Origin of the sequence: endosymbiont of unidentified scaly snail isolate Monju (assembly GCF_000801295.1) — a bacterium.
GTDB lineage: Bacteria > Pseudomonadota > Gammaproteobacteria > Chromatiales > Chromatiaceae > MONJU.
Genome location: NZ_AP012978.1, coordinates 2,101,441 through 2,210,000 on the forward strand (window position 1 = coordinate 2,101,441; position 108,560 = coordinate 2,210,000).

The window sequence follows — 108,560 nt, forward strand, 5'->3', positions numbered from 1 at the left end:
GAGCGCACCAACGTACAAACACACGATCTGGAGGTAGCAAGCACGGGCGCCACCATTCGCCAGTGGCTGCGCGCCGAGTTGCCCGCCGGGGACCGACTGCCGCCGCCCGACCTGATCCTGGCCGCCGGCCACCGCACCCACCTGCCGGCGCTGGCCGCGCGGCGCGCCCACGGCGGACGCATCGTGGTGCTGATGAAACCCTCACTGCCGCTGCGCTGGTTCGACCTGTGCCTGATCCCGCAACACGACGAGCCGCCACGGCGCGATAATGTAATCGCCACCCGCGGCGTACTGCATGGGGTGCGCCCGAGCGAGCGCCACGATCCCGCCACCGGGCTGATCCTGCTCGGTGGCCCCTCGCGCCACCACGACTGGGATGCAGATGCTATCGCCATGCAGGTGCGGCAGGTGGTGACGGCCCGGCCCGAGGTGCGTTTCATCATCGGCGACTCGCCACGCACCCCGCCGGACACCCTGCAGCAACTGGACGGGCTGGAGAATTCCAGCCTGCTGCACTGGGCCGGCTGTACACCCGGCGAGATCCAGCAGCGCATGCGCGAGGCCGGGCAGATCTGGGTCAGCGAGGACAGCGTCTCCATGCTCTACGAGGCGCTGGGCAGCGGCGCGCCGGTGGGCCTGCTGGCGGTACCCCGGCGCCGCGACACCCGGGTCAGTCGGGGCGTGGATCACCTGATTGCCGACGGACTGATCACTCCCTTCGAGCACTGGGCGCGCGACCGCCAGCTAACCAAACATCCGCCCCTGGACGAAGCGGCGCGCTGCGCCGAAGCGATACTGCAACGATGGCCGATCGCCTGACCGTACTACAACTGCTGCCCGCGCTCGAGGGCGGTGGCGTGGAACGCGGCACCCTGGAGGTAGCACGCGCCCTGGTCGCCGCCGACCACCGCTCGCTGGTGATCTCCGCCGGTGGGTGCCTGGTGGCACAGCTCGAAACGGAGGGCAGCGAGCACATCCCCCTGCCGGTCGGACGCAAGCACCCGGCCAGCCTGTTGCAGGTGCGCCCGCTGCGGCGCCTGCTGATCGACGAGGGCGTGGACATCGTGCATGTACGCTCACGGGTGCCGGCCTGGCTGCTGGAACTGGCCCTGCGCGGCCTGCCATCGCACCGGCGGCCGATCCGCGTGAGCACAGTACACGGCCTGTACTCTGTCTCGCGCTACAGCGCCATCATGACCCGAGGCGAGGCGGTGATCGCGGTCTCCGAGACCATTCATGACTACATTCGACGCCACTACCCCGATTGCCCGCCCGAACGCATCCACCTGATCCCGCGCGGGGTGGACCCCGCCGAGTTCCCGCGTGGATACCAGCCACCGGAGGCCTGGCGGCAGGACTTCTTCGCGCAATTCCCGGCGGCGCGCGACTGCCGCCTGCTCGTGCTGCCCGGGCGGCTCACCCGGCTGAAGGGGCATCACGACTTCATCGGTCTGATCGGCGCCCTGATCGCCGAAGGCCGCCCGGTGCACGGCCTGATCGTCGGCGGCGAAGACCCGCGCCGCCGCGCCTACGCCGAGGAATTGCGCCAAGCCGTCCGCGAACGGGGACTAGGACAACACATCAGTTTCACCGGAGCACGCAGCGACATCCGCGAGATCTACGCCATCAGCGACCTGGTGCTGTCGCTCTCCACCAAACCGGAATCCTTCGGCCGCACCGTGGTCGAGGCGCTGAGCCTGGGCATCCCGGTGGTCGGCTACGACCATGGCGGCGTCGGCGAGATCCTGGCCCACCTGTTCCCCGCCGGGCGCACCCCGCTCGGCGATCCAGACGCCCTGCGCTACACCGTCGGCGCCATCCTGGACGATCCACCCGAGATCCCCGAGAACCAGCACTACACCCTGGAGGCCATGACCGGGCGGACCCTGGCGCTCTACCGTACGCTTGCCAACAGGAGGCTCGTCCTCGGGACGAACCGTTCGCGGCGAGGACGCCGCTCCCACCCGTAGGAGATCCGTCCTCGGGCCGAACATGCACAGCGAGGACACCGCCCACGGGTGGGACGCCCCACAGGCTATAATCCCGCCATGCGACTCACCCCTGACCAGATCGCGCAGATCCGCCGCATCGTCGCTGAACAGGCCGGCAACGACGCCTGCGTGCGCCTGTTCGGTTCCCGGGTGGACGACCACGCCCGGGGCGGCGACGTAGACCTGCTGGTGGAATTGTCCGGGCCGGTTAGCGACCCGGCTCCCCTGGCGGCCCGCATCGCCGGCCGGGTCAGCCGCCTGATGGCCGGTCGCAAGGTCGATGTGGTACTCGCCGCACCGAACCTCGAACACCTGCCTATCCATGATGTAGCACGACGCGAGGGCATCCCGTTGTGAACCTGACACCCGACCTGCGGCGGCGCCTGCAACGGCTGACCACCCTGGCCCGCAAGGAACTCCAACATCTCCGCATCACCGATGACAGGCTATTCTCAAGCCCATTCGATGCACAGCGGGCCGCCTCTCTCGACAGCGATATCGAACTGAGCGAGCGGGTGGATGCCTTCGTCGCCCGTTTCGGACGCCTGCAAGACACCCTGGGAGACAAGCTCCTGCCAGCCTGGTTGGCCGCGCACGGCGAGAAAACCGCCACCTTCATCGAGAATCTGGATCGGGCAGAACAGTTGGGACTGGTCGAAGATGCCCAGGCCTGGATCGACATGCGTCGACTACGCAATCAGATGATCCATGAGTACGTGGAAGACCCGGTAGTGCTGGCCTCGGCGCTGCAAGCAGGCCATGCCTTCGTGCCCACGCTGCTGTACACCGTCGAACGCTTGACCGACTGACTCGACCTGGCCCCGATACCGCCGTGAACAATTCCCCCGTCTCTACCCCCTTCACCCCATCCCTCTACTGACGACATGCGCCGCGCCCTGATCCAGCTCCTTCGCCTGGAGACCAGCGCCCGCTGGCTGGGCCGCCTGCTGCCTGAGCAGGATCTCCAGGCCACCCTGCGCCGACACTTCGCACAACGCTTCACACCCGAACAACGCCAGCGCCTGCGCGAACAGCCGCCACGGGTGTTCGTCGCGGTCAAGCACCACAACTGGGAACAGGCCGGCCTGATCGACAGCTGGGCCGAGGTCGCCGAAACCGTGCCCTGGGACTGGGGCGAGCGCTACGACCAGCACACGCCCGACTGGTACGCGAAGGGCAAGCCAGCCTTCAACGAAGAACTCTACCGGCGCGTCGCGCAAGCGCATGCTGAACGCCCGCTGACGCATTTCTTCGGCTACCTCTCCGGCCGCTGGGTCTATCCCGAGACCATTCGCCGCATCGGCGAACTGGGCATCGTCACCCTCAACTTCGGCTTCGACGACAGCCACCGCTTCTGGGACAAGTTCCGGCACGGGCAATGGACCGGCAACGCCGGCATCGCGCATGCCTTCGACCTGAACATCACCGCCCAGGACCCGGCCGATGTCGCCAAGTATCGATTGAGCGGCGCGCGGGCCCTGTATCTCCCCCCTGGCGGCAACCCCCAGGCCTTCGCCGGGTTACCGAAGGTCGAGAAACGCTATTTCGTCAGCTTCATCGGCCAATGCTACGGCGTGAGAAAGGAATACATCGACTACCTGCGGGAACAAGGCATCGAGGTCTACGTCCGTGGCGAAGGATGGCCAGAAGGACCGGCCAGCCACGAGGAAATGCTGGAGATCTACGCCGCGTCCCACATCATATTGGGCTTCGGCTTCACCGGCCGCAGCCGGCGCAAGACGGCAGTGAAGGGGAGGGACTTCGAGATCCCCCTCACCGGCACCACCTACCTCACCACCTGGAACCCGGTACTCGCGCAACATTTCCGCGAGGGCGAGGAGATCCTGTTCTACCGGGATCGCAGCGATCTGGCGCGGATTCTGCGACAATGGCGCGATCGCCCCCAGGCACTCGCCCATATCGGCGAGGCAGGACAACAGCATACATTGAAAATGCATACATGGCCGCAGCGTTGGCAGGCGACGCTAAAATTTCTATCGCACTTGCTAGATTGAATGACGCTCCTCACCCCACCGTATCATCCATAATAATACCAAATCATCTCAATGATACGATTATGAGGCCGCAAAACAAATTCACTGACAGCCGAATCTACGCATGTAAAATGATAACGAGCTCCTCATAAACGCAATCTACTTTGGTGAAAATGCCTCAGAGAAGCAACTCAGACCACCCTTGCAACGTGACACACGCCTGCCATGAAATTTTGTATTTTTATCTATATAAAAAACAACCTAAGACCACCCGTCTTTTGTTTTACACGGTAAATCTTATATCGCCTAGCGAGCACCGACATCTCACCATCATCAACGGCCACACCCAAAAAAATCAGCGATCATGGCAACCAACGAATCCACATCAGAACAGAAATTCTCGTATCTCAACACCAGAACATTAGGCTCATCTGCGATCAGCAAAGCGCCCCATATTCCTGCCAAACTTAGGGTGATAATCTGATGCTCAATCCCGGACAACTCCGGTGTGATAGCCTGAGAATCAAATAGCGAGGCCATTACACCCAGGAGATTCCTGATATATAAAGACAATAGGGATCTTCCTGTAACCCTCCCCTGAGATCATGAACTTTTTAACGCGCGCGTAGGGGAGTACACTCCTGATCACATCATAGACCAGCGTACTCCCGCTACGTAGAACCCCAGACTGAATTATTCTCCGAAAAGCCTCACTAGCACCCTACTCGATCGGATCACACCCTAGACATGAACAGATAACTATTTCCCGGAAGGTGATCGATATGACTCACCTGAAAACTATGCGTGTCCGCCATTGCGCTGGCCCATCCGTGAAAATACTTTACATTATCAATATCCTCGAATTGGTGCTGAAACGCAATGAGGATATGATCAAAATAGACCAAAGAATCAAGTACCGGCTCTCTCACCTCAAGTGGCGTTTCACTCAACGACCAAGTGGCAACGAACATTTTTGACTCAACGGCACCCCACCGATCGAGAATCCGCTTCATAGATCGATTGTCGGTAACAAAGGAAAATTCGCCGTCTCCCGATTCGGAGCCCAATGCACCTATCGATCCCAGATAGAATTTCTGCAGCGCCGAAAAAGCCGGCAAATCCTGAATGAGATATTTTCCGCGAAACCCGAGCTGCCAGAACAACCGAGCCATACTTCCATAACCGCCACCAAACTCGAAGACCAAGCCCACAGTGTCCGCATTTACTCGACTATAGGACTCGTATCGAGCCAACGAGTATGCATGATGAATCAAATTTCCGCTGGACCAAGGGTATCTAGGATAGGGCCGCGGGCGACCGATAGGAGATTCTACTATGGCGGCTCTCCACCTCTATTTCCAATCAGGCAATGAGCGAAGATATCGCATCTCTTCGGCAACCCAGCGCGGATTTGACACAAACATGCTCTTACGCACTACGGGCCATTGCAGAAATTCCCGAGGATCACCGACATCAACACATTCCTTCAACTCCCTGCAAAAATTCGCCCACGTCTGTGCAGCACCAACTCGCTCTGAACAGCTCGACATTTCCACCCGGAGCGCTTGCCGAAACTCTTCCGCCAATTGGGCATCATGTTGCGTCATGGCAGGCATTTTCCGCTCAAAAATCCTGAGCAATATTTTTTTTACCCATTTCACTGAAAACTCTCCTCATACTGTGGAAATGAACCATTCGGCATCGGCCTAGGCATTCTCGACAGCTCTGGAATCAGATAAAAACACGCGAAATCGATAATTCAATCCCTTTCAGCTATAGATAAAAAACGAGAAAACCCACCATCACAGACACACTAAAATTTCTCGATCTATTATCTTTTGCCGAACAATTGATGAACACGGGACGCTATTTCTTATGAGCACTGTTAAAAGCACCCAGCCTGGAACAACGCAACACCCGGATCAATTCCCAACGATACTGAACACAATATGTCGGATCGAACCCCGCCACATACGCCGCCACCTCAAGACCGACGGGGAAGGCAGTGAAATCGGTGTATTGAAGAGAATGCGTGATTTTCTCGAGAAAAACTGGGTCGTCATCCAGATCGAGGCCATCGAGGATCACTTCGACGAGATCGCCTCCCTGTTGCAAGCGACCAGCCTGCATTGGTTCTCCTCGCACGACAACGACCATTGCTTCGTGAGTATCGACAAAGGCTCAGCCTTTTCCTGATCCATCCTCCGCCGGATTAATCAGAATCATATTGTCGACGACCTCCAGGTGGCGCCCCTTGCCAGAGGCCACCACGAACTGCTCGAGTTCATCGAGCGAGGGATAATCTCTTTCCTTGCCAAAACACAAGGCATCGTCGATAGCGATCACATGATCAGCGACATCGTGTCCATAGATCGCTTCAAGTTCCTCAAGGATGGGGGTCGATTTGCGTCCATGCCCGGTCTCTCCCCCGGAATAGTGACCGTCCAGCCAGAACAGGGCAGGCTCGTCCAAGTCGGCCAACACCTCCACTAGTCGCTCGGCACTGTCGCCCTGCACGATGGTCACCTCGGGGCAAGTCGAAAACAGAGTCTGCGCCCTCTGCGCGAGCTCTTCGGCTAGCTCGATCGAAACGATGCGCCCAAAATACGGTCGCATGGCAAAGACCATCTTTCCCCGGTAAGTGCCCGTCTCGACGAATACCGAAAGACCAAAACGCCTCCGCAACCGCAGCAACCGATGTTGCTTGACCTCGTGCAAGGGAGGCAGGGGACTGCCTGAAAGATGCCATTGTGCGCGCTTGATAACACGAAACAGCGCATTGGCCGGCTTGAAAAGCGGGGACAACTTGAATCGAATCTTGAGGTTCATCTCGGCGACATACCAACACGAGGAATCGCGATTAGACCAGCTCTCCCCACCTCGCACAAGACGACACAGGAAACCGATCCAGCATGCGCGACCTTGGACCGTGCCCCCGAAACGGCGCCTCTATCTTCAACATACGCAGACAGCCGTATTTGTTACGATTCTTTTCTTCTCGGAAAAGAATGGATCCATGCCCGTATCCCAACCCACAACCCCGCTTCCCCTCTCGGTCTTCGTCATCGCTCGCAACGAGGAACGCTGCATCGGCGCGGTGCTGGAGGCGGCGCGCGCGCTGAGCGACGACCTGGTGGTAATCGACTCGGGATCCACCGACCGCACCGTCGAGATTGCCGAGACGGCCGGCGCGCGGGTGTTCCACCACGACTGGGCCGGCTACGGGCCACAAAAGCGCCTCGCCGAGGAGCAGTGCCGTCATGACTGGCTGCTCAATCTGGATGCCGACGAGGTGCTCACCCCCGAACTGATCGAGGAGATCCGCACCCTGTTCGCCAAAGGCGAGCCGCCGCTGCCCTTCTATCGCATCAAGGTAACCACGGTCTATCCGGGCGACGAGAAACCGCGCTGGCTGGCCGAGCACAACGACGTGATCCGGCTCTACGACCGGCGGGTGGGACGCTTTCCCGACCACCCCACCTGGGATGCCATCACTCCCCCCAAAGGCGCGGGGGTCGGGCTGTTGAAGGCGCCGTGCTATCACTTCTCGTCCCCCGGCCTGCACCACTACGTGGACAAGTTCAACCGCTACACCACCCTGCAGGCCAACACCCAGAAGCTCAAGCCCTACCCCGTGCTGGCGGCCCGCCTGCTGCTGGGCTTTCCGCTGGACTTCCTCAAGGCCTGGCTGCTCAAGCGCCACATCACCGGCGGACTGTACGGCTTTGTACTGGCCTTCAGTCACGCCTACTCGCGCTTTCTGCGCAACGCCAAGATGCTGGAGAAACATCGCCTGCAACGGCGATCTGCCGACCGTCGCAAGGATTCCCCGCCATGAAGATCTACTGGAGCATCAAGAAACGCCTGTATCGGTTGCTGTACCCACGCTACCGACTGGTGCGCCGCCACGGCGCCCGCCTGCTGCTCGACAACCGCAACTGGATCGACACTCGCCTGCTGATCGGCCAGCCCTACGAAGACGCGCAGATCGCCTCGACCATCGCCCTGATCCGCGAGCACGACATCGAGGCCTTTCTCGACGTAGGCGCCAACATCGGCCTCTACAGCGTATTTGTAGGGCTCGCCACGCCGGTCGATATCCATGCCTTCGAACCGGTAAGCCGCAACTAGCACCAGCTGTGCGGCAACCTGTTCATCAACGAACTGAGCGAACGCACGCTGGCCCACCCGCTCGCGCTCAGCGACCAGGCCGGCGAGGCCGAATTCCATATCGACCCGACCTCCACCGGCGTCTCACGGCTCGCCACCGACGACGGCGGCCGCGACCCTTCAGTGTTCACACGGCGTGAGCGTATCCATCTGGCCCGGCTCGATGACCTGCTCGAGCTGGCAGGGACGGAGGCTGTTCATCAAGATCGATGTCGAAGGCCACGAACTGCCCGCGCTGCGCGGCATGCAGCGGCTGCGGGCCAACAATCAGGTGATTCTGCAAGTGGAAGCCTTCGCTGGCGAACCGGCCCGCGCTCTGGCCACCTTCATGGAAGAGATCGGCTACCGGCCGCTGGACAATCCGGGCGGTGCTTATCGCTTTGCCAACTTCCTTTTCAAGGACATGGCTGACCACAGCTGACGCCCCGACCATGCCCGGCAGTCAGCCCACTGCCCCAGTCGCCTTCCCTTCCCGGTCAGCCCCATGGCTGTCCGGGCAATGACAGTCTTCGGAAACGGCTGGTTCACTGGCCATTGCTTTTCCACCATCGGTTCACGCCTCCGCCCACTCGTAGTCCTCGCTCAACGACTGCTCGAAGCTGATCTCGGTGATGAACCGTGCGATGCGCTGCACGTTGTAGCTGCGGTGGGCGCGTTCGCGTCCGCGCCGGGCGATCTCGCGGGCCTCGGCGTCGTGAGCCTTGTAGTAGCGCAGCTTGTCGAGCAGATCGTCGAGGTCGCGGAAGTGCACCATCTCCTCGTCGCTGAACAGTTCGCGCAGACCCGGGGTCTCGTGGGTGAAAGTCAGCAGGCCGTTGCCGGTGAGCTGGCCGATGCGATCAGAAGAGTACCAGGGCATCTCGTTGCTGCGGCTGTAGTTGAGCCCCATGCGCGCCTGTGCGAGCGTGTCGAGATAACGCTGGCCGAACACCGAAGGTGCCCCCAGGCAACCGCAGTGCCGAAAGGCGATGCTCGCGCCTTCGGCTCTCGCCTTCAGTCCCTCGAGAAAGGCGCGGCGCGGGCCGTCCTTGTAGTCGTGACCGCAGTAGACCAGGTCCAGCGGCAGGTCCTCCTGCTCGTCGTTGCGCAGCACCTCGATGCTCGAATCGACGGGATTGGGCAGGTAGTGCACTTTCGCCCCCAGCCTGCGCCAGGGGTCCATCCAGCTTCCGGCGGTGGTGCAGAAGAAGGCATCGACATGCGGCAGGCGCGCGCGCAGGTGACGATCCACCGCCTCGCCCCAGATCGGGTCCACGTTCCATTGTGCGATGCGCAGCCCCGGCGCCAGCCGGCGCGCCTCGTCGAACAGCTCGGTGTGCCCCAGCAGCAGCAGGTGCGGACGCACATTGTCCACTGTCTCGAGCAGGGCGCGGTTGAGTGCCTTGCGTCCGAGTTTCTTGGAGCGCAGCAGGCTCTCCAGACGCGCCACGTCGCGGTCGGCGAAGTCGTAGACGAAATGCCCCTCGCGGATGAAGCCGTTGGAGAGCTTGCGCTCGACCGCGTAGTAGACGGCACCGTGGCGACGCAGGCTGAAGTTGCCGACGTGGACGATTCTCACGACGCCCCCTCGCCATTCATGTCGCGATCCAGCACCTCGAGAATACGCCCGGCCGCCTGCCCATCGCCATAGGGATTGACCGCCTCGGCCATGCGCCGGTAGTGCGCCGCGTCGTTCAGCAGGCGCTCGCTCTCCTCGACGATGCGCACGCTGTCGGTGCCGACCAGGCGCACGCCCGCGTCCAGTGCCTCGGTACGCTCGGTGGTATCGCGCATCACCAGCACCGGCTTGCCCAGCGAGGGGGCCTCTTCCTGCACCCCGCCCGAGTCGGTGAGTACGAACAGCGCCCGGTCCATCATCGCCACGAACTCGGGATAGGACAGCGGCGCGATCAGGCGCACGTTCGACCGCCCGCCGAGCAGGCGGTGCACCGGCTCCTGTACCTGCGGATTGAGGTGCACCGGGTAGACGAAATCCAGCTCGGGATGAGCCTCGGCCAGTTCGCCGATGGCACGACAGATCGACTCGAAGCCGGCGCCAAAGGACTCGCGGCGGTGGCCTGTGATCAGCACGAAGGGCCGGTCGAAACCCTCGGGCTCGTTCACCCGTTTGCGCGCCCACAGCAGGGCGTCTATCACGGTATTGCCGGTGACGTGGATCGCTGCGTCCGCCACGCCCTCGTCGAGCAATGCCTGGCGGTTGCGCTCGGTGGGCGCGAAATGCCAGCGCGCCAGCCGGGTAGTGAGCACCCGGTTCATCTCCTCGGGGAAGGGCGCATCGAAGTCGCCAGTGCGCAGGCCGGCCTCCACGTGTCCGACCGGGATGCGCTCGTGAAAGGCGGCCAGCGCACCGCAGAAGGTGGTGGTGGTATCGCCCTGCACCAGCACCGCATCGGGCCGCTCCCGCGTCAGCACCGGACCCAGCGCCGCGAGCGCGCGCCCGGCCAGTTCGCTGAGCGACTGCCCCGGGCGCATCAGGTCAAGATCGATATCGGGGACGATGCCGAAGAAGGCGAGCACCGAATCGAGCATGTCGCGATGCTGGGCGGTGACGCAGACCAGCGGCTCCAGCCGCGGATGCGCACGCAGCGCCTGCACCAGCGGGGCCAGCTTGATCGCCTCGGGGCGGGTGCCGAAGATCAGCATCACCCGCTTCATGACCTGTCCCCCAGCACCTCGGCATAGGCCTCGACGGTGCGCCCGGCGATGCGTTCCCAAGCGAAGTGTGCCTCGGCACGGGCACGGGCACGTTCGCCCATCGCCCGGCGGCGCGCGGGATCAGTGATCAGCTCGCGCAGCGCATCGGCCATCGCCTGCGGATCGCCAGGCGGCACCAGCAGGCCGGTCTCACCCTCCTCGACCAGGTCGGGGATGCCACCGACCCGAGTGCCCACCAGCGGCAGGCCGCAGGCCATGGACTCCAGGCCAGTGATGCTGGTCGCCTCCTTGAACGACGGCAGCACCGAGAGATCGGCCGCACGATAGACATTGACCATCAGCCGGTTGGGCACGCTGCCCAGCAGGATGCTCTGGCGCTTGACACCGCCCTGTTCGAGTATTTGCTCGACACGCTCGCGCTCGGGGCCATCGCCCGCGAACACGAACCGCACCGGCTCGCCACGCAGTCGTGTCGCCGCCTCGGCAAACACCACCACGCCGTTCTTCTCCACCAGGCGGCGCGCCAGCAACACCACCGTCTCGTCTGCCCCTACCGACCAGCCGGCGCGCAGATCGGAGGACCCGGGAGTGAAGGTCTGCACATCCACGCCGTTGGGGATGTAGCGCACCGGGCCTTCGTAGCCCGCGGCCCGGGTCGCCTCGCACAGCTCCTCGCTGGGCGCCAGTACCAGACCGACATGGGCCAGGCGACGACGGATCTTGGCCAGCTCGCGTCCGCCGCGCTCGATGCGTTGCAGGTAGCCCGAGGTATGGTTGGTGAACACCACCGGCAGGCCCAGCCCCCGGCTGGCGCGCAGCGGACGCATGCCGTGCACGTGCAGCAGGTCCTGCGGGTAACGCTTCAGCCAGCCCCGCAGCCAGCGGTTCAACAGCCAACCGTAGAAGGGTTCGGCGCGCGGCAGGCGCGGCCGCCACACCTGCATGCCCCGCCACTCGGCATGGAAGTCGCGCATGCCACCCAGCGGGCGCGTCACCACGTGCACCTCGTGGCCCAGGGCGACCAGGGCACGCCCCAGCTCCACCACGTGTGCCGCCACGCCGCCCACGTTGGGCGCGAAGTCGGCCGATACCAGGGCGATGCGCAGGCTCATGGCAGCACCACCTGCCAGTCGGCCAGCCGCCCCCGGCGGTCGAACTGCATGCGCATGTAACCGCTGGTTCCGGCGATATCCTTGCCGTTGGCGTAATAGACGCCCCCCTCGGCATTCGGGTCTTCCACCCGGTAGCCGAACAGGCCGGCCACGAAACGCCCCAGTTCGAAATGCGTGGGCCAGGGCAACGCCCGGGCGCGCTCCAGCACGCCGGAGTCCCCATTGATGGCGTACAGGATAAAAGGCACCGTGGCTGTCTTCGGATGCAGCACCGAGTGCCCCCAGAGACGCTGGCCTTCGATCTCGTCGCCCAGCAGCTCGCCATGATCAGCGGTGAAGATCACATAGGTCGGCAGGGTGCTGCGCTGGCGCAACAACTCGAGAATGCGGTGATGCACCTCGTCGGAGAAACGGATGGAATTGTCGTAGCTGTTGATGCGGAACTGGTCGAGATCCGCCCTGTCTTCGGGATAGAACCGGTATTCGTCCGTGTGATAGCGCTCGTAGGGCGAATGCGAACCGCGCTCGTGCAGGACCACGAAATTGGGACGGGTGAAGTCCACCTGCTCGAGCAGATCGAGCAACACCTCGTCCTTGCGGCGCTCGATCTCGTCCAGGTGATCCTCGCGGGATTCAAAATAGTCCACCGCCCCGCCATCGGCATAGGTCACCAGGTTGGAATTCTGCGTGGACAGCCACCAGGTCCGCAGGCCGCGCGACTTCGCCAACTTGAACAGGTTGGCGTCGCCCCGGTACATCACCTGGACGTTTTCGGGCTCGCGCTTGAAATTGAAGAAGGTCGGTACCGCCACCTTGGTGGACACGCCACCGGAGTAGATCCGGGTGAAATAGAAACCGGGCTCCCCCTTCAGCGCGGTGAAATGCGGCGTGGTATCACGTTCGTACCCGAACAGCCCCATGTGATCGGGATTGAGACTCTCGCCCATCACCAGCACCACGTTGGCCGGCAACACGGACTGGGTCGGCGCCACTCGGTAGGGCGCAAACGCCTGCCGCCGGTGCTCCCCGGCGAAACGCCTCGGCAGTTCCTTGCCCAGGAACCAGCCGACGGCGTAGAGCGTGTTCTTTACCGTGTAATGCCGCGGATTGGGATAGAAGGCCTGTGAACCCGTACTGTGCCAGGCCTTGACCGGCAGGATGCCGCCGAGCAGCAGCACCAGCAGCAGGGTGCTCGCGGGGATGCGCTGCCGCAGGGAAGAGAGACGCCCCGCCAGCCACCCCATGAACGCATAGCTGCCCAGCACCATCAGGGTCGGGGCAATCAGGGCCGGCCAGATACCGGCCAGCGACAGAGCGACTTCTTCCAGCTCACTGCCCAGCAGGCTCACTTCCTGCGGCGAGATGAAGGTGCCGAAGTACACGAAGTGATACAACTGCGGCAACTGCAACAGGGCGAAGAAGACCAGCAGCACCCGGTAGGGCCGGAGCGTACGCGCACTCAAGGCCAGGAAAGCCGCCAGGAACACCGCGGCAACGATCTTGGGCGAGGGCTGCACCTGCCAGGTAGGGTACAACAGGCCGAACAGATGGTCGGGCAGCAGCACCGCCACTACCGTCAACGCGGACAGCAACAACTGCCCGAGCAAACGGACAGGCATGGAGAGACGGTCGGGGGCAAAGCTCATGAAACGCGGTCGTGGCCGGAAGGAATCTGCAAAGGGAGCATTCTAACCCCAAAGCCCAGCCTGGGGGCGGGAGAGGGAGCCACAAAGAACGCAAAGGACACGAAGGCAGTCAAGGCCCGAATTCAACCAAATAACCGCAACACCGTCCTGTGGCGTCCTGCCACTGTGATCCATCCCAGAAAAATCTTTGTGTGCTTTGTGCCCTTTGTGGTTTACCCCCTACCACGGCGCTTCCTGGCCCCCCAGGCGATGCCATATTCCGCCATGCCGTTGCGTGCCACCACCCGGCCGCTCTCACCGGGCAGTGCCTCGGGCGGCAGGCGGCCACCCCGCAGCCAATGCCCTCCTGCCGGCGGCTCGCCGACGATCACGTTCTTCCCCGTGTACAGCCGAAGGTGCGCGCCGAGAAAGACATCGCCCACACGGAGCTCCGGGGCATCGAGCACCGACCGCGGCACCTGTCGCAGGGCGGCGGTCACCGGCCAGGTCACCCGGGAAGGCTTGTGGCCAATGTGCGGCGTGGCCAGCAATTGCCACAATCGCGCCACGATCACCAGCACCAGGAGGATGACAGTGGTCCACTGCAGGACCGGCCAGGCACGACGCCGGGGCTCGGCGCGGTGCGCATGCAACAGCCACCAGAAGGGGACCAGCAGCAGGAAAGGATGCAGCCAGCGCACCTTGAGATGTTCCAGGCTCACGAGCAACGCCGCCGCCAGCACCAGCACGGCCACCCCCAGATGGAAACGGTCGAGCAGCCGCACGGTCGTCGCCCCGGGCTCGGCCCGCCGCCCCCAGCGCCAGATCCCCAGGTAGATCAGCCACAAGGGGGCCAGGAAGCCGAGCGCCCCGCGCAGCCACTCGACGAGCAGCCCCGGGTCGCCCTGCAACAGGCCGCCGGGGTGATAACGGGTCTCGCCCTGCAGGCGCTCGGCCACCGGGGTCTCGGGCCAGAACAGGGCGGCCAGTGCCGGCGCCATCACCAGCAATGCCGCAGCCAGCGACCAGAGCATGGGCCAGCGCAACACCCGGGCACGGGCCTCGCGCAGACTGAGTGCGGCGGCCAGCATGGGCAACACGAAGCCCGCATAGCTGTACTTGGCCATCATGCCCAGTCCTACCGCGAGACCAAGGTACAGGTAGTATTGCTGGCGCGCATCGCGTAACAGCAGCACGATGGCGTGCAGGCTCATCACCAGCGCCAGGGTGAGCAGGGTCGTGTGGGTGGAACCCTGGTGCAGCTTCCAGGCCAGCTCGCCGATCAACAGCCAGGCGGTGGCCGAGGCAACGATCCAGCGTGGCTCATCGAACAACAGGCGACTGAGGCGATACCAGAGCCAGAAAGTCAGGCCGATCACGACATAGCGAATCAGGTACAGGATCCACAACTGCGGCCCGGTGAAGTGGAACACCGCCCAGAGCAGCCAGGTATAGAAAGGGGGCTGGAAGTTACCGTAGTCCAGTCGCAATACCTGCGACTGGATCAGTTGCTCGGCGTCGTCCAGTTGCAGGGTGTCGCTGAGCAGCAGGCGCAGACCCATGTGCAGGGCCAGGTAGATCAGCAGGAAGGACAACCAGTGGCGCGGCTCGGCCAGCCGGCACCACAGGCGATCGAGTGCTCGTGTCGGATCGGTGGAAATAGCCAAGGCCCCGTGCCGGCGACGACCGGGCCGGGATTCAATCGACCAGCTGGTAACGCGCCCCGCAGTAGGGGCAGACGACCTCGCCGGTCTTCTCGATGGGCAGGAACACCCGTGGGTGCATGCTCCACAGCTCCTCGCCGGAGCGCGGGCAACTCAGCGGCAACTCGCCGCGTTTCACCTGGATGATGCTCTGCACTTTTTCCTTCTTCGCCGTCTGGGTCATGGGTCGCCTCTCAGGCCAGGGTAAGCCAGTGCATGTGTTCGGGACTGCGGCCATGCACCACGTCGAAATACTTGCTCTGCAACTGCTCGGTGATCGGTCCGCGACCGCCGTTGCCGATGGACCGGCCATCGACCTCGCGGATCGGCGTGACCTCGGCCGCGGTGCCGGTGAAGAAGGCCTCGTCGGCAATGTACACCTCGTCGCGGGTGATGCGCTTTTCGACCACCTGATAGCCGGCCTCCTGCGCCAGCTGGATCACGGTACGGCGAGTGATGCCGTCGAGCGCCGAGGTAAGATCGGGCGTGTAGATGACGCCGTCGCGCACGATGAAGACGTTCTCGCCCGAGCCCTCCATGACGAAGCCCTCGGTGTCCAGCAGCAGGGCCTCATCGTAGCCGCAGTTCAGTGCCTCCTGCAGGGCCAGCATGGAGTTCATGTAGTTGCCGTTGGCCTTGGCCCGGCACATGGTGACATTCACGTGGTGCCGGCTGAACGAGGAGACGCGCACACGAATGCCGTTCTTCATGTTGTCCTCGCCCAGGTAGGCGCCCCACTCCCAGGCCGCGACCATGCAGTGTACCCGCAGGTTGTCCGCGCGCAGCCCCATGCCCTCGGAGCCATAGAAACACATGGGGCGGAAATAGGCCGAGTCCAGCCCGTTCTCGCGCACCACCAGCTTGTGCGCCTCGTTGATGGTCTCCGCGTCGAAAGGCATGGGCATGCTCAGGATGCGTGCCGAGTCGAACAGGCGGCGGGTGTGTTCCTGCAGGCGGAAGATGGCCGGCCCCTGCTCGGTGTGGTAGGCGCGCACGCCCTCGAATACCCCCATCCCGTAATGCAGGGTATGGGTGAGCACATGGGTCTTGGCCTCGCGCCACTCGACCAGCTCGCCGTCGAGCCAGATGACCCCGTCGCGGTCTGCCATCGATTGCATGGTCAACTCCGATAATGAACAGCTCGGGAGCGGCCACTCCGGGCCGCGCGAAAAACGCAGGCATTGTAACCGGAAACCGGCAGGGATGGGCCCCGCCCAGGTACCAGCCTATCGGACTTGACCGTTCGCAGCGAAAATTCGCGGGAGCGGATCAAAAGCGCTTATTCGAATAAGGAGAATAGCAGGCCTATTTGACGAATTCGATAAGCACAGTTGATCGCTATCCGCGGATTTGCAGCCGGACAGCGTCAAGTCCGACAGGCTGGTACTGTCGGCCAACTTCCGCGTGGCCGACGCACGATGCCGCCTATTCCCCGCCGAGCACGGTCTCCCAGGCCTCGCGCACCAGGGCACGCTCCTCGCACAATTCCGTCGCCGGCACCCGGGCGGGCGCTTCCTGCAGGGCACGGCGGTGCACAATGGAACGATACACCCGATAGATGCCGAACAGGCGCTCGGCCTGAGCGGCATCGAGCAGGCCGAGCTCGCCCAGGCGCGCGAGCAGGCGCGCATTATCGGTCCACTCGGTCAGACCGGGATAGGCATGCGCCCAGCGCAGCACCGCGTACTGCACCAGAAACTCGATATCGACCAGTCCACCACGCCCCTGCTTGATGTCGAAGTATTCGGCATCACCGCGATCGAGGCGCGCGGACATCTTCCGGCGCATCTCGCGGACATCGCTCCCCAGTACCGCGGGGTCACGCTCTCGACACAGCACCTCGCGACGCGCCTGTGCGAAGGCCTCGGCCATCACCGGATCGCCAGCCACCGGGCGGGCGCGCACCAGGGCCTGATGCTCCCAGGTCCAGGCGTCCTCGCGCTGGTAGCGCTCGAAGGCCCGCAAGGGGGAGACCAGCAAACCCGAGTCGCCGTTCGGCCGCAGGCGCATGTCCACCTCGTAGAGGATGCCCGAGGGAGTGCGGGTGGTGAGGATGTGGATGATGCGCTGCCCCAGGCGGGCATAGAACAGGTCGTTGGCGATCTCCCGCGCACCGTCGGTGGTGGCCGAAGGCGAGGCATTGCCATGCACGAACACCAGGTCCAGATCCGAGCCGTAACCCAGCTCGATGCCGCCGAGCTTGCCGTAGCCCACCACCAGGAAGCCCCGGTCGAGCGGGTCGGGCAGACGGGGCCGCCCATGACGCGCATCCAGGTCGCGCCAGGCAAGTTCGAGGGTCTGCCGCAGTACCGTCTCGGCAATCTCGGTGAGGTAGTCGCTGACCACCATCACGGGGATGATGCCGGCGATGTCGGCTGCAGCCACACGCAGGCGGTTGCCCAACGCGAACTGGCGCAGGCGCTCCATCTCCTGTTCCAGGTCGCCCACCACCGGGCGCAGCAGGGTCGCCAGCTCCACGGCCAGCTCATCGGCACGCAGGGGCGCATACAGGCTGCGCGGATCGAGCAGCTCGTCGAGCAGCAGGGGCAAACGCGCGAGCTGCGAGCCGATCCAGCGGCTCTCGGCGAGCAGGCGCACCAGTTGCGAGAGCGCCATGGGGTTCTCGATCAGCAGGTCGAGGTAGGCGGTGCGGCGCACGATGGCCTCGAGCAGGCGGATCAGCCGACGCAGCGCCGCATCGGGCCGGATACTGCGCCCGGCAGCGGCGATCGCCAGCGGCATCAGGCGGTCGAGCCTGGTCCTGGCCCCTGCCGAGAGCACACGCACCGCGCTGCCCTCGCGAAAGGCATCGAGCGCCACGAGCAGGGTATCGACATCCTCGAAGCCGGCCTCACGCAGCGCCGCAGCGCGTTGATCAGCCTCCCCTTCACCCAGCCAGGCCCGTGCCAGCGGGGCCTCCTCGTCGGCCGTCTCGACCTGCGGCGCCTCGAACACCTGCTCGAAATGCGAATGCACCTGCCGGCGATGGGTCTCGAGCGCGGCCGCGAAGTCTTCCCAGCGACGAAAGCCCATGCAGATCGCCAGGCGCTCGCGTCCGTCGGGATCATCCGGCAGCACATGGGTCTGCTCATCGCGCCAGGCTTGCAGACGGTTCTCGGTGCGCCGGAGGAAGGCATAGGCCGCCAGCAGCTGGCGCACACCCCAGGCCGGCAGCAGGCCGAGGTCACCCAGACGTTCGAGCGCCTGCTGGATGAGGCGGACCTGCAGGGCCGGCTCACGTCCGCCGCGCACCAGCTGAAAGGCCTGGCCGATGAACTCGATCTCGCGGATGCCACCGAAACCCAGCTTGATGTTGTCCTCCAGCCCCTTGTGCACCAGCTCGCGTTCGATCAGGCGCTTCATGTCGCGGATCGACTCGATCACCCCGAAGTCGATGTAACGGCGATAGACGAAGGCATGGATCAGCGCCATCAGTTCCTCGCGGTCGGCAGGCTCTCCGGTCAGCGGGCGCGCCTTGACCATGGCATAACGCTCCCAGGGGCGCGCCTGGTCTTGCAGGTACTGCTCGAAGGCATCGAAGCCGATCACCAGGGGCCCGGCTTCGCCGAACGGTCGCAGACGCATGTCCACCCGGAACACGAAGCCTTCCTCGGTCGGCTCGTTGAGCAGGCGGATCAGACGCCGCGCCAGGCGGGTGAAAAAGATCTGGTTGTCGAGCGGGCGCCGGCTGTCGGTCTGACCCTGGCGCGGAAAACAGAAGATCAGGTCAATGTCGGATGACAGGTTCAGCTCGCGCGCACCCAGCTTGCCCATGCCCAGCACCACCAGCTGCTGTGCCCGCCCTTCGGCATCACGCGGGGTGCCGTCGCGCGCCACCGCCCAGCGGTAGAGGTGATCCAGGCCGAAGCGAACGCTCAGTTCAGCCAGTTCGGACAGTTCGGACAAGGTCTCGTGCAGGGGCGCCAGGTCGGCCAGGTCGCGCCAGACGATGCGCAGCAGCTCGCGCTGGCGAAAGCGGCGCAGCACACGTGCCAGCGCCTCCTCGTCGTTCACGCCCGCGAGCGCCTGTGTCAGTTCGGAGGCCATCTCGTCGAGCTCGCGCGCCCGCCCCAGCAAGCCCAGTGCCAGCAGTTCCGAGAACTCCTCGGGATGGCGCAGCATGCGCCGTGCCGCGAATTCGCTTCCCAGCCAGACGCAGGCACGCTGGCGCTCCAGCGTCTCGTCCAGCGGCGGCCGCGCGGGCAAGGCCTGCCATTCGCGCTCCCATCGCTCCAGCCGCTGCCGGTTCGCCTCGTGCATGTTCCCGCCCCGAAAGAAAAAATGGCTCAAGCTCGGCCGACTCCGGCCGTTAAGCCCCGCATGAATATGACAACGTCCGCGCAAGAGACGCAAGCGGAGCGGTTATGCCTGTTGCTGACACAAACGGCGACCTCGGCGCGTTTTGCCGCGATCGCCGCTGTGTTCAGCTTCGGCGTGCTGGCCACCTATCAGTACACCCCCTGGCTGGTGGCCTGGCTGCTGAGTGCCCTCGGCGTAGCCATGATGCGCATACAGCTGATCGACGACTTCAGGAAGTGTTATCCCGGTCGCTGCAAGCTGGCAACCTGGGAACGGCGCCATCATTACTCCGGCATCGTCTCCGGGCTACTCTGGGGCCTGCTCGGTATCCACCCTGTAGACAACCTGCCGCTGGCCTTGCAGTCCTTCAACCTGCTGATTCCGGCGCTGATTGCCATTGCCGCCCTGAGCAGCCATGTCCTGCGAGTGGACCACTATCGCAGCTACCTGCTCGCACTGATGGGCAGCTTGCTGCTCTCCTACACCTGGCGACATGGCATGCAGGCCCTGGTCGCCTGGCCGGTGTTCGGCCTGTTCGGCGCCCTGCTGTATTCCATCGCCCGCCGCTACAACCAGACCCTGGCCGACGCCCTGAGTGCACGCAACGAGATGGAGCAGGCCCATCGTGAACTGGCCGAGGCCAACCGTCACCTGCTCGACCAACACAAGATCCTGACCCAGGAAGAGTCCATCGCCCGCCACGTGTTCGAACAGCTCACCCTGGCCAACGACGAACGCCCCCCCGGCATCCATGCCTGGAACCAACCGATGGGCACCCTCTCGGGCGACCTGATCCAGGTGGTACGCGGACCGGATGGCTCGACCTATGTCTTCCTCGGCGATTTCACCGGCCACGGCCTGCCGGCCGCGCTGGGCGCGGTGCCGGCCTCCACCGTATTCCGCACCATGGCCGAAAAGGGACTGGAGGTGGCGCTGATCGCCCGCGAGCTCAACAGCAAGCTCTATACCCTGCTGCCCACCGGCTACTTCTGCTGTGCAGTCATCATGAAGGTGAACCCCGAACGCTGTGGCCTCGAGTTGTGGAACGGTGGCTTGCCACCGGTACTCATCCGGCGCCACGATGGAGATTTCGAGGAGATTCCTGCCGACAACCTGCCACTGGGCGTGGTCAGCGGTACCGAGTTCACCGACCACTGTACCCGTCACTGCCTGGCTGCGGGCGACCGCGTGCTGGTGTACTCAGACGGCCTGATCGAGGCCGAGAACCACGAGGGCGTCATGTGGGGCCGCAAGCGCCTGCTGGCCCTGCTGGCCGAGGCCGAGGGACCGGGACCCGCGCTTGAACGCCTCAGAGCCGAGATCCTGGAATTCACCAATCTGGCCCCGGTGTCGGACGACATCTCGGTGATCGAGATCGAGGCTGGCGACACAGCCTACCAGGAAGCCGTGGCCTGAACGCACATTCGGCCCGGGGACGGGTTCCTGCAACAACATCGTATCCCGCTCACACATGAAAAGACCCCGCACCGGGGAGGCGCGGGGTCTTTTCGGGTCGGGACGACCGGACGGCTTACATCATGCCGCCCATGCCCCCCATGCCGCCCATGTCGGGCGCGCCACCACCGGCGGCCTCGTCCTGCGGCTCATCGGCCACCATGCACTCGGTGGTGATCATCAGGCCGGCCACCGAGACCGCGTTCTGCAGTGCCGAACGGGTCACCTTGGTGGGATCGAGGATACCGGCCTCGATCATGTCCACGTACTCGCCGGTGGCCGCGTTGTAGCCCATGTTGCCCTCGGACTCGGCCACCTTGTTGAACACCACCGACGGCTCGTCGCCGGCATTGTCCACGATCTGGCGCAGCGGCTCCTCCATGGCGCGACGGGCGATGCTGATGCCCACGTCCTGGTCGGCGTTGTCGCCCTTCAGCTCGGCAACGGCCTGCTGGGCGCGCACCAGGGCCACGCCACCGCCGGGCACGATGCCCTCCTCGACCGCCGCACGAGTGGCGTGCAAGGCGTCCTCGACGCGGGCCTTCTTCTCTTTCATCTCGACCTCGGTGGCAGCACCCACCTTGATCACGGCCACGCCGCCGGCCAGCTTGGCCAGGCGCTCCTGGAGCTTCTCGCGGTCGTAGTCGGAGGTGGTCTCCTCCATCTGCGCGCGGATCTGCTCGCAGCGGGCCTTGATGTCGTCCTCGGCGCCGGCACCATCGATGATGGTGGTCTCTTCCTTGGTGATGACCACGCGCTTGGCGTTGCCCAGCTCGTTGAGGCCGGCCTTCTCCAGGCTCAGGCCGACTTCCTCGGAGATCACGGTGCCGCCAGTGAGGATGGCGATGTCCTGCAGCATGGCCTTGCGACGGTCACCGAAGCCCGGCGCCTTGACCGCGGCCACCTTGACGATGCCGCGCAGGGTGTTGACCACCAGGGTGGCCAAGGCCTCGCCTTCCACGTCCTCGGCGATGATCAGCAGCGGACGGCCGGCCTTGGCGACGGCCTCGAGCACCGGCAGCAGATCGCGGATGTTGGAGATCTTCTTGTCGTGCAGCAGCACGAAGGGATCGTCCAGCTCCACGGTCTGGTTCTGCTGGTTGTTGATGAAGTAGGGCGACAGGTAGCCGCGATCGAACTGCATGCCTTCGACCACGTCCAGCTCGTTCTCCAGGCCCGAGCCTTCCTCGACGGTGATCACGCCTTCCTTGCCGACCTTCTCCATGGCCTCGGCGATGATGTTGCCGATGGACTCGTCGGAGTTGGCCGAGATGGTGCCGACCTGGGCGATGGCCTTGCTGTCGGCGCAGGGCACCGAGATCTCGCGCAGCTTCTCGACGGCTGCGTGCACGGCCTTGTCCATGCCGCGCTTGAGATCCATGGGGTTCATGCCGGCGGCGACGGCCTTCAGGCCCTCGCGCACCATGGCCTGGGCCAGCACGGTGGCGGTGGTGGTACCGTCACCGGCAATGTCGTTGGTCTGGGAAGCGACTTCCTTGACCATCTGCGCCCCCATGTTCTCGAACTTGTCCTTGAGTTCGATCTCCTTGGCCACGGATACGCCGTCCTTGGTGATGGTGGGAGCACCGAAGGACTTCTCCAGCACCACGTTGCGGCCCTTGGGGCCGAGGGTGGTCTTGACCGCGTTGGCCAGCACGTTCACGCCGTGCATCATGCGCTGGCGCGCGTCGTCGCCGAACAGTACGTCTTTGGCTGCCATGATGTATTTCCTCTAATTCTTGCTTGAAAATCTTGAAATCTGCGGTGATCTGTCGCGATCAGCCTTCGATCACGCCCAGGAGGTCTTCCTCGCGCATGACCAGCACCTCCTCGTCACCGAGCTTCACCTCGGTGCCCGAGTACTTGCCGAACAGCACCGTGTCGCCCACCTTCACGTCCAGCGGGCGCACCTCGCCATTCTCGAGGATGCGGCCATTGCCCACGGCCAGCACCTCGCCCTGGATCGGCTTCTCGGTGGCGGAACCGGGCAGCACGATGCCCCCGGGGGTGGTGGTCTCTTCTTCCTTGCGGCGGATCACGACACGGTCGTGCAGCGGACGGATGTTCATGGGATCAGGTCTCCAAAAGCTCTGAAGGAATTGTTCTCGGCCAACGATTGTTAGCACTCGTTTCAGGTGAGTGCCAATAGTATGGGCGGATCGGGGAAAGTCAAGACAGGTCGTGGACGAAAGTTGAGACAACCGCCTCGTACAGCCGCCAAGGACACAAAGCACACGAAGGTTTCCTGGGGGCAGGTCTTGTTCCGGCGCCCGGGGAGCAGGCGTCCCGCCTGATGGGAGCGGCGTCCCCGCCGCGAATGTTCGGCCCGAGGACGGGCCTCCTACAGGGTAGGAGCGGGCCCCGTCGCGAATCTTCGACTACCTTTGCGTCCTTCGCGGTTTTCCCCGTCCGCTCAGTCGAGCACGTGGCTGACCAGGCCGTCGGCGAGCTTGGGTTCGAACCAGGTGGACTTGGGCGGCATGACCTGGCCGGCATCGGCCACCGCCATCAGGGCGTCGATGGCGGTGGGATACAGGGCAAAGGCCACGGCCCAGTCGCCGCTGTCCACGCGCCGTGCAAGCGCCTCGAGGCCGCGGATGCCCCCGACGAAATCGATACGCTCGTCGCGCCGCGGGTCCGAGATGCCGAGCACCGGCTCGATGAGATGGTCGGCCAGCAGGCTCATGTCCAGGCCGCGCACCGGATCGTCGCTGCGGTAGGCATCGCGCAGGCGCAGACGGTACCAGTGGCCATCGAGGTACATGCCGAACTCGCCGGGACCACGCGGGCGCACCGGGGCGTCCTCCTGCGTGAAATCGAAGCGCTCGGCCACCCGCACCAGGAAGTCCTCGGCCGACAGCCCGTTGAGGTCGCGCACCACCCGGTTGTAGTCGAGGATCTGCATCTGGTCATGGGGGAAGATCACGCTCAGGAAGTAGTTCCAGCTCTCCTCGCCGGTATGCGCCTGGCTGGCCTCGCGGCGCGCCGCGGCCACGCGCGAGGCGGCGGCCGAGCGGTGATGACCGTCGGCCACGTAGAGCGCATCCATGGCGTCGAAGGCGGCGGTGAGACGGTCGACCCGTTGTGGATCATCGATCACCCACAGCTCGTGGCGCACACCGTCGGCCGCGGTCACATCCATGTCGGGCGTGCCGGCGGCGACCTCGGCGAGAATGGCGTCGACCTCGGGATCGGCGCGATAGACAAGGAACACCGGCCCGGTCTGGGCATTGAGAGCATCGATCTGGCGCACCCGGTCGTCTTCCTTCACCGGGCGGGTGAACTCGTGCTTCTTGATGCGGTCGGCGTCGTAGGCCGCGACCGAGGCGGCGGCGACGATGCCCGTCTGGCGGTGCTCGCCCATGGTCAGGCGGTAGGCGTAGTAGGCGGGCCGGGGATCGCGTGCCAGCAGCCCCTCGGCGATCATGCGGTCCAGGTTCTCGCGCCCCTTGGCGTACACCGCCGGGTCGTAGGGATCGGTCTCGTCGGGCAGGTCGATCTCGGGACGCGAGATGTGCAGGAAGCTCCAGGGCCTTCCCTCGACCATGGCCTTGGCCTCTTCGCGGTTCATGACGTCATAGGGCGGGGCGACCACCTCGGCCTCGCGGCCGACCACCGGGCGCAGCCCGGTGAAGGGTTTGATCAGGGGCATGGCTTGTCCTCCGGCTGTGATGCTGCCGGATTCTGCGACCAGTTCCGGCGCCGATCAATCGTCGCGACGAAAATCGCCCTCGATGAAGCCGCCCGACGACGGGGGGCGAGGCGGTGGCGGGCCAGGACGCAAGGTGCCGTTTCTGCGCAGGTACCAGAGGATCAGCGCGCGTCGCAACGGCGGGATCAGCAGCGCGAAGCCCACGGCGTCGGTGATGAACCCCGGCAGCAGCAGGGCCAGACCGGTGAGCAGCAGCATCGCACCCTCGAGCAGCTCCAGCGCCGGCACCTCACCGCGCGCCATGGTCCCCTGCACCCGGTAGAGCACGGCAAAGCCCTGCAGACGCACCAGCCAGCCGCCGAGCACCGCGGTGAACACCGAGAGCGCGATGGTGGAAAAGGCGCCGATACGCGCGCCGACCTCGATCAGCACATACAGCTCGACCAGGGGAGCGATCACGAAGATCGCGAGAAACAGCAGCAGGGGATGGATCATGCGGACTCCGGTGTGACGGGCGGCGCGTCGATCGCGTCCGAATATCATAGAATGAATCGCCCAGATGCGGGCGAACAACGGAAAAACAATGCCTGACGACATCCTGATCGTACTCACCACCCACCCCGAACGGGAAGGCGCCGAACGTCTGGCGGAAAAACTTGTCCAGAAAAAACTGGCGGCCTGCGTGAATATTCTCGGCCGTATGACGTCCATCTACCCGTGGAAGGGCCGTATCGAGCGCGGCGAGGAGCACCAGATGGTGATCAAGACCAGCACCCGGCGCTATGCCGAGCTCGAGGCGCTAGTCCGCCGCGAACACCCTTACGAGCTGCCGGAGATCCTCACCCTGCCGGTGATCGGCGGCCTGATCGAATACCTCGACTGGATACAGACATGCACCGACTGACCCGACTGCTGCTCCCTGCCCTGCTCCTGCTCCTGCTCGTCCAGAGCGCACCGGCACAGGAGGACTTCCTGCGTCCCGAACAGGCCTTCCAGGTCCAGGCCCGGCTGGGCGAGGACGGCCGCACCGTGGTCATGGACTGGACCATCGCCGAGGGCTACTACCTGTACCGCAACAAGTTTCGGGTGACACCCACCGACTCGCGGGTGACCCTGGGCGAACTGAACACCTCCGAACCCGAGATCAAGAACGACCCCATCTTCGGCAAGGTCGAGGTCTATCACCGCAGTGCCCGGATGCAGGTGCCGGTGACCGGCTTCCCCGACGGCCTGGACGGCCTGACCCTGAAGCTGCGCTACCAGGGCTGTGCCGAGCAAGGCATCTGCTATCCGCCCCAGATACACGAGGTTTCGCTGCCGGCACCGCGCCTGGCCGCCGCAGCGACCGCTGCCGCTTCTCCCGCCGCCAGCCCGGCGGCACCGGCGGGCGGTGACGACGCCCTCGGCGCGCTCAACGACGCCCTGGGTCTGGGTGCCCTGGAAGACGACATCCTGCCGGTCGACCAGGCCTTCCGCGTGGCGGCCGACAGCCCGGACGGCAAGACCCTGGTCGTGCGCTGGCAGATCGCCGACGGCACCTACCTGTACCAGGACAAGCTCAAGGTACGAGTCGGTGGCGACGGCGTGCGCCTCGGCAAGTACGAACTGCCGCCGGCCGACATCAAGCAGGATGCCATCAAGCCCGACGGCAGCATCGGCGACGTGCTGGTCTATCACAAGCAGGTGACACTGCGCATTCCCCTACTGCGTGACAACACTGCCGAGACCGAGATCGAGGTCCTCACCGGCTATCAGGGCTGCGCCGACCGCGGCATCTGCTACCCGCCGCAGAAGAAGACCCTGCGCGTACTCCTGCCGGCCATCGGCGATGGCAACGCGCAGCCGGCCGCTGCCACGCAGCCGGAGCCGATCACGGCACCGAAGGCGCCGCAACTCCTGCCGGAGGACAGTACCGCTGCCACGACCACCACATCGGCCGCCGTACCGCGCAATGAACAGGACCAGCTGCTCAACCGCCTGCACGGCTCGGGCTTCGGCCTCGGGCTGTTGCTCAGCCTCGGCTTCGGTCTGCTGGTGGCCTTCACCGCCTGCATGTACCCCATGATCCCCATCCTCACCTCGCTGATCATGGGCCAGGGCAACCAGGGCAACAAGGTCACGCCCTTCCGCGCCTTCGAGCTCTCGCTGGCCTACACCCAGGGCATCGCACTGACCTACGGTGTGCTGGGCATCGCCATGGCGCTGGTCGGCAAGTCGCTGGGCATCCAGTCGGCCCTGCAGACCCCCTGGGTGCTGGTGCCCTCGATCATCCTGTTCGTGGCGCTCGCCCTGTCGATGTTCGGCCTCTACCAGATCCAGGTGCCCGCGGCGATCCAGAGTCGGCTCAACAACCTGAGCAACCAGCAGAAGGGCGGCTCGGTGGTGGGCGTGGGCCTGATGGGCGTGGTCTCGGCGCTGATCGTCGGCCCCTGTGGCGGCCCGGTGCTGCTCGCCATGCTGGCTTTCGCCGCCTCGTCCGACAGCCTGCTGCACGGTTTCCTCATCATGTGGCTGTTCGGCACCGGCATGGGCCTGCCGCTGCTGGTGATGGGTGCTGGCGGCGGCGCGCTGATGCCCAAGGCCGGCACCTGGATGGACACCGTCAAGGCCACCGGCGGGGTCATCATGCTGGCCCTGGCATTGAGCTTCCTCGAGCGCATGAGCCCCACCTACATTCCGACCGCCACCATCATGTTGCTGTGGGGCGCACTGCTGATCGTCACCGCCGTGTACATGGGCGCGCTGCGCCAGCTGCCCGAAGGCGAGAGCGGATGGTACCGGCTGTGGAAGGGCCTGGCCCTGGTATTGCTGATCTACGGCGCCACCTTCATCGTCGGCGTGGCGGCCGGCGGACGAGACACCACCCAGCCGCTGCGCGGCCTGTTCAGCGACAGCGGCGCAGGACCGACCGCCCCCGCCCACCTCGCGTTCAAGCGCATCCACGGCTGGGACGCGCTGCAAGCGGAACTGGCCGCAGCGAAGGCCGCCGGCAAGCCCGTCATGCTCGACTTCTACGCCGACTGGTGCACCTACTGCAAGGTGATGGAAAAGGAGCTCTTCCCCGATCCGCGGGTACAACAGGCGCTGGCCGGCTTCGTGCTGCTTCAGGCGGACATCACCCGCCAGGACGAACAGGACCGCGAACTGACCGACCGCCTCGAACTGCCCGCGCCGCCGGCCCTGTTCTTCTGGGACCCATCGGGCAGGCTGCGCAAGGAACTGCGCCTGGTCGGTGAGCCCACGGTGGAGGCACTGATCGCCAGCGCAAGGCAGGCGGCCAGGCCATGAAACCAACCCGCATACTCGTCATCGCCCTGGTGGGCCTGCTGGTCGGCGCGCTGACCGGCATCGGCATCAAGATGCTGCGCCAGGCCGAACGGCCCGCCGAACCGGCCGAGGCCCCCGTGCTCGAGCAGATGCCCGAATTCGCCTACCCGGATCTCGAGGGCCACCTGCGCCACGGCAACGAATGGAAGACCAATATCCTGGTACTCAACTTCTGGGCAGCCTGGTGCCCGCCCTGCCGCGAGGAGACCCCGCTGTTTGTCGATCTGCAGGAGCAGTACGCGCGCGACAACGTGCGCTTCGTCGGCATCGCCATCGACGACCGCGAGCCCGTCGCCGACTTCGTCGATACCTATGGCGTGGAATATCCCGTGCTGCTGGGTGATCTCGAGGCTATCGCCCTGTCGCGACGCCTGGGCAACCGCTTCGACGGCCTGCCCTTCACCGTGGTCGTCGAGCCCGGCGGGCGCATCCTGGCGCGCTTTGCCGGCGGGGTGAGCCGCGAACAGATCGAGCCCGTGTTGCAGCAGGCCATCGAGAACAACCGCCGCAGCTACGCCTCGCCGGAGCGGATCTGAGCCCCGGGGAACGCCCTTCCCTCGACCTTCGCGGTGCTGGCGGGCTTCCTAACCCGGGCACATTCCCCCATTTTCGGACTGGACAAGGCCGAGCGACTCGCCCAGAATTGAACGCAGATCAGCGCCTTTTCGGCACAGATAACGACAAAATATCCTCTCGACGAGATAGGCAGCGCGTTCCATGGCAAGCATCCTGGTGCTCAACGGACCCAATCTGAACCTGCTGGGCACCCGTGAGCCGGCCACCTACGGCTCGACGACACTGACCGATATCGAGCAACGCCTGCGCACCCTGGCAGACGAGCATGAACTCGCCTTTTTCCAGTCGAACCACGAAGGTGCACTGATCGATCGCATTCACCAGGCTGGCCGGGAGGACGTGGACTTCATCCTCGTCAACCCGGCGGCCCTGACCCACACCAGCGTTGGCCTGCGCGACGCCCTGCTCGGCGTGGACATCCCGTTCATCGAGATCCATCTCTCGAACGTGTTCGCGCGCGAGCCCTTCCGTCATCACTCCTACCTGTCGGACATCGCGGTGGGGGTGATCAGCGGCCTCGGCGCGCAAGGCTACGAGCTGGCACTCGCCGCCGCCCTGGCGCGCGTCGGGTGAGTCCTTCAACACCGAACAGGAACCTCTCATGGACATCCGCAAAGTCAATAAACTGATCGAACTGCTCGAAGAGTCCGACGTGGCCGAGATCGAGATCCACGAAGGCGAGGAGTCAGTCCGCATCAGCCGTATCAGCAGCAGCGCGCCGACGATGGTCATGCCCGCCGCCGCGCCGGCACCTGCCCCGGCCCCGGCCCCGGCCGCCGCACCGGCAGCGACAGAGAGCAGCTCGGCACCGGCCGAGGAGGCCGAACCCGAGGGGCACATCATCCGCTCGCCCATGGTGGGCACTTTCTACCGTGCCCCCTCGCCGACTTCCAAGCTCTTCGTCGAAGAAGGCTCCAAGGTCTCGGCCGGCGACACCTTGTGCATCATCGAGGCGATGAAGATCCTCAACCAGATCGAGTCGGACATCTCCGGCACGGTACAGAAGATCCTGGTCGAGAACGGCCAGCCGGTCGAGTACAACCAACCGCTGTTCGTGATCGGATAGGCCCATGCTGGACAAAGTCGTCATTGCCAACCGGGGCGAGATCGCCCTGCGCATCCTGCGCGCCTGCCGCGAGTTGGGCATCGCCACCGTGGCCGTGCACTCCGAGGCGGACCGCGATCTCAAGCACGTGCGCCTGGCCGACGAGTCGGTGTGCATCGGCCCCGCCTCGTCGACCGAGAGCTACCTGAACATCCCGGCGATCATCAGCGCCGCCGAGGTGTGCGACGCCACCGCCATCCACCCCGGCTACGGCTTCCTCTCCGAGAACGCCGACTTCGCCGAGCGCGTGGAGAGTTCGGGCTTCAAGTTCATCGGCCCGCGCCCCGAGACCATCCGCCTGATGGGTGACAAGATCACCGCCATCGAGGCCATGAAGGAGGCCGGCGTGCCCACGGTGCCCGGCTCCGACGGGCCGCTGGACGACGACAAGGAGCGCACCCTCCGCCTGGCGCGCGAGATCGGCTACCCGGTGATCATCAAGGCCGCCGGCGGCGGTGGCGGTCGCGGCATGCGCGTGGTGCACTCCGAGGCCGCGCTGCTGAATGCCGTCTCGCTGACGAAAAGCGAGGCGGCCGCGGCTTTCGGCAACGACACCGTGTACATGGAGAAGTTTCTCGAGAACCCGCGGCATGTCGAGTTCCAGGTGCTGGCCGACGAGCACGGCAACGCCATCCACCTGGCCGAGCGCGACTGCTCCATGCAGCGCCGTCACCAGAAGGTGGTCGAGGAGGCCCCGGCGCCGGGCATCTCCGAGGAACTCCGCGCCAAAATGGGCGAACGCTGCGCCGAGGCCTGCCGTCGCATCGGCTATCGCGGCGCCGGCACCTTCGAATTCCTGTACGAGAACGGCGAATTCTACTTCATCGAGATGAACACCCGGGTACAGGTGGAACATCCGGTCACCGAGATGATCACCGGCGTGGACATCGTCAAGGAACAACTGCTGATCGCTGCCGGCCAGCCGCTGACTTACCGCCAGGAAGACATTGTGGTGCGCGGGCACGCCATCGAGTGCCGTATCAACGCCGAGGACCCCGAGAACTTCATGCCCAGCCCCGGTGACATCACCCGCCTGCACGTGCCGGGCGGACCGGGCGTGCGCGTGGACACTCACATCTACAGCGGCTACCGGGTACCTCCCTACTACGATTCCATGATCGGCAAGCTGATCACCCACGGCGAGAACCGCGACGTGGCCATCGCGCGCATGCGCGGGGCGCTGTCCGAGATGGTGATCGAGGGCATCAAGACCAACATCCCCTTGCAGGCCGACATCATGGCCGACGGCAACTTCGCCGCGGGCGGGGTCAACATCCATTACCTGGAAAAGAAGCTCGGTCTCTGAGCCGTGCCCTGGATCCAGACCCACCTGACCGTCGACAAGTCGCAGGCGCCGCTGGTCGAACTGCTGCTCGAACAGCTGGGCGCCCTGTCGGTCACCCTGGGCGATGCCGGCGACGAACCCATGCTTGAACCGGCGCCCGGCGAGACCCCCCTGTGGTCCGCGACCCGGGTGACCGGCCTGTTCGCCGGCGACACCGACATCGACAGCCTGCGCGCCGCGCTCAATGGCGCGCTGGCGCGCGAGCCGGGGCGCAGCCTCGAGATCGAGGTCCTCGAAGACCGCGACTGGGAGCGCGCCTGGCTGGACCGCTTCGCCCCCATGTGCTTCGGCAAACGCCTGTGGATCCGTCCCGGAGGTCAGGCGCTGGACGTCGGGCCGGACGCAGCGATCGTGGACCTGGACCCCGGCCTGGCCTTCGGCACGGGCACCCATCCGACCACCGCGCTGTGTCTCGAGTGGCTGGATGCGCATCCGCCGGCAGGACTCGAGGTGATCGACTTCGGCTGTGGCTCGGGCATCCTCGGCATCGCCGCGCTCAAGCTCGGCGCGCGGCGCGTCGAGGCCGTCGACCATGACCCGCAGGCGGTACTGGCCACATGCGAGAATGCCCAGCGCAACGCGGTGGCCGACAGGCTGCAGGCCTGCGACGACCGCGCCTTCGAGGACCGACCCGCGCAACTGGTGCTGGCCAACATCCTCGCGAACGTGCTGATCGAACTGGCGCCGCGCATCGGCGGGCTGGTCGCGCCCGGCGGCACGCTGGTGCTCTCGGGTATCCTCGCCGATCAGGCCGCGGCGGTCACCGAAGCCTACCAGCATGTCATCGACTTCCAGCCCCCCCACCAGCGCGAGGGCTGGGTTTTGCTGCACGGCCATCGCCCTCTGGAGACTGCATGAGGACCCGTTGCCCGCATTGCCGCACCGCCTACGACGTGGACCCGCAGATCCTGCAGCAGTCACAGGGGCTGGCACGCTGCTATCGCTGCACCCAAGCGTTCAACGCCTTCCAGAACGCGATCGATACCCCCCCATCACCACCCGCCACGCCGGAGGTGGTAGCCGAACCCCACCCCCTGGAAGAGTCGGACACCTCCTTCCTGGTCGAGGAGGAGACCCTCGAGGCCCCGGACATCCCGTCCTCGGAGGGCAGGGGTGAACGGCGGGATCCTGCGGTGTCGCTCGAACTGAGTACTCCCCCCCACAAGGACGAGCCCGCCATCCACACCCTGCCCGACGAGCTGCCGCCGCTCACGGATACCTGGGCGCAGGAAGCGCCGGACCCTGTACCCGAGGGGACGTTGGACGAGGAAGACCTGCTGCACCCTCCACCACCACGACGCATCCCCTGGTGGCAGAAGCTGCTGGTGCTGATCCTTTCGCTCACCCTGCTCGCACAGCTCGCCTGGATACGGCGCGACCTGTGGATCAACCTGCCGCAGACGACACAGCTGTGCGCCATCCTCGATTGCCAGCTGCCGGACCGCTACCGTCCGCAGGACTTCACCGTGATCGAACGCACCATGGAGTCCGATGCCGGCCCGCCGGCCGCGCTGCGCCTGTGGCTGGCGATCCGCAACGATGCTCCCTTCGCCCAGCCACTGCCGCGCCTGCAACTCACCCTGCAGGATGCCACCGGCACCCTGGTGGCACGCCGCGTGTTCTCCCCCGAACAGTACCTGCCGCCAGACTGGTCCGGCCCGCCCGCCGCCCTGCCGGGGGAAGTAATCACTATCGAGCTGCGCCTGAAGGATCCCGGCCCCCGCGCCCAGGGCTTCGTGATCGACTTCCTGTAGTTCGGCCCGGGGACGGGCCTCCTGCGACACCCCCCACACCCTGCCGCAAGCACCTCGCTCGAGGACAAGCCCATCCACGGGAGCGGCATCTTCGCCGCGAACAACCCGCGCAGGGAGGTGCGGCGCGAAGCGGAGGCGACGGAACGCCCGTGGCTTGCACTTCCCCGGCAGGGGGGTAATATTGCCGGTCGTTCTCGCGGGCTGCCCGTCTCGGCAACGGCCCCCGGCCCGCCCACCGGCACGCATCCCGAAGACGCGGGCGCGCAGACAATCAACTCCAGGACTCCGGCTCGCATGCTGATCGGCAACCACGCACTGACCCGCCCGTTGATCCTCGCACCCATGGCCGGGGTCACCGACCGCCCCTTCCGCGAACTCTGCCGCCGCCACGGCGCGGGGCTTGCGGTCTCCGAGATGGTCACCGCCGACACCAGCCTGTATGCCAGCCGCAAGACCCAGCGCCGCCTGGACCATGCCGGCGAGCCCGGTCCCATCTCGGTGCAGATCGTGGGCAGTGATCCGGTCGCCATGGCCGAGGCCGCACGCGTCAACGTTGGCCTGGGCGCGCAGATCATCGACATCAACATGGGTTGCCCCAAGAAGAAGGTCTGCAAGGTGGCTGCGGGCTCCGCGCTGCTACGCGACGAGGCACTGGTCGGGCGCATCCTCGAGACCGTGGTCGCTGCGGTCGAGGTACCGGTCACCCTCAAGATCCGCACCGGCTGGGACCGCCAGCATCGCAATGCCCCGCGCATCGCGCGCATCGCCGAGCAGGCCGGCGTCGCCGCGCTGGCCATCCACGGACGCACTCGCGCCTGCGGCTTCTCCGGCGAGGCCGAGTACGACACCATCCGCGAGGTCAAACAGGCCGTGGCCATCCCGGTGATCGCCAACGGCGACATCGACAGCCCGCGCAAGGCACGGCAGGTGCTCGAAGCCACCGGCGCCGACGCGCTGATGATCGGCCGAGCCGCTCAGGGACGGCCCTGGATCTTCGACGAGATCGCGCATTACCTCGAGACCGGCGAAGAACTGCCGCCCCCCCGCCAAACTGGATCCGCGACACCCTGCTCGGGCACCTGGACGCGCTCTACGCCTTCTACGGTACCGAACATGGCGTGCGCATCGCGCGCAAGCACATCGCCTGGTACAGCCGCTGCCAGCCCGGCGGCAGCACCTTCCGGCAGCGCATCAACCAGGCACGCACCCCGCAAGAACAACGCCAGCTGATCGATGAACACTTCGCCAGCCTGGCCCCAGGGAGGAAGCCGCATGACCTTGATCGCCAACGAATCCGCCCCCCACCCCGGCAACCCGTCCGGCAATGGGCAGCAACGTCAGGGCGCACCGCTCAGCCTCATGGTGCGCCAGGCGCTGGACGAGTATTTCGCACAGCTCGACGGCACCGAGCACAGGGACCTCTACCAGATGGTCATGGCCCAGGCCGAGCAGCCCCTGCTCGAGCGCGTGATGCTGCACACCGGCGGCAACCAGACGCGGGCGGCGCAACTGCTGGGGATCAGCCGCGCTACCCTGCGCAAGAAGCTGGCGTTGTACAATCTGGTCTGACCCGTTTTCATATCATCACCGCGCGGCCTGCCGGCCGCGTTTGCGTCTGAAGGTAACCGACATGCCCACCATCACCCGAGCTCTGATCTCCGTTTCCGACAAGACCGGCGTGGTCGACTTCGCCCGCGACCTGCACGAGGCTGGCCTCGAGATCCTGTCCACCGGCGGCACCGCACGGCTGCTCAAGGAGTCCGGCATCCCGGTCGTCGAGGTCGGCGACTACACCGGCTTCCCCGAGATGATGGACGGCCGGGTCAAGACCCTGCATCCCAAGATCCACGGCGGCATCCTCGGCCGCCGCGGCACCGACGACGAGGTGATGGAAGAACACGGCATCGGCCGCATCGACCTGGTAGCGGTCAATCTCTACCCCTTCCAGCAGGCCGTGGCCGATCCCGAGTGCACCCTGGAACACGCCATCGAGAACATCGACATCGGCGGCCCCACCATGATCCGCGCTGCGGCCAAGAACCATCGCGACGTGGCCGTTGTGGTCGATCCCCGGGACTATGGCCGTATCGTCCAGGAGATGCGCGAGAACGCCGGCAAGGTGAGCGAGAGCACCTGCTTCGAGCTGGCGGTAAAGACCTTCGAACACACCGCACAGTACGACGGCGCCATCGCCAACTGGCTGGGGGCGATCAACCCCGACGGCTCGCGCGACGACTTCGGGCGCACCATCAATCTGCAGTTCCACAAGGCACAGGGCATGCGCTACGGCGAGAACCCGCACCAGAAGGCGGCCTTCTACGTGGAGGACAACATCGAGGAGTCCAGCGTCGCCACTGCCCACCAATTGCAGGGCAAGGCCCTCTCCTACAACAACATCGCGGACACCGACGCGGCACTGGAATGCGTCAAGCAGTTCGATGAAGGGCCCGCCTGCGTGATCGTCAAGCACGCCAACCCCTGTGGCGTGGCTGTGGGCGAAAGCCTGCTCGAGGCCTACGACCGCGCCTATGCCACCGATCCCGAGTCGGCCTTCGGTGGCATCATCGCCTTCAACGGCGAACTCGACGGCGAGACCGCGCAGGCCATCGTGGACCGCCAGTTCGTCGAGGTCATCATCGCCCCCACGGTCTCCGCCGAAGCCATCGAGGCGGTCTCCGCCAAGCAGAACATCCGCTTGCTGGCCTGTGGTGAATGGGCGGCGGAATCGCTGCACCGACTCGACTTCAAGCGCGTCAACGGCGGCCTGCTGGTACAGGAGGCCGACCTGCAACTGCTGCGCGAGACCCGGGTGGTCACCGAGCGTCAGCCCACCGAGGAGGAAATGCGCGACCTGCTGTTCGCCTGGCGAGTGGCCAAGTTCGTCAAATCCAACGCCATCGTGTACGCGAAAGACGGCATGACCATCGGCGTGGGCGCAGGCCAGATGAGCCGAGTCAACTCGGCGCGTATCGCCGGCATCAAGGCTGAGCACGCCGGGCTGGAGGTGAAGGGCTCGGTGATGGCCTCGGACGCCTTCTTCCCCTTCCGTGACGGCATCGACAACGCCGCCCAGGCCGGCATCGCCGCGGTGATCCAGCCCGGTGGCTCGATGCGCGACGAGGAGGTCATCGCGGCGGCCAACGAGCACGGCATGGCCATGGTGTTCACCGGCATGCGCCACTTCCGTCACTGATCCGCGAACAGGGAACTCCCATGAAACTGCCGCGGCTGCTGTTTCCCCTGCTGCTCGCCACCACCCCCCTGGCGCAGGCGCAGATGGTGGAGTTCCCGCTGGAGCTGATCGAGTACATCGACGACGTCAAGGTGGTGACCTTCGTGCCGCCCTCGGCACTCGCCAGCGCGCCGACCTGGGACCCCATGCACCAGGCCGTGCCATTCTCGCTGCAACAGGCACTCGACCGGGTACGTACCCGCCTGGGCAACGGCGACTACCAGCTCACCGCCATCGAACTCAAACCCATCGCCGGCCATCGCGGGCACTGGCACTACCTGGTACGCCTGCGCGCCCCCGACGGCCGGCCCCGCTACTTCTCGGTACTCCTCGACGGCCGCCTGCTGCCGGCCACGCGCGAGCCCGAGTCCTACAAGTAGCGCCGCACCCGGGGGGCTGCCCCTCGCGATGCCCCCAACGCTTCGACGCCCGCCGTCCGTCTCGAAACGGCCTCCTGCGCCGTGGCGCCACCAGAAATATCCCGTAGCGTGGACTGGCTCCCCCTCTGCTCGTGATCGCCTTCACCCTTTGGCCCGGGGCTTTCAGGCTGTTTTCAGGTTCGTGGTCCAGAATTTTGATCAAATTTCCCACGAACAGGACGTTTGCAATGGCCAATATCCTCCTCCCCGGCACGGCGCGCCGAGAACACGGCAAGGGCAACAGCCAGTGGATCGACATCCGCCTGGCCGATGAAGGCACAGCAGCCTACGACCGACTCCGATCCTTCGTCGGCGAGGCGTTCCGCCGATGCTACGGTGCGGAGATCCGTCACTTCCTGCCGCACTTCCTACACATCCGCGACACGGAAGGACGCCACCAGACTGTCGTGGGCTACCGCGGCGGACACGAGGGCGCCTTCTTTCTCGAGCACTACCTGGACCAGCCAATCGAACAGGTCTTGAGCCAACACCTGGGGGAGGCGATCGACCGCGGGCAGATCGTCGAGGTCGGCAACCTGGCCGATTCCACGCCGGGCATGGCCCGTCTCTCCATCCTCGCCACCACCCGTTGCCTGTATGGCATGGGCTACCGCTGGGTGGTATTCACCGGCGTGCGGCGCCTGTACAACGCCTTTCGTCGCCTGGGTCTGCGCCCCATGGAACTGGCCGACGCCGATCCCTCGCGCCTGCAGGAGGACGAGGCCCGGCGCTGGGGCAACTACTATCGCGACCAGCCCAAGGTCTATGTCGGACGCATCGAGGACGGTTATCGGCGCCTGATCTCGGCACGGAGCGGTCGGCCGGCAGCCAACGCTTCAGGCTCTCTGGCAGTACCGTCATGAGCCCGGTGCTGCGCTCACTCGCGGGCCAGGCCATCGCCCACCCGGACGACACCGCCCTGATCGGTGATCAGGGTTCCCTCTCATGGTCGCAACTGCACGAGGCGGGGCAGACCCTGCGCGCCTGGCTGCGCGAACGCCAGCCAAGGACCGTTGCCCTGTATGCCGACAACGGTCCCCTCTGGGTGATCGCCGACCTGGCCTGTCTTGCCGAACAGATCCCCTGCGTACCGCTCCCCCTGTTCTTCTCACCGGCGCAGATCCAGCATGCAATCGACGACTGCGGCGCCGACCTGCTGCTTTGCGACCAGCCCGAGCCCGAATCCATCCCCCTCGCGGTGCGCTCGAAACAGGGGCAATACATGACCTTGGGCGAGCAGCAATTCTGGGCCTTTCCATTGATCACCCTCCAGGGCAACGCACCCGATCTGCGCGAGACTGCCCGGATCACCTACACATCGGGCTCGACCGGTGCCCCCAAGGGGGTGCGATTGAGTCTGGAGGCCATGGAAAGCGTCGCCAGCTCCCTGTGCCTGGCCACCGATGCCCGACGCGAGGACCGCCACCTCTCGGTCCTGCCCTATGCCACGCTGCTGGAGAACATCGCAGGCATCTATGCGCCGATCCTGGCGGGCGCCACCCTGCTCTGCCCGAGCCTGTCACGAGTCGGCCTGCAAGGCAGCAGCCGCTTCGACCCCGGGCGACTGGTGCAGGTCATGCGGGAACTCGAACCCTCCACCCTGATTCTCACGCCACAACTGCTGCAGGGATTGGTAGAGGTCCTGCAAAAGACACGGCAGGCGCCGCATCCCGGGCTGCGCTTCATCGCCGTGGGCGGCGCCGTGATCGCCCCGCAACTGCTGGAACGGGCCCAACGCCTGGGGCTGCCGGTCTACCAGGGCTATGGCCTGTCCGAATGCTCCAGCGCAGTCACCCTGTGTACCCCGGACCAGCAACGGCGGGGCAGCGTCGGCCACCCCCTCCCGCATATCGACGTGCGGGTTGCCGATGATGGCGAGATCCTGGTCAAGGGCGCCTTGTTCCAGGGCTATGTTGGTACCGACACGCCAGTGATCGATGCGGACGGTTACTGGCACACCGGCGACATCGGCCACTTCGACGACGACGGCTTCCTGTACGTCGCGGGCCGGAAACGTGACATCTTCATCACCTCTTTCGGCCGCAACGTCTCACCCGAGTGGGTGGAACAACAGCTGATGGTACAGGCGCCGATCGTGCAGGCCTGCGTACTGGGCGAGGAGCAACCGTTCAGCATCGCGATCCTCGTCGCCGCTCCGGAAGCCACGCCACAGGCCATCGCCGATGCCATCGAGCAGGCCAACCATCAGTTGCCGGACTATGCCCGCATCGGCGACTGGATACTGGCCGACGCCCCTTTCACCCTGGACAACAAACTGCTCGGCCCGTCGGGGCAACCATTGCGCCACGCCATCCAGCAGCGCTATGCAGACCGTATCACCCAGTGCTACCAGGAGGCCTCATGAACTTCTACCAACAACTACTGGATGCCACCGCCAGCGAACGTCACGAGCTGTTGACCATCCCCTTCATCGTCGAGGGCGCGGCTGGAAAGCTCGGACTTGCGAGTTACCAGGCTTTCCTCACCCAGGCCTATCATCACGTAAAGCACACGGTCCCCCTGCTGATGGCCACCGGTGCCCGCCTGCCCGAGCACCTGGAGTGGCTGCGCGAGGCAGTGGGCGAATACATCGAAGAGGAAATGGGCCACCAGGAATGGATACTCGACGACCTGGCGGCCACGGGCGCCGATCCGGAGGCCGTGCGCAACGGCGAGCCACTGCCCGCCACCGAGCTGATGGTGACCTATGCCTGGGACACCATTCATCGGCGCAACCCCGTGGGCTTCTTCGGCATGGTGCTGGTGCTCGAGGGCACCAGCGTTACCCTGGCGACCCATGCCGCAGACAACATCCGGCGCGCGCTCGGCCTGCCTCCCGCAGCCTTCCGCTACCTGACCTCGCATGGCTCCCTGGACGAAGGGCATATCAGCTTCTACGAAAACCTGGTCAACCGCCTCGAAGACCCTGAAGACTGTCGGGCGGTGATCCATGCCGCGCGCATGTTCTACCGGCTCTACGGCGACATCTTCCGTTCCCTGCCCATGATTCCCCTGAACATGGAGGAGAACAACGATGCAGTGGCCTGAACAGCGCGTCATCCTCACCGGCGCCGGTGGTGGCATGGGCCGCTTGCTGGCCGCCGAACTGGCCGAGCGCGGCTGCCACCTGGCCCTGCTGGACGCCAACGGCGAGGCACTGGAGGACCTGCTCTCGCAACTCGAACCACGGCGGGTGACCGGCATCACGGTCGATCTCTCGCATGCCGATATCTGCATGGCCGCGGCCGACCAGGCGCAGGAATTCCTCGGCGGCGTGGACATACTGATCAACCTGGCCGGCATGATGTCCTTTCGCGCCTACGACGACGAAGATCCGCAGGCCATCGAACGCCTGCTGCACGTCAACCTGCTGGCGCCGATGTGGTTGACCCGCGCCGTGCTCCCGACCATGCGCCGGCAGGGACAAGGCGCCATCATCAACATCGGCTCCATCTTCGGCTCCATCGGCTTTGCCCATTTCACCGCCTACTCGACCAGCAAGGCGGGACTGCGCGGATTCTCCGAGGCCCTGCGCCGGGAACTGGCCGACAGCGGCATCCATGTCGGCTACATCGCCCCACGCGCGGTACGCACGCCGATGAACGACGACCGCATCCAGCGCATGGGCGAAGCCACCGGCATGCACATGGATCCTCCGGAACAGGTGGTGCAGACCATCATCGAGGCCATCGAACAGCGGCGCAAGGAATGCTTCATCGGCTTCCCGGAATCCCTGTTCGTACGCATCAATGCCCTGTTTCCCCGCATCGTGGACAACGCCTTGAAGAAACAGAACCGCATCGCGCGGTCATACGCTACAGGAGACGCCTGATGAAACGAGTGTTATTGCTGACTGCCCTGCTTCTCCCCGGCCTGGCCACGGCCGGCATCCCGAAGGATGGAGACGATTACCTGCGGGAACTCCGCGATATCCAGCATGCCTGGGCCCAGGCCAACTACGAAATGCAGCGAGACGCGAAGCTTGATGCGTTCGAACGTCTGCTGGTTCGCACCCAACAGTTTCGCGAACATTACCCCGGCCGCGCCGAACCACGCATCTGGGAGGCTATCGTACGTGGCGGCTACGCCGGTGCCCTGGGAGGCCTGAGCGCCCTGTTCAAGGCCATGCCGCAAATGGAAAAGGCCGCGACCTGCTGCTCGAAGCCGTGGAAATCGACCCGCGCGCACTCGACGGCTCGGCCTATACCACCCTTGGCGTCTTCTACCACAAGGTGCCGGGCGGCTTCATCGGGTATGGCGACGACGACAAGGCCCTGGAGTACCTGCAAAAGGCCCTGTCCATCGACCCCGACGGCATGGGCCCCAACTATTTCATGGGCGAATACTGGGCCGACAAGAACCACTGTGACAAGGCGATCCCCTATCTGAAGAAGGTACTGAACGCCCCTGACCTCAGCGAACGCCCGATCTACTCGCGTGGACGCAAGACCGAGGCCCGCCGCAAGCTGAAGGAATGCCGGCAGGTGAGCGACGGCATGCTGTGACTCCCGCGTGCCCTCCCGGATGTCCCGAGAAGCGGGTACCGGTTGGGGTGTCGGTTCGTCCGGCACCCCTTTTTTACGCCACGAGCGCTTCCTTCAGGGCAGCAGCGCCAGCAGCGGCCCGCCGACGTGATCGCGGCTGACCAGCTTGTGTCGGATGGCCCAGCGCACCGGCGGCAGACGCTCGCTCAGGTTCAGCACGGCCTTGCGCGCCAGACGCGCCGGCAGGCGGTCGTCGGTGAACAGGCTGACGATGCCGTTGGTGCCGTGGAACAGCGGCAGGGTGGCCAGGCGGTGCCGCGCCTGATAGCGGGCCAGGGCAGGGGGGCTGGCGATATCCGCCCCGCGCTGCCACTGGCGGCGAATCTCGCCGGCCAGCAGGTCCACCCCGCTGAGTCCCAGGTTGAAGCCATGCGCGGTGACCGGGTGCATGCCCACGGCGGCATCGCCGATCAGCGCGAAGCGCTGTCCCACAAAACGGTCGGCATGCACCGCCACCAGCGGATAGGCAATGCGCTCGCTGGCCAGGCGCATGTCCCCCAGGCGATGCCCGAAACGCTGGGCCACCTCTGTCTCGAAGGCCGCCGGCCCCTGGTCCAGGATGGACTGGGCCTGGTCCGCCGGCACGGTGATGACGATCGAGGAGGCATCGCCGGGCATGGGCAGGATCGCGAGGGTGCGGCCGTAATGGAAGCATTCCCAGGCCGTGTGCTCGTGCGGCAGCTCGTGCTGCATGCGGCAGACGATGGCCACCCGGCCGAAATCCTTCATGGCAGCGCCGATCCCCATCTGCCGCCGAGTCGCGGAGAACCGGGTGTCCGCCCCCACCAGCAGGTGGGCACGCAGCGTTGTACCATCAGCCAGCGCCAGGCGCACGCCATCAGCATCCGTGGCCACCTGCTCCACCGCCGTGCCACAGCGCAGTTCCACGCGATCGAGCGGGGCGGTCGCCTCGTACAGCGCCTTGCGGATCAGGTGATTGGCGACCAGCCAGCCCAGCGGTTCGGCATCGGCGCGCGCATCGCCGAAGTCCAGGGTACGAGGGGAATCGCCGTCGAGCACACGTGCGCATTGCAGCGGTGCGATCTCGGCCGGTGCAATGCGTTCCCAGACACCGAGCTGGCGCAACAATCTCCGCGACAAGTGGGTGAGTGCAATGTCCCGCCCGTCAAAAGCAGGATCGGCCAGTTGCTCGCAAGACTGGCGCTCGAGCAGCACGGTATGCAAGCCGGTGTCGGCCAGGGCACGGGCCAGCGCGAGACCGGCAGGTCCCGCACCGACGATGGCGATATCACAGTCCATAGGCAGGCTCCGGCAGGAGAACGTTCGCCGAGTCTAGCGTCGCACCGGACCTCGGCCCTTGATCTCGATCAGGTTCCTTCCCCCTGGTTCAAGTTTTCGCGCATGAGGCCGAAATCCAGTCCGCGAGAGGGCGGAGAGTATACTCTGGGCGATTTCAATCAAGACGATCAGCCGCTCCATGTACCGTTTACCAACGACCCCGTCACCCGCTGCCCGGGCGAGGGCCCGCTGGCGCCAGACACTCCACTGGCTTGCCATCGTCGTGTGTGTACTACCTGCTGCCACCAGCGCCGGCCTGGACGACCCCGGGCATGCAGAAGCGGTCTTGACCCGGGGCGTCGAATTCAGCGACGCCCCGCGTTCCATGCAACCCGCCGATCCGGTCACGGTCAGGCGGCCAGCCGGCTCGGACCTGGCCATCTCCCTGGACCAACAGCTCTATGACCTGTTGGCGCCGGCAATCCGGGACTATGCCCGCCAGCACCACCTGAAGATCCGCATGCAGCGTGGCAACTGCGGACAATCCGCCGCAGGCCTGCGGCGCCACTTGGTCGATATCGGCGGTTTCTGCTGTCCACCCGGCGACAAGGACCGCCTGCCCGGCCTGCGCTTCCACACTCTGGGCATCGGGGCCCTCGCCATCGTGACCCACCCGGATGCGAACATCGAAAGCCTGTCACAGCAACAGGTTCGCGACATCTTCTCCGGCAAGACACGGCAACTCGCCGCCGCAAGAGGACGCCCGCCAATCCCCCTTCACCTGGTCACGCGCCTGCACTGCCGTTCCCGCCCCGGCCACTGGCACCTGATCCTTCCGGAAGAAGAGAATTTCTTCCCCCTCGCCAACCAGACGGGCGGGATCAACGAGATGCTGAGTGCAGTAGAGGGCTACATCGGGGCTATTGGCTACGAGACCCTGTACTGGATCTCGCGCCATGCACCAGACCTGAAGGTCCTGCACATCGACGGCATGGACCCTGCCGCACCGCACAATCTCCTGCACGGCAACTACCCCTATTACCGTGTCTTCAACATCACCTCCTGGAGCCATCAGGATGGTAGCGAAGACCAGGTGTCACTCCTCATCGAGTGGCTGAAAAGCTACTTCGAGCAAGTGGCAGGGCTGGCTGACATGATCCCGGCCGGCAAGTTGCGGGAGGCCGGCTGGAAATTCAGGAATGACGAACTGGTTGGGGGCCCCGAGTGATCCGCCGCCTGCGCGCGTTCATCAGCCGCCTGTCCCTGGAGTGGCAGGTCGCTTTGCTGGTACTTCTCGTCGGCCTGATCATCGGCGGTCTGTTCGATCGTTATCAACAGGCCCGCCTGACGCAGGTGCTGAACGAACAGCTACGCTACCACCAGCACCAGACCCTGAAAACCGCCCAGGCCCTCGCCTACACTCACTTCCGGCTCATCCAACGGCTGCTGGATCAATTCGCCCGCCAGGCAACCGTGCAAAGACGGCTGCTGGCGGACCGCAAAAACAGCAAGGCCGCCGATTGGGCGCCACCATCCGACACATGGCGCGGCATCCTCTATCCCGATTGTTTTCGCCTCTACAACGCCAAGAAGACCATCGTGGACAAGCACATCATCGACCCCACGGAAGGCTGTCCGCCGCTGAAAGGTAACAATGCTCACCTGCTCGACGGTGTCTCCCAACTCCGGATCGAGGTGTTGGCAAACGGCCAGGCCTGGCTTCAGGCCTTCGCTCCCGTCTCCTCGCCAACCGGGCTGACCCACGGTTGGCTGGAACTGGCCATCCACCTGGACACACCTTTCCTGCAGACCCTGTTTGGGAAGCTGCTGCCAGCGGATTCGGCATTGGCCATCGTGGATGGCGAGGGGACCGTCATCGCCGCCACGGACCCCCGCATCCCCCCCGGTCAGGAACCCGGCACACCGCTAGAGGGGTTCCAGGCGGGTGAGGCCGATTTTCTCGACGAAGGAGACTGGGACAACCTGATCGGCATCAGTGTATGGGTTCGCCACGACATGCTGAACCAGCTCGAACAGGAAGTCCTGAGACTGGCCGCCACCCAACGGCTCACCCTCTCGGCCGCATTTATCACGTTTCTCATCGTGATCGCCCACCTGCTGGCCCAGCGCCTGCAACACCTCCGCAACCTGATTCGCCGGTTCGCCGTCGGTTTCATCGACGAAGTACCGGAGCATGAGACACGGACCCACGACATCCTCCGCCAGACCGAGTCCGACATCCAACAGTTGTTCACTGCGGCCGAGGAGACCCAGGCGGCACAACAGATACAGAAACAGATCGAGGCCGCAAGGGAACAACTCGAGTTGATGGAACACATGGCCAACCACCTGGGAGTCGGACTGCTGGCGAATTCCGGCCGTCATGGAGGCGAACCACTGAACAACGTGATGCGCCGTTACCTGGAAGAACTCCCCCCAGGCACCGACACCGCCCTGCTCACTGCCGCCGGCAGCGACAACTGCAACGGCCAGGTCGTCGTTCACGATATCCACGGGCACAAGCGCATTTTCGAGGTCCTGTACATGGGCCCCGGCCCGATCGATCAACGACAGATCTACCTGGTCCGTGACAGCACCCGTGAACACCGGCAACAGGAAGAACTCGAACACCTGGCGCTGCACGATGTACTGACAGGGCTACCCAACCGCAAGCTGCTGACCGACCGAATCGAGATGCTGAGCCGCAATGCCCGGCGCAACAAGCAGCCATTCTGCCTGTTGCTGTTCGACCTCAACGACTTCAAGGCCATCAACGACCACTTCGGCCATAGCACCGGTGACCGCGCGCTGATCGAGATCGCGCAACGATTCTCCTCCCTGCTGCGAGAGCAGGACAGCTTTGCCCGGTTGGGAGGAGACGAATTCGCCATTCTCTTGCCCGAGACCGACCTCGAAGGCGCCCGCAACCTGGCGCTCCGCCTGCTGGAGAACCAGCGGCAGCACCCCCTGATCATCGGGGACACACCTTACGAGGTGGGACTGAGCATTGGCGGGGTCTGCTGTCCCGAACACGGCTTTGACATGGAACGACTCCTGTCACGCGCCGATATCGCCATGTACCATGCGAAACGCAAGAAGCTGGGATATGCCGCATTCTCCAGCGAGCTCGAGGAGGAAGATGCCAAGCGCCTCTACCTTCACACGAGCTTACGTGACGCCATAATCCACGAGTGTCTCGATCTGGTGTATCAACCCCAATGGGACCCGATTAGCAAAACCGTCCATGGCTGGGAGGCACTGGCCCGCTGGGAGCACCCGCAGCACGGCCCTATTCCACCCGACATTTTCATTCCCCTGGCCGAAAAAACCGGACTCATCCACGACCTGACCCGCCTCATCCTGCGCCGCGCCCTGGCCGATTGCGCGCGTTGGCGCGCAGCCGGTGTCAGCGGTGGCGTGTCGATCAATTTTTCCACCCTGGACCTGCTTGACCCCGACCTGCCGGAAAAACTCGAGAGCCTGACCCTGGAGGCCGGGCTGGAGCCCCCACTGGTCACAATCGAGATCACCGAGACAGCACTCATGCAGGACCCGTTGAAAAGTGCCAATATTCTCGAAAGGCTGGATGCGAGAGGATTCTGGGTTGCCATCGACGACTTTGGTTCGGGCTATTCTTCCTTGGCCTACCTCCAGAACCTGCCGGTTCACGAACTCAAGATCGACCGCGCCTTCATCGATGCCGCGAGGGACAATGTCGCCAGCCGTCGGATCATCGAGAGCCTGTTGACGCTTGCCCGCTCCCTGCATCTCAACGTGGTCGCCGAAGGCGTGGAAGACAACGGCATCGCCCGCTGGCTGACCGAGCGCGGTTGCGACTACCTGCAAGGCTATGCCATCGGCCATCCCATGCCCCTGGACGAACTGTTGCGTTGGCAACGGCCTGACCGCCTTGCCTCCTGAAAGGATCAGCGCTTCTGCCTGGCGCGCGCAAAGGCCTCGGCCAGCGCACTGGCTGGCGCCTGGGGCTCACGCGGCTTGCGCACACGTCGTGGCACCTTGCGCTCGCCGCGCGGTGCGCGATCCTCCTCTCGCCCCGGCTCGTCGGACAGGCGCATCGACAGGCCGATGCGCCGGCGCTCGACATCCACGCTCATCACCTTGACCTTCACCACCTCGCCGGCGCGCACCACCTGGCGCGGATCCTTGACGAAGCGATCGCTCATCGCCGAGATGTGCACCAGGCCGTCCTGGTGCACGCCGATATCGACGAAGGCACCGAAGTTGGTGACATTGCTCACCACGCCCTCCAGCACCATGCCGGGCTTCAGGTCCTCGAGCCGCTCCACGCCCTCGGCGAAGCGCGCGGTGCGGAACTCGGGCCGCGGGTCGCGCCCCGGCTTCTCCAGCTCGGCCAGGATGTCGCGTACCGTGGGCTCGCCGAAGCGCTCGTCGGTGAAGGCTGCGGGATCGAGCCCGGAGAGCACCTGGCGGTTGCCGATCAGCGCACCGATGGCAAGTCCGGTCTGCGCCATGATGCGCTGCACCACGGGGTAGGCCTCGGGGTGTACCGCCGAGGCATCCAACGGGTCGTCACCGTCGCGGATGCGCAGAAAGCCCGCCGCCTGCTCGAAGGTCTTCTCGCCCAGGCGCGACACCTCGAGCAGCTGGCGCCGGTTGCGAAAGGCGCCGTGTGCGTCGCGGTGGGCGACGATGTTGGCCGCCACCGTCTCGTTGAGTCCCGCCACTCGCCGCAACAGTGCGGCCGAGGCGGTATTCACGTCCACGCCGACCGCGTTCACGCAGTCCTCGACCACGTTGTCCAGCGCGCGCGCCAGCTGCACCTGGCTGACATCGTGCTGGTACTGACCCACGCCAATGGCCTTGGGGTCGATCTTCACCAGCTCGGCCAGAGGATCCTGCAGGCGACGTGCGATGGATACCGCGCCACGCAGCGACACGTCCAGCTCGGGCAGCTCGCGCGCGGCCAGCTCCGAGGCCCCGGCCTCGCTGACCAGCACCTTGTGCAGGCCCAGTTCCGGGTAACGCGCGATCAGCTCGCCGGCCAGGCGGTCGGTCTCGCGCGAGGCAGTGCCGTTGCCGATGGCGATCAGCTCCACGTCGTGCCTGCGCGCCAGCTCCGCCAGTCGCGACAAGGCCTGATCCCATTGCTTCTGCGGCGGATGCGGATACAAGGTGTCGGTGGCCACCACCTTGCCGGTGCCGTCCACCACCGCCACCTTGACCCCGGTACGCAGCCCCGGGTCCAGCCCCAGGGTGGGACGCGGCCCCGCCGGCGCGGCCAGCAGCAGGTCCTTCAGGTTGGAGGCGAACACACGGATGGCCTCGGTCTCGGCAGCCTCGCGCAGGCGGTTCTTCAGCTCCAGGTCGAGCCGGGTGAGCAGCTTCACGCGCCAGGCGAAGCGCACACAACCGCGCAGCCAGGCATCGGCCGGCCGCCCCCGGTCGCTCACGCCGAAACGGCGCGCGATCAGGCGCTCGGGATGGGTGCTGCCGTCCTCGGCCTCGTCGATGCGCAGATCGAGCTGCACGATGCCCTCGTTGCGCGCGCGAAACAGTGCCAGCGCGCGGTGCGAGGGGATGGCACGGATCGGCTGGGCGAATTCGAAATAGTCGGAGAACTTGGCGCCCTCGCGTTCCTTGCCCTCGATCACCCGGCTGGTGAGCTCGGCGTTGTCCCACAGCCAGTCGCGCACCTCGCCGACCAGTTGCGCATCCTCGGCCCAGTCTTCCATGAGGATCTGGCGCGCACCATCGAGCACTGCCTGCACATCGGCAAAGCCTGCCTCCGCGTCGATGAAGGCCTCGGCAGCGGCCTCGGGCGATTGCTCAGGGTCTTCGAGCAGGCGCTCGGCCAGGGGTGCCAGCCCCGGCCCCGCTTCACGCGCGATCTGCGCCCGGGTCCGCCTTTTCGGCTTGTAGGGCAGGTACAGGTCCTCGAGCGCGGTACGGGTCTCGGCGGCGAGGATGTCGGCACGCAGTGCCGGGGTGAGCTTGCCCTGTTCGTCAATAGTTCGCAGCACCGTCTCGCGCCGCGCCTCCAGCTCGCGCAGGTAGCCCAGGCGTTCTTCCAGCAGGCGCAACTGACCATCATCCAGCCCGCCGGTGACCTCCTTGCGGTAACGCGCGATAAAGGGCACGGTCGCACCCTGGTCGATCAAGGCAATGGCGGCCTCGACCTGGGCCGGGCGGGCGGCGAGATCGGCAGCGATACGGTGCGATATGGGTGGCAGCAAGATAACCTCCTGGAAAAACGACGCGATAAGTCGGCAATCCCGACGCAGGCGGATAGTGCCCCAGTCGACGCGAAACGAAAAGCCCGCCCTGGATAAAGCAGCACTCGATCACTCTTCAGCTGTCCCCCACGCGGGGGCAAGAAAAATAAAGTTTCTGATCGGGCTCCCGCTTAAAGTTTCGCGCCTCCCGGTCGACGGGGATCTCGGGCGTCCCCTACCGACAGCGGAGCTCACCGCTTTTTCGATACCAGGCGACTGGAGGGCGACATGTCTATAAAACAACAAGTTCATCCTTGCGCGCATCCAGGTCTCGGCCTCCGTAGCCTCGCCCATGGCCGCCAAGGACCCGGTGACGGACAAAACGACGTAATTGCCATCGATCATGTTGCCGATGACACTCACCAGGCCCCCGAATTGGCAAATGGAGCCGCCAACATGATGAGGAACGTCTCAATAAGACTGAAAACCGCCGCAGATGCCTTTATATCGCGGAATCATGAACACTTGATCCATACCACCATGCGCATTTCCTCTCTCCTGCGAGGTCTGTGGCGGGAAAGACACACGCCCAGAAGATTACGCCTTGCCTTCCTGCTGGGCCTCCTGCCATCCGTGTCCATCGGCGCGCAACCGCTTGCCATTCCCGGCACAGGTGACGCCATCCAGATCCTGCAGGCATTGGCCACACGCTACAATGCCCTGCACCCGCAGGCACCGCCGATCCACATCCCGCCCAGCATCGGCTCATCGGGTGGTATCCGCTTGGTCATCAAGGACAAGGCGATACTGGCGCGCACAGCGCGCCCCCTGAAACCCCGTGAACAGGCTGCGGGGCTGGTGGCCCTGCCCTGGGCGAGTTACCCAGTGGTGTTCTATACCCACCCGGCCAGCGGGTTGCACAACATCGGGCGCAAGCAGCTCGAAGCCATCTACCGTGGACAGATCACCCACTGGGACGCCCTGGGGGGAGGTAACGAACGCATCCGCCTGATCCACCGCGAGCACGGCGACAGCTGCCGCCGCATACTCGAACACGAGATGCCCACCCTGCTGGTCGAGAAGGACGCACCGCCCTCGCTGACCACGGTCACCACCCAGGCAACCATGGAAGCGGTGGCCTCCTACCCCGGCGCACTGGCCTATGGTCCCTATCCCGAGCTGCTCGATGGTCCCTTCCATATCCTGTCGCTGGACGGCATATCGCCCGACGACCCGGCCTACGCACTACACAACACCCTGTACCTGGTGAAGCGCAAGGGGGCATCGCTCGACGGCCTTGCGGGCTTCTATCGTTTCCTGCGTAGTGACGAGGCCCGACGCATCCTGCGCGAGAAGGGGCTACAGGCGATTCCGCTTCCAGAAAAGGCCCCGTGAAGTCACTCAAGGGCAAGATAGCAGCCCTTTTGGCCACCGTATTCGTGGTACAGGTCGGCATGTCCTGGTGGCTGTACCAGGACTATACCCGTAACATCGAAACCCGGGGCGGACCGGCCATCCACCAGCAGGGGATGGCTCGTGCCAGGGATTTTCTCGCGCGATCGCTGAGCAGCCTGCAAATGGCCCAGTCCGAGGCCAACAGGGTCCTCATCCAGACTGCCGAGCTGTTTACCTACTCGGACAATATCCTGGTCCTGTTACGCAAAGGTCACACCGAGCCGCTGCAGCACCTGGCCGAACGCATGATGGCCAACACCGAGCTGGACGCCATACTGGTTCGCGACGGTGACGGCGAACTGCTCGCCTCGGCCACCAACCTGAACACACGCTGGCTGACTCGCATCGCCATGCGCGAGGCCCTGTTGCAGCGCCGCAGCAAGGAACACCATCCCAGGCCGTTCCTGGTACATTTCCCGGAAGGCAAGACACACTCGCCCCTCTGGGTTACCAGCTTCGAGGTCCGCGACCCTTTTGGCGATCTCGCGGGACAGATCCTGATTGCCCGTGACAGCCACCAGGACCGGCGCAACCTGGACCACAGCGCCAAGTTGCTGGGCGTCGAATGGGCGCGCTTTTTCGACGGCCAGCTGATCGATGGTTTCTTGAAGCATCCGCCCGTTGCCGGCTTGCCGACTCCCTTGCCCGAATACGGTGGACTGAGCACCTGGGGGCCCCTGCTGGCCAGTTGCTCCCAGCCCTCACCCGACAGCCTGCAACTGTGCGCCATGATGCCGCGCACTCGGGAGCAGGCCTGGGAAAACGAGATCATCGCCCATTTCGACCAGGCTCGGCAGCTGCTGGTCATCTACCTGATCGGCGACGTTGCCTTCTTTCTTGTCGTGGTGACGATCGCCTACCTGATCTCCAGGTTCTACATCATTCGCCCCATCCGCCATAACACCGCGCTGTTACACCGTCTCCTGGCCCACCACAAGCCGCAGACCCAGACTACCGACGAACTGGCTTTGCTCAACCAGGCGGTCATTCATACCCGGAACCTGACCAGGGAACGTCAGGCCCTGGCCGCACACGCGGAGTTCGAGACCTATCACGACGACATCACCCGCTTGCCCAACCGCCGGGCGCTCAACGAGTTCATCGCCGACCTGGAAGATCACCCCGCCGTGCAACTGGGGGTGGTATTCCTGAGGATCCGCAATTTCGGCCGCGTCCACGACCAGTTCGGCTACCGGCACGCCGACCAGGCACTGGTCGAACTGGCCAACAGTCTGGTCGAGAACCTGGCCGACAACTGGTACGTCTTCTACCTGGGCCACGACCGCTTTCTGCTGGTGGCGATCGGCGAGGCCGACCTGGGCCTGGCCACACACGAGCTGCTGGTGCACCTGAAACACGACCTGGGCCGAAGCCCGCACCGGGCCAGTGGCTTTCTCGACCTGATAGGCGCCCATGTCAACAACCGCGACTTCGACACCGACTTGCCCACCCTGTTCCAGTACGCGGCAATTGCGCTCAACCAGAATTTCGACAGCCCAGACGAAGTGTTTGCCGTGAACACCGAACAGATCGCCACCTTCCACCGCCAGCTGCTGATGGAAAGCTACCTGGCCGAAGCGCTGAACGAAGACGAACTCACCCTCTACTACCAACCGGTGTGCCGCAGCGGCGACGTGACACTGTGCTATTTCGAGGTACTGCTGCGCTGGAACAACCCGGTGCTCGGAGAAGTGCCTCCTTCCAGCTTCATATCCGTGGCCGAGGCCAACGGGCTGATAGGCGCGATCGGTCAATGGACCATTCGCCGCGCCTGCGCCCAGCTCGCCAGGTGGGACAAGCAGGAGCAGACATGCGGCGTCCACCTCTCGCTCAACATCTCACCGTTGCAGCTTGGCGACCCGGGACTGGCAGAGATGATCCTCGAGACCCTGTCCGCGGCCAGCATCGCACCACAGCGCCTGATCCTCGAGATCAGCGAATCCGCGGCCCTCGTGCTCGACAACCACGCACTGGACAACCTCGATCAGCTGCGCGCTGCCGGTATCCGCCTGGCCATCGACGACTTCGGAGAAGGCTATTCTTCGCTGGGCCAGTTGATGCGCCTGCACGCAGACACCCTCAAGATCGACCGCCAGTTCGTGGATGCCATCGCCACAGACGACACCGCGCAAACAGTGATCCGCGGTTTCATCGAGCTGGCACGCCATCTGCGGATGGACATCGTCGCCGAGGGCGTGGAAAACGCCCACCAGCTCGAACTGCTGCGCCAGGCCGGCTGCCCCGCGATCCAGGGCTACCTGGTGAGCCGCCCGGTACCGGCCGAGACCGCCATCCACTGGTACCGCCAGGCCGGCGGCAGCCCGCAGCAACGCCCCCGACAGCCCCGCGGTGACACTTGAATCCTCCCCCCATCCCCGGCACTCTCAGTGACCGCAAAGCAGGTCAAGCCGGACACGCCCATGAGCAACATCCATCCCACAGCCATCGTCGGCGAAGCCGCCGACATCCATCCCTCTGCACACATCGGCCCCTTCTGCATCGTCGAGGACGGTGCGGTGATTGGCCCGGACTGCGTGCTCGACAGCCAGGTGCGCATCGGGGCCACGGTGCGCCTGGGGCGCGGCAATCGAGCCTGCCACGGCGCGGTACTGGGCGCCGAGCCGCAGGATCTGGGCTTCTCCCCCGACAAGGCTCGGCCGTTGGTGATCGGCGATCACAATCACTTCAAGGAACACGTCGTGATCAGCTGCGGGGTGAAGGACGAACGGGGCACACGCATCGGCAACCACAACTACTTCATGAACGGCGCCCACGTGGGCCACGACTGCCTGGTGGGCGATCACAACATCCTCGCCTCCAACGCCACCCTGGCCGGGCACGTCACCCTGCACGACCGCTGTTTTCTCTCGGGGCTGGTGGCGGTGCACCAGTTCTGCCGCATCGGCAGCCTCGTGATGATCGGCGGAGTGAGCGGGGTACGCCAGGACATCCCCCCGTTCAGCATGGCCAACGGCCAGTATGCGCGCTACGTGGGCCTCAATCGGGTCGGCCTGCGTCGCAACGGCTTCGACGCGGCGCAGCGCAGCGCCATCAAGCAGGCGCACCGGCTGCTGTTCCACTCGGGCCTGTCGCTGAAATCGGCCATCGAGACCCTGCGTGAACCGGCCGGCGAGAGCCCCGAGGTAGCCGAGATCCTGCGCTTTGTCGAGGGCAGCGAGCGCGGCCTGATCGGCACCCGCGAACGCACTTGAAGGTACAATTCCCGCCATCACCTTGTCTTTAAGGGAGTACCCATGGACATCCTGATCATCGGCAGCGGCGGCCGCGAACACGCGCTGGCCTGGAAGGCTGCCCAATCCGCACTGGCAGACACCGTCTACGTGGCCCCCGGCAATGCCGGCACCGCGCTCGAGCCCGGCATGGAAAACATCGACATCGCCGCCGACGACATCGAGAGCCTCAAGCGTTTCGCGCTCGAGAAGGAAATCGGCCTGACCATCGTCGGCCCCGAGGCCCCGCTGGTGGCCGGCCTGGTCGATGCCTTCATCGCCGCCGGCCTGCCCTGCTTCGGTCCCGGCAAGCAGGCCGCGCAGCTCGAGGGCTCCAAGTCCTTTGCCAAGGACTTCATGGCCCGTCATGGCATCCCCACCGCAGAATACGCCGTGTTCAGCGAAGTCGACGCCGCACTGGCCTACCTGGACGAGAAAGGCACGCCCATCGTCGTCAAGGCCGACGGCCTGGCCGCCGGCAAGGGCGTGATCGTGGCCATGGATCGCGACACCGCAGAAAACGCGATCCGCGACATGCTCGCCGGCAACGCCTTCGGCGAGGCCGGACACCGCGTGGTGATCGAGGAATACCTCGAAGGCGAGGAAGCCAGCTTCATCGTCATGGCCGACGGCGAACACGTGCTGCCCATGGCCACCAGCCAGGACCACAAGCGTGTCGGCGACGGCGACACCGGACCCAACACCGGCGGCATGGGCGCCTACTCGCCGGCGCCTGTGGTAACCCCCGAGGTCCACGAACGCATCATGAACGAGGTGATCCTGCCCACCATCGCCGGCATGAAACAGGACGGTCGCCCCTACGTGGGTTTCCTCTATGCGGGACTCATGATCACCCCCGAAGGCGCGCCCAAGGTCATCGAGTTCAACTGCCGTTTCGGCGACCCCGAGACCCAGCCGATCATGCTGCGCCTGCAGTCCGACCTGGTGGCGCACTGCCTGGCCGCGCTCGAGGGGCGGCTCGACCAGGAGGAAGCCGCCTGGGATACACGCGCCGCTCTCGGGGTGGTACTCGCTGCCGGCGGCTATCCCGGCAATTACACCAAGGGCCTGCCGATCGGTGGCCTGCCCGAAACCGAGGCCGCCGACCGCAAGGTGTTCCATGCCGGTACTGCGCTCAATCCCGATGGCGTGGTGGTCACCAACGGCGGGCGCGTGCTCTGCGTGACCGCGCTGGGCGGGACCGTGCGTGAGGCCCAGCAGGCGGCCTACGCGCTGGCCTCGCAGATCCACTGGGACGGCATGTTCTACCGCAAGGACATCGGTTTCCGCGCCATCCACCGCGAAACGGCTGCACGGAACTGAGCATGGCCGTCAGCAACTGCAACGCCGTCGGCGCCCGCCTGCTGCTGGCGCTGGCGCTGCTGTTCGCCACCTGGGCCCTGCTCAGTCCACACCCTCCGCAAGTCGGCCCGGTGTTCGACCAGGTGGACAAACTGTGGCACCTGCTGGCCTTCTTCGGACTCGCACTGCTCAGCAACATCGGCTGGCCACAGCGCGGCTTCGATGCCCGCAAGTATCTGCCACTGGCGCTGTACGGTGGGCTGACCGAGGGACTACAGCACTTCGTGCCCGGACGCGAACTGAGCAGCCTCGACCTGCTGGCCGATCTTGCCGGCATCGCCACCTACGGCCTGCTCGCCCTGCCCCTGTTGCGCCGCCTGGCCATCCGCTGAGGAGCCCACCATGCTCGGTCACCGCAAGACACAGATGCCTACGCCCGACCAGGCCCTGCCCGGGCGCGACAGCCCCATGCCGGTCACCAACCGGCACCATGTCAACGGACACCCCATCCAGCCTCCGTTTCCCGAGGGGATGCGCCAGGCCATGTTCGGCATGGGCTGCTTCTGGGGTGCGGAACGGCGTTTCTGGCAACTCGACGGGGTGTACAGCACGGCGGCGGGCTATGCCGGCGGCTACACGCCCAATCCCACCTACGAGGAGGTCTGCAGCGGCATGACCGGCCACAACGAGGTGGTGCTGGTGATCTGGGACCCGCAGCGCCTCACCTATCTCGACCTGCTGCGCACCTTCTGGGAATCGCACGACCCCACCCAGGGCATGCGCCAGGGCAACGACGTCGGCACCCAGTACCGCTCGGGTATCTACACCTTCGACGATGAGCAGGACACCCTGGCACACGCCAGCCGCGCGGCCTACCAGCGGGCCTTGCGCCTCGCCGGCAAGGGAGAGATCACAACCGAGATCCTGCCCGCGCCGACCTTCTACTATGCCGAGGACTATCACCAGCAGTACCTGTCGAAGAACCCGCAAGGCTATTGCGGCCTGGGCGGCTGCGGCGTGGGACTGGATATTTGAGATTCGGCCCGGGGACGGGCCTCCCTCCTACCGGTGGGCATCCTCGCCGCGCACCCCCCTCGATTCCTAGTGCACTCCTCCCGGGGCCTCGGAAGCGCCAGGCTGGAACAGACGAGCCACGTCCACGCTGTCGAAACGGTATGCCTGCCCGCAGAATTCGCAGGCCACCTCGACCTCGCCCATCTCGTCGAGGATCTGCGCCAGTTCACCCTCGCCCAGGGTCTTCAACATTTCGCCCACACGCTCGCGCGAGCAGTCGCAGCGGAAAGATACCGGCTCGGGGTCGAACAGGCGCACCGTCTCCTCGTGGAACAACCGATGCAGCAGGGTCTCGACGTCCAGCGACAGCAGTTCCTCGTCACCGAGGGTATCGGCCAGCATCACCACCCGCTGCCAGTTCTCGGTATCATCGTCCCCATCCCCCGGCATGCGTTGCAGAAACAGGCCAGCAGCGACTTCCTCGTCGGCGGCCAGCCACAGCCGGGTAGGCAACTGCTCGGACTGCTCGAAATAGCGCGCCAGGGCCTCGGCCACGCCGTGCGCCTCCACCGGCACGATGCCCTGGTAGCGTTCGCCACTGGGCGACTCGGCGGTAAGTACCAGACGCGCCCCCTCGATCAGGGGTGTCGATGCGTCCGCTGCATCATCGAAACGCGCCACGCCGCGCAGGGTACGGCGGTCGGTGACCTGCGCCACCAGCGAACGCATCACCCCCTCGCCAAGCAGCTGCATGACCAGCGAACCCCGAAACTTGATGGTGGTGGACAACAGCGCGGCCGCGGCCATGGCCTCGCCCAGCGCGCGCGCCACCGGCGCGGGATAGTCGTGCTTTTCACGGATCGCCCGCCAGCTCGCGCCCAGGCGCACGAAACCGCCGCGCACACCAAAGGACTCGAACAGGAAGCGATACAGATAATCGTTGTCCTTGTGGTTCATCTCCGAAGTCCTGTCACCAAGGCAACCATCATCCAGGCATCTCTCGGAATGGCCTTGATTATTGGTATGCTCGATCCATGCCCCAGCACCTGCCCAAGACCCTCGCCGCCTGGCCCGACGGCGAACTGCTCACCATTCTGAACGAGGAACTGGCCGCCGCCGACCCGGCCTGGCTGGCGCCGGAGCGCCTGCTCGCGCGAGGCAGCCATGTCGTGGGCCGGCCGCGCTTCATGATATTGGGCAGCCAGGCCGATGACAAAAGAGTGACCCTGCACCTGGGCGTTTTCTTCCAGTCCGTGATCGCCGGTTGTGGCTGCGCCGACGACCCCACGCCCGAGGATCGCATCGAGGAATACGGCGAACTGCGGCTGACCCTCGACCGCCATGATGCCCGTGCCGAGATCGAGCCCGTCGATGCCTGATGCCATCCGGCAGTGATTCTCGTCGGCCTGCAGGCCGATCCACGAATCCCGGGTGGCCGCAACCCGCGGATCGCGCTTCAGACCGACATGCCGCCGCTTCCGGCTGCTTCCTGCAAACTGGTCCAGGCTGGGTGGTGCTCGATCAGCGCCAAGGCATGCGCGAGCAGCGTCTTGCCTGGTTCGGTGCGGTGCCAGGTCGAGGCCCCCGAGGGATGCGGCAGGGGAATGCAATCCGTCTCCCGACCGAAGCACTCTACCCGATGCTGCTGGCCGATCACTTCGCTCAGGCGGTGGCATTCGATGAACTGGGCGATCGCCAGCTTGCCGACCGGGATCAGCAGTTGCGGAGCGAGCAGCTCGCATTCGCGTTCCAGCCAGCGGCGGCACTGACGGATCTCCTGCGGTGAGGGCACGCGATCACCGCCGCGGGGTTTCTTGCCGGGAAAGCAACGGCACACCGCCGCCATGTACACCCGCTCGCGCACCTCCTCCTCGTTCAGCCCAATGCCCGAAAACCACTTGAACAGGGTCTTGCCGGCAGTCCAGGCGAAGGGCCGTTGCAGCTTCGGCTCCTTGTCACCTGGTGCCTGGCCCAGCAGCAGCACCGGTGAGCGCACGGGCTGGCCCACCACTGGCGGCGGCTGCATGTCGGGACAGCGACGGCAGGCGCGGAGTTCGGCCTGGTGATGAATCAGGACTTGCAGGGTATCAGTCAAGATCGGACACTGGCACCAACAGAAAGACCCACACTATAAGGCAAGAACGAGGAGACTGCCCATGCGTGCCGTGCAGATGACCGCCGTCGGCGGCCCCGAGGTACTCGAGGCCGTCGAGATCCCGGAACCCCAGATCACTTCGCCCACCCAGATCAAGGTGCGGCTGCGAGGTGCGGGCGTGAATCCCATCGACACCAAGATTCGCTCGCGCGGCCTGTTCTACGATGCCGAGCCACCGGCTGTCCTCGGCTGTGACGGCGCCGGTGAGGTGGTCGAGACCGGCAGCGAGGTCGATCGCTTCACCGTCGGCGACCGCGTCTGGTTCTGTCACGGCGGACTGGGCCGCGAGCCGGGCAACTACGCCGAGTACACGGTGCTGGAGCAGGCCGAGGCCGAGCGCATGCCTGAATCGACCGACTTTCACCATGCCGCCGGCGGCCCGCTGGTGCTGATCACCGCCTGGGAGGCGCTGTTCGATCAGGCACGGTTGGGCGCCAGCGAAACGGTGCTGATCCAGGCCGGGGCCGGTGGCGTGGGCCATGTCGCCATCCAGCTGGCGAAGGCCCGCGGCGCACGCGTGCTCGCCACCGCCGGCAGCGAAGAAGGTCTGGCCCTGTGCCACGAACTGGGCGCCGACACGGTCATCGACTACCGCGCGGGAACGGTAAGCGAACAGGTACTGGCACAGACCGGCGGCCGCGGGGTGGACGTCTGCCTGGAGAGCGTCGGGCCCGATGTCTTCCGCGACAGCATCACCGCCATGGCGCCTTACGGCCGGCTGGTCACCCTGCTCGACCCGGGCCTTGAGCTCGACCTGTCGCAGGCGCGCACCAAGAACCTGATCATCGCCTTCACCCTGATGCTCACGCCGATGCTCATGGACCTGCGTGCGCCGCGCCTGCACCACGGCGAGATCCTGCGCGAGTGTGCCGCACTGATCGACAGTGGCCGTCTGCACCTCCACCTGGCCGACGTGCTGCCACTGGCGCAGGCCGGCGAGGCGCACCAGCGCATCCAGCAAGACCATGTGCACGGCAAGCTGGTGCTCGACCCGACGACATGAAGGAGACTCCCTGGGCACGGCCGCCGAAGGCCCTGCTGCGCAAGGTCGGTCGCGCCATTGCCGACTACGACATGATCCGCGAAGGCGACCGCATCCTGCTCGGCGTCTCCGGCGGCAAGGACTCGCTGTCGCTGTTGCAGGTGCTGCTGCACCTGCGCGCGCACGCGCCGGTACGCTTCGAACTGGGGGTAATCACCGTCGACCCCGAGGTGGAAGGCTTCGACCCCTCCTCGCTGACCGCCTACTACGACCACCTCGGCGTACCCTGGTACTACGAGGAGCAGCCGATCATGGAAGATGCGAAACAGCGCATGCAGGGCGACTCCTTCTGCGCCTACTGCGCACGCATGAAGCGCGGCATCATGTACAGTACCTGCCGTAGACACGGCTACAACGTGCTGGCGCTGGCCCAGCATCTGGACGACCTGGCCGAGAGCTTCCTGATGCCGGCCTTCCACCAGGGACGATTGGGCACCATGAAGGCACATTACGTGAACGATGCCGGCGACATCCGCGTGATCCGCCCGCTGGTCTATGTGCGCGAGACCCAGACCGCGGCCTTTGCCACCGATGCCGGCCTGCCCATCATCCCCGACTCCTGTCCAGCCTGCTTCAGCGCGCCCACCCAGCGCGCGCACTTCAAGCAACTGCTGGCGCGCGAAGAACGCGACAACCCACAATTGTTCGCCAAGTTGCTCGCGGCCATGCGACCGTTGATGGGCGGCCAGCAGACAGACGACGGTCGCTGACACGGGTGCAGAACTGGCGTCCCTACCGCGAACCTTCGGCCCGGGGACGGGCCTCCTGCAGTTGGGAATGGCCCCTCCGCCGCGAACCAACCCTCCCCTGATCGCAGTTTCCCTAAAGTTTTTCCGGACTCTCCCGAAACAGCCAACAAGACCGGTCGCCCAGGAAGGGGCAGCACCGGTCGTTCATGACCGACCAAAGGAGAAGCTTCATGAAGAGACTGCACGGAATCGTCGCGAGCATCCTGCTGGTCTGCTTCCTCACCCCGGCTCTTGCCGGTGTTTCGCCGACCTCGGTGGAAGGCGCTACCACGATAGACACGGCCAAGGCGCGCGAACTGTTCGACCGGGAAGTGGCCTTCATCGACACCCGCAAGGACAGCGACTGGGACGCCGGACGCATTCCCGGCGCCATTCACCTGGATGTGAAGAAAGTGCTGTCGCCCGAAACCCTGGCGGCAGAAGTCAGGAAAGACGAGCCGGTCGTGTTCTATTGCAATGGCAAATCCTGCATGCGCAGCTCCAAGGCGAGTGCCAGGGCCGTGAGCTGGGGATGGAGCAAGGTCTATTACTATCGTGACGGATTCCCCGCCTGGAAGGCCGCTGGCAATCCCATCGAATAAATCACACCCCGGCACCCCATACCGTCCTCGCGGAGAATACCGTCATGAAACGATGGACCCTCAAGACCCAGCTCCAGGTACTCAGCCAGGTCAGCCTCCTGATCATCGCCGCCACGCTGTGGACCGGCCAGAGCCACCTGACCAACCTGCTCACGCAACAAACCGAGAACAGCACCCTGCAGGCCACCGATCTGACCTGGGGCATCCTGGTGGACACCCATCGGCAGGCCCTGCTCGACAAGGCCCGGGAGCTGACCCGTAACCGCGACCTGCTCGAGGCGCTGCGTGACGGAAACACGGAAACCCTGCGCGAGGCAGTAATGCCCACCGCGCGCCGCCTCCAGGCCGGCGGCGAGATCGACGGTCTGGTGATAGCCGACATCCAGGGCAAACCCTTGCTGCACACGGAGGGAGCGCCCCTCGGCGACGGTGTCCGCCGCCTGCTCCGCAAAATCGCCAGCCAGCGCAAGGCCGCGAGCGACCTGGCCAACATCGGCGGACAGCCGGTGTTGCTGGCGGGCTTTCCCCTGTACCGGCGCGGCAAGCCGGCCGGCGTCGCCGTTTATTACATACAGCTGGTGAAGATGGTGCCGCACCTCACGAACCTGAACGAGCAAGAAGAGCAAGGCATGACTGCCTGGCTGCTCACCACCGACGGCGAGGTGCGTTTCTCCAGTGATCCGCAACGCACGCTCGACACACGGCAACTGCCCGCAATCGACACCCGTGGCTTGTACTCGATCGACGACCAGGACAAGGTGTACGCCACTTCGATACTGCCGATTCGCAACCAACAGGGCGAACACGTCGCCAGCCTGGTGCTGCAACGCGATGACACCGAGGCGGCGAACGACATTCGTTTCACCCTGTGGGCAGAACAGCTCACCGGCCTGGGCGTGCTGATCGGCATGGCGCTGTTGATCTCCTGGGCCATGACCCGCGCCTTCCAGCCCTTGCGCAAGGCCATGGAAGTGGTCGAGGCCATTGCCCAGGGCGACCTGACGCACGAGATCGAATGCCATACGCGCAACGAGATCGCCGACATGCTGCAGGGCATGAGCGAAATGCGTGATCAGTTGCGCCATATCGTCGAATCCCTGCTGCGGAGCACCGAGGCCTTGCGCAACGAGGCCCACGAAGCCTCGGAGATTGCCGCCAACACCAGCGAAGGGGCGGCCCGGCAACAGTCCGAGACCCAGAGCGTAGCCACTGCCATGACGGAGATGGCCAGCACCGTGATGGAAGTGGCCAACAGCGCGGCCCATGCCGCCACGGCCGCCGAAGAGGCCCGGCAACGCGCCGGCGAGGGCGACGAGGCGGTGCGCAAGGTGCGTGACAGCATCGAGAGCCTGGCCGAGAAGGTGCAGTCCAGCGCCGAGGCCATCCGTCAGGTAGAGCAGGAGTCAGATGCCATCGGCCAGATCCTTGACGTCATTCGAGGCATCGCTGAACAGACCAACCTGCTGGCACTCAACGCCGCCATCGAGGCGGCACGCGCCGGCGAACAGGGACGTGGCTTCGCGGTGGTAGCCGACGAGGTACGCAGCCTGGCCAGCCGCACCCAGGAGTCCACCGCCGAGATCCAGGCCATGATCGAACGCCTGCAGGGCGGCACCCAGGTCGCGGTCACCGAGATGGAACACAGCCGGGACCAGGCCGGCGACACGGTGCGCCAGGCCCAGGCCGCCTCCGACATGCTCCAGGCGATCACCGAGGCGGTCAACCAGTTCTCGCAGATGAATACCCAGATCGCCACCGCGGCCGAACAGCAGAGCACCGTGGCCGAGGAGATCAACCGCTCGGTGATCAGCATCTCGGGCATTGCCGAGGTATCGGCCGAAGGCGCCCACAAGGCCGCCGAGTCCAACGGCCGTATCGCCCAGCTCGCCAACGAGTTGCAGCAACTTACCGCGCGCTTCAGATTGTAACCCGGTTGCGCGGCTGACCTGCCAACCAACCGCGAACGTTGGCCGCCGTCTGATCCACCACCGCCTGCCGGGCTCCACGCCCGGCCCAGGCGCTGTGCGGCGTGAGGATCAGGTTGGGAATGTCCGGTGCCAGCAGTGGGTGGTCCAGCGGCGGCGGTTCACGGTCCAGCACGTCGATCGCCGCCCCACCGATCACCCCCTCGCGCAACGCCTCGACCAGCGCCACGTTGTCCACCACGGCGCCACGCGCGGTGTTGATCAGCAGCGCGTGCGGCTGCATGAGGCGCAGCCGCCGTGCATCGATCAGTCCCTCGGTCTCCGGGGTGAGCGGCACGTGCAGGCTCACCACGTCCGACCGCTCCAGCAGCGTATCCAGCGGCACCCGGCCCGGGCGCGCATCGTCCGCGTTGCGTTGTGCAATCAGGATCTGCATGCCGAAGGCCTCCGCCAGCCTCGCCACGCCCCGCCCCAGTTCCCCGTAACCGATGATGCCCAGCGTCATGCCGCGCAACTCGCGCACCGGGTGATCGAGCAGACAGAACTGCGCGCTGCGGCTCCACTCCCCGGCCCGCACCGCCGCGTGATAGGCGAACAGCCGTGTGTGGTGCGCCAGCATCACCGCCATCACATGCTGGGCCACGCTGTCGGTGGCATAGGCGCGCACATTGCTCACCACCACCCCGTGTTCCGCCGCCGCGGCCAGGTCGATGTTGTTGGTGCCGGTGGCCGTCACGCACACCAGCTTCAGGCGCGGCGCTGCCTCGAACACCGCCCGGTCCAGCACCACCTTGTTGAGCACCACCACATCGGCCTCCCCGATGTGCGCCAGGCGATCCTCTGGCGCAGTGGCCGGATACTCACGCCAATCATCCAGCAGGTTCCGCAGCGCGGACAGATCAAGATCCTCGGGATGCAGGGAGGCCAGATCGAGAAAGACACCGGAAAGCATAAGGAAATCCTGATTTGTTGACGAAATTCGCATTCTAACTACCGGCACGACCGCCCGCCGATCCGGTAGAATACGGCTTTGGCCGACCGGGTCCGCCTTCATGGAACGCATCCGAGAGATCCCCTACAACTACACCTCCTTCTCCGACCGCGAGATCGTCATCCGCTACCTGGGTGAGGCTAACTGGCAGCTCATCGAGCGGCTGCGCGGCAGCCGTCGCACCGGGCGTTCGGCACGCATGCTGTTCGAGGTGCTGGGCGACATGTGGGTGGTCGAGCGCAATCCCTACCTGCAGGATGACCTGATCGACAACGTCGAGCGGCGCAACGCGCTGATCGAGGCACTGGCACACCGCCTGCGCCAGTTCGAGGCGCGGCTGAACGACAACGCCGATGCTGCCCGCCTGCTCGAGGCCGCGCGCGAGGCGGTGGACCGCTTCGCCAACTGCTTCGGTGAGCGCGCCCAGCTGCGCGCCCGGGTGCGCAAGGCGCTGGCCAAGGTCACCCGGCGCGACAACATCGATTTCTCGGGCCTGGCGCGGGTCTCGCACGCCACCGACGCCACCGACTGGCGGGTGGAGATGCCCTTCGTGGTGATCTCGCCAGACACCGAAGAAGAGGTCGCGCCCGTGGTGCAGGCCTGCATCGACTGCGGTCTGAGCCTGATTCCGCGCGGCGGCGGCACCGGCTATACCGGCTCGGCAGTGCCACTGGACGCGCACTGCGCAGTGATCAACACCGAGAAGCTGGAGTTCCTCTCCGACGTGGAATACATCGAGCTGCCCGGGGTGGAAGGCACTGTGCCCACGGTACGCGCCGGCGCAGGCGTGGTCACCCGCCGGGTCTCCGAACTGGCCGAGCGCCACGGCCTGGCCTTCGCGGTCGATCCCACCTCGCAGGACGCCTCGACCATCGGCGGCAATATCGCCATGAACGCCGGCGGCAAGAAGGCGGTGCTCTGGGGCACCACGCTCGACAACCTGGCGAGCTGGCGCATGGTCACCCCACAGGGTGACTGGCTGGAGGTCACCCGGCTGGAACACAACCTGGGCAAGATCCACGAACAGGAAACCGTGCGCTTCTCGCTGCAACGCTACGCGCCCGACGGTCACACTCCGCGTGGCGAGCCCGAACTGCTGGAGATGCCCGGCAGCGTCTTCCGCAAGGCCGGCCTGGGCAAGGATGTCACCGACAAGTTCCTCGCCGGCCTGCCCGGCGTGCAGAAAGAAGGCTGCGACGGCCTGATCACCTCGGCACGCTTCATCCTGCACCGCATGCCCGCGCACGTGCGCACCGTCTGCCTGGAGTTCTTCGGCGACGACCTGGCCCGCGCGGTGCCGGCCATCGTCGAGATCACCGACTTCATCGAGGCCACCGAGGGCGTGCAGATCGCGGGGCTGGAGCATCTCGACGAACGCTACGTCAAGGCGGTGCGCTACAGCACCAAGGCACCGCGCCGCGAGCGGCCCAAGATGGTGCTGATCGCCGATCTCGTGAGCGACGACGAGGCCCTGCTGGGGCGAACCGCCAGCGAGGTGGTGCGCCTGGCCAATGCACGCGAGGGCGAGGGCTTCATCGCCGTCGGCGCCGAGGCGCGCGCCCGTTTCTGGGCCGACCGCGCACGCACCGCGGCCATCTCGGCACACACCAACGCCTTCAAGATCAACGAGGACGTGGTGATCCCGCTCGCGCGGCTGGCCGAGTACAGCCGCGGCGTCGAGCGCATCAACATCGAGGAGTCGATCGCCAACAAGCTGGAGGTCATCCTCGCCTTCCGCCACATCCTCAGCGAGGAGCGCCCCGAAAAGGACGAGGGCGGCATCGTCTCGGGCAAGTTCGACCTGGCCCTCGAACTGCTCGACGACGTGGAGCACCGCTGGCAGACACTGCTCGACAGTCTCGACGAACCAGCCGCGACCATCGAGGTGCTCGATGCGGACGAGCGCGCACGCATCCGCGAGGGCGACCGAGTGATCGACCTGCTGCTGCGCCGCGACGTGCGCGTCTCCTACCGCGGCGAGCTCAAACAGCCGCTGCGCGAGATCTTCCGCGGCAGCGACTGCGAACCGCTGCGCGAGCGCCTGCGCGCCACGCACGCCGAGATCAAGAACGAGCGCCTGTTCGTGGCCCTGCACATGCACGCCGGTGACGGCAACGTGCACACCAACATCCCGGTGCATTCCGACAACTACCGCATGCTGCACCGCGCCGAGCGCATCGTCGACCGCATCATGGCACTGGCACAGTCACTTGACGGGGTGATTTCCGGCGAACACGGCATCGGGCTCACCAAGATCCACTACCTCGAACCCGAAAAGCTCGCCGCCTTCGTCGAGTACAAGCAACGGGTCGATCCCGAGCAGCGTTTCAACCCCGGCAAGCTGATGCCCGGCTCCGGGCTGGAGGGCGCCTACACGCCCTCGCTGCGCCTGGTGCAGCAGGAGGCGCTGATCCTCGAGCAGAGCGAGCTGGGCGCGCTCAACGACGCCATCCGGCACTGCCTGCGCTGTGGCAAATGCAAGCCGAAGTGCATGACCCACGTGCCGCGCGCCAACCTGCTGTACTCGCCACGCAACAAGATCCTCGGCACCGGACTGGTGATCGAGGCCTTCCTGTACGAAGAGCAGACCCGACGCGGCATATCGGCACTGCACTTCGAGGAGATGAACGACATCGCCGACCACTGCACCGTATGCCACAAATGCCAGCCGCCCTGCCCGGTGGACATCGACTTCGGCGATGTCACGGTGCACATGCGCAAGGTGCTCGAACAGGCCGGAAAGAAGCGCTTCAACCCGGGTACCTGGGCGGCCATGCAGTTCCTCAACGCCACCCGTCCCAGCACCATCAAGGCGCTGCGCAAGGGCATGCTGGAGTGGGGATTCAAGGGCATCAACCTGGCCTACGGTCTGGCCAGGAAGACCGGCCTGCTGCGCCGCAACGCCACCCTGCCCGCAGCCACCACCGGACGCCCCAGGCCAGTCGAGATCGCCATCGAGCTGGTGCGCCGGCCGATCCGCGTGGAACTGCCGAAGCGCAGCTACCGCACCGAACTGGGGCTGGAAGATCCGACCCATGTCCCTGTGATCCGCGATCCCGCGCGCGCCGACGAGGACGCCGAAGCAGTGTTCTACTTCCCCGGCTGCGGCTCCGAGCGCCTGTTCTCCGATGTCGGTCTCGCCACCCTGGCCATGCTCTGGGAAGTTGGCGCCCAGACCGTGCTGCCTCCCGGCTACCTGTGCTGCGGCTATCCGCAGACCGCCGCCGGCTTGCACGAGAAGGGCCAGCGCATCACCACCGACAACCGGGTGCTGTTCCACCGCGTGGCCAACACCCTCAACTATCTCGACATCCGTACCGTGCTGGTCTCTTGCGGCACCTGCATCGACCAGCTCATGAAGTACGAATTCGAAAAGATCTTCCCCGGCTGCCGCCTGCTCGACATCCATGAATACCTGATGGAGAAGGGCGTGAGCACCCAGAATGCACCAGGCGTGCAGTATCTCTACCACGATCCCTGCCACACCCCCATGAAGCAACACGACCCGGTGGAGGTCGCGGCCAGCCTGTTGCAGACCGAGGTCCGGCTGTCCGACCGCTGCTGCGGCGAGGCCGGCACCCTGGGTACCGCGCGCCCCGACATCGCCAACCAGCTGCGCTTCCGCAAGAGCGAGGAACTGCGCGCCGGTATCCGCGAACTGACCGGGCACGAACGGGCCGAGGGACAGGTCAAGCTGCTCACCAGCTGCCCCGCCTGCCAGCAGGGCCTGGCCCGTTACGCCGACGAGACCGGCCTGAAGACCGACTACATCGTGGTCGAGCTGGCGCGCGCCCGCCTGGGCGAGGACTGGCAGCGGACCTTCATTGAACGAGCAAAGGCCGGGGGCATCGAGCGTATCCTGCTGTAGCAGGCCCGTCCCCGGGTCGAACCGTTCGCGGCGGGGACGCCGCTCCCGCCGCAGGAGGCCCGTCTCCAGGCCGAACCATTCGCGACGGGGACGTCGCTCCTACCCGTAGGAGGCCCGTCCCCGGGCCGAACCATTCACCGCAGCCCCCTTGCTTTGCATCCCCCCTCGATTCCCTGTAGCTTTGCTCCGGCCGTAACCTAGGGAGTATCCGCCCACACCATGATCTCCGCTCTCGAAGCCCTGCAGAAACTCCGGGAAGGCAACGCCCGTTTCGTCGCCGGTCAGGCGCAAACCCCCGCGCTGAGCTGTGCCGACCGCCGGCAGTCACTGACCAGCGGCCAGACGCCCTTTGCCATCATCCTCGGCTGCTCGGATTCACGAGTACCCGCCGAGATCGTGTTCGACCAGGGCCTGGGCGACCTGTTCGTGATCCGCGTGGCGGGCAACATCGTGGCCCCCTCGCAGGTCGGCAGCATCGAGTTCGCCGCCGAGCGTTTCGGCACGCCGCTGGTGGTGGTCCTGGGCCATTCGCAATGCGGCGCCATCTGCGCCACCATCGAGGAACTGGAACGCCCCGCGGAGAACCGCTCCCCCAACCTGCGCGCCATCGTCGATCGCGTGCGCCCCTCGGTAGAACCTCTGATGGACACCGAGCTGCGCAATGACCGCGACCGCCTGATCGACCGCGCGGTACACGCCAACATCCGCGCCGCGGTCAATCAGCTACAGCATGGCTCGGCCATCCTTGAACGCCTGATCGCCGAGGAGCGCCTGATGGTAGTTGGTGCTCACTATTCTCTGGAGACCGGCGAAGTCAGCTTCGATACGCCGGATTGAGCGCCAACCAGGGGGTGCGGCTCCCCTCCCTGAGACATCAGGGATATCTATGCCCGCATCATTGAACCTTATTGGCAACCTAATGTCAGAGTATTCGGATGCACTGATATTAAGGAGGTATGCCATGAGCAGCCTGATACCGAACTTCCCGCCGAATGGCGTGGTCACCATCAACCGGGTGATCCTGAAACCGGGATACACGATCGACGACCTCCAGGAGCGCGTGGCGCTGCTGTGCGAGAACGTCAAGACATACCATTCCGAGACCGGTTTCGTCGGCGGCTTCGTGGCACTCAACAGTGGGCAGATCTCCAACGAGGGGTCGACCGTGGGCCAGGCCGTGGAGAGCCCGCTGAAGGACCGCGAGGCCCTGATCGTGACCTTCTGGCGCAGCTTCGAGGACCACGAACGCTCGCACCGCAGCGACACCTTCCAACCGCTGTTCCGCGACGTGCTCGAACTGTGCGAGAACGGCAACGAGGAGATCGCCTATCAGATGCTCTGGTCCGGCGCGGCCTACTCGCCCGAAGAGGCCCGTGCCGCACGCGAAGCCAAGGAACGTTACGCGGCCTGAGTGGTCTGACAGGCGATCGCTCTCCCATCCCTCCATAGCGATGGCGTTGCCCCCTCAGTTCGAGGGGGCTTTTTTCGTTCCGGAACCAATTCCCCCGGGCAGACTCCGGTATTGACATTTAAGAAATTGCTTATATACTTTCGGGCATCGACGAGCTGTACCGGTCGAACCAGACACGCAATCGTTCGCACAAAAGAATCCGGAGAGAATCATGAAAAAGATCATCGCCATCGCTGCCATCATCGCTTCCGCCCAGGCCTCTGCCTTCTGGGGCTGGGACAACAGCAACAACGCTACCGACGGCCGCTACAACGGCAAGGGTGACTTCAACGGCAACGCTACCGGCGAGGCCGAGGCCACCTTCAGCATGACCTTCACCGGCAAGGGCAAGACCCGCGGCGATTTCAAGGGCAACGGCGACAGCAACAGCAACTGGGCCGCCTATGGCTACGATGCCCCCTACTACTACGGCTACACGCCCTATGCCGCATCCGTCACCCCGGTGACTGCCCCTGCGCAACCGGCTGCCCAGTAAACTCTGCGGCATCATCGGCGGATCGAAGGCCCGCATCTCCGGATGCGGGCCTTTTGCTTGTCCACGCCCAACCACAGAAGACAGCACGGAACCAAATTCCCCTGCACGGGGCCAAAGATCCCGGAACCACCGCGATACCGGGAGCCCCCCATGCGTCAATCCCTGCTGTTTCTGTTACTGACCCTGTTCACCGCCGGCGCGCTCGCCGAAGCTCCCCCGTACAACCGGGTCAGCCTGTCCGAGCAGGCCAGCACCGAACTGGAGAACGACCGAATGGTCGCCATCCTCTTCGCCCAGGCCGAAGGCCACGACACCGTGGCACCGGCACGCGAAGTCAACCGCACCGTTCGACAGGCCGTGAACAAGGCCCGCCAGCGCCCGGGCATCGAGGTCAGCACGCTCAACTACCGCACCCAGCCGGTGTACGAAAAGGGCCGCATCGTGCGCTGGCGGGTGACCCAGCAGGTCCGCCTGGAGAGCCACGAAGGCCAGGCGCTGGGCAAGCTGATCGGCGAGCTGCAATCCGACAGCCTGCGCGTGCAGTCACTGGGCTACCGGCTCTCGGAAGAGAAACGCCGCCAGCACATCGACGAGGTGATCGAACAGGCACTGCAACGCTTCACCCACCGGGCCCAACGCATCGCCGCCACACTGGGCAGGAAGGGCTACCGGCTGGTGCGCCTGTCGGTCAACGAGGGACGTCCCGGGCCGACGCCGGTACGCCTGGATGCCATGGTGGCCGACACCCCGCTGGCCAGGCGGGCAGGCCCGGTGACCATCGAGTCGAGGCCGGCACCGCGCGCCTGAGCGTGACGGTCAGCGGCGAGATCGAACTGCTCGACTGATCTCTTTCAGTTCGGCGCCGGCAACCCTTCCTCGATCTGCGCCAGACGCGCCCAGGCCTCCGGCAGACGGCGCTCGGGATCGCGGCTGGCCAGCAGGGCACGAGCCTCACGCGCCAGCTCGCCGCGCTGCGCGTCGTCGAACAGGGTGAGCGCGGCGGCCACCGCCTCTTCGCTCTCGCTCAACAGGGTAGGCACCAGCGCCTCACGGTCGATCAGCGACTCGGGATGCAACAGATCGGCCACGAGCGGCTGTTGTAACAGGGTGAAGTGCAGGGCCCGCGCCTGTTCCTCCATCGCCAGTTCCTGCACGGCCAGGGCATCCCCCTCGGCATTGGCACGGACGGTCTGCAAGATGGCCCCGATGAGGTGCTCGATCGCCTGCTTGTTGGCTCCCTGTTCGTCGGCCAGCCCACAGGAGGTCTCGTACAAGCGTTCCAGATCCTCCTTGAGCTGAAGCACCACCTCGGTCTCCTCGCGCGGCTTGAGCGCCACCGCGCGTGACACCGTCTGCCGCAACTCGGTGATGAAGGCCAGCAACTCCTCGTGGTCCAGACGCTGCACCTCAAGCAGGGCCTCGTCATCCGCCACCGCGGGTGGATCGAACAGGGGATTGTCCAGGCGCCGCCGGTAATGACGCTCGTGGCGGCCGGGCAGCTCGCTGAAGGGAATTCGCATGCAACACCTCGGATGGAGAAGGCCATGATTCTACCAGTCGGGGCGGTACCGGGAATCTCGAACCGCAAAAAGACCGGGGACGCGAAGACGACATGCCCGCTCCCTCTCGGGGAAAGACAAGGCATGAAGACGGAAGCTTCTCCCCCTTTCGTCGTCTTTCATGTTTTCATGGCAAATCTCTTTCGCAGCACGAAAACGGAAACCGGAAAATGCCCTCGAACCGCCTTCCTACAGGTCGCCCCGCCGCACGCCTCCGCTTCCGTCGGGGACTGGCGTGGCTGCTGCTGGGCCTCTGCCTGAACACCCTGGCCGTCACCTTGCCGCAGGAACAGGTTCTCACACTGAACGACGGCACCGAACTGCCGCTGGGCATCTACCCTGCCGAAGGCTCGCGCCTGCTGCTGTGGCTGCCCTCGGAGTTCGGTCCATCGCCACGCCAGGGCACACTGGCCGAAGCACTGGCGGCACGCGACATCGAGGTCTGGCTGCCCGACCTGCATGCCGGCTGGTTCCTGGCGCCCGGTCGCTACAGTCTCAACACGATTCCGCCGCAAGCGGTCGCCGAGCTGATCGCACAGGCAGCAGCCACCGGCAAGCAGGTCTTCCTGCTGGCCTCGGGACGCACCGCGGCGCTGGCCTTGCGCGCCCTGCGTCACTTGCAGCTCGCGGGCCGCTCGGGTGCGAACATCGCGGGGCTGATCAGCATTGGCCCGCGCCTGTTCCTGCGCACGCCGCAAGGCGGCGAAGCGGCGGACTTCCTGCCGATCACCACCGCCAGCAATGTCCCCATCCACATCCTGCAACCACGCAACGCCGGGGGGTTCTGGCGACTCGGCCGGGTCATCCGCATGCTCGAACAGGGCGGCGCGCCGGTATCCTGGCAGGTGATCGATGGCGTGCGCGACGCCTTCCACGTACGCGATGACACGGTGCCCGCCGAGGAAGCCGCCAGCGCCCGCCTGCCCGACATGCTGGCCACCGCGATGCAGCTGCTCGCCCCCTCGGGCGGGCTGCCGACCAAGGCGGCACCGATGGCCGGCGAGGACCTGGCCCCGCGCGCTGCCGAGGCCCACGAGCTGCTGCGCCGCTACGAGCCACCCCACCCCGCACCCAAACTGGTGCTCGCACGCCTGGATGGCAGGCCGCTCGACCTGCGTTCATTGCGAGGCCAGGTGGTGCTGGTGAACTTCTGGGCGACCTGGTGCCCGCCCTGCATCGAGGAGATCCCGGCACTGGAGCGCCTGTACCGTGCCCGCCGCGATCAGGGGCTGACCATCCTCGCGGTGGCCGTGGGCGATCCGCCCGAGCGGGTGCGCGACTTCCTGGCCAGCCACCCCGTGCGCTTTCCCGTACTGCTGGACGAGCAGGGCGAGGCGCTCAAGCGCTGGGGGGTACATGCCTTTCCCACCACCTTCGTGCTCGACCGCGCCGGGCGTATCCGCCACGGCGGCTTTGGTGCCTTTGCCTGGGACGGACCGGATATCGCCCCCTATCTCGAACCGCTGCTGCAAGACGCGCTCCGGCCCGCCCTTCCTGACAGACCCCACTCCCCCTGAAAGGGGCACCAAACCTGTCAGGGTGTCACCCTGGCGTCTCATGGTCGGCGCTCAGACCGCCGGAGGCTCCACCGCCAGGCGATCCGCCAACACCGTCAGCTCACGGCGCATGATGCCGGGCAGGGCCGCTCCGGGCACCAGCAGATCCTCGAGCAGAGGGGTGTCGTCACCGCGTTGCGCCGTCCAGTCGGCCTCTTCCGGCATGCGTACCTCGCCGCACCAGACTGCGTGCCGCGAGCGCAGCTCCAGCCGATAGCCCAGGCAGTCATCGAACACCGCGGGCAGCATCAACCAGTAACCGTGACACTCGTGAAGCTTGTGCAACGCAAACCGGGCGAAGGTGACATAGTTGGGATGATCCTGCTCACCACGCAGGCCCGCAGCCCAGGCGCCCTGCGGTACATCACCGCGAAAGCCGACAAGCAAAACGTCACCCCCCTGCCCGGCGGCGATCTGCGCACGCAGCCAGTCGATGGCCGGGTCGGGCGTGGCAAAGGCGGCACTCAACGGAACAGCTCGCGTGGCAGGGGATTGCGGAACCAGGTCTTGCCGCCGTCCGGACTGTGCCAGACCTGGCGGTCGATCACCTTGCGTACCACCTGCTGGTCGGTGAGCACATATTCGATCACTGCGGTCTGTGCCCAGCGCCCGTCGGGCAGCTCGCGCATGTCACCGGCCTCGTAATGAGTGACCCGGACCTTGCCCAGGGTAGGCGGCAGTTCCACCTTCGCACCGGGTTCGACGAATGCATAGAGTTTGAGCAAATCACTCCAGCGCGCGATGGCCTCGTAGGCACGCACCCGCAGACCCAATTCCTTGGGCACCGGCGCATAGGGGTTGGTGGCCATGCAGGCGGCCAGCGACAAGGCAAGCAACAACAGCACCGGCAAGCGCATCCGCAGCATTTTTGACGACTCCCTCGACTGACAAGGGCTTCATGGTAACCGAGGGAACCCCTGAACACGTCATGAAACGCACCCTCAGCGCCGAAACGTGCCATTTCGGCAATGATTTCGTCGTTCCCGAGGTTCCCGAGAACGCACCACGGCAGTTCGGGTATCATGCAGGCCAATCGTCCCAGGAGTACCGGATGTCCCAGCCACCGTCTTCTCCCCCTGACACTACCGAGCCGCTGACCGAGACCCGCATCGGCGACACTCCCATCACCCTGCTGGGCACGGCCCATGTCTCGCGCAAGAGCGCCGAGACGGTGCGCGAACTGATCGAGTCCGGCCGCTACGGGGTGATCGCGGTGGAGCTCTGCCCAAGCCGCCACCACGCACTGAGCAATCCCGAGGCACTGGCGCACATGGACCTGATGCAGGTGTTCCGCGAAGGCAAGGCGGCGATGGTCGCGGCCAACCTGGCGATGGGTGCCTACCAGCAACGGCTGGCCGAGCAGTACGGCATCGAACCGGGCGCCGAGATGCGCGCCGCCATGGCCGGTGCCGAGGCACATGCCCTGCCCCTGGAGCTGATCGATCGCGAGATCGGCATCACCCTGCGACGTACCGCCGCCAACCTGGGCTGGTGGAAACGCCTGGCCCTGTTCAGCGGCCTGCTCGTCGGTCTGGTCTCGCGTGAAGAAGTGGACGAGAAAGAGATCGAACGCCTCAAGGAAGGCGACATGCTGGAGGCGGCTTTTGCCGAGTTCGCCCAGGACCGACAGGATCTCTACGAACCACTGATCGCGGAACGTGACCGCTACATGGCAGCGAAACTCGCGCTGGTGGCCCATCGCCGCCCCGGACGACCGATCCTCGCCGTCGTCGGCGCCGGACATCTCAAGGGCATTGCCGAACAGCTTCCGCGACAGACCGACCCCGAGGCCGAGATCGCGCGCCTCGACACCCTGCCACCCAGGCCGCTCTGGCCCAAGGTACTGCCCTGGGTGATCGTGGCCCTGGTGCTGGTCGGCTTCTGGCTGGGCTTCAGCAAGAGCCCGGAGCTGGGATGGCAGATGGTGGGTGACTGGGTGCTGATCAACGGCGGTCTCTCGGCATTTGGCGCCCTTTTCGCCGCGGCCCATCCCCTGACCGTGGTCACCGCCTTTCTCGCTGCACCGCTCACCTCGCTCAATCCCACCATCGGTGCCGGCATGGTCACTGCCGCTGCCGAGTTGATGCTGCGCAAACCGCAGGTGCGCGATTTTGCCAGCCTGCGCCACGACACCATCGAGTGGCAAGGCTGGTGGCGCAACCGCGTCTCGCGTACCCTGCTGGTCTTCCTGTTCAGCACCCTGGGTTCGGTCATCGGCACCTACCTGGCTGGCTTCCGCATCGTCGAACGCCTCACCGGGTAACGGCCGTGGACACCCTGAGCTGGATCATCGTCGCCGCCTTCTACGCCCCGCTGCACTATCTGGTGCCACTGCTGATCACCGCCTTCCGCAGCCCGGATGAACAACGCGCCAGCCAACTGCGGCGCACCGCCATCGACTGTACCCTGTCGATGGGCATCGGCTTCGCGCTGGTGCTCTGGCTGGCACGCGAGAACCTGCAACTGGCGATGCTCATCCTGTTCCTGTCCATGCTGCTGCCCTATGTGCGCCTGTTACTGAGACAACCCTGAGTAAAGCGACACTCAGCGGGGCTCAGGGCGTTCAGCCACAAGGCGCACAGGCAGCAGGCATGGCCATTCCATGTCAAGCCAGCGCAACACCGTGGATGGGCGCCCCGAGGCCCGCCCACGGGGAGCGCTTGGTCCCCTCCCTCGGGCATAGTGCACCGAGCCCCCTCCTGGCCTCCCCCGCAAGCGGGGGAGGAACGGGCTCGTCAAGCTCCTTTGCGTCCTTCGAGCCCTTCGTGGCTACCCCCCGGAAACCTTGGCGTCCTTCGCAGTTTCCCCCACGCACGGCCTGGACACGTCCCGGCCTCAACAACCTTCCTGTCCTTTGTGTGCTTTGTGGTTTTCTCCCGGTCACTCAGGCAGTGCGGCAACGCTCCAGCAGTGTCGGCAGGCGTTTGCACATCACCCCGTAGTACACCACCGGAATCACCACCAGGGTGAGCACGGTGGAGACCAGCAGGCCGAAGATCAGCGACACCGCCAGACCCGAGAAGATCGGGTCATCGAGGATGAAGAAGCCTCCCGCCATGGCCGCCAGCGCGGTGAGCGCAATGGGCTTGGCGCGCACTGCCGCGGCCTGCACCACGGCGCGCTCGAAAGCGATGCCCTCGGCCAGCTGCTGGTTGATGAAATCAACCAGCAGGATGGAGTTGCGTACGATGATACCGGCCAGTGCGATCATGCCGATCATGGAGGTCGCGGTGAACTGCGCGCCCAGCAGAGCGTGTCCCGGCAGGATGCCGATCACCGTCAGCGGGATGGGCGCCATGATCACCAGCGGCGCCAGGTAGGAACGGAACTGCGCCACCACCAGCAGGTAGATCAATACCAGACCCACCGAGTAGGCGATACCCATGTCGCGGAAGGTTTCGTAGGTGACCTGCCATTCGCCGTCCCACTTGATGCTGTAATCATAGGGGTTCTCCGGCTGGCTGAGGAACCACTGTTCCATGCCCAGCTCCTCGCCGATGCGCTCGGAGATGGCAAACATGCCGTAGAGCGGGCTGTCGATGGGGCCGGCCATGTCGCCAGTCACATAGACCACCGGCAACATGTCCTTGTGGTAGATGTTCAACTCACGCTCCGCAGGGATGACCCGCACCACCTCGGACAGGGGCACCAGCTTGCCGCTGGTCTGGCTGCGGACCTTCAGCGACAACAGCTGGCCCAGGTCGGCTCGATCGCCCTCGGAGTAGCGCACCCGCACCGGCACCGCGTACTTCAGGTTGGGGGCGTGGATGTAGGTCATGTCCTCGCCACCCAGGACGATGCCCAGCGCATCGACAATGGCCGACTGCGGGATGCCCAGCTTGGCCGCCTTGGCGCGACCCACCAGCACCACGCCCTTGGTCGAGGGGTGAGTGACCGAATCGTCCACGTCGACAATATCCCTGGTGCTCTCGAACACCTTGCGGATGGCCTTGGCTGCCTTCACCTGGCCGGCGTAGTCCAGGCCATAGACCTCGGCCACCAGCGGCGAGAGCACGGGTGGGCCCGGCGGCACTTCGACGATCTTTGCATTGCCGCCATAGCGTCGGGCGATGGCTTGCAGCGGCTCGCGTACGGCCAGCGCAATCTCGTGGCTCTTGCGCTCGCGTGCATGCTTGTCGATCAGGTTGACCTGAATGTCGCCCAGGTTGCCACCCTCGCGCAGGTAGTACTGGCGCACCAGACCATTGAAGCTGATCGGCGCACTGGTGCCGGCATAGACCTGGTAATCGGCCACCTCGGGCACGGTGGCCAGGTAGTCGGCCATCTCGCCGAGCACCTGGGCAGTACGCTCCAGGGTAGTCCCCTCGGCCATGTCCAGCACCACCTGGAACTCCGACTTGTTGTCGAAGGGCAACATCTTCATCACCACCGTACGGTTGACCACCAGCATCACCGAGCCACCGATCAGCAGCAGCACGGAGAAGAGCAGCAGCCAGCGGTTGCGCCAGCCACGCCGACCCTCGAGGAAAGGCGACATGATGCGTCCGAAGAAGCGGCTGAGCACGTTGTCGGCCTGGTCGTCGTGCGGATGATCGGCCAGGCGGTGTGCCACTGGTGTCAGCAGGCGGTTGGACAGCCAGGGCGTGAACACGAAGGCCACCACCAGCGAGATCAGCATGCCCATCGAGGCATTGATCGGGATCGGGCTCATGTAGGGCCCCATCAGTCCCGTCACGAAGGCCATCGGCAACAACGCTGCGATGACGGTAAAGGTAGCCAGAATGGTCGGCCCCCCGACCTCATCCACCGCCTGCGGAATGGCTTCGAGCAGCTTCTTGCCGCCCAGGCTCATGTGCCGGTGGATGTTCTCCACCACCACGATGGCGTCGTCCACCAGGATGCCGATGGAGAAGATCAGAGCGAACAACGATACCCGGTTGAGGGTAAAGCCCCAGGCCCAGGAGGCGAACAGGGTGATCAGCAGGGTGACGATCACCGCCGCGCCCACGATGACCGCCTCTCGCCAACCCAGAGTGAGGAACACCAGCAGCAGCACCACCGAGGCAGTGGCGAAGATCAGCTTGCTGATGAGCTTCTTGGCCTTGGCGTCGGCTGTCGCGCCATAGTTGCGGGTGACCTCGACCTCGACCCCGTCAGGCACGTAGATCCCCTTGAGCTTCTCGAAGCGTTCGATCACCGCGTTGGCGATGTCCACCGCGTTGGTGCCCGGTTTCTCGGCAATGGCGATGGTCACTGCGGGCCGCTCGCCGGCCTCGGCCAGGGCTTGCGAGGCGTGCGGCCCGGCGCCGATCCAGACGTAGCTGCGTGGCGTGTCCGCGCCCTCGCGAATCGTCGCCACGTCGCGCAGGTATACCGGCCGGCCGTCGAACACCCCGACCACCAGGCCGCCCAGATCCTCGGCGTGACTCAGGAAGACACCGGCCTGCACCAGCATCTCGCCATCCTCGGTGACCACCTCGATGTTGTCGCGCGTGCTGTTCGCGGCCTGCAGGGCACGACGCAGATCGGCGGGATCGAGATGATGCGAGGCCAGCGCCTGCGCCTGTTTCAACCCTGCACGCGCGGCGGCCAGTGCCGCCTGCTGCTGGGAGTCGTCGATGACCACGATGACGCTGCCGGCCTCGACCAGATCATCGACGTCGAACAGGACCTCCTTCACCTGGCCATTGGTCTGCGCCGCCACGGTGCTGGCGTTGACCGCTTCGACCACCCCGTCGAGGTGATACACCCGTGGCACCTCGATCATCACCGCCTCGGCGGTCGGCAGTTCGTCGGCCATGGCGTTCAGCCAGCCCAGGCACAGCGCCGGCAGGCTCAAGATCCACACTATCCTCTTCATGAGGACCCCTGGGATAAAATATAGATTACCCTAATATAAATTGATTCTACCGACCAACAACCCCGGACCGCGCGCGACATTCCCGCACCCCCTTCCTGGGCGCCTCGTTATCGCGATACGCCATGAACTGCGAGAAACAGATCGAGATGACCGGCCACTGCAAACCATCGTTCCAGGAAAACGGGGGCTTCCCACGGTAGGATCGTACTTCACTACATATTCCAAGACTTGCAGGCAATACAGATGTACAGAATAGCCCTTATCGCCGCCTTTCTCCTGCCCTTGTGGTTATTTGCCTGCAACCCGGACTCGGCCAACACCCCCGAGCCGCCCCCACCGCCCCTGCTGGAGGCCGCTGCGGCCGGCGACCTGGCACGTGTGGACACCCTGCTGCAGACCGATCCGGGAGTGGACGTGCGTGACGCCTGCGCGTGGACCCCGCTGATGAAAGCGGCACTCAACGGCCATGTGGAGACAGCGCGCCGGCTGCTCGCAGCCGGCGCCACGGTCGAGGCCACCGACAAGGGCGGTTACACGCCACTGATGCTGGCCGCGCAGCGTGGACACACCGAGATGGTACGTCTTCTGCTGGCGCATGGAGCAAACCCGAACCGCCGGGAAGATACCGAGGGAATCACCGCCCTGATCGCTGCGGCACGCGAAGGCCATGCCCGAACCGTCGGGGTCCTGATCGAGGCCGGCGCCAACCCGCGCCTGCAGGACCATCACGGGCTCGACGCCCTGGCCTGGGCACGCCAGCAGGGCCATACGCAGCTCGTCGAACTGCTCAGCCCCGGTGCGGCAACGCCAGCCAGGCCGACCGCTGCATCTCGTAAAGGCGGCTGATGGTGCGCTGGAACTCGAATGCCAGACGCTCGCCCTGGTAGAGGCGTTCCGGACGCGCCGCCGCGCTCATCACCAGCTTGACCCGCCGGTCGTAGAATTCATCGATCAGGAAAATGAAACGCCGCGTGCGGTCATCCCGCGAGGCCCCCAGCAGCGGCACGCCGGACAGGAACACGGTGTGATGGGTGCGCGCCAGCTCGATGTAGTCGTGCTGACTGCGCGGCGGCCCGCACAGGGCCTCGAAGTCGAACCAGACCACCCCTTCTGCGCGACGTCGACAGGGCATGGGGCGGCCATTGATCTCCAGCGGCCCGTCGAGCACTGCCTCTCCGGCGATGCGCTCGAACTCGCTGGCCATGGCCGCATCCGCCGCTGCGTCTGCAGGACAATGATAGATGGCCGCCCCGGCCAGGATCTCGCGCCGGAAGTCGCGTTCGCCACCAAGCTCCACCACCTCGAGGTGCTGCTCCAGCAGGTCGATCGCCGGCAGGAAGCTGGCACGCTGTATTCCGTCATGGTAGAGCTCGCGCGGCGGCACATTGGCGGTGGTGACCAGCACCACGCCCTGCGCGAACAGGGCGCGCAACAGGCCGGCCAGGATCATGGCATCACCGATGTCGCTCACATGAAACTCGTCCAGGCACAGCAGGCGTGCCTCGCGCGCCATCTCCCGAGCCACCCGTTGCAGAGGATCTCGCTCGCGCAGCCCGGCCAGGCGTGCATGCACCTGCTGCATGAAACGGTGGAAGTGCCAGCGCTGGCGGCTCGGCTCGGGAGCGAGTTCGAAGAACAGATCCATCAACCAGGTCTTGCCTCGCCCGACACCACCCCAGAGATAGATCCCCTTTGGTGGCACGGCACGCTTCCCCATCCAGCGACGCCATGCCGACGGTTGCGTGACCGGCAGGCGATCGCCCAGTGCCTGCAGGGCCTCGAGCGCGGCCAGCTGGTGAGAGTCGGGGGCATGCCCGGCACGGGCCAGGCGCTGATGATAGTGCTCCTCGAGGCGCACGCGGTTCCGGGCTCAGTCCTGCTCGGGGCCCTGGTAGCGATCGTCGAGGTTGGCCGGGCAGAGCACGCTGCGCATGGTGCCGATCAACTCCAGCAGCTTGCCGTTGCGAATCCGGTAGTAGATGCGGTTGGCTTCCTTGCGCGAGGTGAGGATGTTCTTGTTACGCAACTGTTCGAGGTGCTGCGAGATGTTGCTCTGCGAGGTACCGGTGTGCGCCACGATCTCACCCACCGACATCTCCTTGTCACCCAGGGTGCAGACGATCTTCCAGCGCAGCGGGTGCGCCAGCGCCTTGAGGGCATTGGCCGCCAGGGTCGGATCTTCGTCCACCGGCGTGGGCTTGGCGGATTCCTGCTCACTCATCTTGACCACCACTTCTTGAGAATATTCGCGAATGCCAATCTGTGAATGATAGCAGCCGCCATCAATCTTCGCAGTCCACCTTGCGGTAACCCCGCATCTTCTTGGCAATGCACAGGATCTCCTCGATCTCACCCGCCTCGTTGGTGATCGCGGTGCGCGAGAACAGGATGGGCACCCGCTCCCCCTTGCGGTCGATCAGCGCCGCCTCGATATCCTTGAGCGCCCCACTGCGGATCAGGGCCTCCAGCCAGGTGCCCATGAAGGCGTTGGCCTGTTCCTCCCCCTCCTCCTCGAACACATCGCCGATGGACATGCCCTGGAGCTCGGCTTCGGAATAGCCCAGCAGGCGCTGCGCCGCCGGGTTGGCCTCCATGATCCGGCCGTCGGGCCAAAGCACGAACAGCGCCTCGCCCATGTTTTCGACAATCTTGCGCAGGTGTTGGTTCGCCTTCTGCAGCTCCGCGGTACGCTCGGCCACCTTCTGCTCGAGGATCTGGTTGAGCTGGCGCTCCTTCTCGATCAGCCGGAAATAGGTGCTGACCTTGTTGATCAGCTGGTTGTCGTCGATCGGCTTGAGCAGATAGTCCACCGCGCCGATCTCGTAACCGCGCTGCTGGAATTCCTCGCTCTTGAACGCGGCAGTGAGAAAGATGATGGGGATGTCGCGCGTCTTCTTGCGTGCCTTGAGCAGCTGCGCGGTCTCGAAGCCATCGACCTCGGGCATCTGTACATCGAGGATGATCAGGTCGATGTCGGGATGGGCCTGAGCGATCTCCAGCGCCTCGGTGCCGCTGCTCGCCTCGAGGATCTCGACCCCCATGTGCCTCGACAGCAGGGTGCGCAGGGTGAACAGGTTGTCCGGGTTGTCGTCTACGGCGAGGAGCTTGAATCCCTCGTAGGGCTTGTTCATGGATTCTCCGCAGGCTGTTTCCATGCGAGCAGGGTCCGGCGCAGGGCCTCCAGGTCCAGCGGTCGCGGCAACACCCGACCATCCGCCAGGTCCGCCACGCAGCTATCCGGCGGGACCTCGCCCAGCACTACGAGCAGGGGCGCGGATCCGTCCGGCCGCATTTTCCCGATCCTATCACAGAGGTCCTGATCCACCAGATGGGGATCGAGCACCACCAATTCCATTCCCCTACCCTCGTCCAGCGTCTCGAGCGCCTCCTCGGCATCGCAGGCCAGCGACACCTCCGCCCCCCAGCCCTTGAGCGCCTGGCTCAGCCGCAACTGGGTGCGCACGTCGGCCTCGACCAGCAGGGCCTGCCGTCCGCGCAGGTCGGGTACGGTTGCCTCCTCGGGTTGTTCCGGCGGCTCACTCCCGGCGACGGCGCCCTCCGCCTCCGCCACCGACGTTTCATCCTCCGCAACACCGGCATCCGGGACTTCCGCATCACAGCCCAGGGGCAGCAGCAGCGAGAATTCGGAGCCCTGACCCGGCGCGCTGCGCAGCCGCAGATCGCCGCCGAGCAGGCGCGCCAGCTGGCGGCTGATGGTCAGGCCCAGGCCGGTACCGCCATAGCGCCGGCTGGTCGAGCCATCGGCCTGCTGGAAGGCCTCGAAGATGTGCGCCTGCTTGTCCTGCGGGATGCCAATGCCGGTATCACGCACCGCCAACTCGATGGCATGGGGCGCCTGCGCCGGGCGTGCGATCAGGCGTACCTCGCCACTGTCGGTAAACTTCAGGGCATTGGAGATGAAGTTCTTGAGGATCTGGCGGATCTTGTCGGCATCGCTGCGGATCACCGGCGGCGTGTCGGGGTGCTGCTCGATCACCAGGCGCAGGCCCTTCTGGTCGAACTGTGGTTGCATCAGCTCGCGTACCTCCTCGAGCAGCAGTTCGGGATCGACCTCCTCGCAATATACCGCCACCTTGCCGGCCTCGATGCGCGAGTGATCGAGAATGTTGTCGATCAGGTTCTTCAGATCGGTGCCCGCCTTGTGGATCACCCACGCCTGCTCACGCTGTTCCTCGCACAGCCCGGAGTCCTTGCCGGAGAGCATCTTCGACAGCAGCAGGATGGAGTTGAGCGGGGTGCGCAGCTCGTGGCTGACATTGGCCAGGAACTCCGACTTGTAGCGGTTGCTCTGTTCCAGTTCGCGCATCGAACGTTGCAGGCGCCGCGCCTGGATGGCATGGCGTTGCGACAGGCGGGTCAGGTCGGCAGACAGCTGTTCCAGCTCGCGGGTGTCTCCCCAGTCGAAGGTTACCGGGCTGGCGCTCTCGAGGGTGGTGCGGATGCCCTGGATCAGCTCGCTGCCGATCTGCTCCACCCGGCGCGCCAGGATACGCGCTGCAATCAGCAACAGAAGGATGAGCCCAAACACGATCACCAGCACGCGCTTGACCAGCTCACTGCGGAAGGCCTCCAGCGGGGCCAGATCGACCTCGCGACCAACCCACAGTGGCCGCCCGGATTCCGTGACGAACATGGGCACCCAGATCATGCGCCGGCCGCCGCTCTCCCAGAGCACCGGCTTGCGCCGCGCGAACAGCACCTCGAGACCGGGATGATCGGTGAAGGCGTTGCCGGGCGAACGTGCCATGCCTGGCAGGCGCAGGTAGCTGCCATCGTCGAGCACCCAGAGGATGGCCGGATCGCGGCGCACCAGGCCACTGATGTCGATGGTGATGACCACCGCACCCCGGTACTCGCTCTTGGCACGCACCGGTCCCATCATCTGCAGGTTGACGATACGAGGCGGGTCGGCCGCATCCAGGTGTACGCGCACCGGGCTGTAGGCCACGTCCTGCACGATGCCGGAGCGAATGGCCTGCAACTGTTCCTCGGGCAGGGGCGGCAGGGGGTCCGGCGGCGCCTGCCACAGGCCGCTGTCGGGGTCGCGTGCCAGCCAGAAGCGCTCACGCGCATCGGCATCGAGGAAACGGATCTCGATGATGTCACGTTCCTGGTCGAGGATACGGTTGATCCAGGCGGTGTAGCGCGCGCGGTCGAAATCCACCCGCACCGAACTGGCCGCCCCCTCGTCGCCCAACAGGGAGGGCTTGGGCAGACGCGCAAGCAGGCGCACGTTGGCGTCGCGGCTGGCCAGGTGCTGGTCGAGGTCACGGAAGTCCTGGCGCAGATTCTGCAGGAAGGACTGGCGATAGAAACTGTCCACCCGCTCGAGCACCAGCGGCAGATTGATGACCACCGCCATGAGCAGGGGCATCAGGGCAAAGATGAACAGAAACAGCAGGATGCGGGTACGCAACGACATGACCGAACCATAGCGCGAATATCCGGCATCCTCCAGCCACCGGCCAACGTGCCACAATGGGCGCACCATGTCGCTGCCCATCCTCTACCTCGACGATCATCTGGTCGCCATCCACAAGCCCAGTGGGCTGCTGGTGCACCGCAGCCCCCTCTCGCGCGACCGGGTGTTCGCCCTGCAACAGCTGCGTGACCAGCTCGGCCGCCGGGTGTGGCCGGTGCACCGCATCGATCGTGCCACCTCGGGGGTGCTGCTGTTCGCACTCGACCCGGCGACGACGCAGGCGCTGGCCGGGCAGTTCGAACGCCACGAGGTCGAGAAGGAATACCGTGCCCTGGTGCGCGGCTGGACAGACAAGGAAGGAGTGATCGACCACCCGGTACGCGACGAGGAAGGGCACGGCCGTCCGCAACCGGCGATTACCCGCTATCGTCGCCTGCACCGGGTGGAGCTGCCGGAGCCAGTCGATCGTTACCCGACCTCACGCTACTCCCTGGTCGCAGTCACGCCCCTGACCGGCCGGCGGCACCAGATCCGCCGGCACTTCAAGCACATCTCGCATCACCTGATCGGCGACACCACACACGGTAACGGCCGCCACAATCGCTTCTTCCGCGAGCGCTTCGGTATCCACCGCCTGATGCTCACCGCGCAGCGGCTGTGCCTGACCCATCCGGTCAGCGGCGAACGCCTGTGCCTGAATGCCCTGCCCGAACCCGAATGGCTGCGTCTGTTCGATACCTTCGGCTGGAAGCAACCGGACATGTGTGCCAAGGGAAAGAAATGAAAAGGCCCGCGCGAGGCGGGCCTGTCGCGGTGCCAGGGCACCGGGGAAGATGGTAGCAAGGGGCGGACTCGAACCGCCGACCCCCGCATTATGAGTGCGGTGCTCTAACCAGCTGAGCTACCTTGCCAAAGAAGGCGGCAGATTCTCCACCAGGACCCGGTGATTGTCAATGCGCTCCCGTTCGGCCCGGGGACGGGCCTCCTACAGCGCCCCCCACAACGCCATGCGCAGGAGCGGCGTTCCCGCCGCGAACCACCTGGCGGAAGGCGGCGATTTCAGACATTGAAACGAAAATGCATGACATCGCCGTCCTGCACGATGTAGTCCTTGCCCTCGAGCCGCAGCTTGCCAGCCTCCTTGGCGCCCTGCTCGCCACCACAGGCCACGAAATCCTCGTAGGAGACCACTTCGGCACGGATGAAGCCGCGTTCGAAATCGGTATGGATGACACCGGCGGCCTGCGGCGCGGTGGCGCCGATGGGCACCGTCCAGGCACGCACCTCCTTGACCCCGGCGGTGAAGTAGGTCTGCAGCCCCAGCAGGCGGTAGCCAGCGCGTACCACCCGGTCCAGACCCGGCTCATCCAGCCCCATCTCGGCCAGGAACTCCTGTTTCTCCTCGTCGTCCAGCTCGGCGAGTTCCGCCTCGATGGCCGCACACACCGGTACCACCTCGGCCCCCTCCGCTGCCGCCATCTCGCGCAGCGCATCCAGATGCGGGTTGTTCTCGAAGCCGTCGTCGTCCACGTTGGCGATGTAGAGCGTGCGCTTGGCGGTGAGCAGGTGCAGCTCGCGCAACCCCGCCTGCTCCTCGTCGGTCAGCTCCAGGGTGCGCACCGGCAGGCCCTGGTCGAGATGCGCATGCACCCGCTCGAGCAGTTCCTTCCAGGCGATGGCCTTCTTGTCGTTGGTCTTGGCCTGCTTGACCGCCTTCGCCAGCGCCTTGTCCACCGTCTCCATGTCGGCCAGTGCCAGCTCGGTGTTGATGACCTCCACGTCGGCCAACGGATCGACTTTTCCGGCGACGTGGACGATGTCGCCGTTCTCGAAACAACGCACCACCTGGGCGATGGCGTCGGTCTCGCGGATGTTGGCCAGGAACTTGTTGCCCAAGCCCTCGCCCTTGGAGGCGCCGGCCACCAGGCCGGCAATGTCCACGAACTGCATGGTGGTCGGCAACACCTGCTGCGGCTGGACGATCTCGGCCAGGCGGTCGAGTCGCGGGTCAGGCAACGGCACCACGCCGACATTCGGGTCGATGGTGCAGAAGGGGTAGTTCTCGGCCGCAATGGTGGCCTTGGTCAAGGCATTGAAGAGGGTGGACTTGCCGACGTTGGGCAGGCCCACGATACCGCATTTGAAACCCATGGGCGGACTCCGCTGACAGGACGATGCCGGCCGGGCTCGACCCGACCGACGGAAAGGTGCGAAGGATAGCGGAATCCCGCGGCGTCGTCAGGCGACCTTGAACAGCTTGTCGAAATTGGCGATGCGCAGGATCTCGCGGATGCCCTCGTTGCCATTGATCAGCTCCACCGGATGGCTCTTGTCGCCGTGCTCGCGCAGCTGCAACAGCATCCCCATCGCCGAGCTGTCCATGTATTCGGTGCCCGAGAGATCGACCACGAACTTCTTCTGTCCCTTGGGCAGATCCTTGTAGGCATTGAGAAAGTCCCGGTGAGTCGCGAAATCGAAACGCCCGATCACCTGGATGGTCACGGTATCACCTGCTTCGGTACTGGTCACCGCCATGGTGTCGTCCCTCCTGTCATCCAATAACCACAGCTTCAGAAGAGTTCCACGTCGCCCGCATCCATGTTCTGCTGGACCACGGGTCCGCCCGCGCGGGCCTTCCATTGCAATCCGGCTTGTTCCACGCGGCGGCTCAGTTCGGCCAGGCGGGCGGCCGTCTCTTCCGCCGCCTCACCCTCGGCGAGATGGCGAAGGTCGACCACCCCCCCCCCGCAGAATTCGGTCATCAGCCTCTGCAGCTGCTGCAGGTTACCAGTCGAGTGCTCGGCCAGCTGGCGCACGATGTCCTCGAACTGCAGGGAACGCACTGCGTCACCCACCAGACGCTCGATGTCCGTTCCGATGCGGTTGAGTTCATCCAGCGCCTTCTCGATCTCACCGTTCAGTCCCTCGATGTGCCCCAGCATCTGCTGCACCTGCTGCTTGGACTGGATGGCAAAATTCATGTCCTGGGAAGCCAGGTCCGAGATGATCTCCCGTGCCTTGTTGATGTCGGCGATGGAGCAGCCGATGACCTCGCGTATCTCGTCGTTGAAGCGATCAGAGCGCAGCGAGAGCTTGCGCACCTCGTCGGCGACCACCGCGAAACCACGACCCGCATCGCCCGCGCGCGCCGCCTCGATGGCGGCATTGAGCGCCAGCAGGTTGGTCTGGTCCGCGATCACCTTGACATCGTTGAGCAGATTGTTGGCGCGTGTCATGTGGCTGACCATGTCGTCGATGCGCTCGACCATGGCCATGCTGTTGGCGCTGGTATTGACGACGTATTCGACAAAATAGTTGAGCACCTTGTCAGTCTGCTCGACAAAGCCGAGCGTGCCGCCATCCGCACCTTCTTCGTCCTGGCGGTGCAATCGCTCGATCAGGACGGACACGCGTTCGTGTTGTACCTGCACTCGCTGGTGCAGTCCCTGGAAGGAGGTCTGCAAGGTAGCTACCGCTTCGCCCACCAGTTGCTGTATGCGTTCCAACTCGTCACGCATGGCAGATCCCGTCTCCTCGATGGCCTCCTGCACCTGCCTGGCGAGTGTATCGAGTGCCTCCTGCACCAAGACGGAAGACGAGGACGATGTCTCGCCTTCATCCGTGACAGACGAGTGCCTGGCATCTGCCATCACACCCGCCATGATCACCACCGGGAGCATCACGGCCCACGCCCAATAAGGCAACAAGGGATCCGCCAGGGCCATTCCTGCTGCCAACGACAGAAGCGCGAGCAACGTAAGCCGATGTGACTGAATATGGGTAAACAATGGCTTCATGACCGACCTCGCACCAAATCGCCTTCCTGGACATCCTGCTTAACGGCGCGACATTCTGCTTCTTGAGCACTCATCCGTGCACCAGCTCCACGAGACGTGACGCAATCCGTCCCAGGGGCAGCACCTCGTCAGCGTAGCCTCGCTTGACCACTTCGCCCGGCATGCCCCAGACCACGCTGGTCTTCTCGTCCTGGGCGATGATGGGCGCGCCCGCGGCCTTCAACTCACCCATGCCCTCGGCACCGTCGTCACCCATGCCGGTGAGCATCACACCGATGGCATTCGGGCCGGCGTTCTGCACCAGGGAGCGCAGCATCACGTCCACCGAAGGCTTGTGGCGGTTGACGGGGGGGCCGTCGTTGAGTCGACACACATAGCGCGCACCGTCACGCTCGACGATCAGGTGACGATCACCGGGCGCAATGTACGCATGTCCAGGACGAATCTGCTGACCGTCCTCGGCCTGACAGACCGACAAGGCCGTGAGGCCGTCCACCCGCCTGGCGAAAGGCGCAGAGAAGGCCGCCGGGATATGCTGGGTGATGACGATACCGGCCTGGATGTCCGCCGGCAGCTGCATCAACACTTCCTTTATCGCCTCGGTGCCGCCGGTGGACGAACCGATACCGATGATGCGGTCGGTGGTACGAAAGAGCCGTGCCGGAGGACGCGCCTCGAGTACCACGTCCACCGAGTGACGTGGTGCCGCGTCACTGCCCGAGGCCTTTTCGAGCGCAGGGCGCCGCTCCAGCGGGCGCACCCGCGCCTTGGCGGCCATGCGCACCTTCCCGATGATCTCCTCGGCATAGGAGACCAGCCCCTCGGCCACGTCCAGTTTCGGCTTGGCCACGAAGTCCACCGCACCGTATTCCAGGGCACGCAGGGTCACATCCGCCCCCTGCTCGGTAAGGCTGGAGACCATGACCACCGGCATGGGACGCAGGCGCATCAGGTTGCCGAGAAAGGTTACCCCGTCCATGCGCGGCATCTCGACATCGAGCGTCAACACGTCCGGGTTTAGCTTCTTGATCTTCTCGCGTGCGATATAGGGGTCGGGCGCTGTGCCGACCACCTCGATATCGGGCGTCTCTGCGAAGATGCTGGTCAGCACCTGTCGTACCAATGCTGAATCGTCCACGATCAGCAACTTGATCTTTTTCATGTCCCTTGTTCCCCTGCTCCCTGTTGGCTCAGAAAAGTTCAATATCACCCTGCACAGGTTGATGCGTGATCTGTTCGTGATAGGCCGTCTCCCGCTTTATCACCGTGTCGTTGTGCAGATCGCGCAGGCGCTTGACCAGCGCCTTGCCAGTGCGCGGGAAATAGATGACCTTGCGCGGGTATATGGAACCCACGTCTTCGGATACGAGGGGAATGCGCTCGGTCGCCAGGTAATCGTGCACGAAGGCGATGTTGCGCTCTCCCACGTCGCTGAGATTCTGCATGACCTTGCCACCACCGAAGATCTTGGCTTCCAGGTTGCGACGCTGACCACCGTGCTTGAGAATCTCGTTGATCATGTGCTCCATCGCGTAGTTGCCATAGCGCGTGGCGTTGCTCAACACCTCTTCACCGCCCCAGCTGCCGTTCTCCGACAACGGCAACATGAAGTGATTCATGCCCCCCACCCCCAGGCGGCGGTCGCGAATACAGGCCGAGACACAGGACCCCAGCACCGTGGTGATGTATTCGTCATGTACGGTAACGTAGTACTCGCCAGGGAGAATCTTGGCCGCGGGACACTGGCGATGCTTGTCCCAGTAACGCTTGATATGGGAAAAGCCCGGCAGAGGGCTTCCCAGGTCTGGCCGAACCCTGGCCTGCACACTCATTTCACCCTCCGGTAGATAGTCTTGCCGATCAGTTCGAAGCGGTCGGTGGCCTTGAACAGTGACTCCGAGTGACCGATGAACAGAAACCCCCCTGGCTTGATGACGTCGGCAAAACGCTCCACCAGGCGAATCTTGGATTCCTTGTCGAAATAGATGATGACATTGCGACAGAAGATGATCTCCATGGGCTCCTGCTGCCACGGTTGCATCAGGTTGAGCTGGCGAAAGCTGATGCGTTGCCGCAGTTCGGGCTTCACCCGAACCATACCCTTCTGGTGCCCCTTCCCCTTGAAAAACCAGCGCCTCAGCCGTTCCCGGGGCAGTCCCTCGACCCGATCCATGCGATAGATGCCACGCGAGGCCTTGGCCAGCACGTCGGAATCGATGTCCGTCGCGGTGATATCCACCTCCCAGCCCTGCAGGGAAGCCATTTCACCAACCACCATGCCGATGGAATAGGGCTCCTCACCGGTAGAGCACCCGGCCGACCAGATACTGATCCTCCGATCACCGTTGACGCGCATGCGTTCCGGCAACGCATGATCGCGCAGGTACTCGAAATGGTGATTCTCGCGAAAGAAGGCCGTGAGGTTGGTCGTGATGGCGTTGACCAGCTCGGTCAATTCGGCCTCGTCATCCCCAAGCTTGAGGTAGTTGCAATAGGCCGCGAAGTCCGGCAGGCCCAGAGCGCGCACGCGCCGCGACAGACGCGAGTAGAACATGTCGAACTTGTCGTCACTGACGACAATGCCAGTATGCTGGTTTGCCAGCCGGCGCAGGAAATCGAAGTCCTGCTGGGTGAAATGAAATTCCCTTTGTGAAGCGAGCGCCGTCACATCCCCTCCTCCGCTCAGAACAACTCGATGTCGTCGATGTCTCCCTCTTTGAGGCGCTCCCTGACACGCTCCAGCGCCTCCTCGACGCTGGCCCCTTCGACCAGGGCCTCGAACATCTCCTGTTCCTCGCGCATGGTGTAGCGACCACGGATGTGTTCCTGCAGGGTGTACCACTCGCCGGGGTTGTAGAGACGCGAAGAATCGGCCACCAGGTCACCCAGTTGCTCGAGCGCGTGTTTCACATGATCCAGGCGCTGCGGGAGACGGTCATAGAACTGGAAGGCGACGATGCTCTGCTGTATGCCTCCCTGCACCTCGGCGCAGTCCGCCGCGATGGCCTCGGCCACCTCGCTTTGCTCCGGAGGCAGTGCCTTGACATGCTCGCTGATCGCCTGAATGCGCTCCACCATGTGGGTAAAGGAACGAGTCAGTGCCTCGACCGAATCCTCGCCCTCGTGCATGGCCATGGCGATCTGTGCCACCGACAGATTGAGCATGCGCACCGTCTCGGTGATCTGGCTCCAGTCCAGGTCCGGCGCCACGGCGGTAGAGGGGCCTGATTGCCTCATGGTCTGACTCATTCCCAGGTCTCTCCTTTCAGTGCGTGTTTTGCAGTTGATCGAGTTGCATGGCGCTGCTCACCCCGAGTTGCCTGGCCGAGCCAAGCAGACGAGGAGAAGCACCGATCCAGTTCACAGGGAGGGAGCGGGAAACCGCATCCTTGACGAAGGCCAGCAACAATTGCATCCCCGCGCCATCGACCACCTCGAGCGCCTGACCGTCGATATGTACTTCAGACTGGCGATCGAGATGCCGGACCAGCACTTCGTGGTAATTACCCACCTCACCGATAGTCAGGCTCTCGGGCAGTACCAGCCGCCCCCCGCCACCATCGTCGGCCGCATCGGCAGTCTTGCCCTCGGTCATTTCGTCTGGGACCGCGGCGACATCCCCCAGGGCCTCCTCGGCGATATCATCCAGGGGGTCATGCGACATCACAGGTTTCTTGCTGCTCATGGCAGTTCACCTCTCTCTCCAGGAGTTCTTCGGCCAGCGCCGCGAATTCCGCCGCCGAGCGGCTGCGTGCCCGATATTCGAAAATGGTTCTCCCCGCGCCAGCACATTCCGCCAGCACCGCCGCCTCGCTGATCGCGGTTTGCAGCAGCTGGCGGGGGAAGTGCTGCCGGATCTTCTCGCACACCTCGCGCGAGAGACGCCGCCGCGCCACGTAACGGCTGAGAAAGATCTCGCGTTGCAAGGGGCGGGCGCGCAGGGCTTCGACCTTGCCCAAGGTGCGCATCAGACGCGCCAGACCGGTCAATGAGAGGAAATCGCCAGCCACCGGCACCAGCACACGATCCACCGCCAGCAGGGCATTCATCACCAGCAGGCCGGCCGAGGGCGGGCAGTCGAAGATCAGGTAATCGACATCGGGACAGGCGCGTTGCAATGCCGTCTGCAACAGGCGGGCGCGCTCGACGCCGCCTTGCAGGCGTTCGACCTCGCCCAGGCCGTTGCCGGCCGGCACCAGCTGCAACAACTCGCGTGTGGCAACCGCGACCTCCTCCAGCGCCTGGTCGTGCAATAGCGTCCGGTCCACACCGTTGGCCGGCGCCCGGAACAAGCCCAGACAGGGCGACAGGTGCCCCTGGGGATCGAGATCCACCAGCATTACCCGATGACCACGCAAGGCCAGTGCGTGCCCGAGATTGACCGCCGTGGTGGTCTTGCCGACCCCACCCTTCTGATTGATGACCGCCAGGGAATGCATGACTTCAGCCTCCCGCCAGGCCAGTGACTCGGGCCCAGTCCTCGTCCGAAAAGATGCGATCGACATCCATCATGACGATCATGTGTTCGCCATCGCTCACCATACCGGTGAGATAGGCAGCCTGGGCACCTGCCACACCGCGGGGTGGAGGTTTGACCTCATGGCTGGCCGTGTCGATGACATCCGAGACGCCATCCACGACCATGCCGACAAGGTGACGATCCCCCTCGGCGGACGAAAGAGAGACGATGATGACCACCTGGGTGGGCTCATAGGCCGGGTCGGGAATACCGAAGCGGATCCGCAGGTCCACCACCGGAACGATGGTGCCCCGCAGGTCCAGCACTCCCTTCACGTGCGGCGGCATGTCCGGCAGGGCGCGCACCGGCTCCCAGCCACGGATCTCCTGAACCCGCAGGATGTCGATACCGTAGAGATCGTCGCCGAGCCGGAAGCTCAGATACTGCCCTCCCACGACCTCGGTCAGCGGATCCTGCATGCCGGTCCCCTCTGCCGTGTTCATTGGGACACCTTGCCTTCGACGGTCTGCAACAGGCCGACGATCTCCCCGGATAGCTGCTCGATCTCGCGGTAACGCCGCTCGGCCTCGTCTGTGCGACCGGCCTCCTTGAGATCGATGATCTCGCGGATCACCGCGTGCAGGCGCTCATGGCGCTGCTCCATGGTCTGCATCTCGTCGATGTGCCCGTACTGCGCCAGCCCCTGGCTGTACAGCCACTTGCCCAGGGCGCAATCACGATGCGAAACGGCCTCAGCATGGGTGAGCGCCTTGCGCCCGTCGAGGAAGTCACGGATCTTCTAGCGCCAGGCCAGGTGCGCGGTACGCGCGGCGAAGAAATCGAAGGTTGCATCCTGACCATGGGCATGCACATGCCCGTGTCCCTTCTCCTGCACCAGTTCGCGGACCAGTGCCTCCGGGTCCTGCGCCACGTCGAAGAAGGAGATGCCACGCTCCATCTCCTGCGCCTTGTCATACAGCGAAGAGGAGGCGGCAGCGATCTCTTCAGCGAGCGCGGCATTCTGTTGCGTGACCTCGTCCATAGCGGTCACTGCGCGGTTCACCTGGTCGATACCGGCGGCCTGCTCGACACTGGCAGCGGCGATCTCGGCGACGATGTCGCCCACCTTCTTCACGCCCTGCACGATCTCGGACAGGGTCTCGCCCGATTCGCTGACCAGCTCACTGCCAACCTCGACCTTGTCCACGCTGTCCTGGATGAGATCCTTGATCTCCTTGGCCGCCTCCGCCGAGCGCGAGGCCAGGTTGCGCACCTCGGTGGCCACCACCGCGAAGCCGCGGCCCTGTTCGCCGGCACGTGCAGCCTCCACCGAGGCATTGAGCGCCAACAGGTTGGTCTGGAAGGCGATCTCGTCGATCACGCCGATGATCTCGGCAATCTTGGCCGAAGCCTGATTGATATCCTCCATGGCCTTCACTGCCTTGCTGACGACCTCACCACCCTTCTCGGCGAGTTGCCGCGCACTGCCGGCAACCTGGTTGGCCTGCTGCGCGTTGTCGGCATTGTTGCGCACCGTGGAGGTGAGTTCTTCCATGCTGGAAGCCGTTTCCTCCAGGCTGGAGGCCTGCTGTTCGGTTCGCGCCGAGAGGTTGGTGTTGCCGGAGGTGATCTCGTTGGAGGCCACGTTGATTGCATCGGCGATCTGACGCAGTTGCAGCAGGGTGTTCGACACCTGGACCAGGGTCTGGTTGACCGCTTCCTTGATGCGCCCGAAGGCCCCCTGGTAATCGCCGGTCATGGGTTTCTTGAAATCACCTGCGGCCATGGCCTGCATGGCTGCCATCCACCTCCTCGATCACCAGTTTGAGATCGTCGAGCAGGGCATTGATGCCGATCGCCAGGTGCTTGAAGAATCCTTCCTTGCCTTCCAGCGACACACGCTGATCGAGGTTGCCGCTGCGTGCGGCAGCAACGATACCCTCCAGCTCCTGTTCCACCGCGACCTCGCGAGTGCGATCCAGCCATTCCACCGCGATGCCGATGCGCTCACCGTCGGCCGATACCACCGGGTTGGCGATGAAGCGGAACACCCGCCCACCGATACGGATCTCGGAATTGAGACGGCGGTCCAGTGCCTCGATCAGGCGCTGCTGGTGCGCGGGGTTCTTGTGGAAGTCGTCGATGCTCGAACCCAGCAGCTTGTCGGCGTCGAAGCCTGGCAGTTCCTTGCGAATGTCTGCCTCGGCATCCTTGAACATGGCCCGCACAGTCTCGTTCATGTAGATGATGCGGTTGTCGTTGTCCGCCATCATCACGCAGCTCGAGACATTGTCGAGCGCGGTGCGGATGCGCAGGTTCTCCATCGCCCGGCGCTCCGCCTCTTCCCGTGCCCGCGCCTCGGCCTCCTCGGCGGCACGGACCTCGGTCAGGTCGCGCCACTCGACCACAGTGCCGAGGCGCTCGCCGGCTTCGTTGATCACAGGGTTGGCGATCACCTCGAGAATACGCCGGCCGACATGGATCTCGGCCTGGTAGGTACCGTCCAGGGACTCCAGGATAGCGCGCTGATGCGCCGGGTTGCGATGGAAGATGTCGATGTTCTTGCCGAGGATGTCGCTGGCGTCGAAGCCCGGCAGGGCCTCGCGCAGGTCTTCCTCGGCCTCCTCGAACATCTTCTGCACCGAGCGGTTCATGTAGATGATGTTGAACTCGGGATCAGCCATCATCACGTTGGTGCTGACATTGTCCACCGCGGTGCGGGTCACCAGGCCGATGTCGGCGAGGCGGCGATTGTCCAGCACCTCGAAGCCGATCTTCACCTGGGCCGAGCGGATCGATTGCAGGATGCGCCCGACCGCGCCCTTGTGGCGCACACTCATCCAGTCGAAGTAGTTGTCACGCAGCAGCTCGTGCAGCTTGGCGCTTCCCGCCTCCAGCGGCTCGACCACATGGCGCTTGAGCAACCAGGCCGCGGAAACACCGAAAGCCAGCACCATCGACAGGCCGGCATACAGCCAGGCCGCCGGCATGCCGGCGGCCACCATGGCGAACAGGGCCAGCACCGAGGCGAGCACTCCGCCCCCACCCAGCAGGAGAATGCGCTCCAGAGTCCAGAAGCTCATCTGGCTCTCGGTAGTGGGCAGCTTGGCGCGACCCTCGCGCACATCGGCATACAGACGCTCGGCAGCACGCTTTTCCTCTTCGGTCGGTTTGGTGCGTACCGACATGTATTCGACACGGCCATCGGGCAGATGGATGGGCGTGACGTTGGCCTTCACCCAGTAATAGTCGCCATTTTTCGCGCGATTCTTCACCAGCCCGGTCCAGGTATCGCCCTGGCGTACCGTGTCCCAGAGGTCACGGAAGGCCTCGCGCGGCATGTCGGGGTGACGCACGATGTTATGGCTGCTGCCGATCAGCTCGGCCTCGGAGAAACCGCTGATCTTGACAAAAGCCAGGTTGGCATAGGTGATGACGCCCTTGGCGTCGGTCTTGCTGACCAGCATCTGATCTTCCGGAAAGGGGATCTCCCTGTCGGTACAAGGCTCGTTGATTTTCATGCCTGCCTCTCGAAGCTGTGCTGAAGAAAGCCGCCATCCCACGCGGCATCTGTGCCTTTGCATCGGCATGGCCGTACGAAACTTGAGAAGAGAAATCCACGGAAATGATGCTTCTCCGGCAATCACGAAGCAGCACTCCGACAGGTCCTGCCAGAGCAACACGCAGCAAAAATCCCGGTGACACAGGCCACCGGGATCGACTGCATGTCGCGGCAGAAACCGTCTCGATCAGAACTCTTCCCACTCCTCCTCGTCGTCTGCCGCTGCCGTGATCTCGCGCGGTGGCGCAGCCGGACGCGGCGGCGGCGGCTGCACACTCGGCCGAGGTGCAGGGGATGAGGATGGGGCCGCCACCGGCGTCACCTTCACGCCCTTGAAGAAGGCGAGGACATTACGCATCTCGCGCGCGTTCTCGCTCATCGCCTGGGAGGCGGCAGCCGTCTCCTCGGCCAGTGCGGCATTCTGTTGTGTCACCTCGTCCATGGCGTTCACCGCACGGTTCACCTGGTCGATACCGGCAGCCTGCTCGGCGCTGGCCGCCGAGATCTCGGCCACGATGTCACCCACCTTCTTGACCGAATCCACGATCTCGCCCAACGTCTCGCCGGAGGCGTTGACCAGCTCGGAACCGACGTTCACCTTCTCCACGCTGTCACGAATGAGGTCCTTGACCTCCTTGGCGGCATCGGCAGAGCGCGAGGCCAGGTTGCGCACCTCGGTGGCCACCACGGCGAAGCCACGCCCTTGTTCACCTGCGCGCGCAGCCTCGACCGAGGCATTGAGAGCCAGCAGGTTGGTCTGGAAGGCAATCTCGTCGATCACCCCGATGATCTCGGCAATCTCGTTGGACGAGGCATCGATCTGTTGCATGGCCTCGATCGCCTGGCGCACCACGTCGCCCCCGCGTTCCGCCAGTTGCCGGGCACTGGCCGCCAGCTGGTCGGCCTGGCGCGCATTCTCGGCATTGTTGCGCACCGTGGAGGTCAGTTCCTCCATGCTCGACGCCGTCTCTTCCAGGCTCGAGGCCTGCTGCTCGGTACGCGCCGACAGATTGGCGTTGCCCGAAGAAATCTCGCTGGCGGCGGTATCGACTTCCCCCCCGATACGCATCAGACGTTCGATCACATCAGCCAGGCGTTCGAGCGTGGTATTGATGTCATCACGTACCTGCCGGAAGGTGCCCTGGTATTCCTTCTCGATGCGCACATCGAGTTGTCCCGACGACATCCGGCTCATGACATCGCCGATGGTCTCGAACACGTCCGACAATTCATCCAGGAGGGCATTGAAGCCTTGCCCGAGCTGGCGGAAGAACCTCTGCTTTCCATCGAGCACGATGCGTTGCCCGAGGTCGCCACGGCGCGCCGCCTCGACCAGGGTGTCGATCTCGCGCTCTACTGCGACCTCCTGGGTGCGATCGAGCCATTCCACGGTCGTGCCGAGTCGGGTGCCGTCCTCGTCGATCACCGGCGTGGCGGTGATGCGCATGTGCCGTCCGCCCACCTCGATGTCCGCCACGTGAGTATCCTTGAGGCCGGCGAGCAGCTGGCGCTGGTGTTCCGGGCGCTTGTGGAACACATCGATGCTGGCACCCATCAGGGCCCTGGCATCGAACTGCGGCAGGTCACGGCGCAGGTCATCCTCCATCTCCTCGAACAGGGCCTGCGCATTGCGGTTGAGATAGATGATGCGACCATCATTGTCGGCCAGCATGACGTTGCTGCTGGCATTGTCCAGCGAGGTGCGGATACGCTGGTTCTCGGCCGCTACGCGGCGCTCCTGTTCCAGCCGACGCCGTTCTTCCTCGGCCTCGGCCAACTCGACCGTTCGATCGTGCCACTGGGTGACACGTCCCTGATAATTGCCGTCCTCGTCGTACACCGGGCTGGCTACCAGACGCATCTGGCGTTCGGCGATCTCGCCCTCTATCACCCGTTCGTCTTCGAGCTTGGCCGTATAGGCGCGCTTGAAGTCGCCCTGCTGGAAGTAGCGGGACAGCGGCTGCCCGATCAGCTTGTCGACATCGAAGTCCGGGGCAGTCTTGCGCCAGGCCGGTGCCATCTCCCGGAACAAGGCCTCGGCCGCCTTGTTGAAATAGATCAGTGCATTCTCTTCGTTGGACACGGTCACCGGAACCGAGACATTGTCCAGTGCGCGACGGATGCGCAGGTTGGCCGCAGCAATCTCTGCCTCGCGATCGATCCGTTTCTTGAGTTCGGTCTGCATGCGCGACAGGGCACGCAGCAGGTCGCCGATCTCATCATCGGAATGCGCCTCCAGTCGCTGTTCCAGATCACCTTCGGCGATGCGCAACGCCGAATCCACAGCCTGCGAAATCCCGGAACGCACATTGCGCAACACCACGAACCCGATGAGTCCCGTGCCGAGGGAGGCCGCCAGCAACAGGCCGACGGTCGACCACAGCGCGCGATCCGCGTCCACCAGCATCTGGTGTTCCATCTCCCGCGCCTGCTTCTCTACCCGGGTAGCCAATGCATCGAGCGCCTCCGACACCCGGGCCGATGCCGCCGTCCATTCTTCCGGTGAAATGGCAAAGGCACCGTAATCGGAAGCCTCGAATGCCTTTTGCCGCATTGCCTCGACGGCCTTGCCGTCCACACTCTCGGTCAGCGCCCGGTAGGCTTCGATCACCTCGGGGCCTGCCATCTCGAGCAAGCGGGAGGACAGCTCCTTGCGCTGGCCCATGATGTGGCTGAAGGTGACGAAATCACGTCCCACGAACTGATCATTGGCAAAGGTACGCTGCAGCAGCTCCTGCTCACGACGCCCCAGCCACTTCAAGCGCTCGAGCAGGGAAAACACTTCGGACTGGGCAGCCACGTCCTTGTCCGGACTCTCCCAGGGAACGGTGTCGAGCAGGTCGAGCAACGCACGCTCAGCCGGTTCAAACAGATGCCGGACCTTGTAGGCCCGAGTTCTGGCCGCCATCACCCGGGGACGAATATCGAGCGCCGCAGCCAGAGTCTCGTCGATGGCTGCAATACGTCGTTCCAGGCGGGGTGAATCTGGCGTGCCGAGGGCATCGCGCGCTGCCCGGTATGCAGCCAGCGTACGGTCGGTCTCGGCTACTGCCTCGAGCAAGGTATCCTTCCCACGCTTGCCACGGCTGTCGAGAAAGACACTGCTCGCCTGCTCCTCGGTCTGCAAGGCATTCAACAGCTTGGCATCCATCTCCGACAGGGTCAGCAGCTTCTCCATGTGTCCGGCACGTTCTGCCTCGTCGATCGAGCCGATCACCAACTGGACGGCGACCAGGGCCATGACCACTACCGGCAGCCCCACCATCAGCAACAGCTTGCTTCCCAGTTTCATCTTCGACATCAATCTGTTCATCGCGGTCCCTGTTGTCGATTCGTGTTCGTTGCTGCACACCGATCAGGCGGCGTGCTCTTCGTCGGCCGCTGTGCCACCGGCCAGCGATTCGAGATCCAGCAGCATCACCATGTCGTTGCCCGCGCTGGCCAGACCGCAGATGTGCTCGGTCGGCACACCGGCACCGAATTCGGGGGTCTGGCTGATCTGCTCGTCCTGGACCACCAGGACGTCTGACACAGCATCGACCACCAGGCCCATGGAACGCTGTTCCTCGCCTTCACCGACGCGAACCACGATCACCACCGTTTCCTGGGTGTATTCACGCACCGGCATGCCGAAGCGCAGACGCAGGTCATAGACCGGGACGATGTTGCCGCGCAGGTTGATGACACCCTTCAGGTATGCCGGAGTGTTGGGAACCCGGGTGGCCGGCTCCCACCCGCGGATCTCCTGTACCCGCAGGATGCTCACCGCGTATTGTTCGCCGGCCAGCATGAAGCTCAGGTACTGACTGCCCTGGGCATCGTCTTCGTGGTCCTGCCCCAGCAGGCTGAGATGGATGTCGTCGCTCATGGGTCCTCCTATGCGGTCATGGCCACGGTTTCCGGCACGCCGGACAGTTCGTTGGCAAGGCGCATCACGCCGGGAATATCGAGGATCAGGGCTACCTGAGCCGTCACCGAGGATGGTGGCGCCGGAAAGCCCCTCGACCCGGCCGTAATTGGCCTCCAGCGACTTGATCACCACCTGTTGCTGGCCCAGGAGGTCATCGACGAAAAGACCGCACTTGCGCCCGCCGGCCTCGACCACCACGACGATGCCATCCTCGATGCGGGTCGCGCGTGCATCGGGTATGCCGAAGATCTCGTGCATGCGTACGATGGGCAGGTATTCATCACGCAGGCGGAAGGTCTCGCCCTTGCCCGCCACATGCCGCACCATGTGCGGACGCACCTGAATGGACTCGATGATGGACACCAGCGGCACGATGTAGGTCTCGCTACCGATACAGATACTCTGGCCATCGAGGATGGCCAGAGTCAGCGGCAGACGAATGGTGATGGTACTGCCCTTGCCCTGCTCGGAATCGATCTCGATGGCACCGCCGAGTTCGTTGATGTTGCGTCGCACCACGTCCATGTCGACACCGCGCCCGGAGACGTCGCTGACCTGCTCGGCCGTGGAAAAGCCCGGCTGGAAGATGAGCTCGAAGATCTGCTTGTCGCTGAGATTGTCCTCGGGACGCACCAGACCGCGCTCGATGCCCTTCTGCAGGATCTTGTCGCGCGCCAGCCCCTTGCCGTCGTCGCGTATCTCGATGACGATGTTGCCGCCCCGATGCTCGGCCGAAAGGTGCACCACGCCGGTCTCCGGCTTGCCGGCAGCAATGCGTTCTTCCGGAGACTCGATACCATGGTCCACGCTGTTGCGCACCAGGTGCACCAGCGGGTCGCCGATCTTCTCGATCACCGTCTTGTCCACCTCGGTGTTCTCGCCGCTCATGCGCAGCTCGATCTTCTTGCCAAGCTTCTGGCTGAGGTCATGCACCAGGCGGGGAAAACGACTGAAGGTGAAGCTGATCGGCAACATGCGGATCTGCATCACGCTCTCCTGCAGCTCGCGGGTATGGCGCTCCAGTTGCGCCAGGCCTTCGCGCAAGCGCCCCAGCTTGTCCATGCTGAAGTCCTCGCCCAACATGCCGAGCATGGACTGGGTGATGACCAGCTCGCCCACCATGTTGATCAGCGAATCGATCTTGCCGGTATCGACACGGATGGAACTGGAGCCACCGCCGCCTTTCTTCGCAGCCCTGCCTGTGGCACGCCGGTCGCCGCCCTGCCGCCGGTCGGGGGTCTGGCGCCGTTCCACCGGGGGCTCGGCGACCTTGAGTTCGGGTTTCTTCTCTTCTTCCTGCGGCGGGTTGTCCACGGGTTCGGCGGGCGCGGCCTGCACCCTGTCCGCTCCCTCCGGGAGGATCGGCACCACGGCGAAATCGCAGTCGTCCTCGACCCACTCGAAGATCTCGTCGATCTGCGCCTTGTCCACCGGCGCATCCAGTTTCAGCTCCCAGGACAGGTAACTGTCCTCGGGCTCGAACTCGCTCAACGGCGGCAGGTCGGAGATGTCGCAAACCACCTCCAGGTCACCCAGATCGGCGATCTCGCGGATGATGCGCAAGGGATCGTTACCCGTGCGCAGCAGGTGCTGGTGCGGACGGAACACGATACGCCAACCGACTGGCTGCACCTCGACGGGCGGCGCGGCAGCGGCCATGTCACCCACCGGCGTGGCGGCTTCGACCGCGCCACCGCCGCTGAGCACGCGTTCGAGCTCGCTACGCTGTTCGGCGATGCGTGCCTCGTCGGGGTCGCTCCCTTCCTGGGCGGCGGTGAGCATCTCGCGCAGTACATCCACCGAGGCCAGCAGCACGTTGACGGCATCGGCAGTGACGGGACGTCGGCCGTCGCGCATCTCGTCGAGCAGCGTCTCCATCACGTGCGTGAACTCGGAGATGTTGTTGAAACCGAAGGTGCCGCTACCCCCCTTGATGGAGTGTGCGGCACGGAAGATACTGTTGATCTCCTCGGGATCGACCTCCCCCGGGTCCATGTTCAGCAGGCCGTTCTCCATCACGTCCAGGCCTTCGAAGCTCTCTTCGAAGAACACCTGGTGAAACTGCGCCATATCGATGCTCATACCGTCTCCCGTCTCGAGGGTGCGCCCCAGTCCGTGCTCAACCGATGACCTTGGCTACTGTCTTGAGCAACTGGTCGGGATTGAAGGGCTTGACGATCCAGCCGGTAGCCCCCGCGGCCTTGCCCTGCTGCTTCTTCTCGGCACCGGACTCGGTGGTCAGCATCAGCAGGGGGGTGAACTTGTAGTTGGGCAGATTGCGCAATTCGCGAATCAAGGTGATCCCGTCCATATTGGGCATGTTGACGTCGGTGATCACCAGATTCACCGAACGCGTCTTGGCGATGTTCAGCGCCTCGACGCCGTCTGCGGCCTCGACCACCTCGTAACCGGCGCCCTTGAGCGTGAAGGACACCATCTGACGCATGGAGGCGGAATCATCGACGGCTAGGATGCTTGCGGCCATGGTTGTAACTCCCTGGTTGGCATATGCCGGCCCCCTGTCGTTGCGAGAACGGGGGCACGGACGTTCGTGGTTCAGGGGAGCTATCGGCATGGCCGCAGCATCCTTTAGCGCCATTGGGACAAAACGAAAAAACCCCGGAGCGTCAAGGACGCTCCGGGGTTACCGGCGATCACGGACTGTCGTGCAATCAGCTCACACGCAGCCGGTCGGCTTGGGCAGCCCGCCATACTTGGTGATCGGCTTCATCGGGCCGGTCTTCCACATCTTGAACAGTTCCTTCTGGTCGGCATTAATGTACTTGGCGAACTTCCGGATGGGCGGCACCACGTTCTCTTCCTCAAAGTATTCCCGCGCCTTGAGGATCTGCTCCCATTTGACGTCGTCGAGTTCGACGCCATCGGCTTCGGCCATGGCACGCCCGATCTCCGGGGCCCATTGATTCATGTCGATCAGATAGCCGTCGCCATCACGTTCCGGCAGTTCCACACTCATTGCTCACTCCTGACTCACTCGTCTGCTGTTTCGTTGTATTGAATTGGTACACCGGCATCATAGCGCTTCCGGGCACAAAAACCAAGTAAAATAGTCAGGCATAGAGCGCGCGCAAAAAAAAAAACGGGCCGGCCTTGCCGACCCGTCGCATACTGGAGCTGGTGACAGGAATCGAACCCGCGACCGGCTGATTACAAATCAGCTGCTCTACCTACTGAGCTACACCAGCATTCCGGCAGATTGTAGGCGGCCATTGCAAGGCTTGGCAATCGGGCACTTTTCGGGGTTTGGGACATTCTCAGGGACACTTCACCCGGCGCAGCTGCCCCGCTGCCAGACGGTCGAGCAAACGCACATTGGCGGGAATATCCAGGCCCTTGACCATCACAACATGCCCCTCGACCACACGCTCGCGGCGCTGCAGACGGACCGCAAAGCCCATCTTCTCGATCTGCCGCTTGCGTCGCATTGCGTTCTCCTGCTGGCTGAACATGCCGAGCGAAATGGCATTGCGCAACGGGCCCGAGGCAAACAGCCAGGAGTCGCGCACGCCCTTGGCCTTGAGGCGCTCGACCGTTTGCCGGGCAGCCTCCCGGTTTGCCGCGGGCGGCACCAGGACATAGAAACCCGCCGGAACACGAACACGGGAGCGACCGATCTTCAGCCGCTGGATGCCGGTGGGCAGCTGCAGCCGCTCGGCTTCGCTCGCCTGCTCGAACGGCCCCAGCTCCCAGCAGGCCTGACGCGCGCCCTGCCGGGTGTCACCAGTGGCGGCAACCTTCGGCTCGGCCTCGTCGGCCAATGGTTTCACATTCTGCATACCCACCGCAGTGGCGGCTGCAACTGGAGAGGCAGGCAGTTCATCGGCGACTTCCGGCTCGGGCTCCCCACCCTCGTCGGCCAGTCGGCCATCCCCGGCGGTATCCGACGGCGCCGGACCAACCGTCCGCTCCTCGGTCTCCATTGCAGGCACGTCGATGTCTGCATGCGTCATCGGAGGCTCATGCTCGGCGACGGCCTCGCCCGCCACGGAACTTTCGTCCACCAGTAGCTGAAGATCCCCGATGTCGGGTTCGGGAAGGCGCGCCAGCTGCCCATCGCCCTGGCGCTCCATGCCCAGCCACAAGGCCGCCATCACGTTCGCCGTCAGCAACAGGGCGATCAGCCAGCGCATGCTTCGTCCCCTTCGGCCAGTACCGCCAGCCCCTGCAATACCATGTGTTCCATCGTTTCCCACCTGCACCGCAAGTGCGCGGCGATCGTCGACGCCATGCCCCCTCCCAGCACCACGCGTCCACCAGCGGCCAGGGAAGCGGTCAGCCGCTCGATGAGCGCGACCTGCGCCTGTATGGCGCCACAGTGTATGGCATCCGCCGTGCCCACGGGGAGCGCATCGCCTGCACAAGCGATCGGCGCTTCGCGCAAGCGAATGGCGGTCCCCGCCAGCAGGGCGGAACGCATCATCTCCAGCCCGGGCAGGATGTAGCCTCCCTGGTGCACTCCCTCGCTGTCCAGCAGGTCGATGGTAGTGGCCGTCCCGGCATCGACTACCACGGCCGGATACCAACCGCGGGCACGGCAGGCCAGCAGGGCCAGCCAGCGGTCCACTCCGAGCTGCGCCGGGTGATAACGGGTCTCCAGCAACCCCGCATGATCCGGCACCCGCACTTCGACGACCGGGATACCGGCCTCGCGCAACGGATCGAGCAGGCTGCCCGTATGCGCGGCATCGGCAACACTGGCGACCCAGACCTCGCCGGGCGGGCCAGGCAAGCTGTCGAGCAGTCCAGCACCCGTGGACAGGGTGCCCAGAAGTTCCAGCCCCTCGTCCATCCAGGCACGGGCCACGGTGGTGTTGCCGATATCGACCAGCAGGCGGCGCATCACTTCGTCTCCCCGCGCAGGCTCAGCTCGCCACCGTGAAATACCCGTTCGCCTTCGTCTGTTTGCAACCGCACCCCGCCATTCGCGCTGAGACCGAGCAGCAGGCCCCGCCATTCGCCGGTCCCGCTGGAGAGACGGACCGGCTGGCCGCGATACAGGTCGAAGGCCTCCCAGCGCGGCAGGAAGGGGGAAAGCCCCGCCTGGGCATATTCCGAGCATCCTGCCAGCAGGGCATCGATGAGTTCGCCCGCCAGACGATTGCGCGAAGGTGACAGACCCGCCATGCGCAGATCGCCCGCCGGCTGATCGATCCAGTCGGGCAGGATGTCACCCAGGTCGAGATTGAGGCCGATACCGATGATAGCGTGCACCGGGCCGGCCGTTTCACCGATCGCCTCGACCAGAAGGCCGGCCAGCTTGTGTCCCCGCCAATGCAGGTCGTTGGGCCACTTCAGGCCGTGCTCGCGCAGGCCGTGACGCGCCAGGAGTTCGGCCAACACCACGCCCATGGCGATGCTGAGACCCGAGAGCTGTTGCATCGGCAGATCAAAGCCGTACAGCAACGAGAGGTAGAGATTCCGTCCATAGGGAGAGTGCCAACGCCGGCCGCGCCGCCCCCGCCCCGCACTCTGGTGTTCGGCAAGCCAGGCAGCGGGTTGCGGTTCGCCGGCCCGCAAGGCCTCAGCCGCCAGGGCATTGGTCGAAGTAGCCTCGTCGTACAGGTGCAGTCCGCACAGGCGGGCACTGGCGACAGGCCCCATGGCCTCGACGATGGCCTGCTCGTCGAGCAGCTCGAGCGGACGCGCCAGTCGGTAGCCCTTCCCGGTGACCGCCTGGATCTCCAGTCCAGTGCGCTCGCGCAGGGCCTGCAGGCGTTTCCACACCGCGGCGCGGCTGCAACCGAGTTCACGTGCCAGTGCCTCGCCGGAATGGAAACGTCCATCCGCCAGCACGGCCAGAATACCATCCTGCATGTGCTAGACCCCGCGCACCGAGGCCAGCCAACGGTCACGCCGGCGACATACCCGCTCGTCCAGGTGCTGATCCGCCAGCCAATACAGATCGACGGTATCCCGCGGTGCCGCGAGCACCGGCAGGATCACCTCACGCAACAGGTCCCGGCGGAACAGGGTGAGTTTCGCCTCACCCTCCAGGGCGTGCCGCCGTAACAGCTCGTCGACGTTGGAGAGCGTGCAGCGTTCACCGTCGATGGCCACCAGCAGGTCGCCCGGGGTGACGCCCGCGCGCGCCGCGGCGCCTCCCGCAAAGACCTGCTCGACGCGCACCCAACCGTCACGTTCACGCAGGCGGGCACCGAGCACGGCCTGGCCACGGGCCTCCTTCGCGGGCTGCTCGACATGTCCCCCGGTATCCTCCAGCGACGCGGCGGGGCGTAACCGCAGGCCGACACCAAAGTCGGCAAACCACTCGGCCAGTGGCAGCTCCTCGGTCCCGTATATGTAGCGCGCGAAGTAATCCTCCACCGACTCGCCCAGCAGCGCCTCGATCTCGCGTTCGATGAAACGCTCGGGCAGGCCACGCCCGGGACGACCGTATTCTTGCCACAAACGGCGCATCAGGTCGTCCAGGCACAGTTCATCGTCACTGCGAACACGCAACAGACGGTCCAGCCCGAAAGCCACCAGCGCACCCTTGTTGTAATAACTGACGATGGCGTTGGGGGCATTCTCGTCCTGTTTGTAGAAGCGGGTCCAAGCATCGAAACTCGATTCGGCCACGGACTGGCGATGCCGGCCCGCGTGAGCGCCAATTCGTCGTAATACGAGGTGATGCCCTCGAAGGCCCAGAGCAACTCGCTGTGCACCTCGCAAGACAGGTCAGCCTCGGCGAACAGCGCCGGCCGGATACGCTTGACGTTCCACAGGTGGAAATACTCGTGACTACACAGGGCCAGGTATTGACGATAGCCCTTGTCGATGGCATCACCCGTCCCCGGCCAGGGCAGATCCGAACGCTTGCAGATCAGGCTGGTCGAGTCACGATGCTCCAGCCCGCCATAACCGTCGCGGGTGGCGAGCGTCTGGAACTGGTAACGCTGTATCGGTAATTCACCGAACATCGCCGCATGTTCTGCACAGATCGGCGCCACATCGGCGGCAACACGCCGATTATCCGCCCCGTGTGCATCCACGAAGATCATCTCGTGGGGTATTGCCTCGACCGCGAAAGCGACGCGTTCAAAGCGGCCGATTTCCACCGGATGATCGATCAATTGCGCATAGTTCTCGGCACGATAGCAACCGAAGCCCCGCGCGTCCGTGCCGGCTGCGGGCAGCGTGGTAGCCACGGCCCAATCCTCTGCACCAGGCCACTCGGGCGCGACCAGCTCAAGCATGATCTCATGGTCGTCCCATCCCTCTAGACGCAGAAACAGGCAGGTACCGTTGAAATAGGCCCGGGTGTCATCGAAATAGGCGGAACGCACCGACAGATCCAGCGCATAGACCCGGTAGCGCAGCGAAAAATCACCGTTGATACCATCGATCCGCCACCGCTGCTTGTCCAGCTTGCGCGGAGCAGGCCCACCATCGAGGCGCTGCATGTCCATCAGGTTGCGCGCAAAGTCACGGATCATGTAACTGCCCGGAATCCAGGCTGGCAGCGCCAGGTCGACATGGCTGTCTGCCATACACGATACCCTGAGTTCGATCACGAATTCATGGGTTCCCGGATCGTCGAGCAACACGCGATAGGCGATATTCAATCCTGTTCTCCCCCTTTCGACGGCGCGGCCGGACGAGCCAGCAGCCCGCTTTGTGAAATGAACACATGGTATGTCAGACCGTCGCCCATGGGTAAGTACACCGCCGACCCATATACGGTATCAAGCAGGGGTAGCCAGTGGAGGGTCGGCTCTGTCAGGGCCCAAAGATCGATCGAGGACTCGGGCGCCAGGGCGTACACCGAAGGCGGCCGCCGGCGTGCCCGATCAGCACGCGCATAGCGTCCCGAAAGGCGTTCCAGTCGGTACAGGGCATCCAGGCCGAGCAAATTCGCCCAGGACTGCCACTTGATCACCCGAGCGTCGAGCTGCCATTGATCACCTTCGAGGACCAGATGCCGCTGCTGGCCATCAGGGGTACGCAGTACCGCCAGAAAACGCGCTGGCCCAAGCTGCCGAAAGCGGATATCTGCCACCTCCTGCTCATGACTCAGTCGCGAGAAGGTCCACAGATTGCTCCCAATCAACAGAAACAGCAGCAATGGCAAGCCAAGCATTGTGCCGAAGAGCCATCGCCCGATGCGTTTCATTTGCCTCAAGTGTCCTCGTGCCCACTCTGCAACGCGGAAGACAACCACAAAGAAAAAGCCCCGATTGCTTTCGCAACCGGGGCTTTTTGGTTTGAAGCCTGGCGGTGACCTACTCTCACATGGGGAAGCCCCACACTACCATCGGCGATGCACTGTTTCACTTCTGAGTTCGGGATGGGATCAGGTGGTTCCAATGCTCTATGGCCGCCAGGCAAACTGTTCGGAGTCCCGCGAAACGCGTGACTCCCTGTTCGGTTTGATCTTGAAGGCGCGGGATCGTCAACAATCACGATCACACTCAAAACTCTTGGGTGTTATATGGTCAAGCCTCACGGGCAATTAGTACTGGTTAGCTTCACACGTTACCGCGTTTCCACACCCAGCCTATCAACCTCGTAGTCTTCGAGGGCCCTACAGGAGCTTAAAGCTCAGTGAGAACTTATCTTGGGAGGGGCTTCCCGCTTAGATGCTTTCAGCGGTTATCCTGTCCGAACGTAGCTACCCGGCAGTGCCACTGGCGTGACAACCGGAACACCAGAGGTTCGTCCACTCCGGTCCTCTCGTACTAGGAGCAGCTTCCCTCAGTTCTCAAACGCCCACGGCAGATAGGGACCGAACTGTCTCACGACGTTCTAAACCCAGCTCGCGTACCACTTTAAATGGCGAACAGCCATACCCTTGGGACCGACTTCAGCCCCAGGATGTGATGAGCCGACATCGAGGTGCCAAACACCGCCGTCGATATGAACTCTTGGGCGGTATCAGCCTGTTATCCCCGGAGTACCTTTTATCCGTTGAGCGATGGCCCTTCCACACAGAACCACCGGATCACTATGACCTGCTTTCGCACCTGCTCGACGTGTCCGTCTCGCAGTCAAGCACCCTTATGCCATTGCACTAACCGTACGATGTCCGACCGTACTTAGGGTACCTTCGCGCTCCTCCGTTACTCTTTGGGAGGAGACCGCCCCAGTCAAACTACCCACCATACACTGTCCCCGACACTCTAATGCCTGGGTTAGAACTTCAAACATACCAGGGTGGTATTTCAAGGACGGCTCCACCGAGACTGGCGTCCCGGCTTCAAAGCCTCCCACCTATCCTACACAGGTAGGTTCAAAGTCCAGTGTAAAGCTGTAGTAAAGGTTCACGGGGTCTTTCCGTCTAGCCGCGGGTACACAGCATCTTAACTGCGATTTCAATTTCACTGAGTCTCGGGTGGAGACAGTGTGGCCATCATTACGCCATTCGTGCAGGTCGGAACTTACCCGACAAGGAATTTCGCTACCTTAGGACCGTTATAGTTACGGCCGCCGTTTACCGGGGCTTCGATCACGAGCTTCGCCCGAGGGCTAACCCGATCAATTAACCTTCCGGCACCGGGCAGGCGTCACACCCTATACGTCCTCTTTCGAGTTTGCAGAGTGCTATGTTTTTAGTAAACAGTTGCAGCCACCTTTTCACTGCGGCCCACCAAGGCTTGCACCGAGGTGGGCGTACCTTCTCCCGAAGTTACGGTACCATTTTGCCTAGTTCCTTCACCCGAGTTCTCTCAAGCGCCTTGGGATACTCACCCTGTCCACCTGTGTCGGTTTGGGGTACGGTCTATACGCTGGGGCTATTTCCTGGAACTCCCAGGCCAGCCTTGCAAACCGTCACGCAAGACTGAC

Annotated in this window: 99 protein-coding genes, 2 tRNA genes, 2 rRNA genes and 4 pseudogenes (2 of these 107 only partly in view); 50 read left to right on the forward strand and 57 right to left on the reverse strand. The window is 64.7% G+C overall.

From position 1 onward, the window contains the following. The 5 genes from EBS_RS10095 to EBS_RS10115 form a co-directional block, all read left to right on the forward strand. Window positions 1-819, forward strand: partial view of a mitochondrial fission ELM1 family protein gene (locus EBS_RS10095; protein ID WP_043108538.1) — the 3' portion only. It extends 93 nt beyond the left edge of the window; the window shows 819 of its 912 coding nt (coding positions 94-912); its start codon lies beyond the left edge, outside the window; it ends in the stop codon at window positions 817-819. Continuing rightward, window positions 804-1,970 carry a glycosyltransferase family 4 protein gene (locus EBS_RS10100; RefSeq protein WP_052199497.1) on the forward strand — a complete coding sequence of 389 codons (1,167 nt, stop codon included), beginning with the start codon at window positions 804-806 and terminating at the stop codon, window positions 1,968-1,970. The genes EBS_RS10095 and EBS_RS10100 overlap by 16 nt, the downstream gene beginning before the upstream one ends. Before the next feature lie 78 nt (window positions 1,971-2,048). After that, window positions 2,049-2,348, forward strand: a complete 300-nt coding sequence (locus tag EBS_RS10105; RefSeq protein ID WP_043108539.1) for a nucleotidyltransferase domain-containing protein — start codon at window positions 2,049-2,051, stop codon at window positions 2,346-2,348. Further along, complete coding sequence (locus EBS_RS10110; RefSeq protein ID WP_043108540.1) at window positions 2,345-2,800, forward strand: hypothetical protein; 456 nt, start codon at window positions 2,345-2,347, stop codon at window positions 2,798-2,800. The genes EBS_RS10105 and EBS_RS10110 overlap by 4 nt, the downstream gene beginning before the upstream one ends. A gap of 75 nt (window positions 2,801-2,875) precedes the next feature. Then, the gene (locus EBS_RS10115) at window positions 2,876-4,006 is read left to right on the forward strand and encodes a glycosyltransferase family protein (RefSeq protein ID WP_043108541.1); all 1,131 of its coding nucleotides are present in this window, start codon (window positions 2,876-2,878) and stop codon (window positions 4,004-4,006) included. Window positions 4,007-4,719: 713 nt separating this feature from the next. Here the strand turns inward: EBS_RS10115 and EBS_RS10125 are convergent. Beyond that, window positions 4,720-5,190 carry a hypothetical protein gene (locus EBS_RS10125; RefSeq protein ID WP_148307733.1) on the reverse strand — a complete coding sequence of 157 codons (471 nt, stop codon included), beginning with the start codon at window positions 5,188-5,190 and terminating at the stop codon, window positions 4,720-4,722. A 147-nt stretch (window positions 5,191-5,337) separates the two neighbouring features. Further along, a complete protein-coding gene (locus EBS_RS14055) occupies window positions 5,338-5,646 on the reverse strand; it encodes a hypothetical protein (RefSeq protein WP_148307734.1) in 309 nt (102 codons plus the stop codon). 367 nt (window positions 5,647-6,013) lie between these two features. Between EBS_RS14055 and EBS_RS14315 the strand changes: the two genes are divergently transcribed. Beyond that, complete coding sequence (locus EBS_RS14315; RefSeq protein ID WP_171816235.1) at window positions 6,014-6,181, forward strand: hypothetical protein; 168 nt, start codon at window positions 6,014-6,016, stop codon at window positions 6,179-6,181. Here EBS_RS14315 and EBS_RS13095 read toward each other — a convergent pair. Continuing rightward, on the reverse strand, window positions 6,167-6,814 hold the full coding sequence (locus EBS_RS13095; RefSeq protein WP_052199498.1) for an O-methyltransferase: 648 nt from the start codon (window positions 6,812-6,814) through the stop codon (window positions 6,167-6,169). The genes EBS_RS14315 and EBS_RS13095 overlap by 15 nt on opposite strands. 187 nt (window positions 6,815-7,001) lie before the next feature. On the opposite strand from EBS_RS13095, the gene EBS_RS10135 reads away from it, so the two are divergent. The 3 genes from EBS_RS10135 to EBS_RS10145 all read left to right on the forward strand — a co-directional run bounded on the left by EBS_RS10135 (window position 7,002) and on the right by EBS_RS10145 (window position 8,576). Continuing rightward, window positions 7,002-7,823 carry a glycosyltransferase family 2 protein gene (locus tag EBS_RS10135; RefSeq protein ID WP_043108546.1) on the forward strand — a complete coding sequence of 274 codons (822 nt, stop codon included), beginning with the start codon at window positions 7,002-7,004 and terminating at the stop codon, window positions 7,821-7,823. Then, entirely contained in the window at window positions 7,820-8,116 is a 297-nt protein-coding gene (locus EBS_RS10140; RefSeq protein WP_043108547.1) for a class I SAM-dependent methyltransferase, read from the forward strand. Before EBS_RS10135 ends, EBS_RS10140 begins: the two co-directional genes overlap by 4 nt. A gap of 175 nt (window positions 8,117-8,291) precedes the next feature. Further along, complete coding sequence (locus EBS_RS10145) at window positions 8,292-8,576, forward strand: FkbM family methyltransferase (protein ID WP_148307735.1); 285 nt, start codon at window positions 8,292-8,294, stop codon at window positions 8,574-8,576. A gap of 132 nt (window positions 8,577-8,708) precedes the next feature. Here the strand turns inward: EBS_RS10145 and EBS_RS10150 are convergent, their stop codons facing one another. The 8 genes from EBS_RS10150 to glnE form a co-directional block, all read right to left on the reverse strand. After that, on the reverse strand, window positions 8,709-9,713 hold the full coding sequence (locus EBS_RS10150; RefSeq protein ID WP_043108551.1) for a glycosyltransferase family protein: 1,005 nt from the start codon (window positions 9,711-9,713) through the stop codon (window positions 8,709-8,711). Beyond that, window positions 9,710-10,810, reverse strand: a complete 1,101-nt coding sequence (gene wecB / locus EBS_RS10155; protein ID WP_043108553.1) for a non-hydrolyzing UDP-N-acetylglucosamine 2-epimerase — start codon at window positions 10,808-10,810, stop codon at window positions 9,710-9,712. Before wecB ends, EBS_RS10150 begins: the two co-directional genes overlap by 4 nt. Beyond that, the gene (locus tag EBS_RS10160) at window positions 10,807-11,922 is read right to left on the reverse strand and encodes a glycosyltransferase family 4 protein (RefSeq protein WP_043108554.1); all 1,116 of its coding nucleotides are present in this window, start codon (window positions 11,920-11,922) and stop codon (window positions 10,807-10,809) included. The genes wecB and EBS_RS10160 overlap by 4 nt, the downstream gene beginning before the upstream one ends. Continuing rightward, the gene (locus EBS_RS10165; protein WP_043108555.1) at window positions 11,919-13,568 is read right to left on the reverse strand and encodes a phosphoethanolamine transferase; all 1,650 of its coding nucleotides are present in this window, start codon (window positions 13,566-13,568) and stop codon (window positions 11,919-11,921) included. The genes EBS_RS10160 and EBS_RS10165 overlap by 4 nt, the downstream gene beginning before the upstream one ends. A gap of 212 nt (window positions 13,569-13,780) precedes the next feature. Next, a complete protein-coding gene (locus EBS_RS10170) occupies window positions 13,781-15,214 on the reverse strand; it encodes a glycosyltransferase family 39 protein (protein WP_043108557.1) in 1,434 nt (477 codons plus the stop codon). Window positions 15,215-15,245: 31 nt separating this feature from the next. Further along, entirely contained in the window at window positions 15,246-15,434 is a 189-nt protein-coding gene (locus tag EBS_RS10175; RefSeq protein WP_043108559.1) for a zinc-finger domain-containing protein, read from the reverse strand. A gap of 10 nt (window positions 15,435-15,444) precedes the next feature. Then, window positions 15,445-16,368, reverse strand: coding sequence for a branched-chain amino acid transaminase (locus EBS_RS10180; protein WP_043108560.1), 924 nt, complete (start codon window positions 16,366-16,368; stop codon window positions 15,445-15,447). 307 nt (window positions 16,369-16,675) lie between these two features. Next, the gene (glnE, locus tag EBS_RS10185; RefSeq protein ID WP_052199499.1) at window positions 16,676-19,510 is read right to left on the reverse strand and encodes a bifunctional [glutamate--ammonia ligase]-adenylyl-L-tyrosine phosphorylase/[glutamate--ammonia-ligase] adenylyltransferase; all 2,835 of its coding nucleotides are present in this window, start codon (window positions 19,508-19,510) and stop codon (window positions 16,676-16,678) included. 111 nt (window positions 19,511-19,621) lie between these two features. Between glnE and EBS_RS10190 the strand changes: the two genes are divergently transcribed. Then, on the forward strand, window positions 19,622-20,965 hold the full coding sequence (locus EBS_RS10190) for a PP2C family protein-serine/threonine phosphatase (protein WP_043108563.1): 1,344 nt from the start codon (window positions 19,622-19,624) through the stop codon (window positions 20,963-20,965). A 115-nt stretch (window positions 20,966-21,080) separates the two neighbouring features. Here the strand turns inward: EBS_RS10190 and groL are convergent, their stop codons facing one another. The 4 genes from groL to EBS_RS10210 form a co-directional block, all read right to left on the reverse strand. Further along, on the reverse strand, window positions 21,081-22,724 hold the full coding sequence (gene groL, locus EBS_RS10195; RefSeq protein ID WP_043108565.1) for a chaperonin GroEL: 1,644 nt from the start codon (window positions 22,722-22,724) through the stop codon (window positions 21,081-21,083). Between the two features lie 58 nt (window positions 22,725-22,782). Then, entirely contained in the window at window positions 22,783-23,073 is a 291-nt protein-coding gene (locus tag EBS_RS10200; RefSeq protein WP_043108567.1) for a co-chaperone GroES, read from the reverse strand. A gap of 344 nt (window positions 23,074-23,417) precedes the next feature. Next, complete coding sequence (locus tag EBS_RS10205) at window positions 23,418-24,656, reverse strand: DUF1015 domain-containing protein (RefSeq protein ID WP_043108569.1); 1,239 nt, start codon at window positions 24,654-24,656, stop codon at window positions 23,418-23,420. 54 nt (window positions 24,657-24,710) lie between these two features. Then, window positions 24,711-25,151, reverse strand: a complete 441-nt coding sequence (locus tag EBS_RS10210) for an FxsA family protein (protein ID WP_043109686.1) — start codon at window positions 25,149-25,151, stop codon at window positions 24,711-24,713. 88 nt (window positions 25,152-25,239) lie between these two features. On the opposite strand from EBS_RS10210, the gene cutA reads away from it, so the two are divergent. From cutA to EBS_RS10290, 16 genes and pseudogenes are all read left to right on the forward strand, one after another. Beyond that, window positions 25,240-25,560, forward strand: a complete 321-nt coding sequence (cutA, locus tag EBS_RS10215) for a divalent-cation tolerance protein CutA (RefSeq protein ID WP_043108571.1) — start codon at window positions 25,240-25,242, stop codon at window positions 25,558-25,560. Further along, on the forward strand, window positions 25,548-27,944 hold the full coding sequence (gene dsbD / locus EBS_RS10220; protein ID WP_043108573.1) for a protein-disulfide reductase DsbD: 2,397 nt from the start codon (window positions 25,548-25,550) through the stop codon (window positions 27,942-27,944). Before cutA ends, dsbD begins: the two co-directional genes overlap by 13 nt. Beyond that, window positions 27,941-28,519, forward strand: a complete 579-nt coding sequence (locus EBS_RS10225; RefSeq protein WP_052199500.1) for a TlpA family protein disulfide reductase — start codon at window positions 27,941-27,943, stop codon at window positions 28,517-28,519. The genes dsbD and EBS_RS10225 overlap by 4 nt, the downstream gene beginning before the upstream one ends. A 181-nt stretch (window positions 28,520-28,700) precedes the next feature. Further along, window positions 28,701-29,132: a type II 3-dehydroquinate dehydratase gene (gene aroQ / locus EBS_RS10230; RefSeq protein WP_043108575.1), complete on the forward strand. Its 432-nt coding sequence runs from the start codon at window positions 28,701-28,703 to the stop codon at window positions 29,130-29,132. A 28-nt stretch (window positions 29,133-29,160) separates the two neighbouring features. Next, window positions 29,161-29,625 carry an acetyl-CoA carboxylase biotin carboxyl carrier protein gene (accB, locus tag EBS_RS10235; protein ID WP_043108577.1) on the forward strand — a complete coding sequence of 155 codons (465 nt, stop codon included), beginning with the start codon at window positions 29,161-29,163 and terminating at the stop codon, window positions 29,623-29,625. Between the two features lie 4 nt (window positions 29,626-29,629). Beyond that, a complete protein-coding gene (gene accC / locus EBS_RS10240; RefSeq protein WP_043108578.1) occupies window positions 29,630-30,970 on the forward strand; it encodes an acetyl-CoA carboxylase biotin carboxylase subunit in 1,341 nt (446 codons plus the stop codon). A 3-nt stretch (window positions 30,971-30,973) separates the two neighbouring features. Further along, the gene (gene prmA, locus EBS_RS10245; protein WP_043108579.1) at window positions 30,974-31,867 is read left to right on the forward strand and encodes a 50S ribosomal protein L11 methyltransferase; all 894 of its coding nucleotides are present in this window, start codon (window positions 30,974-30,976) and stop codon (window positions 31,865-31,867) included. After that, window positions 31,864-32,763: a zinc-ribbon and DUF3426 domain-containing protein gene (locus EBS_RS13100; protein WP_052199501.1), complete on the forward strand. Its 900-nt coding sequence runs from the start codon at window positions 31,864-31,866 to the stop codon at window positions 32,761-32,763. Before prmA ends, EBS_RS13100 begins: the two co-directional genes overlap by 4 nt. A gap of 294 nt (window positions 32,764-33,057) precedes the next feature. Next, window positions 33,058-34,034, forward strand: a pseudogene (gene dusB / locus EBS_RS10255) (tRNA dihydrouridine synthase DusB); the annotation flags it as partial. Window position 34,035: 1 nt separating this feature from the next. Beyond that, complete coding sequence (gene fis, locus EBS_RS10260) at window positions 34,036-34,332, forward strand: DNA-binding transcriptional regulator Fis (RefSeq protein ID WP_070104739.1); 297 nt, start codon at window positions 34,036-34,038, stop codon at window positions 34,330-34,332. Window positions 34,333-34,393: 61 nt separating this feature from the next. Next, window positions 34,394-35,956, forward strand: a complete 1,563-nt coding sequence (gene purH / locus EBS_RS10265; protein WP_043109694.1) for a bifunctional phosphoribosylaminoimidazolecarboxamide formyltransferase/IMP cyclohydrolase — start codon at window positions 34,394-34,396, stop codon at window positions 35,954-35,956. Window positions 35,957-35,976: 20 nt separating this feature from the next. Beyond that, window positions 35,977-36,375, forward strand: coding sequence for a hypothetical protein (locus EBS_RS10270; protein WP_043108581.1), 399 nt, complete (start codon window positions 35,977-35,979; stop codon window positions 36,373-36,375). 227 nt (window positions 36,376-36,602) lie between these two features. Beyond that, on the forward strand, window positions 36,603-37,277 hold the full coding sequence (locus EBS_RS10275) for a thermostable hemolysin (protein ID WP_052199502.1): 675 nt from the start codon (window positions 36,603-36,605) through the stop codon (window positions 37,275-37,277). Next, window positions 37,274-38,779, forward strand: coding sequence for an AMP-binding protein (locus EBS_RS10280; protein ID WP_043108584.1), 1,506 nt, complete (start codon window positions 37,274-37,276; stop codon window positions 38,777-38,779). Before EBS_RS10275 ends, EBS_RS10280 begins: the two co-directional genes overlap by 4 nt. Next, window positions 38,776-39,462: a TenA family transcriptional regulator gene (locus EBS_RS10285; protein WP_043108585.1), complete on the forward strand. Its 687-nt coding sequence runs from the start codon at window positions 38,776-38,778 to the stop codon at window positions 39,460-39,462. Before EBS_RS10280 ends, EBS_RS10285 begins: the two co-directional genes overlap by 4 nt. Next, a complete protein-coding gene (locus EBS_RS10290) occupies window positions 39,449-40,246 on the forward strand; it encodes an SDR family oxidoreductase (protein WP_043108586.1) in 798 nt (265 codons plus the stop codon). Before EBS_RS10285 ends, EBS_RS10290 begins: the two co-directional genes overlap by 14 nt. 11 nt (window positions 40,247-40,257) lie before the next feature. Here EBS_RS10290 and EBS_RS14635 read toward each other — a convergent pair whose 3' ends face one another. Further along, on the reverse strand, window positions 40,258-40,446 hold the full coding sequence (locus EBS_RS14635; protein WP_231892797.1) for a hypothetical protein: 189 nt from the start codon (window positions 40,444-40,446) through the stop codon (window positions 40,258-40,260). Between the two features lie 134 nt (window positions 40,447-40,580). Here EBS_RS14635 and EBS_RS14640 point away from each other — a divergent pair, with 134 nt between their 5' ends. Further along, window positions 40,581-40,919, forward strand: coding sequence for a tetratricopeptide repeat protein (locus tag EBS_RS14640; RefSeq protein ID WP_052199504.1), 339 nt, complete (start codon window positions 40,581-40,583; stop codon window positions 40,917-40,919). Between the two features lie 93 nt (window positions 40,920-41,012). On the opposite strand, the gene ubiM is transcribed toward EBS_RS14640, so the two are convergent. After that, window positions 41,013-42,218: a 5-demethoxyubiquinol-8 5-hydroxylase UbiM gene (gene ubiM / locus EBS_RS10300; protein WP_043108589.1), complete on the reverse strand. Its 1,206-nt coding sequence runs from the start codon at window positions 42,216-42,218 to the stop codon at window positions 41,013-41,015. 325 nt (window positions 42,219-42,543) lie between these two features. Here ubiM and EBS_RS10305 point away from each other — a divergent pair, with 325 nt between their 5' ends. Together EBS_RS10305 and EBS_RS13115 are read left to right on the forward strand one after the other, a co-directional pair. Next, window positions 42,544-43,425, forward strand: coding sequence for a type 2 periplasmic-binding domain-containing protein (locus EBS_RS10305; RefSeq protein ID WP_171816236.1), 882 nt, complete (start codon window positions 42,544-42,546; stop codon window positions 43,423-43,425). Further along, on the forward strand, window positions 43,422-46,118 hold the full coding sequence (locus EBS_RS13115; RefSeq protein ID WP_052199505.1) for a putative bifunctional diguanylate cyclase/phosphodiesterase: 2,697 nt from the start codon (window positions 43,422-43,424) through the stop codon (window positions 46,116-46,118). Before EBS_RS10305 ends, EBS_RS13115 begins: the two co-directional genes overlap by 4 nt. A gap of 5 nt (window positions 46,119-46,123) precedes the next feature. Here EBS_RS13115 and EBS_RS10315 read toward each other — a convergent pair whose 3' ends face one another. Then, a complete protein-coding gene (locus tag EBS_RS10315; protein ID WP_043108591.1) occupies window positions 46,124-48,412 on the reverse strand; it encodes a Tex family protein in 2,289 nt (762 codons plus the stop codon). Window positions 48,413-49,024: 612 nt separating this feature from the next. Between EBS_RS10315 and EBS_RS10325 the strand changes: the two genes are divergently transcribed. Genes EBS_RS10325 through msrA form a run of 6 tightly spaced genes read left to right on the forward strand, consistent with a single transcriptional unit; the run spans window position 49,025 to window position 55,413 of the window. Further along, window positions 49,025-49,786: a PstS family phosphate ABC transporter substrate-binding protein gene (locus EBS_RS10325; protein WP_052199506.1), complete on the forward strand. Its 762-nt coding sequence runs from the start codon at window positions 49,025-49,027 to the stop codon at window positions 49,784-49,786. Then, window positions 49,783-52,206: a putative bifunctional diguanylate cyclase/phosphodiesterase gene (locus EBS_RS10330; RefSeq protein ID WP_043108594.1), complete on the forward strand. Its 2,424-nt coding sequence runs from the start codon at window positions 49,783-49,785 to the stop codon at window positions 52,204-52,206. The genes EBS_RS10325 and EBS_RS10330 overlap by 4 nt, the downstream gene beginning before the upstream one ends. Before the next feature lie 60 nt (window positions 52,207-52,266). Next, entirely contained in the window at window positions 52,267-53,058 is a 792-nt protein-coding gene (lpxA, locus tag EBS_RS10335) for an acyl-ACP--UDP-N-acetylglucosamine O-acyltransferase (RefSeq protein WP_043109698.1), read from the forward strand. A 42-nt stretch (window positions 53,059-53,100) separates the two neighbouring features. After that, a complete protein-coding gene (purD, locus tag EBS_RS10340; protein WP_043108596.1) occupies window positions 53,101-54,399 on the forward strand; it encodes a phosphoribosylamine--glycine ligase in 1,299 nt (432 codons plus the stop codon). A 2-nt stretch (window positions 54,400-54,401) separates the two neighbouring features. Continuing rightward, a complete protein-coding gene (locus EBS_RS10345; protein ID WP_052199507.1) occupies window positions 54,402-54,770 on the forward strand; it encodes a VanZ family protein in 369 nt (122 codons plus the stop codon). A 10-nt stretch (window positions 54,771-54,780) separates the two neighbouring features. Beyond that, window positions 54,781-55,413, forward strand: a complete 633-nt coding sequence (msrA, locus tag EBS_RS10350; protein WP_043108597.1) for a peptide-methionine (S)-S-oxide reductase MsrA — start codon at window positions 54,781-54,783, stop codon at window positions 55,411-55,413. A gap of 66 nt (window positions 55,414-55,479) precedes the next feature. Here msrA and hslO read toward each other — a convergent pair whose 3' ends face one another. Further along, complete coding sequence (hslO, locus tag EBS_RS10355; RefSeq protein ID WP_043108598.1) at window positions 55,480-56,349, reverse strand: Hsp33 family molecular chaperone HslO; 870 nt, start codon at window positions 56,347-56,349, stop codon at window positions 55,480-55,482. 77 nt (window positions 56,350-56,426) lie between these two features. On the opposite strand from hslO, the gene EBS_RS13120 reads away from it, so the two are divergent. After that, on the forward strand, window positions 56,427-56,771 hold the full coding sequence (locus EBS_RS13120; RefSeq protein ID WP_052199508.1) for a hypothetical protein: 345 nt from the start codon (window positions 56,427-56,429) through the stop codon (window positions 56,769-56,771). 77 nt (window positions 56,772-56,848) lie between these two features. Here EBS_RS13120 and EBS_RS10365 read toward each other — a convergent pair whose 3' ends face one another. After that, window positions 56,849-57,418: a uracil-DNA glycosylase family protein gene (locus EBS_RS10365; protein ID WP_043109701.1), complete on the reverse strand. Its 570-nt coding sequence runs from the start codon at window positions 57,416-57,418 to the stop codon at window positions 56,849-56,851. A 130-nt stretch (window positions 57,419-57,548) separates the two neighbouring features. Here EBS_RS10365 and EBS_RS10370 point away from each other — a divergent pair, with 130 nt between their 5' ends. The 4 genes from EBS_RS10370 (at window position 57,549) to EBS_RS13125 (ending at window position 61,847) form a co-directional block, all read left to right on the forward strand. Continuing rightward, window positions 57,549-58,550: a zinc-dependent alcohol dehydrogenase family protein gene (locus tag EBS_RS10370; RefSeq protein ID WP_043108599.1), complete on the forward strand. Its 1,002-nt coding sequence runs from the start codon at window positions 57,549-57,551 to the stop codon at window positions 58,548-58,550. Beyond that, on the forward strand, window positions 58,547-59,299 hold the full coding sequence (locus EBS_RS10375) for an ATP-binding protein (RefSeq protein ID WP_043108600.1): 753 nt from the start codon (window positions 58,547-58,549) through the stop codon (window positions 59,297-59,299). Before EBS_RS10370 ends, EBS_RS10375 begins: the two co-directional genes overlap by 4 nt. A 209-nt stretch (window positions 59,300-59,508) precedes the next feature. Continuing rightward, window positions 59,509-59,919, forward strand: a complete 411-nt coding sequence (locus EBS_RS10380) for a rhodanese-like domain-containing protein (RefSeq protein WP_052199509.1) — start codon at window positions 59,509-59,511, stop codon at window positions 59,917-59,919. 44 nt (window positions 59,920-59,963) lie between these two features. Beyond that, window positions 59,964-61,847: a methyl-accepting chemotaxis protein gene (locus tag EBS_RS13125; protein ID WP_052199510.1), complete on the forward strand. Its 1,884-nt coding sequence runs from the start codon at window positions 59,964-59,966 to the stop codon at window positions 61,845-61,847. Here EBS_RS13125 and EBS_RS10390 read toward each other — a convergent pair. Further along, the gene (locus EBS_RS10390; RefSeq protein ID WP_043108601.1) at window positions 61,837-62,796 is read right to left on the reverse strand and encodes a D-2-hydroxyacid dehydrogenase; all 960 of its coding nucleotides are present in this window, start codon (window positions 62,794-62,796) and stop codon (window positions 61,837-61,839) included. The genes EBS_RS13125 and EBS_RS10390 overlap by 11 nt on opposite strands. 100 nt (window positions 62,797-62,896) lie before the next feature. On the opposite strand from EBS_RS10390, the gene EBS_RS10395 reads away from it, so the two are divergent. From EBS_RS10395 to EBS_RS10415, 5 genes are all read left to right on the forward strand, one after another. Continuing rightward, the gene (locus EBS_RS10395; RefSeq protein ID WP_043108602.1) at window positions 62,897-66,703 is read left to right on the forward strand and encodes a DUF3683 domain-containing protein; all 3,807 of its coding nucleotides are present in this window, start codon (window positions 62,897-62,899) and stop codon (window positions 66,701-66,703) included. A 219-nt stretch (window positions 66,704-66,922) separates the two neighbouring features. Continuing rightward, window positions 66,923-67,540, forward strand: coding sequence for a carbonic anhydrase (locus tag EBS_RS10400; RefSeq protein WP_043108603.1), 618 nt, complete (start codon window positions 66,923-66,925; stop codon window positions 67,538-67,540). A 124-nt stretch (window positions 67,541-67,664) separates the two neighbouring features. Then, on the forward strand, window positions 67,665-68,114 hold the full coding sequence (locus EBS_RS10405) for a hypothetical protein (RefSeq protein ID WP_043108605.1): 450 nt from the start codon (window positions 67,665-67,667) through the stop codon (window positions 68,112-68,114). A 211-nt stretch (window positions 68,115-68,325) separates the two neighbouring features. Next, window positions 68,326-68,649, forward strand: a complete 324-nt coding sequence (locus EBS_RS10410) for a sulfur globule family protein (RefSeq protein WP_043108606.1) — start codon at window positions 68,326-68,328, stop codon at window positions 68,647-68,649. Window positions 68,650-68,799: 150 nt separating this feature from the next. Beyond that, window positions 68,800-69,456: an SIMPL domain-containing protein gene (locus tag EBS_RS10415; protein ID WP_052199511.1), complete on the forward strand. Its 657-nt coding sequence runs from the start codon at window positions 68,800-68,802 to the stop codon at window positions 69,454-69,456. Between the two features lie 44 nt (window positions 69,457-69,500). Here EBS_RS10415 and EBS_RS10420 read toward each other — a convergent pair whose 3' ends face one another. Next, window positions 69,501-70,169, reverse strand: coding sequence for a hypothetical protein (locus EBS_RS10420; RefSeq protein WP_043108607.1), 669 nt, complete (start codon window positions 70,167-70,169; stop codon window positions 69,501-69,503). Window positions 70,170-70,378: 209 nt separating this feature from the next. Here EBS_RS10420 and EBS_RS10425 point away from each other — a divergent pair, with 209 nt between their 5' ends. Beyond that, window positions 70,379-71,725 (forward strand): TlpA disulfide reductase family protein, encoded by a 1,347-nt coding sequence (locus tag EBS_RS10425; protein WP_052199512.1) that lies wholly within the window; start codon window positions 70,379-70,381, stop codon window positions 71,723-71,725. Window positions 71,726-71,776: 51 nt separating this feature from the next. Here the strand turns inward: EBS_RS10425 and EBS_RS10430 are convergent, their stop codons facing one another. Together EBS_RS10430 and EBS_RS10435 are read right to left on the reverse strand one after the other, a co-directional pair. Further along, window positions 71,777-72,232: a hypothetical protein gene (locus tag EBS_RS10430; RefSeq protein WP_043108608.1), complete on the reverse strand. Its 456-nt coding sequence runs from the start codon at window positions 72,230-72,232 to the stop codon at window positions 71,777-71,779. Further along, complete coding sequence (locus EBS_RS10435) at window positions 72,229-72,630, reverse strand: hypothetical protein (RefSeq protein ID WP_043108610.1); 402 nt, start codon at window positions 72,628-72,630, stop codon at window positions 72,229-72,231. The genes EBS_RS10430 and EBS_RS10435 overlap by 4 nt, the downstream gene beginning before the upstream one ends. Window positions 72,631-72,815: 185 nt before the next feature. Between EBS_RS10435 and EBS_RS10440 the strand changes: the two genes are divergently transcribed. Both EBS_RS10440 and EBS_RS10445 read left to right on the forward strand, forming a co-directional pair. Continuing rightward, complete coding sequence (locus EBS_RS10440; protein WP_052199513.1) at window positions 72,816-74,027, forward strand: TraB/GumN family protein; 1,212 nt, start codon at window positions 72,816-72,818, stop codon at window positions 74,025-74,027. 5 nt (window positions 74,028-74,032) lie between these two features. Next, window positions 74,033-74,296, forward strand: a complete 264-nt coding sequence (locus EBS_RS10445; protein ID WP_043108611.1) for a hypothetical protein — start codon at window positions 74,033-74,035, stop codon at window positions 74,294-74,296. Window positions 74,297-74,648: 352 nt separating this feature from the next. On the opposite strand, the gene EBS_RS10450 is transcribed toward EBS_RS10445, so the two are convergent. Then, window positions 74,649-77,585 carry an efflux RND transporter permease subunit gene (locus EBS_RS10450; RefSeq protein WP_081999929.1) on the reverse strand — a complete coding sequence of 979 codons (2,937 nt, stop codon included), beginning with the start codon at window positions 77,583-77,585 and terminating at the stop codon, window positions 74,649-74,651. 243 nt (window positions 77,586-77,828) lie between these two features. On the opposite strand from EBS_RS10450, the gene EBS_RS10455 reads away from it, so the two are divergent. After that, the gene (locus EBS_RS10455) at window positions 77,829-78,431 is read left to right on the forward strand and encodes an ankyrin repeat domain-containing protein (RefSeq protein ID WP_052199514.1); all 603 of its coding nucleotides are present in this window, start codon (window positions 77,829-77,831) and stop codon (window positions 78,429-78,431) included. Here the strand turns inward: EBS_RS10455 and zapE are convergent. The 4 genes from zapE to EBS_RS10475 form a co-directional block, all read right to left on the reverse strand. Continuing rightward, on the reverse strand, window positions 78,373-79,443 hold the full coding sequence (zapE, locus tag EBS_RS10460) for a cell division protein ZapE (RefSeq protein ID WP_043108613.1): 1,071 nt from the start codon (window positions 79,441-79,443) through the stop codon (window positions 78,373-78,375). The two genes, EBS_RS10455 and zapE, sit on opposite strands and share 59 nt — an antisense overlap. 12 nt (window positions 79,444-79,455) lie before the next feature. Next, entirely contained in the window at window positions 79,456-79,806 is a 351-nt protein-coding gene (locus tag EBS_RS10465; RefSeq protein WP_043109708.1) for an ArsR/SmtB family transcription factor, read from the reverse strand. A 61-nt stretch (window positions 79,807-79,867) separates the two neighbouring features. Beyond that, the gene (locus EBS_RS10470; protein WP_043108614.1) at window positions 79,868-80,716 is read right to left on the reverse strand and encodes an ATP-binding response regulator; all 849 of its coding nucleotides are present in this window, start codon (window positions 80,714-80,716) and stop codon (window positions 79,868-79,870) included. Then, window positions 80,713-83,097 (reverse strand): ATP-binding protein, encoded by a 2,385-nt coding sequence (locus EBS_RS10475; RefSeq protein WP_148307739.1) that lies wholly within the window; start codon window positions 83,095-83,097, stop codon window positions 80,713-80,715. The genes EBS_RS10470 and EBS_RS10475 overlap by 4 nt, the downstream gene beginning before the upstream one ends. Here EBS_RS10475 and EBS_RS10480 point away from each other — a divergent pair. Beyond that, window positions 83,096-83,812 (forward strand): pseudouridine synthase, encoded by a 717-nt coding sequence (locus EBS_RS10480; protein ID WP_171816237.1) that lies wholly within the window; start codon window positions 83,096-83,098, stop codon window positions 83,810-83,812. The genes EBS_RS10475 and EBS_RS10480 overlap by 2 nt on opposite strands. 50 nt (window positions 83,813-83,862) lie before the next feature. Here EBS_RS10480 and EBS_RS10485 read toward each other — a convergent pair. From EBS_RS10485 to EBS_RS10610, 28 genes and pseudogenes are all read right to left on the reverse strand, one after another. Continuing rightward, a tRNA-Met gene (locus EBS_RS10485) sits at window positions 83,863-83,939 on the reverse strand. 148 nt (window positions 83,940-84,087) lie between these two features. Next, on the reverse strand, window positions 84,088-85,179 hold the full coding sequence (ychF, locus tag EBS_RS10490) for a redox-regulated ATPase YchF (RefSeq protein WP_043108615.1): 1,092 nt from the start codon (window positions 85,177-85,179) through the stop codon (window positions 84,088-84,090). Window positions 85,180-85,266: 87 nt separating this feature from the next. Continuing rightward, window positions 85,267-85,563, reverse strand: coding sequence for an STAS domain-containing protein (locus EBS_RS10495; RefSeq protein WP_043108617.1), 297 nt, complete (start codon window positions 85,561-85,563; stop codon window positions 85,267-85,269). Between the two features lie 35 nt (window positions 85,564-85,598). Beyond that, a complete protein-coding gene (locus EBS_RS10500) occupies window positions 85,599-86,708 on the reverse strand; it encodes a methyl-accepting chemotaxis protein (RefSeq protein WP_231892882.1) in 1,110 nt (369 codons plus the stop codon). A gap of 187 nt (window positions 86,709-86,895) precedes the next feature. Next, complete coding sequence (locus tag EBS_RS10505; protein ID WP_043108618.1) at window positions 86,896-87,987, reverse strand: protein-glutamate methylesterase/protein-glutamine glutaminase; 1,092 nt, start codon at window positions 87,985-87,987, stop codon at window positions 86,896-86,898. 28 nt (window positions 87,988-88,015) lie between these two features. After that, entirely contained in the window at window positions 88,016-88,657 is a 642-nt protein-coding gene (cheD, locus tag EBS_RS10510; RefSeq protein WP_043108619.1) for a chemoreceptor glutamine deamidase CheD, read from the reverse strand. After that, window positions 88,654-89,493 (reverse strand): CheR family methyltransferase, encoded by an 840-nt coding sequence (locus tag EBS_RS10515; RefSeq protein ID WP_043108621.1) that lies wholly within the window; start codon window positions 89,491-89,493, stop codon window positions 88,654-88,656. The genes cheD and EBS_RS10515 overlap by 4 nt, the downstream gene beginning before the upstream one ends. A 14-nt stretch (window positions 89,494-89,507) precedes the next feature. Beyond that, window positions 89,508-90,074 (reverse strand): hypothetical protein, encoded by a 567-nt coding sequence (locus EBS_RS10520; RefSeq protein WP_231892798.1) that lies wholly within the window; start codon window positions 90,072-90,074, stop codon window positions 89,508-89,510. Window positions 90,075-90,090: 16 nt separating this feature from the next. Next, on the reverse strand, window positions 90,091-90,510 hold the full coding sequence (locus tag EBS_RS10525) for an STAS domain-containing protein (protein ID WP_081999932.1): 420 nt from the start codon (window positions 90,508-90,510) through the stop codon (window positions 90,091-90,093). Continuing rightward, complete coding sequence (locus tag EBS_RS10530) at window positions 90,479-91,264, reverse strand: ParA family protein (protein WP_052199517.1); 786 nt, start codon at window positions 91,262-91,264, stop codon at window positions 90,479-90,481. Before EBS_RS10530 ends, EBS_RS10525 begins: the two co-directional genes overlap by 32 nt. 4 nt (window positions 91,265-91,268) lie before the next feature. Further along, window positions 91,269-91,787 carry a chemotaxis protein CheW gene (locus EBS_RS10535; RefSeq protein ID WP_052199518.1) on the reverse strand — a complete coding sequence of 173 codons (519 nt, stop codon included), beginning with the start codon at window positions 91,785-91,787 and terminating at the stop codon, window positions 91,269-91,271. Further along, window positions 91,784-91,957, reverse strand: coding sequence for a hypothetical protein (locus tag EBS_RS15005; RefSeq protein ID WP_231892799.1), 174 nt, complete (start codon window positions 91,955-91,957; stop codon window positions 91,784-91,786). The genes EBS_RS10535 and EBS_RS15005 overlap by 4 nt, the downstream gene beginning before the upstream one ends. Window positions 91,958-91,960: 3 nt before the next feature. Then, window positions 91,961-92,080 (reverse strand): annotated as a pseudogene (locus EBS_RS15010) (CZB domain-containing protein); the annotation flags it as partial. A 3-nt stretch (window positions 92,081-92,083) separates the two neighbouring features. After that, a pseudogene (locus EBS_RS15015) lies at window positions 92,084-92,980 on the reverse strand (methyl-accepting chemotaxis protein); the annotation flags it as partial. A 76-nt stretch (window positions 92,981-93,056) separates the two neighbouring features. Beyond that, on the reverse strand, window positions 93,057-94,805 hold the full coding sequence (locus EBS_RS15020) for a PAS domain-containing protein (protein WP_052199520.1): 1,749 nt from the start codon (window positions 94,803-94,805) through the stop codon (window positions 93,057-93,059). A 228-nt stretch (window positions 94,806-95,033) separates the two neighbouring features. Further along, entirely contained in the window at window positions 95,034-98,138 is a 3,105-nt protein-coding gene (locus EBS_RS13135; protein ID WP_171816239.1) for a methyl-accepting chemotaxis protein, read from the reverse strand. A 63-nt stretch (window positions 98,139-98,201) separates the two neighbouring features. Beyond that, window positions 98,202-100,838, reverse strand: coding sequence for a chemotaxis protein CheW (locus EBS_RS10555; RefSeq protein WP_331711230.1), 2,637 nt, complete (start codon window positions 100,836-100,838; stop codon window positions 98,202-98,204). A 37-nt stretch (window positions 100,839-100,875) separates the two neighbouring features. After that, window positions 100,876-101,241: a response regulator gene (locus tag EBS_RS10560; protein ID WP_043108625.1), complete on the reverse strand. Its 366-nt coding sequence runs from the start codon at window positions 101,239-101,241 to the stop codon at window positions 100,876-100,878. 192 nt (window positions 101,242-101,433) lie between these two features. Beyond that, complete coding sequence (locus EBS_RS10565) at window positions 101,434-101,733, reverse strand: TusE/DsrC/DsvC family sulfur relay protein (protein WP_171816240.1); 300 nt, start codon at window positions 101,731-101,733, stop codon at window positions 101,434-101,436. A gap of 153 nt (window positions 101,734-101,886) precedes the next feature. After that, window positions 101,887-101,962: transfer RNA gene (locus tag EBS_RS10570), tRNA-Thr, on the reverse strand. Window positions 101,963-102,031: 69 nt separating this feature from the next. Further along, window positions 102,032-102,907: a hypothetical protein gene (locus EBS_RS13140; RefSeq protein ID WP_052199522.1), complete on the reverse strand. Its 876-nt coding sequence runs from the start codon at window positions 102,905-102,907 to the stop codon at window positions 102,032-102,034. After that, complete coding sequence (locus tag EBS_RS13145) at window positions 102,895-103,617, reverse strand: type III pantothenate kinase (protein WP_171816241.1); 723 nt, start codon at window positions 103,615-103,617, stop codon at window positions 102,895-102,897. The genes EBS_RS13140 and EBS_RS13145 overlap by 13 nt, the downstream gene beginning before the upstream one ends. Further along, window positions 103,617-104,591, reverse strand: coding sequence for a biotin--[acetyl-CoA-carboxylase] ligase (locus EBS_RS10590; RefSeq protein ID WP_043108628.1), 975 nt, complete (start codon window positions 104,589-104,591; stop codon window positions 103,617-103,619). Before EBS_RS10590 ends, EBS_RS13145 begins: the two co-directional genes overlap by 1 nt. A gap of 3 nt (window positions 104,592-104,594) precedes the next feature. Then, entirely contained in the window at window positions 104,595-105,236 is a 642-nt protein-coding gene (locus EBS_RS14070; RefSeq protein ID WP_231892800.1) for a PDZ domain-containing protein, read from the reverse strand. A gap of 81 nt (window positions 105,237-105,317) precedes the next feature. Then, a pseudogene (locus tag EBS_RS14655) lies at window positions 105,318-106,324 on the reverse strand (M61 family metallopeptidase); the annotation flags it as partial. Window positions 106,325-106,338: 14 nt separating this feature from the next. Then, a complete protein-coding gene (locus EBS_RS10600; protein ID WP_148307741.1) occupies window positions 106,339-106,890 on the reverse strand; it encodes a hypothetical protein in 552 nt (183 codons plus the stop codon). Between the two features lie 96 nt (window positions 106,891-106,986). Then, window positions 106,987-107,102 (reverse strand): 5S ribosomal RNA (gene rrf / locus EBS_RS10605). Window positions 107,103-107,208: 106 nt separating this feature from the next. Further along, window positions 107,209-108,560 (reverse strand): 23S ribosomal RNA (locus EBS_RS10610); it runs 1,394 nt beyond the window's last position.

Bases quoted from the DNA above. Each gene is read 5' to 3' on its own strand.
- EBS_RS10565 (WP_171816240.1), bottom strand. From the start codon at position 101,733: ATGAGTGTGGAACTGCCGGAACGTGATGGCGACGGCTATCTGATCGAC.
- EBS_RS14315 (WP_171816235.1), top strand. From the start codon at position 6,014: ATGCGTGATTTTCTCGAGAAAAACTGGGTCGTCATCCAGATCGAGGCC.
- fis (WP_070104739.1), top strand. From the start codon at position 34,036: ATGACCTTGATCGCCAACGAATCCGCCCCCCACCCCGGCAACCCGTCC.
- EBS_RS10115 (WP_043108541.1), top strand. From the start codon at position 2,876: ATGCGCCGCGCCCTGATCCAGCTCCTTCGCCTGGAGACCAGCGCCCGC.
- EBS_RS10175 (WP_043108559.1), bottom strand. From the start codon at position 15,434: ATGACCCAGACGGCGAAGAAGGAAAAAGTGCAGAGCATCATCCAGGTG.
- EBS_RS10455 (WP_052199514.1), top strand. From the start codon at position 77,829: ATGTACAGAATAGCCCTTATCGCCGCCTTTCTCCTGCCCTTGTGGTTA.
- EBS_RS10225 (WP_052199500.1), top strand. From the start codon at position 27,941: ATGAAACCAACCCGCATACTCGTCATCGCCCTGGTGGGCCTGCTGGTC.
- EBS_RS14635 (WP_231892797.1), bottom strand. From the start codon at position 40,446: ATGTTCGCGAAACTGTTGGGTGCGAACCAGCAGACGTTCGAACGCATC.
- aroQ (WP_043108575.1), top strand. From the start codon at position 28,701: ATGGCAAGCATCCTGGTGCTCAACGGACCCAATCTGAACCTGCTGGGC.
- EBS_RS10165 (WP_043108555.1), bottom strand. From the start codon at position 13,568: ATGAGCTTTGCCCCCGACCGTCTCTCCATGCCTGTCCGTTTGCTCGGG.
- EBS_RS10270 (WP_043108581.1), top strand. From the start codon at position 35,977: ATGAAACTGCCGCGGCTGCTGTTTCCCCTGCTGCTCGCCACCACCCCC.
- EBS_RS13135 (WP_171816239.1), bottom strand. From the start codon at position 98,138: ATGAAACTGGGAAGCAAGCTGTTGCTGATGGTGGGGCTGCCGGTAGTG.
- EBS_RS10395 (WP_043108602.1), top strand. From the start codon at position 62,897: ATGGAACGCATCCGAGAGATCCCCTACAACTACACCTCCTTCTCCGAC.
- EBS_RS13125 (WP_052199510.1), top strand. From the start codon at position 59,964: ATGAAACGATGGACCCTCAAGACCCAGCTCCAGGTACTCAGCCAGGTC.
- EBS_RS10390 (WP_043108601.1), bottom strand. From the start codon at position 62,796: ATGCTTTCCGGTGTCTTTCTCGATCTGGCCTCCCTGCATCCCGAGGAT.
- EBS_RS13095 (WP_052199498.1), bottom strand. From the start codon at position 6,814: ATGAACCTCAAGATTCGATTCAAGTTGTCCCCGCTTTTCAAGCCGGCC.
- EBS_RS10415 (WP_052199511.1), top strand. From the start codon at position 68,800: ATGCGTCAATCCCTGCTGTTTCTGTTACTGACCCTGTTCACCGCCGGC.
- EBS_RS10400 (WP_043108603.1), top strand. From the start codon at position 66,923: ATGATCTCCGCTCTCGAAGCCCTGCAGAAACTCCGGGAAGGCAACGCC.
- EBS_RS10405 (WP_043108605.1), top strand. From the start codon at position 67,665: ATGAGCAGCCTGATACCGAACTTCCCGCCGAATGGCGTGGTCACCATC.
- EBS_RS10470 (WP_043108614.1), bottom strand. From the start codon at position 80,716: ATGAACAAGCCCTACGAGGGATTCAAGCTCCTCGCCGTAGACGACAAC.
- EBS_RS10410 (WP_043108606.1), top strand. From the start codon at position 68,326: ATGAAAAAGATCATCGCCATCGCTGCCATCATCGCTTCCGCCCAGGCC.
- EBS_RS13140 (WP_052199522.1), bottom strand. From the start codon at position 102,907: ATGCGCTGGCTGATCGCCCTGTTGCTGACGGCGAACGTGATGGCGGCC.
- EBS_RS10520 (WP_231892798.1), bottom strand. From the start codon at position 90,074: ATGAGTCAGACCATGAGGCAATCAGGCCCCTCTACCGCCGTGGCGCCG.
- cheD (WP_043108619.1), bottom strand. From the start codon at position 88,657: ATGAGTGTGCAGGCCAGGGTTCGGCCAGACCTGGGAAGCCCTCTGCCG.
- ubiM (WP_043108589.1), bottom strand. From the start codon at position 42,218: ATGGACTGTGATATCGCCATCGTCGGTGCGGGACCTGCCGGTCTCGCG.
- ychF (WP_043108615.1), bottom strand. From the start codon at position 85,179: ATGGGTTTCAAATGCGGTATCGTGGGCCTGCCCAACGTCGGCAAGTCC.
- EBS_RS10380 (WP_052199509.1), top strand. From the start codon at position 59,509: ATGAAGAGACTGCACGGAATCGTCGCGAGCATCCTGCTGGTCTGCTTC.
- EBS_RS10100 (WP_052199497.1), top strand. From the start codon at position 804: ATGGCCGATCGCCTGACCGTACTACAACTGCTGCCCGCGCTCGAGGGC.
- EBS_RS10205 (WP_043108569.1), bottom strand. From the start codon at position 24,656: ATGCCCCTGATCAAACCCTTCACCGGGCTGCGCCCGGTGGTCGGCCGC.
- EBS_RS10275 (WP_052199502.1), top strand. From the start codon at position 36,603: ATGGCCAATATCCTCCTCCCCGGCACGGCGCGCCGAGAACACGGCAAG.
- lpxA (WP_043109698.1), top strand. From the start codon at position 52,267: ATGAGCAACATCCATCCCACAGCCATCGTCGGCGAAGCCGCCGACATC.
- EBS_RS10425 (WP_052199512.1), top strand. From the start codon at position 70,379: ATGCCCTCGAACCGCCTTCCTACAGGTCGCCCCGCCGCACGCCTCCGC.
- EBS_RS10530 (WP_052199517.1), bottom strand. From the start codon at position 91,264: ATGCATTCCCTGGCGGTCATCAATCAGAAGGGTGGGGTCGGCAAGACC.
- EBS_RS10365 (WP_043109701.1), bottom strand. From the start codon at position 57,418: ATGCAGCCGCCGCCAGTGGTGGGCCAGCCCGTGCGCTCACCGGTGCTG.
- EBS_RS10180 (WP_043108560.1), bottom strand. From the start codon at position 16,368: ATGCAATCGATGGCAGACCGCGACGGGGTCATCTGGCTCGACGGCGAG.
- EBS_RS13145 (WP_171816241.1), bottom strand. From the start codon at position 103,617: ATGCGCCGCCTGCTGGTCGATATCGGCAACACCACCGTGGCCCGTGCC.
- EBS_RS13120 (WP_052199508.1), top strand. From the start codon at position 56,427: ATGCCCCAGCACCTGCCCAAGACCCTCGCCGCCTGGCCCGACGGCGAA.
- msrA (WP_043108597.1), top strand. From the start codon at position 54,781: ATGCTCGGTCACCGCAAGACACAGATGCCTACGCCCGACCAGGCCCTG.
- EBS_RS10370 (WP_043108599.1), top strand. From the start codon at position 57,549: ATGCGTGCCGTGCAGATGACCGCCGTCGGCGGCCCCGAGGTACTCGAG.
- EBS_RS10450 (WP_081999929.1), bottom strand. From the start codon at position 77,585: ATGAAGAGGATAGTGTGGATCTTGAGCCTGCCGGCGCTGTGCCTGGGC.
- EBS_RS10135 (WP_043108546.1), top strand. From the start codon at position 7,002: ATGCCCGTATCCCAACCCACAACCCCGCTTCCCCTCTCGGTCTTCGTC.
- EBS_RS10465 (WP_043109708.1), bottom strand. From the start codon at position 79,806: ATGAGTGAGCAGGAATCCGCCAAGCCCACGCCGGTGGACGAAGATCCG.
- cutA (WP_043108571.1), top strand. From the start codon at position 25,240: ATGCCTGACGACATCCTGATCGTACTCACCACCCACCCCGAACGGGAA.
- EBS_RS10420 (WP_043108607.1), bottom strand. From the start codon at position 70,169: ATGCGAATTCCCTTCAGCGAGCTGCCCGGCCGCCACGAGCGTCATTAC.
- EBS_RS10535 (WP_052199518.1), bottom strand. From the start codon at position 91,787: ATGAACACGGCAGAGGGGACCGGCATGCAGGATCCGCTGACCGAGGTC.
- EBS_RS10290 (WP_043108586.1), top strand. From the start codon at position 39,449: ATGCAGTGGCCTGAACAGCGCGTCATCCTCACCGGCGCCGGTGGTGGC.
- EBS_RS10345 (WP_052199507.1), top strand. From the start codon at position 54,402: ATGGCCGTCAGCAACTGCAACGCCGTCGGCGCCCGCCTGCTGCTGGCG.
- EBS_RS10435 (WP_043108610.1), bottom strand. From the start codon at position 72,630: ATGCTGCGGATGCGCTTGCCGGTGCTGTTGTTGCTTGCCTTGTCGCTG.
- EBS_RS10480 (WP_171816237.1), top strand. From the start codon at position 83,096: ATGTCGCTGCCCATCCTCTACCTCGACGATCATCTGGTCGCCATCCAC.
- purD (WP_043108596.1), top strand. From the start codon at position 53,101: ATGGACATCCTGATCATCGGCAGCGGCGGCCGCGAACACGCGCTGGCC.
- EBS_RS10440 (WP_052199513.1), top strand. From the start codon at position 72,816: ATGTCCCAGCCACCGTCTTCTCCCCCTGACACTACCGAGCCGCTGACC.
- purH (WP_043109694.1), top strand. From the start codon at position 34,394: ATGCCCACCATCACCCGAGCTCTGATCTCCGTTTCCGACAAGACCGGC.
- EBS_RS15020 (WP_052199520.1), bottom strand. From the start codon at position 94,805: ATGAAAATCAACGAGCCTTGTACCGACAGGGAGATCCCCTTTCCGGAA.
- EBS_RS10600 (WP_148307741.1), bottom strand. From the start codon at position 106,890: ATGAAACGCATCGGGCGATGGCTCTTCGGCACAATGCTTGGCTTGCCA.
- EBS_RS10200 (WP_043108567.1), bottom strand. From the start codon at position 23,073: ATGAACATCCGTCCGCTGCACGACCGTGTCGTGATCCGCCGCAAGGAA.
- glnE (WP_052199499.1), bottom strand. From the start codon at position 19,510: ATGCACGAGGCGAACCGGCAGCGGCTGGAGCGATGGGAGCGCGAATGG.
- EBS_RS10560 (WP_043108625.1), bottom strand. From the start codon at position 101,241: ATGGCCGCAAGCATCCTAGCCGTCGATGATTCCGCCTCCATGCGTCAG.
- EBS_RS10280 (WP_043108584.1), top strand. From the start codon at position 37,274: ATGAGCCCGGTGCTGCGCTCACTCGCGGGCCAGGCCATCGCCCACCCG.
- EBS_RS10375 (WP_043108600.1), top strand. From the start codon at position 58,547: ATGAAGGAGACTCCCTGGGCACGGCCGCCGAAGGCCCTGCTGCGCAAG.
- EBS_RS10160 (WP_043108554.1), bottom strand. From the start codon at position 11,922: ATGAGCCTGCGCATCGCCCTGGTATCGGCCGACTTCGCGCCCAACGTG.
- EBS_RS15005 (WP_231892799.1), bottom strand. From the start codon at position 91,957: ATGCAGACCATGGAGCAGCGCCATGAGCGCCTGCACGCGGTGATCCGC.
- accC (WP_043108578.1), top strand. From the start codon at position 29,630: ATGCTGGACAAAGTCGTCATTGCCAACCGGGGCGAGATCGCCCTGCGC.
- hslO (WP_043108598.1), bottom strand. From the start codon at position 56,349: ATGAACCACAAGGACAACGATTATCTGTATCGCTTCCTGTTCGAGTCC.
- EBS_RS10555 (WP_331711230.1), bottom strand. From the start codon at position 100,838: ATGAGCATCGATATGGCGCAGTTTCACCAGGTGTTCTTCGAAGAGAGC.
- EBS_RS10475 (WP_148307739.1), bottom strand. From the start codon at position 83,097: ATGGTGCGCCCATTGTGGCACGTTGGCCGGTGGCTGGAGGATGCCGGA.
- EBS_RS10500 (WP_231892882.1), bottom strand. From the start codon at position 86,708: ATGCTCCCGGTGGTGATCATGGCGGGTGTGATGGCAGATGCCAGGCAC.
- EBS_RS10140 (WP_043108547.1), top strand. From the start codon at position 7,820: ATGAAGATCTACTGGAGCATCAAGAAACGCCTGTATCGGTTGCTGTAC.
- dsbD (WP_043108573.1), top strand. From the start codon at position 25,548: ATGCACCGACTGACCCGACTGCTGCTCCCTGCCCTGCTCCTGCTCCTG.
- EBS_RS10525 (WP_081999932.1), bottom strand. From the start codon at position 90,510: ATGAGCAGCAAGAAACCTGTGATGTCGCATGACCCCCTGGATGATATC.
- EBS_RS10105 (WP_043108539.1), top strand. From the start codon at position 2,049: ATGCGACTCACCCCTGACCAGATCGCGCAGATCCGCCGCATCGTCGCT.
- accB (WP_043108577.1), top strand. From the start codon at position 29,161: ATGGACATCCGCAAAGTCAATAAACTGATCGAACTGCTCGAAGAGTCC.
- EBS_RS10505 (WP_043108618.1), bottom strand. From the start codon at position 87,987: ATGAAAAAGATCAAGTTGCTGATCGTGGACGATTCAGCATTGGTACGA.
- wecB (WP_043108553.1), bottom strand. From the start codon at position 10,810: ATGAAGCGGGTGATGCTGATCTTCGGCACCCGCCCCGAGGCGATCAAG.
- groL (WP_043108565.1), bottom strand. From the start codon at position 22,724: ATGGCAGCCAAAGACGTACTGTTCGGCGACGACGCGCGCCAGCGCATG.
- EBS_RS10285 (WP_043108585.1), top strand. From the start codon at position 38,776: ATGAACTTCTACCAACAACTACTGGATGCCACCGCCAGCGAACGTCAC.
- EBS_RS10590 (WP_043108628.1), bottom strand. From the start codon at position 104,591: ATGCAGGATGGTATTCTGGCCGTGCTGGCGGATGGACGTTTCCATTCC.
- EBS_RS10495 (WP_043108617.1), bottom strand. From the start codon at position 85,563: ATGGCGGTGACCAGTACCGAAGCAGGTGATACCGTGACCATCCAGGTG.
- EBS_RS13100 (WP_052199501.1), top strand. From the start codon at position 31,864: ATGAGGACCCGTTGCCCGCATTGCCGCACCGCCTACGACGTGGACCCG.
- EBS_RS10210 (WP_043109686.1), bottom strand. From the start codon at position 25,151: ATGATCCATCCCCTGCTGCTGTTTCTCGCGATCTTCGTGATCGCTCCC.